General features: G+C 44.1%; 124 protein-coding genes, 1 tRNA gene, 2 pseudogenes and 2 riboswitches (2 of these 129 running past the window's edge). Of the genes and pseudogenes, 63 read left to right on the top strand and 64 right to left on the bottom strand.

Features of this window, described 5'->3' with window-relative positions; translation table 11 throughout:
* On the bottom strand, positions 1–932 hold the start of the coding sequence (locus tag ACSQ8P_RS25710) for a methyl-accepting chemotaxis protein (RefSeq protein ID WP_436237787.1). 991 nt of this gene lie to the left of the window's left edge; the window shows 932 of its 1,923 coding nt (coding positions 1–932); the start codon lies at positions 930–932; the stop codon falls past the left edge of the window.
* 254 nt (positions 933–1,186) lie between these two features.
* On the opposite strand from ACSQ8P_RS25710, the gene ACSQ8P_RS25705 reads away from it, so the two are divergent.
* The 5 genes from ACSQ8P_RS25705 to phoU all read left to right on the top strand — a co-directional run bounded on the left by ACSQ8P_RS25705 (position 1,187) and on the right by phoU (position 5,519).
* Positions 1,187–2,104 (top strand): phosphate ABC transporter substrate-binding protein, encoded by a 918-nt coding sequence (locus tag ACSQ8P_RS25705; RefSeq protein ID WP_436237786.1) that lies wholly within the window; start codon positions 1,187–1,189, stop codon positions 2,102–2,104.
* 168 nt (positions 2,105–2,272) lie between these two features.
* Positions 2,273–3,211 carry a phosphate ABC transporter permease subunit PstC gene (gene pstC / locus ACSQ8P_RS25700; RefSeq protein ID WP_436237785.1) on the top strand — a complete coding sequence of 313 codons (939 nt, stop codon included), beginning with the start codon at positions 2,273–2,275 and terminating at the stop codon, positions 3,209–3,211.
* Positions 3,208–4,065, top strand: a complete 858-nt coding sequence (pstA, locus tag ACSQ8P_RS25695; protein ID WP_436237784.1) for a phosphate ABC transporter permease PstA — start codon at positions 3,208–3,210, stop codon at positions 4,063–4,065. The genes pstC and pstA overlap by 4 nt, the downstream gene beginning before the upstream one ends.
* A 3-nt stretch (positions 4,066–4,068) precedes the next feature.
* On the top strand, positions 4,069–4,836 hold the full coding sequence (gene pstB, locus ACSQ8P_RS25690) for a phosphate ABC transporter ATP-binding protein PstB (RefSeq protein ID WP_436237783.1): 768 nt from the start codon (positions 4,069–4,071) through the stop codon (positions 4,834–4,836).
* Between the two features lie 23 nt (positions 4,837–4,859).
* On the top strand, positions 4,860–5,519 hold the full coding sequence (gene phoU, locus ACSQ8P_RS25685) for a phosphate signaling complex protein PhoU (protein WP_056616685.1): 660 nt from the start codon (positions 4,860–4,862) through the stop codon (positions 5,517–5,519).
* A gap of 64 nt (positions 5,520–5,583) precedes the next feature.
* Here phoU and ACSQ8P_RS25680 read toward each other — a convergent pair whose 3' ends face one another.
* Positions 5,584–7,155 (bottom strand): response regulator, encoded by a 1,572-nt coding sequence (locus ACSQ8P_RS25680; protein WP_436237782.1) that lies wholly within the window; start codon positions 7,153–7,155, stop codon positions 5,584–5,586.
* Between the two features lie 186 nt (positions 7,156–7,341).
* Here ACSQ8P_RS25680 and ACSQ8P_RS25675 point away from each other — a divergent pair, with 186 nt between their 5' ends.
* Positions 7,342–9,084, top strand: coding sequence for a GGDEF domain-containing protein (locus ACSQ8P_RS25675; RefSeq protein WP_436237781.1), 1,743 nt, complete (start codon positions 7,342–7,344; stop codon positions 9,082–9,084).
* 18 nt (positions 9,085–9,102) lie between these two features.
* On the opposite strand, the gene ACSQ8P_RS25670 is transcribed toward ACSQ8P_RS25675, so the two are convergent.
* On the bottom strand, positions 9,103–9,852 hold the full coding sequence (locus ACSQ8P_RS25670) for an HAD family hydrolase (protein ID WP_436237780.1): 750 nt from the start codon (positions 9,850–9,852) through the stop codon (positions 9,103–9,105).
* Positions 9,853–9,993: 141 nt separating this feature from the next.
* Here ACSQ8P_RS25670 and polA point away from each other — a divergent pair, with 141 nt between their 5' ends.
* The 5 genes from polA to ACSQ8P_RS25645 all read left to right on the top strand — a co-directional run bounded on the left by polA (position 9,994) and on the right by ACSQ8P_RS25645 (position 15,617).
* Positions 9,994–12,657 (top strand): DNA polymerase I, encoded by a 2,664-nt coding sequence (polA, locus tag ACSQ8P_RS25665; protein ID WP_436237779.1) that lies wholly within the window; start codon positions 9,994–9,996, stop codon positions 12,655–12,657.
* 50 nt (positions 12,658–12,707) lie between these two features.
* The gene (gene mutM / locus ACSQ8P_RS25660; RefSeq protein WP_436237778.1) at positions 12,708–13,568 is read left to right on the top strand and encodes a DNA-formamidopyrimidine glycosylase; all 861 of its coding nucleotides are present in this window, start codon (positions 12,708–12,710) and stop codon (positions 13,566–13,568) included.
* 98 nt (positions 13,569–13,666) lie between these two features.
* On the top strand, positions 13,667–14,407 hold the full coding sequence (locus tag ACSQ8P_RS25655) for an MntP/YtaF family protein (protein WP_436237777.1): 741 nt from the start codon (positions 13,667–13,669) through the stop codon (positions 14,405–14,407).
* A gap of 35 nt (positions 14,408–14,442) precedes the next feature.
* Positions 14,443–15,039 (top strand): dephospho-CoA kinase, encoded by a 597-nt coding sequence (gene coaE, locus ACSQ8P_RS25650; RefSeq protein WP_236285898.1) that lies wholly within the window; start codon positions 14,443–14,445, stop codon positions 15,037–15,039.
* A complete protein-coding gene (locus ACSQ8P_RS25645; RefSeq protein ID WP_436237776.1) occupies positions 15,036–15,617 on the top strand; it encodes a lytic transglycosylase domain-containing protein in 582 nt (193 codons plus the stop codon). The genes coaE and ACSQ8P_RS25645 overlap by 4 nt, the downstream gene beginning before the upstream one ends.
* Before the next feature lie 104 nt (positions 15,618–15,721).
* Here the strand turns inward: ACSQ8P_RS25645 and ACSQ8P_RS25640 are convergent, their stop codons facing one another.
* On the bottom strand, positions 15,722–15,931 hold the full coding sequence (locus ACSQ8P_RS25640; protein WP_065855582.1) for an alpha/beta-type small acid-soluble spore protein: 210 nt from the start codon (positions 15,929–15,931) through the stop codon (positions 15,722–15,724).
* Between the two features lie 111 nt (positions 15,932–16,042).
* Between ACSQ8P_RS25640 and nrdR the strand changes: the two genes are divergently transcribed.
* The gene (nrdR, locus tag ACSQ8P_RS25635) at positions 16,043–16,522 is read left to right on the top strand and encodes a transcriptional regulator NrdR (protein ID WP_436237775.1); all 480 of its coding nucleotides are present in this window, start codon (positions 16,043–16,045) and stop codon (positions 16,520–16,522) included.
* A 388-nt stretch (positions 16,523–16,910) separates the two neighbouring features.
* Here the strand turns inward: nrdR and ACSQ8P_RS25630 are convergent, their stop codons facing one another.
* The gene (locus ACSQ8P_RS25630) at positions 16,911–17,072 is read right to left on the bottom strand and encodes a hypothetical protein (protein WP_436237774.1); all 162 of its coding nucleotides are present in this window, start codon (positions 17,070–17,072) and stop codon (positions 16,911–16,913) included.
* A 69-nt stretch (positions 17,073–17,141) separates the two neighbouring features.
* A riboswitch (cyclic di-GMP riboswitch) is annotated at positions 17,142–17,240 on the bottom strand.
* 84 nt (positions 17,241–17,324) lie between these two features.
* Between ACSQ8P_RS25630 and ACSQ8P_RS25625 the strand changes: the two genes are divergently transcribed.
* The gene (locus tag ACSQ8P_RS25625; protein ID WP_436237773.1) at positions 17,325–17,498 is read left to right on the top strand and encodes a hypothetical protein; all 174 of its coding nucleotides are present in this window, start codon (positions 17,325–17,327) and stop codon (positions 17,496–17,498) included.
* 54 nt (positions 17,499–17,552) lie between these two features.
* Here ACSQ8P_RS25625 and htpG read toward each other — a convergent pair whose 3' ends face one another.
* Positions 17,553–19,433, bottom strand: coding sequence for a molecular chaperone HtpG (gene htpG / locus ACSQ8P_RS25620; RefSeq protein ID WP_436237772.1), 1,881 nt, complete (start codon positions 19,431–19,433; stop codon positions 17,553–17,555).
* Positions 19,434–19,551: 118 nt separating this feature from the next.
* Positions 19,552–20,088: a DUF559 domain-containing protein gene (locus ACSQ8P_RS25615; protein ID WP_436237771.1), complete on the bottom strand. Its 537-nt coding sequence runs from the start codon at positions 20,086–20,088 to the stop codon at positions 19,552–19,554.
* Between the two features lie 178 nt (positions 20,089–20,266).
* On the opposite strand from ACSQ8P_RS25615, the gene ACSQ8P_RS25610 reads away from it, so the two are divergent.
* Positions 20,267–21,022: a PIG-L deacetylase family protein gene (locus ACSQ8P_RS25610; protein WP_436237770.1), complete on the top strand. Its 756-nt coding sequence runs from the start codon at positions 20,267–20,269 to the stop codon at positions 21,020–21,022.
* Positions 21,023–21,052: 30 nt separating this feature from the next.
* Complete coding sequence (locus ACSQ8P_RS25605; protein ID WP_436237769.1) at positions 21,053–22,339, top strand: MFS transporter; 1,287 nt, start codon at positions 21,053–21,055, stop codon at positions 22,337–22,339.
* Between the two features lie 629 nt (positions 22,340–22,968).
* On the opposite strand, the gene ACSQ8P_RS25600 is transcribed toward ACSQ8P_RS25605, so the two are convergent.
* On the bottom strand, positions 22,969–23,637 hold the full coding sequence (locus ACSQ8P_RS25600) for an NAD-dependent epimerase/dehydratase family protein (RefSeq protein WP_436237768.1): 669 nt from the start codon (positions 23,635–23,637) through the stop codon (positions 22,969–22,971).
* A 130-nt stretch (positions 23,638–23,767) separates the two neighbouring features.
* Entirely contained in the window at positions 23,768–24,601 is an 834-nt protein-coding gene (locus tag ACSQ8P_RS25595) for a helix-turn-helix domain-containing protein (RefSeq protein WP_436237767.1), read from the bottom strand.
* A 191-nt stretch (positions 24,602–24,792) separates the two neighbouring features.
* Here ACSQ8P_RS25595 and ACSQ8P_RS25590 point away from each other — a divergent pair, with 191 nt between their 5' ends.
* On the top strand, positions 24,793–27,045 hold the full coding sequence (locus tag ACSQ8P_RS25590) for an FAD-dependent oxidoreductase (protein ID WP_436237766.1): 2,253 nt from the start codon (positions 24,793–24,795) through the stop codon (positions 27,043–27,045).
* Between the two features lie 25 nt (positions 27,046–27,070).
* Here the strand turns inward: ACSQ8P_RS25590 and ACSQ8P_RS25585 are convergent, their stop codons facing one another.
* Genes ACSQ8P_RS25585 through ACSQ8P_RS25570 form a run of 4 tightly spaced genes read right to left on the bottom strand, consistent with a single transcriptional unit; the run spans position 27,071 to position 31,266 of the window.
* Entirely contained in the window at positions 27,071–28,189 is a 1,119-nt protein-coding gene (locus tag ACSQ8P_RS25585; RefSeq protein WP_436237765.1) for a GerAB/ArcD/ProY family transporter, read from the bottom strand.
* 35 nt (positions 28,190–28,224) lie between these two features.
* Positions 28,225–28,470 (bottom strand): hypothetical protein, encoded by a 246-nt coding sequence (locus tag ACSQ8P_RS25580; protein ID WP_436237764.1) that lies wholly within the window; start codon positions 28,468–28,470, stop codon positions 28,225–28,227.
* Between the two features lie 36 nt (positions 28,471–28,506).
* Complete coding sequence (locus tag ACSQ8P_RS25575; RefSeq protein WP_436237763.1) at positions 28,507–29,670, bottom strand: Ger(x)C family spore germination protein; 1,164 nt, start codon at positions 29,668–29,670, stop codon at positions 28,507–28,509.
* 30 nt (positions 29,671–29,700) lie between these two features.
* The gene (locus ACSQ8P_RS25570; RefSeq protein WP_436237762.1) at positions 29,701–31,266 is read right to left on the bottom strand and encodes a spore germination protein; all 1,566 of its coding nucleotides are present in this window, start codon (positions 31,264–31,266) and stop codon (positions 29,701–29,703) included.
* Between the two features lie 204 nt (positions 31,267–31,470).
* Here ACSQ8P_RS25570 and ACSQ8P_RS25565 point away from each other — a divergent pair, with 204 nt between their 5' ends.
* A complete protein-coding gene (locus ACSQ8P_RS25565) occupies positions 31,471–32,664 on the top strand; it encodes an oxalate decarboxylase family bicupin (protein ID WP_436237761.1) in 1,194 nt (397 codons plus the stop codon).
* A 169-nt stretch (positions 32,665–32,833) separates the two neighbouring features.
* Here ACSQ8P_RS25565 and ACSQ8P_RS25560 read toward each other — a convergent pair whose 3' ends face one another.
* From ACSQ8P_RS25560 to ACSQ8P_RS25535, 6 genes are all read right to left on the bottom strand, one after another.
* Positions 32,834–33,715 (bottom strand): carbohydrate ABC transporter permease, encoded by an 882-nt coding sequence (locus ACSQ8P_RS25560; protein ID WP_436237760.1) that lies wholly within the window; start codon positions 33,713–33,715, stop codon positions 32,834–32,836.
* 20 nt (positions 33,716–33,735) lie between these two features.
* Positions 33,736–34,641, bottom strand: a complete 906-nt coding sequence (locus ACSQ8P_RS25555) for a carbohydrate ABC transporter permease (protein WP_436237759.1) — start codon at positions 34,639–34,641, stop codon at positions 33,736–33,738.
* A gap of 151 nt (positions 34,642–34,792) precedes the next feature.
* Positions 34,793–36,166, bottom strand: coding sequence for an ABC transporter substrate-binding protein (locus ACSQ8P_RS25550; RefSeq protein WP_436237758.1), 1,374 nt, complete (start codon positions 36,164–36,166; stop codon positions 34,793–34,795).
* Between the two features lie 89 nt (positions 36,167–36,255).
* Positions 36,256–37,857, bottom strand: coding sequence for a response regulator transcription factor (locus ACSQ8P_RS25545; protein WP_436237757.1), 1,602 nt, complete (start codon positions 37,855–37,857; stop codon positions 36,256–36,258).
* The gene (locus ACSQ8P_RS25540) at positions 37,835–39,622 is read right to left on the bottom strand and encodes a sensor histidine kinase (RefSeq protein WP_436237756.1); all 1,788 of its coding nucleotides are present in this window, start codon (positions 39,620–39,622) and stop codon (positions 37,835–37,837) included. The genes ACSQ8P_RS25545 and ACSQ8P_RS25540 overlap by 23 nt, the downstream gene beginning before the upstream one ends.
* Before the next feature lie 341 nt (positions 39,623–39,963).
* Entirely contained in the window at positions 39,964–40,638 is a 675-nt protein-coding gene (locus ACSQ8P_RS25535; RefSeq protein ID WP_436237755.1) for a DUF6022 family protein, read from the bottom strand.
* A gap of 108 nt (positions 40,639–40,746) precedes the next feature.
* Here ACSQ8P_RS25535 and ACSQ8P_RS25530 point away from each other — a divergent pair, with 108 nt between their 5' ends.
* Positions 40,747–41,457 (top strand): TetR/AcrR family transcriptional regulator C-terminal domain-containing protein, encoded by a 711-nt coding sequence (locus tag ACSQ8P_RS25530; RefSeq protein WP_436237754.1) that lies wholly within the window; start codon positions 40,747–40,749, stop codon positions 41,455–41,457.
* 470 nt (positions 41,458–41,927) lie between these two features.
* On the opposite strand, the gene ACSQ8P_RS25525 is transcribed toward ACSQ8P_RS25530, so the two are convergent.
* The 4 genes from ACSQ8P_RS25525 to ACSQ8P_RS25510 all read right to left on the bottom strand — a co-directional run bounded on the left by ACSQ8P_RS25525 (position 41,928) and on the right by ACSQ8P_RS25510 (position 44,735).
* Complete coding sequence (locus tag ACSQ8P_RS25525) at positions 41,928–42,383, bottom strand: VOC family protein (RefSeq protein ID WP_436237753.1); 456 nt, start codon at positions 42,381–42,383, stop codon at positions 41,928–41,930.
* A 62-nt stretch (positions 42,384–42,445) separates the two neighbouring features.
* Positions 42,446–42,895: a DoxX family protein gene (locus ACSQ8P_RS25520; RefSeq protein WP_436237752.1), complete on the bottom strand. Its 450-nt coding sequence runs from the start codon at positions 42,893–42,895 to the stop codon at positions 42,446–42,448.
* Between the two features lie 20 nt (positions 42,896–42,915).
* Positions 42,916–43,512: a TetR/AcrR family transcriptional regulator gene (locus ACSQ8P_RS25515; protein ID WP_436237751.1), complete on the bottom strand. Its 597-nt coding sequence runs from the start codon at positions 43,510–43,512 to the stop codon at positions 42,916–42,918.
* A gap of 188 nt (positions 43,513–43,700) precedes the next feature.
* Complete coding sequence (locus ACSQ8P_RS25510) at positions 43,701–44,735, bottom strand: AraC family transcriptional regulator (protein WP_436237750.1); 1,035 nt, start codon at positions 44,733–44,735, stop codon at positions 43,701–43,703.
* A 112-nt stretch (positions 44,736–44,847) separates the two neighbouring features.
* Between ACSQ8P_RS25510 and ACSQ8P_RS25505 the strand changes: the two genes are divergently transcribed.
* Positions 44,848–45,429 carry an NAD(P)H-dependent oxidoreductase gene (locus ACSQ8P_RS25505; RefSeq protein WP_436237749.1) on the top strand — a complete coding sequence of 194 codons (582 nt, stop codon included), beginning with the start codon at positions 44,848–44,850 and terminating at the stop codon, positions 45,427–45,429.
* 84 nt (positions 45,430–45,513) lie between these two features.
* Here ACSQ8P_RS25505 and ACSQ8P_RS25500 read toward each other — a convergent pair whose 3' ends face one another.
* The gene (locus ACSQ8P_RS25500; RefSeq protein ID WP_436237748.1) at positions 45,514–45,672 is read right to left on the bottom strand and encodes an asparagine synthase; all 159 of its coding nucleotides are present in this window, start codon (positions 45,670–45,672) and stop codon (positions 45,514–45,516) included.
* A gap of 207 nt (positions 45,673–45,879) precedes the next feature.
* Between ACSQ8P_RS25500 and ACSQ8P_RS25495 the strand changes: the two genes are divergently transcribed.
* A complete protein-coding gene (locus tag ACSQ8P_RS25495) occupies positions 45,880–47,532 on the top strand; it encodes an alpha-amylase family glycosyl hydrolase (RefSeq protein ID WP_436237747.1) in 1,653 nt (550 codons plus the stop codon).
* A gap of 417 nt (positions 47,533–47,949) precedes the next feature.
* On the opposite strand, the gene ACSQ8P_RS25490 is transcribed toward ACSQ8P_RS25495, so the two are convergent.
* The 6 genes from ACSQ8P_RS25490 to ACSQ8P_RS25465 form a co-directional block, all read right to left on the bottom strand.
* Positions 47,950–48,660, bottom strand: coding sequence for an SDR family oxidoreductase (locus tag ACSQ8P_RS25490; RefSeq protein ID WP_436237746.1), 711 nt, complete (start codon positions 48,658–48,660; stop codon positions 47,950–47,952).
* Between the two features lie 63 nt (positions 48,661–48,723).
* Positions 48,724–49,305, bottom strand: a complete 582-nt coding sequence (locus tag ACSQ8P_RS25485) for a TetR/AcrR family transcriptional regulator (protein WP_436239601.1) — start codon at positions 49,303–49,305, stop codon at positions 48,724–48,726.
* A gap of 156 nt (positions 49,306–49,461) precedes the next feature.
* Positions 49,462–50,616 (bottom strand): PQQ-dependent sugar dehydrogenase, encoded by a 1,155-nt coding sequence (locus ACSQ8P_RS25480; RefSeq protein WP_436237745.1) that lies wholly within the window; start codon positions 50,614–50,616, stop codon positions 49,462–49,464.
* Between the two features lie 23 nt (positions 50,617–50,639).
* Entirely contained in the window at positions 50,640–51,113 is a 474-nt protein-coding gene (locus ACSQ8P_RS25475; RefSeq protein ID WP_436239600.1) for a CBO0543 family protein, read from the bottom strand.
* Positions 51,114–51,214: 101 nt separating this feature from the next.
* On the bottom strand, positions 51,215–51,397 hold the full coding sequence (locus ACSQ8P_RS25470; RefSeq protein WP_436237744.1) for a hypothetical protein: 183 nt from the start codon (positions 51,395–51,397) through the stop codon (positions 51,215–51,217).
* 241 nt (positions 51,398–51,638) lie between these two features.
* A complete protein-coding gene (locus ACSQ8P_RS25465; RefSeq protein WP_436237743.1) occupies positions 51,639–52,193 on the bottom strand; it encodes a CBO0543 family protein in 555 nt (184 codons plus the stop codon).
* A 189-nt stretch (positions 52,194–52,382) separates the two neighbouring features.
* Between ACSQ8P_RS25465 and ACSQ8P_RS25460 the strand changes: the two genes are divergently transcribed.
* A complete protein-coding gene (locus ACSQ8P_RS25460; protein WP_436237742.1) occupies positions 52,383–53,468 on the top strand; it encodes a glycosyltransferase in 1,086 nt (361 codons plus the stop codon).
* Positions 53,469–53,482: 14 nt separating this feature from the next.
* On the opposite strand, the gene ACSQ8P_RS25455 is transcribed toward ACSQ8P_RS25460, so the two are convergent.
* Complete coding sequence (locus ACSQ8P_RS25455) at positions 53,483–54,124, bottom strand: acetyltransferase (protein WP_436237741.1); 642 nt, start codon at positions 54,122–54,124, stop codon at positions 53,483–53,485.
* Complete coding sequence (locus tag ACSQ8P_RS25450) at positions 54,114–55,226, bottom strand: DegT/DnrJ/EryC1/StrS family aminotransferase (protein WP_436237740.1); 1,113 nt, start codon at positions 55,224–55,226, stop codon at positions 54,114–54,116. Before ACSQ8P_RS25450 ends, ACSQ8P_RS25455 begins: the two co-directional genes overlap by 11 nt.
* Before the next feature lie 417 nt (positions 55,227–55,643).
* Between ACSQ8P_RS25450 and ACSQ8P_RS25445 the strand changes: the two genes are divergently transcribed.
* Complete coding sequence (locus ACSQ8P_RS25445; RefSeq protein ID WP_436237739.1) at positions 55,644–56,390, top strand: metallophosphoesterase; 747 nt, start codon at positions 55,644–55,646, stop codon at positions 56,388–56,390.
* 56 nt (positions 56,391–56,446) lie between these two features.
* Here ACSQ8P_RS25445 and ACSQ8P_RS25440 read toward each other — a convergent pair whose 3' ends face one another.
* Together ACSQ8P_RS25440 and ACSQ8P_RS25435 are read right to left on the bottom strand one after the other, a co-directional pair.
* Positions 56,447–56,950 (bottom strand): SRPBCC family protein, encoded by a 504-nt coding sequence (locus ACSQ8P_RS25440; RefSeq protein WP_436237738.1) that lies wholly within the window; start codon positions 56,948–56,950, stop codon positions 56,447–56,449.
* An 18-nt stretch (positions 56,951–56,968) separates the two neighbouring features.
* A complete protein-coding gene (locus ACSQ8P_RS25435; protein WP_436237737.1) occupies positions 56,969–57,556 on the bottom strand; it encodes a TetR/AcrR family transcriptional regulator in 588 nt (195 codons plus the stop codon).
* A 62-nt stretch (positions 57,557–57,618) separates the two neighbouring features.
* Between ACSQ8P_RS25435 and ACSQ8P_RS25430 the strand changes: the two genes are divergently transcribed.
* The gene (locus tag ACSQ8P_RS25430) at positions 57,619–57,825 is read left to right on the top strand and encodes a hypothetical protein (RefSeq protein WP_436237736.1); all 207 of its coding nucleotides are present in this window, start codon (positions 57,619–57,621) and stop codon (positions 57,823–57,825) included.
* Between the two features lie 33 nt (positions 57,826–57,858).
* Here the strand turns inward: ACSQ8P_RS25430 and ACSQ8P_RS25425 are convergent, their stop codons facing one another.
* Positions 57,859–58,062, bottom strand: a complete 204-nt coding sequence (locus ACSQ8P_RS25425; protein ID WP_436237735.1) for a hypothetical protein — start codon at positions 58,060–58,062, stop codon at positions 57,859–57,861.
* 58 nt (positions 58,063–58,120) lie between these two features.
* On the bottom strand, positions 58,121–58,306 hold the full coding sequence (locus ACSQ8P_RS25420) for a hypothetical protein (protein WP_436237734.1): 186 nt from the start codon (positions 58,304–58,306) through the stop codon (positions 58,121–58,123).
* 95 nt (positions 58,307–58,401) lie between these two features.
* Here ACSQ8P_RS25420 and ACSQ8P_RS25415 point away from each other — a divergent pair, with 95 nt between their 5' ends.
* Complete coding sequence (locus tag ACSQ8P_RS25415; RefSeq protein ID WP_436237733.1) at positions 58,402–58,860, top strand: hypothetical protein; 459 nt, start codon at positions 58,402–58,404, stop codon at positions 58,858–58,860.
* Positions 58,861–58,926: 66 nt separating this feature from the next.
* The gene (locus ACSQ8P_RS25410) at positions 58,927–59,571 is read left to right on the top strand and encodes a hypothetical protein (RefSeq protein ID WP_436237732.1); all 645 of its coding nucleotides are present in this window, start codon (positions 58,927–58,929) and stop codon (positions 59,569–59,571) included.
* Here ACSQ8P_RS25410 and ACSQ8P_RS25405 read toward each other — a convergent pair.
* Positions 59,568–60,437 carry an AbiJ-NTD4 domain-containing protein gene (locus ACSQ8P_RS25405; RefSeq protein WP_436237731.1) on the bottom strand — a complete coding sequence of 290 codons (870 nt, stop codon included), beginning with the start codon at positions 60,435–60,437 and terminating at the stop codon, positions 59,568–59,570. The genes ACSQ8P_RS25410 and ACSQ8P_RS25405 overlap by 4 nt on opposite strands.
* Positions 60,438–61,013: 576 nt before the next feature.
* Between ACSQ8P_RS25405 and ACSQ8P_RS25400 the strand changes: the two genes are divergently transcribed.
* The 4 genes and pseudogenes from ACSQ8P_RS25400 to ACSQ8P_RS25385 all read left to right on the top strand — a co-directional run.
* Positions 61,014–61,343: an HNH endonuclease signature motif containing protein gene (locus tag ACSQ8P_RS25400; RefSeq protein ID WP_436237730.1), complete on the top strand. Its 330-nt coding sequence runs from the start codon at positions 61,014–61,016 to the stop codon at positions 61,341–61,343.
* Positions 61,344–61,577: 234 nt separating this feature from the next.
* A complete protein-coding gene (locus tag ACSQ8P_RS25395; RefSeq protein WP_436237729.1) occupies positions 61,578–63,260 on the top strand; it encodes a stalk domain-containing protein in 1,683 nt (560 codons plus the stop codon).
* Between the two features lie 252 nt (positions 63,261–63,512).
* Complete coding sequence (locus ACSQ8P_RS25390) at positions 63,513–63,902, top strand: P27 family phage terminase small subunit (RefSeq protein ID WP_436237728.1); 390 nt, start codon at positions 63,513–63,515, stop codon at positions 63,900–63,902.
* Positions 63,862–64,191: pseudogene (locus ACSQ8P_RS25385) on the top strand (terminase large subunit); the annotation flags it as partial. The gene ACSQ8P_RS25390 and the pseudogene ACSQ8P_RS25385, both read left to right, overlap by 41 nt.
* A 287-nt stretch (positions 64,192–64,478) precedes the next feature.
* Here the strand turns inward: ACSQ8P_RS25385 and ACSQ8P_RS25380 are convergent.
* Entirely contained in the window at positions 64,479–65,033 is a 555-nt protein-coding gene (locus tag ACSQ8P_RS25380; protein WP_436237727.1) for a CBO0543 family protein, read from the bottom strand.
* Positions 65,034–65,208: 175 nt separating this feature from the next.
* Positions 65,209–65,376: a hypothetical protein gene (locus ACSQ8P_RS25375; RefSeq protein ID WP_436237726.1), complete on the bottom strand. Its 168-nt coding sequence runs from the start codon at positions 65,374–65,376 to the stop codon at positions 65,209–65,211.
* Positions 65,377–65,529: 153 nt separating this feature from the next.
* Here ACSQ8P_RS25375 and ACSQ8P_RS25370 point away from each other — a divergent pair, with 153 nt between their 5' ends.
* From ACSQ8P_RS25370 to ACSQ8P_RS25345, 6 genes are all read left to right on the top strand, one after another.
* Positions 65,530–65,781, top strand: coding sequence for a hypothetical protein (locus ACSQ8P_RS25370; protein ID WP_436237725.1), 252 nt, complete (start codon positions 65,530–65,532; stop codon positions 65,779–65,781).
* Positions 65,762–65,926: a hypothetical protein gene (locus tag ACSQ8P_RS25365; protein ID WP_436237724.1), complete on the top strand. Its 165-nt coding sequence runs from the start codon at positions 65,762–65,764 to the stop codon at positions 65,924–65,926. Before ACSQ8P_RS25370 ends, ACSQ8P_RS25365 begins: the two co-directional genes overlap by 20 nt.
* 24 nt (positions 65,927–65,950) lie before the next feature.
* Entirely contained in the window at positions 65,951–66,136 is a 186-nt protein-coding gene (locus ACSQ8P_RS25360; RefSeq protein ID WP_436237723.1) for a hypothetical protein, read from the top strand.
* Positions 66,105–66,407, top strand: coding sequence for a hypothetical protein (locus ACSQ8P_RS25355; protein WP_436237722.1), 303 nt, complete (start codon positions 66,105–66,107; stop codon positions 66,405–66,407). The genes ACSQ8P_RS25360 and ACSQ8P_RS25355 overlap by 32 nt, the downstream gene beginning before the upstream one ends.
* 84 nt (positions 66,408–66,491) lie before the next feature.
* Positions 66,492–66,995: an ArpU family phage packaging/lysis transcriptional regulator gene (locus ACSQ8P_RS25350; protein ID WP_436237721.1), complete on the top strand. Its 504-nt coding sequence runs from the start codon at positions 66,492–66,494 to the stop codon at positions 66,993–66,995.
* A gap of 63 nt (positions 66,996–67,058) precedes the next feature.
* Positions 67,059–67,250 (top strand): helix-turn-helix domain-containing protein, encoded by a 192-nt coding sequence (locus ACSQ8P_RS25345; RefSeq protein ID WP_436237720.1) that lies wholly within the window; start codon positions 67,059–67,061, stop codon positions 67,248–67,250.
* Positions 67,251–67,419: 169 nt separating this feature from the next.
* On the opposite strand, the gene ACSQ8P_RS25340 is transcribed toward ACSQ8P_RS25345, so the two are convergent.
* Positions 67,420–67,492 (bottom strand) — tRNA-Ala (locus ACSQ8P_RS25340).
* Between the two features lie 213 nt (positions 67,493–67,705).
* Between ACSQ8P_RS25340 and ACSQ8P_RS25335 the strand changes: the two genes are divergently transcribed.
* Both ACSQ8P_RS25335 and ACSQ8P_RS25330 read left to right on the top strand, forming a co-directional pair.
* Positions 67,706–67,993 (top strand): hypothetical protein, encoded by a 288-nt coding sequence (locus ACSQ8P_RS25335; protein ID WP_171633970.1) that lies wholly within the window; start codon positions 67,706–67,708, stop codon positions 67,991–67,993.
* Positions 67,994–68,012: 19 nt separating this feature from the next.
* Positions 68,013–68,531: a VanZ family protein gene (locus tag ACSQ8P_RS25330; RefSeq protein ID WP_436237719.1), complete on the top strand. Its 519-nt coding sequence runs from the start codon at positions 68,013–68,015 to the stop codon at positions 68,529–68,531.
* On the opposite strand, the gene ACSQ8P_RS25325 is transcribed toward ACSQ8P_RS25330, so the two are convergent.
* The gene (locus ACSQ8P_RS25325) at positions 68,509–68,658 is read right to left on the bottom strand and encodes a hypothetical protein (RefSeq protein ID WP_436237718.1); all 150 of its coding nucleotides are present in this window, start codon (positions 68,656–68,658) and stop codon (positions 68,509–68,511) included. The two genes, ACSQ8P_RS25330 and ACSQ8P_RS25325, sit on opposite strands and share 23 nt — an antisense overlap.
* Positions 68,659–68,949: 291 nt before the next feature.
* Here ACSQ8P_RS25325 and ACSQ8P_RS25320 point away from each other — a divergent pair, with 291 nt between their 5' ends.
* The gene (locus ACSQ8P_RS25320; protein ID WP_436237717.1) at positions 68,950–70,767 is read left to right on the top strand and encodes an ABC transporter substrate-binding protein; all 1,818 of its coding nucleotides are present in this window, start codon (positions 68,950–68,952) and stop codon (positions 70,765–70,767) included.
* 17 nt (positions 70,768–70,784) lie between these two features.
* On the opposite strand, the gene ACSQ8P_RS25315 is transcribed toward ACSQ8P_RS25320, so the two are convergent.
* The gene (locus ACSQ8P_RS25315; protein WP_436237716.1) at positions 70,785–71,048 is read right to left on the bottom strand and encodes a hypothetical protein; all 264 of its coding nucleotides are present in this window, start codon (positions 71,046–71,048) and stop codon (positions 70,785–70,787) included.
* A gap of 157 nt (positions 71,049–71,205) precedes the next feature.
* Between ACSQ8P_RS25315 and ACSQ8P_RS25310 the strand changes: the two genes are divergently transcribed.
* Positions 71,206–71,871 (top strand): tetratricopeptide repeat protein, encoded by a 666-nt coding sequence (locus ACSQ8P_RS25310; RefSeq protein WP_436237715.1) that lies wholly within the window; start codon positions 71,206–71,208, stop codon positions 71,869–71,871.
* Between the two features lie 11 nt (positions 71,872–71,882).
* Here ACSQ8P_RS25310 and ACSQ8P_RS25305 read toward each other — a convergent pair whose 3' ends face one another.
* Positions 71,883–72,944: an acyltransferase gene (locus ACSQ8P_RS25305; protein WP_436237714.1), complete on the bottom strand. Its 1,062-nt coding sequence runs from the start codon at positions 72,942–72,944 to the stop codon at positions 71,883–71,885.
* Positions 72,945–73,213: 269 nt separating this feature from the next.
* Between ACSQ8P_RS25305 and ACSQ8P_RS25300 the strand changes: the two genes are divergently transcribed.
* The 3 genes from ACSQ8P_RS25300 to ACSQ8P_RS25290 all read left to right on the top strand — a co-directional run bounded on the left by ACSQ8P_RS25300 (position 73,214) and on the right by ACSQ8P_RS25290 (position 76,265).
* Complete coding sequence (locus ACSQ8P_RS25300) at positions 73,214–73,645, top strand: DUF86 domain-containing protein (RefSeq protein ID WP_436237713.1); 432 nt, start codon at positions 73,214–73,216, stop codon at positions 73,643–73,645.
* Between the two features lie 83 nt (positions 73,646–73,728).
* Positions 73,729–74,361: a helix-turn-helix transcriptional regulator gene (locus ACSQ8P_RS25295; protein WP_436237712.1), complete on the top strand. Its 633-nt coding sequence runs from the start codon at positions 73,729–73,731 to the stop codon at positions 74,359–74,361.
* Between the two features lie 650 nt (positions 74,362–75,011).
* Positions 75,012–76,265, top strand: a complete 1,254-nt coding sequence (locus ACSQ8P_RS25290; protein WP_436237711.1) for a S1C family serine protease — start codon at positions 75,012–75,014, stop codon at positions 76,263–76,265.
* A 66-nt stretch (positions 76,266–76,331) separates the two neighbouring features.
* On the opposite strand, the gene ACSQ8P_RS25285 is transcribed toward ACSQ8P_RS25290, so the two are convergent.
* Positions 76,332–76,967, bottom strand: coding sequence for a bifunctional 4-hydroxy-2-oxoglutarate aldolase/2-dehydro-3-deoxy-phosphogluconate aldolase (locus ACSQ8P_RS25285; protein WP_436237710.1), 636 nt, complete (start codon positions 76,965–76,967; stop codon positions 76,332–76,334).
* 180 nt (positions 76,968–77,147) lie between these two features.
* On the opposite strand from ACSQ8P_RS25285, the gene ACSQ8P_RS25280 reads away from it, so the two are divergent.
* Complete coding sequence (locus ACSQ8P_RS25280; protein ID WP_436237709.1) at positions 77,148–77,594, top strand: DUF948 domain-containing protein; 447 nt, start codon at positions 77,148–77,150, stop codon at positions 77,592–77,594.
* A 14-nt stretch (positions 77,595–77,608) separates the two neighbouring features.
* Positions 77,609–77,974: a YtxH domain-containing protein gene (locus tag ACSQ8P_RS25275; protein ID WP_436237708.1), complete on the top strand. Its 366-nt coding sequence runs from the start codon at positions 77,609–77,611 to the stop codon at positions 77,972–77,974.
* Between the two features lie 55 nt (positions 77,975–78,029).
* On the opposite strand, the gene ACSQ8P_RS25270 is transcribed toward ACSQ8P_RS25275, so the two are convergent.
* Entirely contained in the window at positions 78,030–79,157 is a 1,128-nt protein-coding gene (locus ACSQ8P_RS25270; RefSeq protein WP_436237707.1) for a phosphodiester glycosidase family protein, read from the bottom strand.
* 119 nt (positions 79,158–79,276) lie between these two features.
* On the bottom strand, positions 79,277–79,939 hold the full coding sequence (locus ACSQ8P_RS25265; RefSeq protein ID WP_436237706.1) for a helix-turn-helix domain-containing protein: 663 nt from the start codon (positions 79,937–79,939) through the stop codon (positions 79,277–79,279).
* A gap of 208 nt (positions 79,940–80,147) precedes the next feature.
* Between ACSQ8P_RS25265 and ACSQ8P_RS25260 the strand changes: the two genes are divergently transcribed.
* From ACSQ8P_RS25260 to ACSQ8P_RS25240, 5 genes are all read left to right on the top strand, one after another.
* Complete coding sequence (locus ACSQ8P_RS25260; RefSeq protein WP_436237705.1) at positions 80,148–80,567, top strand: disulfide oxidoreductase; 420 nt, start codon at positions 80,148–80,150, stop codon at positions 80,565–80,567.
* A gap of 90 nt (positions 80,568–80,657) precedes the next feature.
* On the top strand, positions 80,658–81,662 hold the full coding sequence (locus ACSQ8P_RS25255) for a polysaccharide deacetylase family protein (protein WP_436237704.1): 1,005 nt from the start codon (positions 80,658–80,660) through the stop codon (positions 81,660–81,662).
* A 113-nt stretch (positions 81,663–81,775) separates the two neighbouring features.
* Positions 81,776–82,585 carry a glutamate racemase gene (gene racE / locus ACSQ8P_RS25250; RefSeq protein ID WP_436237703.1) on the top strand — a complete coding sequence of 270 codons (810 nt, stop codon included), beginning with the start codon at positions 81,776–81,778 and terminating at the stop codon, positions 82,583–82,585.
* A gap of 127 nt (positions 82,586–82,712) precedes the next feature.
* Positions 82,713–83,588 (top strand): M14 family metallopeptidase, encoded by an 876-nt coding sequence (locus ACSQ8P_RS25245; protein WP_436237702.1) that lies wholly within the window; start codon positions 82,713–82,715, stop codon positions 83,586–83,588.
* 99 nt (positions 83,589–83,687) lie between these two features.
* The gene (locus ACSQ8P_RS25240; protein WP_056616437.1) at positions 83,688–83,900 is read left to right on the top strand and encodes a hypothetical protein; all 213 of its coding nucleotides are present in this window, start codon (positions 83,688–83,690) and stop codon (positions 83,898–83,900) included.
* A 44-nt stretch (positions 83,901–83,944) separates the two neighbouring features.
* On the opposite strand, the gene ACSQ8P_RS25235 is transcribed toward ACSQ8P_RS25240, so the two are convergent.
* From ACSQ8P_RS25235 to ACSQ8P_RS25225, 3 genes are all read right to left on the bottom strand, one after another.
* Positions 83,945–84,142 carry a hypothetical protein gene (locus ACSQ8P_RS25235; protein ID WP_436237701.1) on the bottom strand — a complete coding sequence of 66 codons (198 nt, stop codon included), beginning with the start codon at positions 84,140–84,142 and terminating at the stop codon, positions 83,945–83,947.
* A 459-nt stretch (positions 84,143–84,601) separates the two neighbouring features.
* Positions 84,602–84,769: a hypothetical protein gene (locus tag ACSQ8P_RS25230; RefSeq protein WP_162259690.1), complete on the bottom strand. Its 168-nt coding sequence runs from the start codon at positions 84,767–84,769 to the stop codon at positions 84,602–84,604.
* A gap of 260 nt (positions 84,770–85,029) precedes the next feature.
* Positions 85,030–87,276: an FAD-dependent oxidoreductase gene (locus ACSQ8P_RS25225; RefSeq protein WP_436237700.1), complete on the bottom strand. Its 2,247-nt coding sequence runs from the start codon at positions 87,274–87,276 to the stop codon at positions 85,030–85,032.
* A gap of 123 nt (positions 87,277–87,399) precedes the next feature.
* Here ACSQ8P_RS25225 and ACSQ8P_RS25220 point away from each other — a divergent pair, with 123 nt between their 5' ends.
* Entirely contained in the window at positions 87,400–88,179 is a 780-nt protein-coding gene (locus tag ACSQ8P_RS25220) for a helix-turn-helix domain-containing protein (protein ID WP_436237699.1), read from the top strand.
* A 55-nt stretch (positions 88,180–88,234) separates the two neighbouring features.
* Here the strand turns inward: ACSQ8P_RS25220 and ytvI are convergent, their stop codons facing one another.
* The 3 genes from ytvI to ACSQ8P_RS25205 are packed head-to-tail and all read right to left on the bottom strand — an operon-like array spanning position 88,235 to position 90,509.
* Positions 88,235–89,347, bottom strand: coding sequence for a sporulation integral membrane protein YtvI (gene ytvI, locus ACSQ8P_RS25215; RefSeq protein ID WP_436237698.1), 1,113 nt, complete (start codon positions 89,345–89,347; stop codon positions 88,235–88,237).
* 18 nt (positions 89,348–89,365) lie between these two features.
* On the bottom strand, positions 89,366–90,112 hold the full coding sequence (gene map / locus ACSQ8P_RS25210) for a type I methionyl aminopeptidase (protein WP_436237697.1): 747 nt from the start codon (positions 90,110–90,112) through the stop codon (positions 89,366–89,368).
* A 37-nt stretch (positions 90,113–90,149) separates the two neighbouring features.
* Positions 90,150–90,509 carry a winged helix-turn-helix transcriptional regulator gene (locus ACSQ8P_RS25205; protein WP_056616422.1) on the bottom strand — a complete coding sequence of 120 codons (360 nt, stop codon included), beginning with the start codon at positions 90,507–90,509 and terminating at the stop codon, positions 90,150–90,152.
* A 220-nt stretch (positions 90,510–90,729) separates the two neighbouring features.
* On the opposite strand from ACSQ8P_RS25205, the gene ACSQ8P_RS25200 reads away from it, so the two are divergent.
* Positions 90,730–91,032: a HesB/IscA family protein gene (locus ACSQ8P_RS25200; protein ID WP_436237696.1), complete on the top strand. Its 303-nt coding sequence runs from the start codon at positions 90,730–90,732 to the stop codon at positions 91,030–91,032.
* A complete protein-coding gene (locus tag ACSQ8P_RS25195; protein ID WP_436237695.1) occupies positions 91,032–91,253 on the top strand; it encodes a DUF1450 domain-containing protein in 222 nt (73 codons plus the stop codon). Before ACSQ8P_RS25200 ends, ACSQ8P_RS25195 begins: the two co-directional genes overlap by 1 nt.
* A 54-nt stretch (positions 91,254–91,307) precedes the next feature.
* Here ACSQ8P_RS25195 and ACSQ8P_RS25190 read toward each other — a convergent pair whose 3' ends face one another.
* Positions 91,308–91,802 carry a glutathione peroxidase gene (locus tag ACSQ8P_RS25190; protein WP_436237694.1) on the bottom strand — a complete coding sequence of 165 codons (495 nt, stop codon included), beginning with the start codon at positions 91,800–91,802 and terminating at the stop codon, positions 91,308–91,310.
* A 70-nt stretch (positions 91,803–91,872) separates the two neighbouring features.
* Complete coding sequence (locus tag ACSQ8P_RS25185; protein ID WP_436237693.1) at positions 91,873–92,763, bottom strand: TIGR01777 family oxidoreductase; 891 nt, start codon at positions 92,761–92,763, stop codon at positions 91,873–91,875.
* 189 nt (positions 92,764–92,952) lie between these two features.
* Between ACSQ8P_RS25185 and ACSQ8P_RS25180 the strand changes: the two genes are divergently transcribed.
* The 4 genes from ACSQ8P_RS25180 (at position 92,953) to gloA2 (ending at position 96,303) form a co-directional block, all read left to right on the top strand.
* Positions 92,953–94,176, top strand: coding sequence for an MDR family MFS transporter (locus ACSQ8P_RS25180; protein WP_436237692.1), 1,224 nt, complete (start codon positions 92,953–92,955; stop codon positions 94,174–94,176).
* A 115-nt stretch (positions 94,177–94,291) separates the two neighbouring features.
* A riboswitch (cyclic di-GMP riboswitch) is annotated at positions 94,292–94,385 on the top strand.
* Between the two features lie 118 nt (positions 94,386–94,503).
* The gene (locus ACSQ8P_RS25175; protein WP_436237691.1) at positions 94,504–94,809 is read left to right on the top strand and encodes a hypothetical protein; all 306 of its coding nucleotides are present in this window, start codon (positions 94,504–94,506) and stop codon (positions 94,807–94,809) included.
* 113 nt (positions 94,810–94,922) lie between these two features.
* Positions 94,923–95,837, top strand: coding sequence for an exopolyphosphatase (locus tag ACSQ8P_RS25170; RefSeq protein ID WP_436237690.1), 915 nt, complete (start codon positions 94,923–94,925; stop codon positions 95,835–95,837).
* Positions 95,838–95,907: 70 nt separating this feature from the next.
* Positions 95,908–96,303, top strand: coding sequence for an SMU1112c/YaeR family gloxylase I-like metalloprotein (gene gloA2, locus ACSQ8P_RS25165; RefSeq protein ID WP_436237689.1), 396 nt, complete (start codon positions 95,908–95,910; stop codon positions 96,301–96,303).
* Positions 96,304–96,787: 484 nt separating this feature from the next.
* Here the strand turns inward: gloA2 and ACSQ8P_RS25160 are convergent, their stop codons facing one another.
* Positions 96,788–97,927 carry a THUMP domain-containing class I SAM-dependent RNA methyltransferase gene (locus tag ACSQ8P_RS25160; RefSeq protein ID WP_057310626.1) on the bottom strand — a complete coding sequence of 380 codons (1,140 nt, stop codon included), beginning with the start codon at positions 97,925–97,927 and terminating at the stop codon, positions 96,788–96,790.
* Positions 97,928–98,063: 136 nt separating this feature from the next.
* Between ACSQ8P_RS25160 and ACSQ8P_RS25155 the strand changes: the two genes are divergently transcribed.
* Complete coding sequence (locus ACSQ8P_RS25155) at positions 98,064–98,699, top strand: O-methyltransferase (protein WP_436237688.1); 636 nt, start codon at positions 98,064–98,066, stop codon at positions 98,697–98,699.
* Positions 98,700–98,754: 55 nt separating this feature from the next.
* On the opposite strand, the gene ACSQ8P_RS25150 is transcribed toward ACSQ8P_RS25155, so the two are convergent.
* A complete protein-coding gene (locus ACSQ8P_RS25150; RefSeq protein ID WP_436237687.1) occupies positions 98,755–98,976 on the bottom strand; it encodes a hypothetical protein in 222 nt (73 codons plus the stop codon).
* Positions 98,977–99,316: 340 nt separating this feature from the next.
* Entirely contained in the window at positions 99,317–100,201 is an 885-nt protein-coding gene (locus ACSQ8P_RS25145; RefSeq protein WP_436237686.1) for a metallophosphoesterase family protein, read from the bottom strand.
* A 130-nt stretch (positions 100,202–100,331) separates the two neighbouring features.
* Here ACSQ8P_RS25145 and ACSQ8P_RS25140 point away from each other — a divergent pair, with 130 nt between their 5' ends.
* Positions 100,332–101,609, top strand: a complete 1,278-nt coding sequence (locus ACSQ8P_RS25140) for a CapA family protein (RefSeq protein ID WP_436237685.1) — start codon at positions 100,332–100,334, stop codon at positions 101,607–101,609.
* An 18-nt stretch (positions 101,610–101,627) separates the two neighbouring features.
* Positions 101,628–102,254, top strand: a complete 627-nt coding sequence (locus tag ACSQ8P_RS25135) for a fumarylacetoacetate hydrolase family protein (protein ID WP_436237684.1) — start codon at positions 101,628–101,630, stop codon at positions 102,252–102,254.
* 62 nt (positions 102,255–102,316) lie between these two features.
* Here ACSQ8P_RS25135 and ACSQ8P_RS25130 read toward each other — a convergent pair whose 3' ends face one another.
* The gene (locus ACSQ8P_RS25130; protein ID WP_436237683.1) at positions 102,317–103,504 is read right to left on the bottom strand and encodes an HD domain-containing phosphohydrolase; all 1,188 of its coding nucleotides are present in this window, start codon (positions 103,502–103,504) and stop codon (positions 102,317–102,319) included.
* 206 nt (positions 103,505–103,710) lie between these two features.
* On the opposite strand from ACSQ8P_RS25130, the gene ACSQ8P_RS25125 reads away from it, so the two are divergent.
* Positions 103,711–104,523, top strand: a complete 813-nt coding sequence (locus tag ACSQ8P_RS25125; RefSeq protein ID WP_436239599.1) for a DUF92 domain-containing protein — start codon at positions 103,711–103,713, stop codon at positions 104,521–104,523.
* Between the two features lie 19 nt (positions 104,524–104,542).
* Here the strand turns inward: ACSQ8P_RS25125 and ACSQ8P_RS25120 are convergent, their stop codons facing one another.
* The 5 genes and pseudogenes from ACSQ8P_RS25120 to ACSQ8P_RS25100 form a co-directional block, all read right to left on the bottom strand.
* Positions 104,543–104,848 (bottom strand): LapA family protein, encoded by a 306-nt coding sequence (locus tag ACSQ8P_RS25120; protein WP_436237682.1) that lies wholly within the window; start codon positions 104,846–104,848, stop codon positions 104,543–104,545.
* Between the two features lie 116 nt (positions 104,849–104,964).
* The gene (pepF, locus tag ACSQ8P_RS25115) at positions 104,965–106,755 is read right to left on the bottom strand and encodes an oligoendopeptidase F (RefSeq protein ID WP_436237681.1); all 1,791 of its coding nucleotides are present in this window, start codon (positions 106,753–106,755) and stop codon (positions 104,965–104,967) included.
* 276 nt (positions 106,756–107,031) lie between these two features.
* Positions 107,032–107,214 carry a hypothetical protein gene (locus ACSQ8P_RS25110; RefSeq protein WP_028556538.1) on the bottom strand — a complete coding sequence of 61 codons (183 nt, stop codon included), beginning with the start codon at positions 107,212–107,214 and terminating at the stop codon, positions 107,032–107,034.
* A gap of 277 nt (positions 107,215–107,491) precedes the next feature.
* A pseudogene (locus tag ACSQ8P_RS25105) lies at positions 107,492–108,133 on the bottom strand (TerC family protein); the annotation flags it as partial.
* Positions 108,134–108,515: 382 nt separating this feature from the next.
* Positions 108,516–108,761 (bottom strand): hypothetical protein, encoded by a 246-nt coding sequence (locus ACSQ8P_RS25100; protein ID WP_436237680.1) that lies wholly within the window; start codon positions 108,759–108,761, stop codon positions 108,516–108,518.
* Positions 108,762–108,949: 188 nt separating this feature from the next.
* Between ACSQ8P_RS25100 and ACSQ8P_RS25095 the strand changes: the two genes are divergently transcribed.
* A complete protein-coding gene (locus ACSQ8P_RS25095; protein WP_436237679.1) occupies positions 108,950–109,654 on the top strand; it encodes a class I SAM-dependent methyltransferase in 705 nt (234 codons plus the stop codon).
* A 139-nt stretch (positions 109,655–109,793) separates the two neighbouring features.
* A complete protein-coding gene (locus tag ACSQ8P_RS25090; RefSeq protein ID WP_028556542.1) occupies positions 109,794–109,991 on the top strand; it encodes a cold shock domain-containing protein in 198 nt (65 codons plus the stop codon).
* Positions 109,992–110,120: 129 nt separating this feature from the next.
* Here the strand turns inward: ACSQ8P_RS25090 and ACSQ8P_RS25085 are convergent, their stop codons facing one another.
* Positions 110,121–110,741 (bottom strand): TetR/AcrR family transcriptional regulator, encoded by a 621-nt coding sequence (locus tag ACSQ8P_RS25085; RefSeq protein ID WP_436237678.1) that lies wholly within the window; start codon positions 110,739–110,741, stop codon positions 110,121–110,123.
* A gap of 122 nt (positions 110,742–110,863) precedes the next feature.
* Here ACSQ8P_RS25085 and ACSQ8P_RS25080 point away from each other — a divergent pair, with 122 nt between their 5' ends.
* Positions 110,864–112,393, top strand: the 5' portion of a protein-coding gene (locus ACSQ8P_RS25080; RefSeq protein WP_436237677.1) for an MMPL family transporter. Its footprint extends 696 nt past the window's final position; the window shows 1,530 of its 2,226 coding nt (coding positions 1–1,530); it begins with the start codon at positions 110,864–110,866; its stop codon lies off the right edge, out of view.

Raw genomic sequence — 112,393 nt, 5'->3', positions numbered from 1 at the left:
TGTTCATCCGCGCCTGTCGAGATCTCGTGGATCGCTTTGAGGATATCTGAATTAGCTGAAGCCGTCAGCTGTGAGAAGCGATGAAATTCATGCGAATGGGCAGATAAGGAAGAAGCAATGCCCTTGGTTGCTCCGAGCATGAGCCTAACCTGTTTAATCATCTGGTCAAAGCTATTGCTTAATTGCCCAAGCTCATCAGTAGCAGTGGAGTTAATGGTGTGGGTTAAATCTCCAGAGGCAATGCGAGCGACGGCTCTTTGCAAAACGGAGATCGGACGTGTGAACGACGTTATTATGAGAAACGCAATAACCAGGGTCAGAAAGAAGACAAAGGCCGAAGCAACGAGCATGATCGCGCGGCTATCATTGAGAGCCTTGGAGGATCTGGCAATCGCCTGCTCAGCCCCATCCGCATAAGTGATATAAAACTTATCGACTAATCCAAAGATGTTATCCTTCAACTCTTGCGATTCACTATATAAGTACAACAAATTAATCTGAAGATCGGTTGGCTTGATGCTGGTGTCCTGAACCATTTTAGCTGCTGTATCGAAATTGTTAATGTAATCAACCGAGGCTTGGATTAACTGGCTTCGCCATTTTTGTTGATCGGGGGTACTGGCGGTATCGCCTATCTTTTGAATGAAATCGTTGTAGGGTTTACGTTTACTATTGTATTTCTCAATAAATTCCGGTTTCTTCGAAATTTCAAGACCAGAAGCGATGATATTCATCTCCTGAACCAAATTTTTCAGCTCAAGCGCCATCACTTTAAGATCTACTTTATCATTCTGATCGTTCATATGGTGCTTAATTTGCGTCACCTGATTAAGATTGAACAGGGCCACGGCCAAGAAAATGAGCAATACGCCGCTGAAGCTTGCGATTAATTTTGCACGCATAGAAAAGTTGGACAAAGACATAATATGCATATGTATACCTCCTATAAATAGACAAGCTTAGACATTTTTCCGCCTAACTACTTATTAATATAGTGGGTTTCTATTAACTAAAACGTCGAACTATGTAAACGAATTGTAAATTAAAAGTTTTACATTACGTTAACGTTTCGTGGGTTTGTAATTTACATTCGCTTGTTACCATATGGAAGTAAGGTCGTTCGACACACAAGTAGATGGGGATCGAACAATCCAGAAACATAAACTCAAAGGAGGACATGCTAACTATGTTTAAGTTCATGTCGAAAAAAGGAATTACATTTACACTTTCAGCGGTACTAATGATGGGGTCCTTAGTTGGTTGCGGCGCTAAAACAGAAACTAAAGATGCTGCTTCCGCATCACCTGCTGCAACTGCAGCTGCTTCTGTAAAGCCTAGTGAAACACCAAAAACAGAATTGAGCGGAACGGTTACAGCTTCCGGGTCCAGCGCACTTCTTCCATTAGTGAAACAAGCGGCAACTGAGTTTATGGAAAAGAACCCGAAGGTAACCGTTAACGTTACTGCTGGTGGTTCAGGTACAGGAATTAAAAACGTAGCAGACGGTACATCTGATATCGGTAACTCCGACGTAGAGCCTGCTGCTGAATATAAAGATAAAGGCCTTGTGGATCACCAAGTAGCTATCGCACCTTTCGCTTTAATCGTGAACAAAGATGTGAAAGTGGATAACGTAACGAAACAACAAGCAGCGGATATCTACACAGGTAAAATTACAAACTGGAAAGAAGTTGGCGGCAATGACGCGAAAATCGTTCTAGTTCACCGTCCTGACAGCTCCGGTTCCCGTACACTAGTTAAACAAATTATTTTGGACGGTAAAGAATTCACGAAAGACGGTATTACCCAAGAAAATAGCGGTGCTATGAAAACGGCAGTTGTTGGTCAATCCGGTTCCATCGGTTACGTTGATACACCATATATCGATGACACTGTAAAAGCATTGAAAATTGATGGCGTAGCTTTCACAGAAGACAACATTAAGAACGGTACTTACAAATTGTTCGGTGTTGAGCATATGTACACAAAAGGCGAAGCTAAAGATCCTGCGAAAGCATTCATTGCTTATATCCAAAGCAAAGAATTCCAAGCGAAACAAGTTCGTGAGTTGAAATTCTTACCAGCTGATTTGTTGAAAAAATAATTAACAAATAGATCATACTAAGAACGCTCGCTATCAATGGAGCGTTTTTTTATTGTTCAAAAAGCAAAAACTTTTACATTCCCTTAACAATTCATTTACGATCCAATGACATTCGTATTCTATGATAATACTAAGTCTTGTGTACTGAAGAGAAAGGGGAATCACGCAGTGAATTCCATAGTAGATCAACTAACCAGCGCTAAATCGGACGAGAAGAATCGTCCAGTCATCACCAAATGGACCCAAGGACAGCATAGACAAGATAAAATAATGAGATGGATATTTGTAGGCAGTGCTGCTTTAGTTTCTGCCATCATTTTCTCTATCATTGTTTTCGTAGGTATGCAAGGTATCAAGACCTTTCAAGGTGTTAGTCCTATCGAGTTTTTCTTCTCAACAGATTGGACACCTGGTCAAAATAAATTCGGAGCGTTTCCTTTTCTATACAGCACGCTGCTCATGACACTTGTAGCTGTCGTCATCTCGGTTCCGCTAGCCTTATCAGGTGCCTTGTTTATGGCGAAAATTGCGCCTAAATGGATGCGTGAGATCATGCGTCCTGCTACAGATTTATTTGTCGGAATTCCATCTGTTGTATATGGATTGATCGGGATGACCGTCATTGTACCTGCGCTTGGTAAAATTACAGGTGGGGTGGGCTACGGAATTTTACCGGCGGCTATCATCTTAGCTATTATGATCCTTCCTACTATCCTGTCTATTTCCGAAGATGCGATTCGTTCACTTCCTGGTCGATTAGAAGAAGCCTCCCTGGCATTGGGAGCAACACGGTGGCAAACGATGTGGCGTGTACTTTTGCCAGCGGCGCGACCTGGTATTCTGACAGCCATCATCCTTGGGATGGGCCGCGCGATTGGCGAAACGATGGCGGTATTCATGGTTATCGGGAACTCACCTCAAATGCCAAAATCGCTTCTTGATTCTACAACGGTATTAACAACAGCGATCGTGAAAGATATGGGGAATACGAATTACGGGTCAACTTGGAACAATGCGCTCTATTTAATGGCGCTGCTTCTACTTGTCATCTCCTTATCTCTTATTCTCATCATTCGAATTGTAGCTAAGAGGAGTGAACTCAAATGACAAGTAAAACAACGGATCGAATCGCAACCATATACTTTTGGTCATCAGGTATTATTATTATCGGGATTCTCGCATGGTTTCTCGTTCGTATACTAGGTGATGGTATACCTCACCTATCCTGGCATTTCATTTTCGGTAAGCCGGAAGAAATCAAAGCTGGCGGCGGGGTAGGACCACAGCTTTTCAACTCGTTCTATGTGTTATTCTTGTCTCTCGTGATTTCGATTCCTATTGGCTTATTTTCAGGCATATACTTAGCTATTTATGCGCAAAAGAATTGGTTCACTGACCTTGTCAGAATATCTGTTGAGGCACTTTCTTCTGTACCATCCATCGTTTTTGGTCTTTTCGGATTTCTATTATTCGCTAATTTACTAGGGCTCAAATTCTCAATCATTGGTGGCGCGGCCACCGTTGCACTGTTGAATCTACCCGTCATGGTGCGGGTTACAGAGGAAGCCATTCGGACTGTGCCAGACTCTTATTGGGAAGCTAGTTTGGCACTAGGCTCAACGAAATGGCAAGCGATCCGTAAGGTGCTTATTCCAGCCGCTTTACCTAATTTAATTACAGGGATCACTTTAATTGCCGGTCGTGCACTTGGTGAATCAGCGATTCTCATTTACACAGCTGGGTTGTCCGTTTCACGCTTTTTTCCTGATTTCAATCCGCTCAAAATGGGAGAGACGCTCTCCGTTCATCTTTGGTACATCGGTGCAGAATCACTTGTTCCAGATGCGAAAGAAATCGCTAAAGGCAGTGCTGCACTACTGTTAATCGTTGTCTTAATCTTTAATCTGCTGGTTTCGATACCAAGTCGAATCTTACAAAAAAGACTTTCCGGGGGGAAATAACACATGGCTATTGCGACGAAGTATAAGATTAAAGCAGAAAAATTAAATTTATTTTATGGAGATAATCAGGCGCTTCACGACGTAGATTTAAGTATTGAAACAGGAACCATTGCCGCGTTGATTGGACCTTCCGGTTGTGGGAAATCGACCTTCCTACGTACCTTAAACCGCATGAATGATCTTATTGATAGCGTGCGGATCACTGGGAATGTAGCCGTGGACGGACACAATATTTATGGCTCGGATTCCGATGTCGTTTCGCTGCGTAAGCGTGTGGGTATGGTATTTCAACGTCCGAATCCATTCCCAATGAGCATCTATGACAATATCGCCTATGGGCCACGTATTCATGGCATCAAGAAGAAGGCCGTGCTAGATGAAATTGTAGAACGCAGTCTCAAACAAGCTGCGCTTTGGGACGAAGTCAAGGATCGACTGAATAAGTCTGCGATGGGATTATCCGGTGGACAACAGCAACGTTTATGTATCGCGCGACTACTCGCTGTAGAGCCAGATGTACTGCTGATGGATGAGCCGACCTCGGCATTAGATCCAATTTCAACATTGAAGGTAGAAGAACTAACACAAACGTTAAAAGAGAAATATACGATCATCATTGTGACACATAATATGCAACAAGCAGCGAGAATTTCAGATAGAACCTCTTTCTTCCTGAACGGTTATTTAGTCGAAACCGACCAAACCGATAAGATCTTCACGAACCCGAATGATCAACGTACAGAAGATTATATTACCGGACGATTCGGTTAAAACACATAAAGGGAGAGATACACATGGACGCAAGACCAGGGTTTCATCAATCGTTGGCACTACTGCAGAAGGAATTACAGCAAATGGGAGAAAGTGTAGAGGACTTAATTTACACGTCCGTGGAGTCCCTTGCCAAGCTGGATGAGAAAGCCGCACAGCAAGTCATCCAGAAGGATGATCTCATTGATGACTATTTAACAACCATTGATGAACTATGCCTGCGATTAATCGCTCTTCAACAACCCATGGCCAGTGATCTGCGAATTATTGGAACGGCGCTGAAGATTGCGACTGACTTGGAACGTATCGCAGATCATGCTGTTGATATTGCGAAGATAACGATTCGTTTCGCAGGAGAAGAGCTGGTGAAGCCTCTTGAAGTCATTCCACAAATGGCTGAGATTGCTATCGAAATGTTGCACGAGAGCCTTCTATCCTATACGGAACGCGATGTACATAGAGCAGCATCGCTGGCCGAGAAGGATGACCGTGTAGATAAGCTATACAGTACGGTGATGCAGGAACTGATGGGGATGATGGGAACGGATTATCACCGGAATCGTCAACTGACCCATCTGTTGTTTGTCGCGCACTTTTTGGAGCGAGTGGCGGATCATACAACGAATATTGGCGAAGGCGTCATCTACATGGTTACGGGGAAACGGAAAGATCTGAACGTGTAAGCGACATAGAGAAGGGCCATCTCCAAAAGTAGATCAAATCTACTTCTGGGGATGGCCCTTTTTCTCATTTGGCATGAAGCGGGAAGCGAATTAAGAAGGTTGTCCCATTCGTGCTGGAGCTCACTTCAATCGCAGCGTGATGTCTAGCAGCAATACTATAGCAAATGGCTAAACCGAGCCCAGTTCCTTCATCCTTTGTTGTGAAGAAGGGGCGACCTAGCTTCTCCAAATGCTCTGTCTTAATGCCGCTGCCTTGGTCAGCAATTAATAGAACAACGTGTTCAGGCTCCTGATAGGTTGCGATCGTTAGCGTTCCACCTATGCTCATGGCTTCAAGACCATTCATACACATGTTCAGAATAAGCTGTCGCATTTCTTTGTCGTCGAGCTGTATCTCTGGACAGTAGCCAAATTGACCATTAACATGCTTACCTGACATGACAGCTTCTGCTTGAATCAGAGGCAATAAGCTTTCAATAATGCGGTTAATACTCTCAGGACGTTGATAGGATTGCTTATTTTTGGCAAGAGAAAGATATTCCGTGATAATATCGTTTGCTCTATCCAATTCTTCCAACATGATGGGGATATATTCTTTTTGCATATGGCGATCATTTTCTTGAAAGAGTTGAAGGAAGCCACGGATGGTCGTCATCGGATTTCGAATTTCATGCGCAATACCTGCGGCCATTTCGCCCACTAGGTTTAATTGAGCAAGGCGTGCCATTTCGGTTTCAAATCGAAGACTTTCCGTAATATCAACTGCGACATGCAGCAAGCAATTTTCATCCTCGATATCGATAATCTCTGTGGATAGGAGGGCAGTCCGAATATCGCCAGATTTGGTGACGTAACGAACCTTCTCATTACGTACAATATCGCCATATTTCGCTGGATTATTGGAATCGTCACGCATCAGATTAAAGGTTGTACCAATAACCTCGTCACCATAGCCTGTATGCTGCTTCCAACTTTCATTAACATCCAGATAGGTAAGATCGGGAAGTCGGCGGATTGCCATTAAGGAAGGTGAGAGGATGAACATTTTTTTGAAATGCTCTTGGGAGTTAATAAGCTTCTCATGGGCATCGACCAGTTCTGACGTACGTTCTTCAACCCAATTTTCGAGAAGTAAGTTTTGCTCTTTTAATTTCTCCTCAGCTTCCGCAAGCTTGCGATTCGTTTCTTCTAGATCTAATGTGCGTTTATGTAAAAGCTCACTCTGAGCCTTCAGTTTCTGATGGTTCAGATGCATATTAACGAAACCATCCACCTTCATGCGCAGCATTTTGGGATGTACAGGTTTAAATAAGTAATCAATCGAACCCACATGATAACCTCGTAATACATGCTCAATCGAGGTGCTTAAGGCTGTTAAGAAAATAATCGGAATATCTTGACAGGCTTTCCGTTGTTTTATTAATTCTACGGTTTCAAAACCGCTAAGCCCTGGCATCTGCACATCCATCAAAATAACTGCAATATGATCAGCAGGTTCTTTTAATAAATAGCGAAGTGCTTCCTCCCCTGATTGTAAAGAAATAACATCATAGGAAGAAGAGGCCAGAATGCTATTCAGAGCCAGCAAGTTTTCATAGCGATCATCTACCGCCAAGATTTTTACTTGTTGTTCCATCGGTTGTCCTTTCCGCACAAGATCTGCTATACGCCCTACAATCCATATCTCACCTTTTCGAGGAAAAAGTGTAATTCCCTCTTTTTTTCTGAAAGTCTTTACATACATTTTACATATGGTTAATCTTACCTATCATTTGATCTGATAGACTTGGGATACATGCAGAAATAGATGGGGATGATGGACATGCTTACTCAGTCAGAAGTCGCGATACAGTTTCATAAATTGATAGAAGAACAACATATTTCTTCCGTATATCAACCAATTGTATCCTTGCAAGATGGACTAGTGATGGGGTATGAAGCTTTAACTCGCGGCCCGGTGGATGGCCCGTTTCATTCGCCACTCGCGATGTTTCAATATGCGGAGCAGCAAGGTGAGTTATATCGTCTAGAGAGGCTAGCACGTGAGAAGGCTATCCAAGGCTCCATTTTGGAACACGAACAGCAATTGTTATTTATTAATATCTCGTCTCACGTTCTAGAGGACCCTGGTTTTATCCCAGGTAAGACGCTTGAGATCTTGCAGAAGTATGGACTTCGTCCGAGCAATGTCGTGTTCGAGATTACGGAAAGAAGCTCGATCGAGGACTTCACTTTGGCTAAGAAAATTCTAGCCCATTATCGGACACAGGGTTACCGCATTGCGATTGATGACGCGGGGGCAGGATATTCTTCTCTCCAAGCGATTGCCGAGCTTCAGCCTGATTTTATTAAAATCGATCGTTCACTGATTGAAAATATTCATTTGAATAAAGTGAAAGCGTATATTCTCGAAACCTTTGTTACATTTGCTCAGAAAATGAACATTTCATTGATCGCTGAGGGCATTGAACAAGTAGAGGAGCTAGCTAAATTAACTCAAATGGGTGTGCATTATGCGCAAGGTTTTTTACTCGGAAGACCTTCTACATCGATTGCGACGGTTCAAGATACGCATAAAATGACCATTTGGCAGCATCGCAACGTACAAGGCGGCACGATGACTTGGCATATTGGCGAGCTAAAAACACCAGTTGGTGTATTCCATACGAAAGTGCAAATTTCCGAAATCGCGGAGTTTTTCAAAAAAAATCAAGAGGCAGTCGGGGTTGTCATTGTGCATGATGATGAGCCGCGTGGCCTTATGATGCGAGATCGCTTATTCCAGCATTTGGCCGGACAATATGCTTACTCTCTGTATTGGAATCGCACGATTGATAGCGTGATGGATGCTTCTCCTTTGATCGTAGATGAGCTAACGCCTGTGGAGCAAGTGTCCCAACTGGCAACTTCACGTGCGATTCATCATTTATACGACCTGGTCATCATTACAAGTCAGGGAAAAATGGCGGGCTCAGCTTCCATACGAACGATATTAGAGAGTATTACGAATGTGAAAATGGAGTCAGCTCGCGTTGCGAATCCCCTAACGGGTCTTCCAGGGAATTTGCAAATTAATCGGGAATTGAATAAACGACTAACTGCGAGAGCTCCTTTCCATGTGATCTATGCCGATTTGGATTATTTTAAATGGTACAATGATCGTTTTGGTTTTCAAAAAGGGGATCAATTAATTCAATATATGGCGGACTTAATGCAGCAAGCGATCGCTTTCTATGGAACACCAAGCGATTTTGTCGGACATGTCGGCGGGGATGATTTTATTGCGATATCCACCTCATTATCACCGAAACTCTTGTGTCAGGAAATCATCAATCGGTTCGAAACTGGTGTCCGTATGTTCTATGAAGGCGAAGATTGGGAGTATGTGGTGGATCGGGGGGGCAAACAAGTGAAAAGCGAAGGGGTCACGGTGTCCTTATCCTTAGTCATCTGCAGCTGTGAGTCCCCTATTTCACTAGACTATATTTCTCAAACAGCGGCTCAGCTCAAAAAGAAAGCGAAGGCGCATCAAGGCAGTATTTATTGTTTTCAAACGATTGGCTAACCTGTGCCTAAGAATGTTTCAGAACGTATAGATCAATTGTTTGAATGAACGTACGATGATAACTTTCTGCTTCCCGATCCGCCTTTCTGAGATTTTCTTAATATTGGCCGGGTGAATCCAAACCGCATCCATTCCAGTAGAAGCCGCGCCTACCACATCGTTTCGCCACGAATTTCCAACCATCACACTTTGGCCCGCAGCCGCGTTCATCGATCTCAGGGCTTGCTCAAAAATCGCGGGATGCGGCTTTCGCGGTCCATCATTCTCCGTTGTAAACAAACGCTCCTGATCGAACCATGAAGTCAGCTTCATTTTCTCCAAATTACGTTGTAGTCGATTGCGATTCCCATTACTGATAATCGCCAGCTTATATTGACGTGACAGCATCTCTAGTGTGTCTTCTACCCCTGGGAATAAAGCGACGAAATTGTCCTCTTTCTCTTCGATTTGATTGAAAAAAGTTCGCGTAAACGCTGTATTCACCTGCATCGGAAAAGGATGAAGTGCTTTGATTAAACAAATATGCCGCAGCTCGTCTGGTGAGATTGGGCTTCGGATAGGTGTTTTGCGATGGCGGCTCCACTCGGACTTATAGCTAAGCAGTGCCTCTTGCGCGGTCAGTTTCGAATCTTCCGTTTCCCACCGTGCCGTGAAATCCTGCATAACTTCAAGAAAAGCGGAGTCGAAGCATTGTCTGCGATCAAGAATCGTGTTATTCATATCAAAAAATATAACCTTTTTACGTGTGGGTGAGAAAAAAGGACTCATACGGAGAACCTCCCTCTGAAGACCTGACCGTCCTAACTTGTAAAATTTCGGCTCCTTACATGTTTATGTAGGGAACCGTTTTTTTATTTTAATTTCGTATGCTATGATGAAGGAAGTATGTCTAAAATTGGGGTGGAACTTATGGATAAGCTTATTATTATTGATGGGAACTCAATCGCGTTTCGTGCCTTCTATGCGTTACCGTTACTGAGCAATTCAAGTGGTTTACATACCAATGCGGTTTATGGCTTTACGACCATGCTCCTGAAATTGATTGAAGAAGAAAAGCCAACCCATTTTCTCGTTGCTTTCGACGCGGGGAAAATTACGTTTCGGCATAAAGAATATACCGAGTATAAAGGCGGTCGTGCGAAAACGCCGACAGAGCTGTCCGAACAATTTCCATTAATTAAAGAATTGCTGAAGGCTTTCAAAATCCCGCAATTCGAGCTATCCGGTTATGAAGCGGATGATATTATCGGAACGTTGACGAAAGAAGCGGATGCGAGAGGGGAGAAAGTTCTCCTCGTGTCTGGGGATAAAGATATGCTCCAACTTGCTTCTGAGCAAGTTACGGTTGCGATTACCCGCAAGGGAATCAGTGAGATGGATCGCTTCGATCCTGAAGCCATCAAAGAGAAATACGGGCTAACGCCGAATCAAATCATTGATTTGAAAGGGCTCATGGGCGATACATCCGATAATATTCCGGGTATTCCCGGCGTAGGTGAGAAGACGGCGCTCAAAATGCTGCATGACTTTGGCACTGTTGAAGAAGTGTTGGCGAACACAGCAAGTCTGAAAGGCAAAATGAAAGAGAAAGTGGAAGAGCATGCCAAGAGTGCCCTCATGAGCAAAGAGCTAGCCACCATCTTCCGTGAAGTGCCGATGGAAACAGCTTGGGATTCGTTCCGTTATGACGGCTTTGATGGACAAGCGTTGTCTGGTATGTTCCGAAAGCTTGAGTTTAAATCGCTGCTGGAGAAAATGGATTTCGGGGCTTCCAACGTGGAGGCTGAAGATCTCGTCGTCGAGAGTCTGGAAGCTGTTGCGGTGACAGAAGCCAATGTAGGTATGTTGATTGCCAAATTAGATGATCATGCGGCTATCCATGTGGAAGCTGTTGGGGAAAATCCGCATCAAGCCGTCATGGTTGGGGTTGTCTGGTTTATTGACGATGGTGCGAGCAACACCTCGTACTATGTGCCGTTTGCCCTGCTGCAAAGCGATGCTGGCAAGCCGCTGCGCGATTGGCTCAGTGATGCTTCCAAGAAGAAGCAGCTCTTCGACCTGCACCGAGCGCAGCTGGCGCTGGCTTGGCAGGGCATCCACCTCGCAGGGGTGGATTTCGACGTGCTGCTGGCCGCTTACCTCCTCGATCCGACGGAGTCGAATCTCAGCTTGAGCGGCCTGTCTGTGAAATACGGTCTGCCATCTGTGAAGGCAGACGAGGATGTGTTCGGCAAAGGCGCGAAGTTTCGCCTGCCGGAACTCGCTGCGCTTAGCGACCATGTGGGTCGCAAAGCAATGGCGATGGCGCGCATGGTTCCCGTGCTGCGCGATGAATTAGAGAAGAGTGAAATGCATCAACTCTTCTACGAGCTTGAACTGCCCCTCTCCGGCGTTCTCGCAGAGATGGAGATGCGTGGCATCGCTGTGGATGCCGAGGGGCTTAAAACGCTCGGCGTGGAGCTTGGTAAGCAGCTGGACACGATCATGTCCAGCATTTACAAGCTTGCCGGCGTCGAGTTCAACATCAACTCACCGAAGCAGCTCGGTGAGATTCTGTTCGAGAAGCTGGGGCTCCCAGCTTCGAAGAAGACCAAAACCGGCTACTCAACGGATGCCGAGGTGCTGGAACGTCTGGCGCCCTACAACGAAGTTGTCGGGCAGATCCTGCACTATCGCTCGCTAGCGAAGCTGCAATCGACGTACGTCGAGGGGCTGCTCAAAGAGGTGCGGCCTGAAACCGGTAAGGTGCATACTTATTACCGGCAGACGATTGCCGCGACGGGACGTCTCAGCAGCCAATTCCCGAATCTCCAGAACATTCCGATTCGTCTGGAGGAGGGGCGTAAGATCCGCAAGGTCTTCGTCCCATCCGAGCCTGGATGGTATATTCTCGCTGCGGATTACTCGCAGATCGAGCTGCGCGTGCTAGCGCACATCTCGCAGGATGAGAAGCTGAAGGAAGCGTTCCTTCAGAATATGGACATTCACACGAAGACAGCGATGGACGTCTTCGGCGTGGAAGAAAGCGCCGTTGACAGCAATATGCGCCGCCAAGCAAAAGCCGTTAACTTCGGTATCGTATACGGAATCAGCGATTATGGTTTGTCACAGAACTTAGATATCACCCGTCGGGAAGCCGCTCAGTTCATTGAACAATATTTCGCGGTGTTCCAAGGGGTTCGCCGATATATGGATGAAATCGTTAAGGATGCTCGCAGGGACGGATACGTAACCACTTTGCTACAGCGTCGACGTTTATTACCTGAAATTACGCATTCAAACTTTAATATACGATCATTCGCAGAGCGTACTGCGATGAATACGCCGATCCAAGGGACAGCGGCAGATATCATCAAGCTTGCCATGGTTCAAATGGCCGATCGCTTAGTGAAAGAAGGGCTGAAGAGCCGTATGCTGCTTCAAGTACACGATGAGCTTGTCTTCGAAGTGCCAGCCGATGAGCTGGAAACGATGAAGCAGCTTGTGCCTGAAGTCATGGCAGCTGCGCTGAAGCTGGACGTTCCTTTGCGTGCGGACGTTGATTTCGGTCTAACTTGGTATGATGCGAAGTAGGCTGATTCCTTGTGTGAACTGCCCCCAACACCGAGAAGGAGGTGAACACCTTGCCTGAGCTACCCGAGGTCGAAACCGTCAAACGAACTTTAAATGAGTTAATTACAGGAAAAACAATCGCTCATGTCCAGGTCAGGCTGCCTCGAATTATTCAGAAGCCGGACGATATTCAGCAGTTTGAGACGCTGCTGCAAGGACAAACCGTTGAAACGATTGAACGAAGAGGGAAGTTTCTTCGCTTCGTGCTTACGGATTATGTGATGGTTTCCCACTTGCGCATGGAAGGCCGCTATGGCTTGTATGCAGGTGATGATCCACTTGAGCCGCATACGCATGTATTGTTCCGTTTTACGGATGACAGTGAGCTGCGGTACAAGGATGTGCGGCAATTCGGCACGATGCATCTGTTCCCGAAGGGCGATGAGCTTACGCAGCCGCCGTTGGTCAAGCTAGGACTTGAGCCGCTTGATGAGGCGTTCACCCTCGAAGTATTTCGAGGGGTGATTGGCCATCGAGCTACGAAGATCAAGCCGCTGCTGCTCAATCAAGCATATATCGTGGGCATCGGGAATATTTATGTAGACGAGTCCCTCTTCTTGGCGGGCATCCACCCCGAACGGGAAGCTTCCTCGTTGAGCAAGAGCGAGCTTGGTTTGTTGCACGAGGCGATTATTCGTACCCTCCAGGATTCAGTTGAGGTAGGCGGATCGTCCATTAAATCCTATGTGAATGGACAAGGTGAAATCGGCCTTTTCCAGCACCAATTGAACATTTATGGCAGACAATCACAGCCGTGCAAAACGTGCGGGCAGGAGATTGTGAAAACCGTCGTGGGAGGCAGAGGGACACACATTTGTCTCACTTGCCAACCTTTAAAGCCCAAGCGGTCACGAAAGAAGTCTGAGAAATAGGCACGAGAAGCGTACCCTCCCCATATGATATGGAGTACTTAGCCTAGGTAACAGCCCATGAGGTCTGTTATTTGGGTAAAACGCTTAGGAGGGTTTGTATGCTTCCTGTCATATCTCTGCTCATTTTGGCATTCGCAGTTTCATTAGACGGTTTCGGTGTTGGTGTGATGTATGGGTTACGGAAAATCCGAATACCACTTATCTCTATTGGAATTATATCGCTTTGGTCTGGTATCATTATTTTTACCTCGATGCAGATCGGCGTTTTGATGTCTTCCTTCATGTCCCCTGGGATTGCGAAGCGTATTGGGGCGATCATCTTAATCGGTATTGGCGTGTGGGCTCTTATTCAAATGAGACAAGGACAGAAAAACCAAACGCAACAAGAGCAAACAGCTGCTACGGCAGATCAAGCGATGGTTAGCAGCATGCCTTATGGAGAGATTCGCAACTCTGGTTACGTGGAGCCGGTGACGTTTGATACGTTACAGCGGACCAAAGAGATTCTCAGTATTGAGCTGAAACGTTTTGGGCTAGTGATTCAAATTTTACGAACGCCTTCCATAGCGGATGTAGATAAATCAGGCAATATTTCAGCCTCTGAGGCTACGTTACTCGGCTTAGCGCTATCTTTGGATGCCTTCGGAGCGGGAATCGGTGCTGCGCTTATTGGCTTTGTGCCGTTATTAACGGCTTCAGTCATTTCAATTTCAAGCGGCTCCTTACTTGCAGTCGGCTTGCGGATTGGTTTCCGATATGCAGAAATGAACTGGATGAAGAAGCTGTCTATTCTCCCAGGCTGTGTACTTATTGTCATGGGACTTTTGAAAATGCTATAGTTCACTAACAATGAACCTTTAGGAGAGAATCGCTTATGAATATCGGCTTAACTGGAGGTATTGCTTGTGGAAAAAGTACGGTTAGCCGCATGCTCGTTAGCCGTGGCGCACTTTTAATCGACGCCGATCAGATCGCTCGTGATGTCGTCGAGCCTGGCAGCCCTGTTCTCGAACAGGTTGCTGCGCATTTTGGACAAGCTGTGATTGGACCCGATGGATCTCTGCAACGTAAGAAGCTTGGTGAAATTATCTTTGGATCGCCTGAAGCTAGAAAGCAGCTAGATGGCTTGTTGCATCCCCCTATTCGGGCAAAGATGCGTGAACAAATGACTTTGTATGAACGGGACTTCCCCACCAAGCTGGTGGTGGTCGATGTTCCTTTACTCATAGAATCGAATCTGGTCTCGATGTTTGAGGAGATCATGGTTGTTTATATTCCGCGTCACTTGCAATTGGAGCGCTTGATGCAGCGAGATGGCTTGTCAGCCGAGAATGCTCAGCTTCGACTTGATGCACAGATGTCGATTGAGGAGAAACGAAAGCTAGCCGATATCGTGATTGATAATAGCGGAACTTGGGAAGAAACCAACATGAGGGTGGAGCTGTTCTGGGTAGGGAAGGGATTGGCATGACGTTCTTTCGGAAAAAACGAATGTTTGCTCTTCTGCTTATCGCATTTGTCATGATTCTCTTCATGAATAGCGCAATTATAGGTAGAAAGCTATATCCGATCTACTTTCAGCAGGAGATTAAGCAAAGCGCGGCGAAACACAATATAGACCCGTTTCTAATTGCAGCCATTATTCGCGTCGAAACGAATTATAAATATCATTTAGAATCAAGCAAAGGGGCATTAGGGCTCATGCAGCTTATGCCTGATACCGCTGATTGGATTGTTGAATCCTCGAATTTAGGGCCTCATACACAAGAAGATTTGCTTCGAGTCGATATTAATATTTATTTAGGGTCATGGTATCTGAATTGGTTGATCAAGCATTATAATGGGAATTTGGTCTACGCCATAGCAGCGTATAATGCAGGTCAAGGTAATGTGAATAAGTGGAAAAACAATAACGTTTGGGATGGTTCCGAAGACAACATTCGTGATATTCCATTCGGTGAAACCCGTCATTATGTACAGCGCGTTCTTTATTACTATGAGAAGTATACGAAGCTTTACACGGAGCAATGGCAGGGTTCTGATGCTTAGGTTAGCTAGCTACACAAAACAAAGAAGCATTGGACTAGCTCCTAGTGGAACGTAAAGTCCAATACTTCCTGTTTTGCAGAGTCAAAAGCGTGTATTATTCAAGATTACTTGAATTGACCTGCTAGAGATTGTTCTGCGATTTGCACCAGGCGACGAGTAATGCTACCACCAATAGAGCCAGTGTCACGAGAAGTCATGTTGCCATAGTAGCCATCTTGTGGGATAGCAATACCTAGCTCCTGAGCTACCTCGTACTTCAACTGATCCAAGGCTGCATTAGCTTGTGGAACGACTAAAGTGTTGCTTGAGCTCATGTCTGTTCACCTCCTTGTCGGTTGGTAAATCTATTGTGTGCAGAACTCCAAGCTTCAAGACATGTAACATATGGTAATGATATTTCCAAGAGAGAAAGGAGATGAAAGCGAATGAAATGCCCGTTCTGTGACCATTCTGGTACGAAAGTGCTTGATTCCAGGTCTGCCAATGAGAATAAATCCATCCGTCGGCGCCGTGAATGCGAGAAATGCGCGAGAAGATTCACGACCTTTGAAATGGTAGAAGAAACACCTCTAATTGTGATTAAAAAAGATGGAAGTCGGGAAGAATTTAGTCGTGAGAAAATATTACGGGGCTTAATTCGTGCTTGTGAAAAAAGACCGGTTTCCATGGAGCGGCTAGAGATGCTCGTCTCCGAAGTCGAAATGCAGCTTCGTACGACGGCACATGCTGAAGTCGATAGCCTTAACATTGGTGAAATTGTGATGGAGCAATTGTACCCCGTCGATGAAGTGGCCTACATTCGCTTCGCCTCTGTATATAGGCAGTTCAAAGACATTAACATGTTTTTGAAGGAGTTAACGCAAATATTGGGAAAGCATGACGTCGGGCTACTCCGAGATAAATAAGTAGCGCAGCTCTAAGTAAAAGCCGCGTCGTCTCATGAATGGTTTCATGAGACGACGCGGCTTTACTTATTTTTTAGCTAATTCATATGAATAGTTGTTGTGACTACCAAATTGTTCGTTGTTGAGGTGGAGGGGGCCTATTCTAGTATTTGTTATATGTTATGTTAGAAACAGCTAGTTTGCTTGGGGAAATCAGAGGTGACACGAATTGATCTGTTTTTTTTCGAAATGTGACAAAAAATAAATAAAAGACAGCGGCAAGTGCGCTGTCTTTTGTTGTTTCAAAAGAGAAAAGTCAATTACGACGCGCCCTCATGAGCTTTTGAAAAAAAAAAATTCTGTTGACATCAACCGACTGTATTTTTGAGAGCGATAAGGCATAATTCGATTATTGAGTGCGTTTGTCCAGTTCACTTCGAAGAAAGTGAATAAATCGGATGGCTTCATCAGAGGTTAATAGGTTGCCGCTAAATGAAAAGGAGAACATGTCCAAAATATCATCATCAGGTAGATGCAAGTTATCGATTAAATGCTTTACGTCTAAGCTCATATTGCCGTCAATTACCATTTTATTATTGATGTTGATTCCTCCTTTGTAGAACTGCCATTATCGGATGGAGGCGGTAGCTGGCTGACATATTGGACAGTAGACATAATTGCCAATTTAGTCCCTTTAGCTTTGCGTCACCACTTTTCAGCGGTTTTGCCCTTATCATACCGATAACGTCTTATATGAAAACTATATCACAGGTTAGGTTTAACGTGCTATTAATTACATTAATTCGAAGGATGGTTGAAGAATATGTCCGTCAATAGCCCAAAATCCAGTAAAATTATTCATGAATTGGATATTGTTAAGGTAGCGGAGGCGCTTGGTCTAGATCAAGCACGTTTACTCGCTTATGTCTATGATCGATTAGAAGCTATTCACGCCTATGTGCTAGATGAGCCAGCAGCTGCTTCGGATCCTTCTTAACCGTAAATAAAAAAGCACCGCAACAAGAAAGTTGCAGTGCCTGAATGCATGGAATTAAACCATGATTTTACAAATATCGTTCGTGAATTCAACTGGATCTTGCAGCGGCAGACCTTCGATAAGAAGAGCTTGATTGTACAATAGCGCTGTGTACAGGTTCAATTTCTCTTTATCCTTCTCAAAAGCATCCTTCAAGGAAGCGAACACGTCATGATTAACGTTGATCTCTAATACTTTCTCTGCCTTAACGTTCGGGTTGTTCGGCATTGCGTTCAAGATTTTTTCCATTTCGATGGTGACATCGCCATCTGTGGATAAGCATACTGGATGCTTTCTCAGGCGTTTGGAAGCTTTTACGCTTGTTACTTTGCCAGCCAATAAGCCATTCATGTAGTCGAATAGATCTTGATTTTCTTTTTTATCAGACTCAGAATCGTTTTGGTTATCTTCTACATCAATACCAAGATCCCCGCTTGACACCGATCTGAATTCCTTCTCTTTGTAGGTCATAATCATTTTGATTGCGAACTCATCAATATCATCTGTGAAGTATAGAATTTCGTACCCTTTATCGGTCACAAGCTCCGTTTGCGGAAGCTTATCGATTCTTTCCATCGACTCACCGGAAGCATAGTAAATGTACTTCTGATCTTCTGGCATTCTCGCTACATACTCGTCCAACGTGACAAGTTTTTTCTCCTTGGAGGAGGAGAACATCAATAGATCTTGTAGAAGCTCTTTATGCGTGCCGTAGTCGCTGTAAACACCGAATTTAAGCTGTCTGCCGAAGGACTTGTAGAATTGCTCGTATTTCTCTCTCTCGTCCTTCAGGAGGCTTTGCAGCTGTCCTTTGATTTTGCTGGAGATATTTTTTGCGATTAATTTGAGCTGACGATCGTGCTGCAGCATCTCACGTGAGATATTTAGCGATAAGCTTTCGGAATCGACCATACCCTTAACGAAGCTGAAATAGTCAGGAAGCAGGTCCGCACATTTATTCATAATGAGAACGCCGTTCGCGTAGAGCTCAAGGCCTTTCTCGTATTCTTTGGAATAGTAGTCATAAGGCATGTTTTCAGGGATAAAGAGGATCGCTTGGTAGACTACCGCGCCATCCGCACTCACATGAATATGCTTAAGCGGCTTGTCGAAACCGTAGTGTTTCTCATGGTAGAACTTCTCATAATCCTCAGGTGTAAGCTCGCTTTTGTTTTTTCTCCAGATCGGCACCATGCTGTTCACATGTTGCTCTTCTTGATAGTCCTCGAACTCGCTCTCACTGCCTTCTTTCAGACGCTTACCTGTAATATCCATTTTAATTGGGTAACGGATGAAATCGGAATATTTCTTAATAATTGCTTTCAGGCGATACTCGTCCAGATATTCGTCGTAGTTGTCATCTTCGGTATTCGCTTTGATTGATAGGACAATCTCCGTACCAATCGAATCCTTCTCTGCTGGGGCAATCGTGTACCCGTCTGCGCCATCGGATTCCCATTTGTAAGCTGTATCGCTGCCAAGAGCTTTACTTGTTACTGCGATGTGGTCAGCGACCATGAACGCGGAATAGAAGCCTACCCCGAATTGGCCAATAATGTTGTGGCCGTCTTTGGCTTCGTTCTCTTTCTTGAAAGCAAGAGATCCGCTCTTCGCGATAATCCCCAAGTTGTTCTCAAGATCTTCTTTCGTCATCCCGATACCCGTATCACGAATCGTTAAGATGCGATTTTCTTTATCGGCCGTAATTTTGATGAAGTAGCTATCTTTGTCAAAAACGAGCGAGTCGTCCGTAAGTGCCTTGTAGTAAATTTTGTCAATCGCATCGCTGGAATTGGAGATAAGCTCTCTTAGAAAGATTTCACGTTGTGTGTAAATCGAATTGATCATCATTTCCAAAAGACGCTTGGATTCGGCTTGAAACTGTTTCTTTTCCACGGATAGATCTCCTTTCGATATGTAACAGGTTTATATAATTAGCACTCGCACACTGTGAGTGCTATATACTAACTTTATAACATCCCTGAAATTTAATGTCAATTGGCATGGAGAGAATTTATGTGATGTTGCGGGGAGTTATCATTTGTGATGGCGTTAGAAGCCACGTTGTACGGATGAAAAGTTGTGATAATGGATGGCGCATGGGGGGCGGGGGTAATCGAAGTAATCTGAAACGACTAATCAACATCCGTAGCAGTGTGATACATAGGTCAGGGCGATTCGCCACATCGTCATATGAAAATGAAATCACCTGATAGCCCATTGCAGCTAAAAAGGTTTCACGGTTTAACTCATTACAGTATTTTTGTCTGTCCATATCCCGCACTTGCGAGCCGTATCCTTTAATCTCGATGATCAATTTCATAAATTTCGTGAGCCAGGCGAAATCGCAGAAATACGAACGTCCACGCCAATCCAATACTTCGAATTCTGGGTGCAACTCATCGAAATTTCCTCGGAGCTCCCACCAGACTTGGTGACAAAATAGTCTTTCCGCCTCCCGATGTCCTCGCTCCAAGCGGCCTCTGCGTTCTCCGGTTCTCTGGTTTAGATGGCTTTGCATCCATAAAGCATGCATGTGCTCGAAATTCATGTGTTATTCTCCTCCTTAAAATGAGAAAAACGTCCCTGTGCCATTCATAAAAAATGGACAGGGACGTTCTTCGTCTCTTACCAATAAGTATAAAGGAAATCCCCTAATTTCACGAGGGAACACTTTCGATAATTCTCCACTTTTTATGTTAGAATGTGACATATCGGAGGGATATCACATGGATATTAGACGAATATTAGGTCTTCCTGAGTTGTTAGATGTCAAAAAAGTCGTATGCGTTCAACCTCACCCTGATGATAACGAAGTTGGTGCTGCTGGAACTTTATATGAACTTGCGCAGCGCGGTTGTGAAATCGTTTACATTACAATAACGGATGGAAGTGGCAGTGGTTCAACTGGCGAGGTGGAGCCAGAAGCGATCGCAGCGATTCGCCGTTCAGAGCGGTTGGCCGCTGGGGACATTGTAGGTGTGTCCAAGCATATTGCGCTTGATTACCCGGACATGGGTAGTTATACCGAAGAAGAACTGCTAGCCAAGTTGATTCCGATTATTCGCGAAGAGAAGCCGGACTTGCTGATGACCGTAGATCCATGGATGCCGTACGAAGCCCATCCGGATCATATCAAAACAGGGAAAGCCGTCGCTTCGGCAATGCTCTTCTCGTCAAATGAAATCCTGTTCCCTGGATCCAAGCCGCATGATGTCCCGCAAATCGCGTTCTATGCGACGTCGCATCCGAACACCTTCATTGATGTTTCGGCCCATTGGGAAACGAAAATAGCGTCCATATTGGCCCATAAGAGTCAATTTGATAACGTTAATTGGCCCTTGGTTAAGGGGTATTTTGACTATCAAGCCGTGCAATTGTACAGCAAGTTGAAGCAAGATCCAGAAGCCAAAGGTTATGCGGAAGCTTTTAAATTACTTACGTCCCATCAGCTGCACTTTTTCCCATCCGCACTATACAGCTAACCTGCACCTATTATTGAGGAGGCAAGTCCAATGGTTTCTCTATCTAAGAAACTCGCTTACAGCTCGAATCAAATCGGACTTAGCGTCTTGTGGCAAGCGTTTAGTGCCATTGCTGTGTTTTATTATGTTACGGTGTTGAATGTTTCCGGCACATCAATTTCCATCGGAATGATCATTTACGGTTTCTTGAATGCCCTATTTAATTTGGTTGCTGGTTATGTGAGTGACCGTACGAAAACACGCTTTGGCAGACGGATTCCGTATATTCTGTTCGGAAGTTTGCCGTTTGGTGTGCTTTTTTTCTTCCTCTTTAATCCGCCTGCGGGCAGCACGACGATGCTGTTAATTTACTTTTTCACGTTAACGTTCTTCTTCGATTTGATCTACTCGTTCATTGGACTAAACACAGGTGCGTTATTTCCGGAAATGTATCAAACCAAGAAGGATCGTTATCAAGTGTCGGCGTTCCAGCAAATGTTCAGCATCATCGGGATGATCATCGGTATCGCGCTTGCCAAATCGTTAGGACTCTCTTTAGGTTGGGGCCTTATGGCAGGGATATTTGCGATCATTGCGGTCATTTCCTTGTATGTGTCCCTGTACGGTTCCTTCGAGAATCCGGCTGGGAGTAAGTCAGAACCCCTTCATTCCAAGGAAGCAACGGTTAAAACGTTCAAAAATAAGCTGTTCAATTCCTACGTCGTAGCGAATTTATTGATTCAATTGACGACGACGATGTTCGTGTCGTTAACGGCTTTTTACACGAAATACGTGGTTGTATTAAATGGAACTCAAAATTCGATTTTCTTAGGCGCCGTGTTTATCGTGGCCATCCCGATGTCATTCATTTGGGCAAAAAGCGGCGTGCGTCTATCGACGGTTCGGGTCGCGATGATATCTTCCGTGTTATACGCAATCATCTCGCTCGGCTTCCTTTTTGCCGATTCGGCCGTCATGGTGATTATTATTGGTGCCCTATTGGGTATTCCGGTCTCAGGCTTCATGCTGTCCTTGCATGTTCTACTTTCCGATGTTGTTGATTTCGATGCACAGCAAACAGGTCGTCGACGTGAAGGGATGTATTATGGCGTGAATGGCTTTATTATTCGTATCGGGATGTCCATTCAGTATGGCATTATGGGTATTTTCTTTGCGACGAGCGGCTTTGATGCGGATAAAGAAGTTCAGGTCACCAGCGCGTTACATGGCTTCCGATTCCTCATTGGGGGATTGCCAGTTCTGATTCTGCTCATCGCCTACATTTGCCTGAAAAAATATCAGTCCTCCGAGAAGAAGCTTAGAGGCGCGAACAGTTAAGAGGGAACCCAAAAAGTTATGCAGCATGTACGGTGACTGGAGGATTCTTACAGTGTTCCCATTCTATCGTACGTTAACGCGCTGGTTCCAGGTTTCCATGGACAATGGTTGGCCTGCCGCGGCGATGCTCATGCGGCGAGTGAGCATCCATTTGTGGTGGGGTAGTAAGGGTTGGTGCTAGACGTCGTGCTAGTGACTCGTTGTAAAGAAAGATTGGCCATGAAAGTGGCCAAAACGAGAGAAGCCTCCCGTAATGGGAGGCTCATTTGCATTCTAGGGCAGGCTAGATTCCTCTAGGGTGGTGCACGAATGCTCGAAGCAGCGCAATTCAACGAATAGCTGTAAAATATACGGTTAAATCTAGCGATTTTCCTCCTTTTCGCCGATTACCTGTAAAATATACAGTTAATTCAACTGGTTTGATCCCTGTGGTGTGGGATGGGTGAAATTAACTGTAGGAAATACAGCTATTGCCCACGATCAGCTGATTTCGGAGAAATTAACGACAGAAAATCCATTTATTTCAAAAGTGAGTCTAATTAGTTGGTGTTTATGCAAACTTGAGAGTCCGAACCACATATTGCACTCAACTCATCAAGTAGATCGCGCGCCAATAGCTAGAACTTCCCCTATCGCCCCGAAGCATCACGAATATCCGTGCTCTCCAGAATGGCTTTCGGATATCCAGCTCGTGCGACTGAGATCATGGCACGGCCAATCTGCTCGGAGTCAATGACGGCATTCGGGAACCATTTCTGTAATAGAGGGAAAATCGGACTCAAGATGACAATGAAGGTCTGGTATAGCTTGGTTTTGGATTTGACGCCATTCTTCGGCAGTATAGCGCCAGGTCGGAACATAAAGGCTGACTTGAAAGGCAGCTTGAGGAGCGCATTTTCCGTTTTGCCTTTTACACGTGCCCACATGCTGCTGCCTTTCTCCGTGCTATCCGTACTGGCACCTGTCACATAGACGAAGGTCATCTTGGGCTGGATGTTGACTAACGTGGTGGCAATGTTCATGGTCAGATCGTAAGTGATCGCATGGTACTTCTCCTCGCTCATACCTACTGATGAAACGCCGAGGCAGAAGAAACAAGCATCGATGCTAGAAAGCTCATCCGTTAATGCAGATAGATCGGTGATATCCTTGAGGACATGCTCATGGAATTTCTGATGAGATTGAGTGGAAGCCGTCCGGCCAATAGAAAGTACTTGGTTAACCTGAGAATCGAGCAAACATTCACGCAATACGCTTTGTCCGACCATTCCCGTTGCTCCAAAGATGAGAACGTTCATAGATAGAGTACCACCTTTCGTAAATAAATGAAGAGAGCAAGACTCAATTTAAGCTTTTCCTGATATTTGAAAAATACCCGCAATCGTCAATGAAGTGGCACGCGTGCACTTGTCTGTCTATGGCCTCCCCTCATAGGCGGTGAAGCTTGCGATAGGAGGAAGGCGTTACATGCATACGTTTTTTGAATACACGGCTCAAATAAAATTCATTCTCAAAGCCGCACTGACCAGCGATCTGCTGCAAGGTCATATCGCTATCCAGCAATAGCTGCTGTACCTTCTGCAGACGTAACGTTACTAAGTAATCGATCGGCAGCATGCCGGTCGATTTTTTGAATCTGCGGGTAAACTGTACCTGTGTCAAACCAAGTTCCATGGCAATGTCTTTCATGATGCAAGTGGATGACGCTAATTCATGCATTCTCTGAGTAGCCTCATGAATTAGGGCATCCTTATTGTTCGTAATACCTGTTGTCCAAGGAGATGCCGACTCTGGGCTTGCCGAATAAGCCTCTTCCACAACCAGCATCCATAGGTCTGTGAGTACATGTTGACGTAGGGAGGAGGCAACGAGTCCCTCATGACGGAACCATTTTTTCAAGTAGGCATAATTAGATGACAGTCGATTGAGATCTTGGATAGAGATTTTCCCTGAAGGGATATGGGTTTCTACAGCCAGTGGATGCCCTGTTACATCGACCCATTGCAGCAACATGACGTGAAAGGATAAAGGCTGAATGACTGCTCTTCGAAAAATAACCCCCGGTGGACATAGCACCAAATCTCCGAAAACAGCTGTCCCTTCGTGTTCTTGAATCTGGTAGGAGAAACTCCCATTTTCTACAGCAAACAGCACCCAAAATTCATTCGAATCTTCGTGAAGTTGAAAGGCCGATTTCTCCCTCCAATACATGTGACTGAGCAATTTTGGCTGTGTCTGATCTGCATCTTGCAGTTGCATCATGCGTACCTATCCTCTCTCATTCCGAATCAACTTTGGCATGAAATATCTAATTTCATCATAGTGGATTAGCCTGGCAGAAGAAAGTCTAGTATTGAAATATTGTATAAGTTTAAGTTAAAAGCGTGCATGGTTTAAAGCGCTGCTTATCCTATAAAATAAGGGATAAGAACAGATTTCATGGAGGTTATCCAATGAGAGAAGAATGGGTAAAAAAAGATATCACGGTCATCGGTGGCGGACTTTCAGGCGTGTGTGCTGCCATAGCTGCTGCGAGATTAGGTCAGACGGTGGCACTGATTCAAAATCGACCCGTACTCGGGGGGAATTCGTCAAGTGAGGTCCGTGTGTGGGTTTGCGGAGCAACTGCGCATGGCATTAATCGGTACGCCCGTGAAACTGGCATTATGGGTGAGTTGTTTGTAGAGAATCAGTTCCAGAATCCAGACGGGAATCCGTATCTATGGGATCTTATCGTCCTGGAAGCTGTACGTGCTGAAGCGAATATTCAACTTTACCTTAACACAGACGTACATGAGGTCGAAGCGGATGGGGATGAAGACAATCGAGTGATTCGCTCTGTTACGGGGTGGATGATGGGTTCGGAGAGGCGCATTCGTTTCGAGAGTGAAGTGTTTCTAGATTGTACAGGGGATGGCCTAATTGGATTCTTGGCGGGGGCTAAGTTTCGTATCGGCCGGGAGGCAAGAGAAGAGTTTCAGGAGGAGTGGGCGCCTGAGATCGCAGATGACATTACACTCGGGAGTACGATTTTATTTTATACCAAAGACGTGGGTCACCCTGTTAAGTACCATCCGCCGAGCTTTGCCAAAGATATTACTACGACCTCCATTCCGATCAAACGTGTGATTCGAAGCGGCGATTCGGGCTGTCATTATTGGTGGATTGAGTGGGGCGGCGAGCTGGATACTGTGCATGAGAACGAGCGCATTCGGGATGAATTATGGTCGGTTATTTATGGAATATGGGATTATATCAAAAATTCAGGTCAATTTGATTCAGCGAATATGACGCTTGAGTGGGTGGGGGCTTTACCTGGCAAAAGAGAATACCGCCGTTTCATCGGGGACTATATGCTGAACCAGAATGACATTCTGGCTCAGACGAGGTTCGAGGACACCGTCGCCTTCGGCGGTTGGTCCATCGATTTGCATCCACCGCAGGGGATGTATTCAACGGAGAGCGGTTCGAAGCATTTGCATGCGGATGGCATTTATCATATACCGTTTCGGAGCTTGTACTCCGTTAATGTGTCCAATATGCTGATGGCGGGACGAAATATAAGCGCATCTCATGTTGCCTTCGGCACGACGCGAGTTATGGCGACCTGCGCGGTTATTGGGGAGGCCGCAGGAACCGGTGCGTCGCTATGCGTTCAGAAGCATGTGACACCGCGTGAGCTGGTTCAGAAGCATGGTAAGGAGCTCCAGCAGGTGCTGCTAAAGCAGGATGCCTCCTTAATTGGCATTCGCAATGAAGATGAACTGGATCTTGGGCGACTGGCGAGGTTGAAGGCGTCCTCTACGTTAACACGGCTGAGTGTGTCGCATGCTGTGGAGCCTAGGCGATTGAGCAACGCTGTCGCCGTATTGTTCCCCGTCGCACCGCAGCTGAATGGATTTGAGCTGCTTGTTGATGTGAGCAAAGCGACGACTATACAGGTAGAACTGTGGGACACAGGCAGAGCGGAGAACTATGTGCCGAAGGGGCGGATCATGCAGACGGAGACTGCAGTACAAGCTGGGGAACAGCAGTGGATCAGCTTTCCTCTGCGTTGGCAGCCTGATGAGACGCAGAACGCTTTTGTCATTATCAAAGCGAATGATCACGTAGTTGTGTACCATTCTGATCAACAGCACACCGGAGCGATTGCTTTTGTACGAGGCGCGAAGCCAATTGTGGATCCGAAGTTGGAGAATCATCAGCCTGATCAGCCAGTCGTTCAGTGGAGTATGAAAAATGGTGTGGATCGCAAGCCAATCTGCTTCCGACTCCCTTCAGAGACGAGCGCGTTCTCAGCGGATAAGGTGACTAATGGGTATTTGCGTCCTTATGGCGCGCCACATCAATGGATGTCGGAGCCAATGGTGCCAACGAAAGAGGAGTGGCTGGAGCTTAGTTGGGACGAAGCCCAAATTCTGAGATATCTACAAGTAACCTTTAATGATAACGTGCACGAGGATTTAATTAATCTTCACGCATTCAGGACGAGTGAGGAAGTCAGACCTGAGTTGGTGAAGGACTACCGCTTGGAGGCTTGGGTCGATGGCGATTGGGCGATACTGCAGCGTGTAACGAACAACCGCAAACGTACAAGGAGGTTGCAGTTGGAGGCAGCCATTAAGACCGATCGGTTGCGACTTGTCGTGGAGGCGACGAACGGCTGCCCGTGTGCTGAGGTGGTTGAGGTACGGGTTTATGGGTAGGGAAAGCATTTTACGATGAGCGTGTTTAATCATTTGAGGTTAGAGCAGATTTGCTCTTCCGCTTCACAACATGTATAAGGATCACAATAGTAATAGGAAATAGATAACCGATGGTTCCCAATAATGGATGTATAAAGGATACTAAGTTGCCCCAGAAAGCTTCACCTTTCACATGTGTAGTAAAAGATAACAAACAGCAAATCAATGTTAAAGGTAAAATGAGTAAGCGACTATTTTGCAAATTAAACAAGTGGGTAAAGGTCAAATTTAAGGCGAATATAACGATTGTGGCTTTCATATAGGAAGCTACAATTAATGAAATACCGATGAGTGATTCAATACGTTGAAATAATTCGTAAAATTCAATGGTTCGAGCTAACTGAAACATCGAATACTTGCGATCGCCAGCGATAGGTCCATATGTCATAATTGTGCATAGTGTGACAGTAATCAAGCTTAAAGCGTTGATAGAAAGAGCTAGAAATAAACCACGTTTCAGTGGTTTATTTTGGTTTATGGAGACAAAGGGAAGAATCATGCTGAAAAGAAAGATTTCAACATACGGAAACCCGTATGAAAAATAACTTCCTAGCAAGATAGGTTTAACGCCAAAAGGAATGACAGGCAACAGGTAAGATGGATGATAATTGAAACTTGCCAATGCTAATATGAGAATTACATAAACCATGACCATTGCTGTAAGTAAAACAAACATGCGTGCCATGACGTCAATTCCCATTCTTACAGTCACATAAATCAGTGAAAATATGAGAGAGTTAAACACATAGATAGGTGTCTCTCGCATTAAAGTTGTGGTCATGAATAAGCCAATATCAATGACTATACCTGTCGCCATGTGGAACTGAAAAGAAATGAAGGGGATAGCGAGTAGAATCGTCATCCATGTACCAACGGTTTTCTTGCTATATTCAATAAAGGTCAAGTCAGGATATTTTCCGTGCATATACAAGATACAACCAAGAAAACTAAGACTTAATAGATAGGAGAGGATAAGCGATAGCCAGGCTCCGTTGTTGGCGAAGCTAATTAAGGGTTGTGGAATATTGATGATCGAAGAGCCTGTTAAGTAGATGAAAAATAAGACGGACATTTGGCCCGAACTAATTTCTTCTCCAATTCTCATTGTGTAGCCCCCACCTTTCCCTAGACTTTCTGTTGCTATTGAGGGGTGACATGTAAGAACTCAACGATTAGACGGGCAGGTGTTCCAAGCAAGAAATCAGCTGCATCAAAGAGGATCGGCCAACGTAATTCAAAAACGAAAATACTGCTAAGATAGATCGATACCAAAACTAAGAAGGCATAAATAAATTTGGCGCGGGGTTTTTCATTCTTTAAGTTGACCATATCGAATAACAGTAACGGGACACAAATGATTAATAGAATTACTAGCTTTAGGATCATAGGTAATCTTGTCCTCTCGTTGACGTATGCAGTTACTTATTTAGTTAGAGGCTTACCACCGCTCATTCCTGAGTTAGTAACCGTCACATCAACTTGAATGTGAAATTGAACGTCTGCAAATCGATCTCCCCAATCCTCTTTCCATGCCAGCCATAAACGGGGATTTTTGGCATAGATCATGTTGCCAATGCCAATGGCATCTAGTCTTTTGGATTGTAAATGATGAATAAATGTAAGTATCTCTTTCTTGATTTGGTTTTCTAAATTGGTTTTGTAAACTTGTTCTTCTTTATCTGTGTTTATGGCAGTACAACTTAACTCCCCAGCTGCCCCGATCAACTTTGCCTTGATATTCACGGTCACCGCATTATTCTTAAGTGAGGTGGTGACCTTCGTACTCCCATGGGAAACCTCAAATGATTCCTGTAGTGAGTGGCTGTTGTCACCATTATGCCCATCGCAAGACGTAACGATAATACTGCCATGAAATTGATGAGTAAGCAAAAGAAAGGCTTTTAATTCGGTTGGTGGAATAATTTCGGCTATCTTTTGCTTGTTGATTAGAACGACTCCAGCAATATTAGGAACATTCCCACGTTTTTTATCCAAATATAAGTAAGGAATCTCCGCAACGCCTGTTTCGCTTTTCATTTGAATCATAACTTTCAGGATATTCTGATTCATTGACTTAGCGGCAAATCGCGAGGAGCCTTCATTCATAGATCGCAATTGTTGCCCCAACGTATATTCAATAAACGGCTCTATATTCAAATACTCTCCTGCATTCCCTTGTGTAACTAAGAGTAAATTGGTAGGTCTTGGTTCATGATCTCGCCTAAAAAAGTCAAGAATAGTGCCTAATTCATGTGTCTTAAGAACCTCATCACTAACCAGAATGGCACGCATGTGATCCCATTTGGCTTTTCGACCTAGATGAATGGTGATATCCCGAATAGCATCAAAAACATTTTCGCCCTCCGTCTTAATCGTGAACGAGGATTTCGTACCTGTTCCTTTTGACAGTGCACTGCTGCCGCTTGGCTTATAGAAAAGTGTGGTTAATTTGATATTGCCTTTGTCGGATAGATCCACAGAAACAGCTTGTACAAAGGCATATTCGACCAGTTCGGCTTTGTTCCAACAGCCTGTTAAAGAAAATAATAACAGTCCAGATAATGTCGTCACCATTAACCATCTCATGTTGTATTTCCTTCTTTCTCTGTCATGCAGTTACTTTTTGTAACTGTTATGCCGATGTCGGTTGCGCGGTGAGCGGAGGAGAAATTTTAATGGAGCTCGTATGAATCCATCTTTCAATTGACTCATTTTCAGAGGAGCCCATGGAGTCAGATATGGCTGTCCTAAAGATCGTAGGCTAACTAAATGAAGGAAAATAAACAGAAAACCGATCATGAAACCGAATCCTCCAATGGTTGCAGCAAGAATCATTAGGGGGAAGCGCAAGATGCGTAGAGAGATTGCCATATTGTAATTGGGTAGTGAAAAGGAAGCGATTCCTGTAAGTGCCACGATGATGACCATGATGGGTGAAGCGATTTTCGCTTCAATGGCAGCTTGCCCAATCACAAGAGCTCCGACGATACTTACTGCTGAACCTACGGGTTTAGGAAGACGGATACCGGCTTCGCGCATGATTTCAAAGAAAAATTCCATCAACAAAGCTTCGATAAATGCAGGGAAAGGAATGCCTTCACGGGTATCCAGAATGGCTAACAGCAATACTGTGGGAATGAGCTCAGAGTGAAAAGTTGAGATAGCGATATATAGACTCGGTAATGTAAGAGCCATAATAAAAGCAAATAGTCGAAGTAATCGAATGAGTGAGGAATACAGTGAACGTATGTAATAGTCCTCACTTGATTGGAAAAACTCGATAAAGAGGCCGGGACAGATCATAATGGAAGGAGAACCCGAGGTGATAACAATGATTTTCCCATCAAGAAGCGCAGCAACAGCCGTATCCGTACGTTCCGTATGTCGATATTGTGGAAAAGGGGAGTACGTAGAGTCTTCAATCAATTCTTCGATATACGCGACTTCCAAAATTTCTTCTTGTATGGCTTTATCAAAGCGTTTTTTAAATTCGGTTAATGTTTTTGGGTTCACGGCTCCATCTAAATAACCGATGGCAATCTCGGTCTGTGTTTCTCCGCTTGCAACGAACTTTTCAATCTTGAAATTGGCACTTTTCAAACGATTCCGCAGCAACCCCAGGTTGATTTTCAGATTCTCAACTGTAGCTTCTTGAGGTCCTCTAACGACAGGTTCATTCGTTGGAGCGGTAATTTGTCTTGTTTCCAAATTTAGCGCATTAAAGCTCAGTGCCTTATTCCATTGTTCGAAAAAAATCACAACTTGACCAAGCAGGATGTTATGTTCTGCAATTGGTAATTGGTCAATAATCGTCACATTCCGGGAAGAGACACCTTGATTTTCGAAGAATGACTTCAACTTATTAAGATCAATGGTTGCTGCTTCAAAGCCGGCTTCTTGAAAAACAAGATCCTGCAGCACATCTTTTAGATAAATCAAGTCTTTATCATTTATAAGTGAATCGCAATAAACAACAAGTGCCCCGTATTGTAAATCCGCGCCAAAAAATCTAGGTAGATAGCAAATATCGGAACAATTCGCGAGTTGTTGTTCGATCCATTTTCTATTCTCCGCTAGGGTTAATGCCAGAGGAGATTCCACTGAAGAGGAAGGAACGTTAGTGTTTGGCACCGGAGTTGGTATTGATGATTTACTTTTTCTAAATAACTTTTGTATATCCATAAAAAATTCCTTCTATTAGTTGTTGGTTGCACAGGTTTATTATTCCAATTTTCAGGAAAAATATGTGAACTACTTTCCGAATAATTCAGATCCCTGTATGAGGGACATCCGTTGATTCAAAAGTAATGAACGCCGAAATAGTCTCATATATCAATTAGGATGAGATACCAACGTATTTCACTTAATTGGAGAGGAGACGACCACATGGATAATCCGAAAAGGAATCAGGGCGTGTATGGCAATGTGCCACAGCCGATCCGACCGGATGGGGCAGGCGGGATGGATACGGGTCCGCGGGATATCATGCGGGATATGGAAAACCCTGATATGTTAGTTCCGCCTATAACGGATTCTGGTTTGCTTCCTAATTTGAAGTTTTCTTTTTCAGATACATCGATGAAATTAAATTTCGGGGGCTGGTCACGGGAAATAACCGCCAGAGAGTTACCCATTGCGACCACACTTGCGGGTGTCAATATGAGTTTGACGCCTGGTGGTGTTCGAGAATTGCATTGGCATCAACAAGCTGAATGGTCCTATATGATTGTAGGTCGAGCGCGAATTACTTCAATTGATCAAGAGGGACGAAATTTTATCGCGGATGTGGGGCCAGGTGATCTATGGTACTTTCCGCCTGGACTACCACACTCCATTCAGGGGTTAGAGCATTGCGAATTTTTGCTTGTTTTCGATGATGGCAACTTTTCTGATTTGAACACGCTATCCATCTCCGATTGGTTTTCTCGAACGCCTAAAGACGTACTTTCCGCCAATTTCGGTGTACCCATGAGTGCCTTCAATAACATTCCTACAGAGCAAGTTTATATCTATCAAGATCAGGTTCCTGGTCCAATCGAAAGCCAGAAGGTGCAGTCTCCCTATGGAACCATTCCTTTAAGTTTTAAGCATCAATTGCTCGCGCAACCCCCAGTTAAAACGCCTGGTGGCAGCGTACGAATCGTAGACTCGACTAATTTTCCTATTTCCAAAAATATTGCAGCGGCGCTAGTTGAAATAGAACCTGGCGGTATGAGGGAACTGCATTGGCATCCGAATAACGATGAATGGCAGTATTACCTCACCGGGCAGGGACGCATGACTGTTTTCGCTGGGAATGGTAACGCTCGTACATTTGATTATAGAGCTGGCGATGTTGGTTATGTGCCATTTGCAACTGGGCATTATGTACAGAATACAGGGACTCAATCGCTATGGTTTCTTGAGATGTTTAAGAGTGACCGGTTTGAGGATGTGTCGTTAAACCAATGGATGGCCCTTACCCCTCGAGACTTGGTTAGTACTAATCTACATGTTGGACCCGAACTATTAGATGCGTTGCGCAAAGAAAAGTGGCCAGTCGTGAAATATCCGGGATTTTCCTACCACAATAGAAAGTAAAGTTTTCGGATCCCGAAAACATCTTTCTATTTGGCGATAAAACATTCCGATAAACGCGGTCGCTCATCTTTGAATGGCTTCGATAGAGGTTTTCTCATTACCCTAAATAACAAAAAGAAGGCTGTCCCAAGTAGAATATCTACTAGAGATAGCCTTTTCATATGAAGAGCTAGCCTTTCAATCCCGAGTTTGCAATCCCCTCTACGAACCATTTTTGACAGACAACCACGACGATGAGCAGAGGAACAAGCCCTGAGACTGATGCTGCCATGGTGAGGACATAATTCGTACCAAACTCTTCAACATAACTCGTTAAACCAAGAGGAATCGTGTACAATGCTTTCTCGCGAAGCATAATGAGCGGGGTTTCGTATTCGTTCCAATGCCAAGTAAATGAGAGAATTAATAGTGTGACTAACGCAGGCTTGATCAATGGCAAACAAATTTGCCAGAAGGTTCGCCAGTAGCCCGATCCATCAACGCGCCCTGCCTCCAGCAGTTCGTTCGGAAGGCTAATGAAGAACTGACGCATCAAGAAGGTGCCGAATACCGTGAACAATCCTGGTAAAATAATGGAAGCATGTGTATTAATCAGCTGCAGCTGATCGAACAAGATGAAGCGGGGAACAAGCAAAACCTGCCCAGGAATCATCATCGTTGATAGATAGAGCAGAAACAGGAAGTTCCGTCCTTTGAAGCGTATTTTGGCGAAGGCATATCCAGCCATGGCACTTGATAAGAGGTTGCCTACAACCGTAATGCCTGTGATTTTGATGGAGTTCCAATAAAATAAATAGAAAGGGTCAGTTCCGGCCCAGACTTTCTTATAATTCTCAAAATGCCACGTATTCGGAATCCATTCGATTGGATATTTGAATACCTCGCCATTAATTTTGAAGGAAGTAGAGATCATCCATATAAAAGGCAGAATCATAACGATAGAGATCGCTCCCAAGATGATGGTAAGGAGGACCTTAAGCCAAAGGCTGCCCCTTCTGATTTTGGCGATGGATGTTTTCCGTGTAGCTTGGGTAGGTACGATAGTTTCCATGGGGGTAATCTCCTTTCCAATTAGAAGTGCTGCTGCCAACGTTTCTGGCTCTGCCATTGAATGATTGTGACGACGAAGATGATGGCGAATAGCACCCATGAGACGGTAGCGGCATAGCCCATTTTGTAGAATCGAAATGCGAGTAAGTAAATGTGATAGGAGAGTACCATCGTCGAATCAATGGGGCCGCCCTGTGTCATAATGTTGACCGGTCCGAATATCTGGAATGACCCGATAATGAGTGTAATGGCCACGAGAAAGGTAGTTGGCGTGAGCATCGGTATCGTAATTTGGAAAAACTGACGTATTTTCGAAGCCCCATCAATATCGGAAGCCTCGTACAAGTCTTTGGAAATCCCTTGCAGTCCGGCCAAGTAAATGACCATCGAGTATCCAATCGTTACCCATACCTGCATGATGATAATAGCGAAAAGAGCAGAATTCGGGCTGGACAGCCAGCCTGGTGGATGATCAATGCCAACAGACTTGAGCAACTGGTTGATCGGACCATCAGAAGCGCGATACATGATGCTCCAGATGACAGATACAGCAACCAGTGAGCTAACATACGGAAGAAAAATCAGAGTTCGCAGCGTTTGTTTGAAAAACACATACTTATTCAGTACGACAGCAAACAGGAGTCCTATAATGATGGAAGCGGGAACGCTGACCAGGGTGAAGATCAAGTTATTTTTGAGCGCTTTCACGAATTTCGGATCACTGCCAAGCGCTTTGAAATTATCTAAGCCAACCCATTCGATCCCTGCGAACCCTTTGAGATATTCCCAATCCACGAATACGAGGTACAGACTGAATACGATGGGCAGCAATATAAAGATGAGGTACCCGGAGAAGTTGGGCAAAATGAACAGGTAGCCTGCAAGGTTTTCCCTGAATTTGGCGTTATGCCAGAAATGTCGTTTCATTCGTAAGCCACCCTTTCGAATTCTTGTGTTAAATTAACTTTATCAAGCGAAAGAGCGAATTCCCATAGCGTGAACGTGATCTTTTCTGTAGTTTAATTGAAAAAACCTCCAGCTAGAAGATGCCGGAGGTTTACATGAAACTCGTATGAATTTATTTTTTGGCACCCTTGATCGTCGTATCAGCACGCGTTTTCATGGTTTCCAAAGCCTTGTCGATTGGCTGTGCACCCAGCAGGTATTTCTCCATCTCATCTTTAAAGATGGCTCTTAGCTCTGTTGGTACGGGTACATTGTAGGACGTAGGGAATGTATAATTGCCAGCTAAAAGTGCCTTCAAGGAAGCTTCATCGATCAGATCTTTCGCGTCACCAATAAGGATTGAAGCGATTTTACCTGCATCGGCTTTCTTATTCGTTGGGATCCGGCCGCCTGGTACCATCGCCATATTACCTTCTTGTAAATACCAAGAGATGAATTTAAAAGCAGTTTCTTTGTTTTTACTGTTTTTATTAATGGACATATAGTCGCCCATACCGCCGCCTGGATTAATGTTGCTGCCTGCTGTGAATTGCGGATAAGGAGCGAATGCGACTTTGAAATCATGTGGGAAGCTCTTGATATCCTTGATATAACGGATGATGTAAATTTGGGAAGCCATCATAGCAGCTTTACCTGTCAGAAGCTCATTTTGCACAGTAATTTTACCGGCAACAGCTTCGGAGTATTTCATCATAACGCCCTTGTCTTCCAAGCTCTTCTGCATTTCCAAGCCTTTCTTCATAGCTGGGCTATTGAAGTTGGATGTGCCGTCTGCAGCGATAACCCAGTCTTGAGGTTTGGCCGTTTGCAGAACCGTATCACCAAACCAACCCAAAGCTGGATCTAGCATTGTACCCTTCATAGCTCCTTTGTTAAGCTTGGTGGCCATTGCACTGAAATCGTCCCATGTCCAGGCAGTTGGGAGTTTCTCGCCGGCTGCATCTAAAGCTTTCATATTGAAAAGTACGGCTCCCAAGTTCTTGTTCGCAGGTAAATAATAATATTTGCCGTCTGCAAATTTCTTAATGTTCGCTGCCCCGATAATGCCCTCCACATCGAAGCCTGCTTTGGCGATCAGATCGTCCAATGGCTCTGCCATGCCAGCAGCTTGGCGTTTCGTCATATAGGCATCACCATAGTTCATATAAATATCCGGAGCATCCGTATTGGAGAGCAGGGCTGTTTCGAGCTTCAGGTTGCCCGGGTCGTCATTGACATAACGTGTATATTCCACTTTAATCGTCGGATTCGCTTTATTCCAAGCGTCGACGGCATCTTGTGGTCCGCTTTCTGGCGGAACGCCTCCCCAGAATTTAAGGGTAACTGGTTTCTGTGCTTCAGGTGTAGGTGTAGCCGCTGCTGCCGTGGCAGCAGGCGCGACAGACGCGGCTGCGGAAGGTGAGGCTTCAGGTGTTTTGGAGCAGCCGGTTACCAGAACGCTTACAGCAAGAGCAATTGAAGCTCCCATGCCTAATATTTTTTTCATTTGTTCATCCCCTTTTCTTTTGGTAGTTAAATCGTAATGCAAATTTTCCCAAAAAGACACGGAGTATTCTTTACGAAGTAAGCATTATTCTACGATGTTCGATGACCAAAGACGAGTTTGCGAAACTCTGTCGGGTACATGCCTTCCATTTGCTTAAAGCTGCGGCTGAAATGGTTGGGATCGGCATACCCAATGAGCTCAGAAATTTCGAAAATTTTATAATCCGGATTCTTGAGCAGCTCGCGGGCGTTTTTCATCCGAACATTCGTCATATAATCGGTGATCGTTTTGCCTGTTTCTTTTTTGAACAAAATACTCAAATAATTCTCTGTATAACCAACGGTACTGGCTAAGTCAGCTACTTTGAGGGGTAAATTATACTTCTCCATAATTTGACGGATCACCATTTGAATTTCCGGTCGGAGTTTCTCTTTCCCATGCTCACGCTTATACGCCAGAAAGACGGGCAGCCATCCAATGAACCAGTTGGATAACGCCTGCAAAGTTTCAGCATTTCGAATGACATGGTATGGATATTGCTGCTCATGCAGGGTGACGGAGTAAATGTCTCCGCCTTCCGCCTTCAAGCAGCGCGCGAAAATATGAAGCAGCCGAAGCCACTGCTCTCGCAATAGGGCAGGAGGAATATTCTTATTGCGGCAAAGCTCCTCTGTCCAGGCAAGAATCTTCTCTCGCAAGCCGACTTCGTCACCTTCTTCGATACGTTTCATCCATTCTTCTTCCTGCCATGGCTCAGATAGCGTGGGAGGTGAAACATGTAAATGATCATAGTAAACGATGCATGAGCCCCCGTAGTAGAATCGGTAGCTTAAGGCATGATCTGCTTTTTCATAGGCTGGATGGAGTGCAAATGTATCCTCGTAGGAAGGGGACACACCGATAGCCAGCGAAATTTTCAGGAAAACTTGTACGGCATTCTGCATTTCGACCAACATGTTCGCGTTGATTTGGCCTGTAAGGACACAAAACTTTCCAACGGCCATCTCAACTAGCTCCCCATTGCCATACTTCTTGAGAATCTCATTGAGGACATTTTTCACCGTGTATGTCAAAAGACGATCGCTCTGGAAACGGTTATTCTGCGTTAATTCCTCATAGGAATCGATCTGGATCACCGCTGCTGATAAGGGGGCAGTGAATAGCTCCAGCTGGAATTCTCGCCATACTTGTTCGATTTCCCCACGGGAAACATGGCCTTGGAGGAGCTCGCGCAACCGTTTTTCTTTTACTTCGTTGCTATATTGATTAACCTTCTGCTCAAGCTGAGTTCTCGCATTCTGGCCTTGCTTCTCAATTTGTAATTGATCCTGGATTGCGCGCAGCTTCTCCATCAGCTCGGAGGGATTAATTTCTAATTTCGTAACATATTCGATAGCACCTAGCCGTAATGCCTGTTGGACATAGTTGAAGTCGTTATGATTGGATAAAATAAGACATTTGATCGCCGGCCAGCGTTCACGGATCTGTCTCAATAATTCAAGTCCGTCCATTTCCGGCATACGAATATCCGTAAGTACGACGTCACAGGCCTGCGATTCTAATATTTTCAACGCTTCCAATCCATTAGCCGCTTCACCAATGACCTGGAACTCCTCGTTATCTCTTGGAATGATCGTCTTTAAGCCAATACGCACAAGGATTTCATCATCAACGATCAGAATTCTCAGCATCTGCATTCCTCCTTTTTAAAGGCAGCACCAATAGTAGTCGGACGCCTTCGCCCTCCACACTTGAGATTTGCATGCCGTACTGCATACCAAAGTGGAGCTTGATTCGTTCGTTAACATTGCGTATACCGATACCGCTGAACTTCGCGTGAGGCTGGTTCAGGGAAGATTCGACCTGCCCAATCATTTCCATACTCATGCCTACCCCGTTATCTTGCATCACAATATGCAGATTCCCATTGACTTCTTCAGCTTGAAGCTCGATAAGAAGAGGGAAGCGATTACCATGAATAATACTGTTTTCTACGGCAGGCTGCAGCGTGAATTTTAACACTTCACAGTCGAGAAGCGCTTCAGGAATGCGATAGGTAAACGTGATCTGATCATGATAACGAATTTCCTGAAGAGAGAGGTAGACCTGTAAATAGTCCAGTTCTTCTTGTAATGTGACGAATTCTTGTTCATTTCGCATGGTGAAATTCAGCAGCTTCCCCAGCTTGGTAATCATTTCACTAATATGATCAGCCCCAGAGAGCAGCGCCATCCATTTAATCGAATTGAGCGTATTCAGCAGAAAATGCGGATTAATTTGCGCTTGCAGGGCTTGGAATTGTGCTTTCTGCTTGCGTCGCTGCTCATCATATAAATCGGAGATGAGATCCTGCAGATGCAGTACCATGCGATTGAAGTAATTGCCAAGCATGGCAATCTCGTCTTCCCCTTTTATCGTGACAAGGGTATTAAATTCCCCTTTACCAACCTTGGTCATGGATTTGGCCAATTGTTTAAAAGGACTCGTTACACGAAGCATGAGAACAATGAAGGCGATAGCAAAAAGAAGGAACCAGGCGACAACCCAGGTGATGGATTTGTCTTTCTCCCGACTGAGCTGTGTGGCGAAATCCTTCTGATTCATGAATTGAACTAGCCGCCATCCGAGCTGAGGTACATGAGCGTCGTTCATAAAATAGACGTGGTCTTTGATCTTTACTTCTTGAATGCCATTTACATTGGTACGAACGTTTTGAAGGGCATGATTAGCCAATAAATCTGCAGCTGCACGATCTCCGATTAAGAGATTTTGGTCTTCATCGACGAGGACTGAAGTTATGCCTGAAGCTTGTTGCTGCTGTATCTCGGCGTTCGGATAGAAGAAAACTTGGATCGGTACACTGATAAAAAAGACACCATAGTTACTCGTATATTCGCCATTAATTTGTCTCGTCATGACGATCAGATCTTGCTTATTATTGGATGAAGGAAGTGAGTAGGGAACCGTCCAGTAGGGGAAGCCATTGCGCCCCAGTGTAGGTTCATACCAGCTTTCCTTATAGAAAGATTGGACACTCGTTGGTGTGACGGCCGACCATGTCGTATGTGTAAACCCTCTATTGTCGTATAATCCAAGCTGCGTTGTACTGTCGAGAAGGAGATCCTTGACGTTGGACATTTTCTTTTGCAGGCTCGTGAGCTTAATGAAGGAGAGGTAATTATTCGACCAATCCGCAGGCTCTTTCAGAAATTTCTCCGTCTCTGGATCATTAATAATCAGACTAGAAGCGGTGATCATGCGAACGGCCATCTCGTTCATGGCTGCGGCTTTCTGCGAAACGGCGGTTTGATTGGATTGGTTGAGCTGAATTTGTACAATATCTTCAGAAGACTTATAGAATCGGTATAGAATGGTCACAACTGGAAGTATAATCAGGAAAAATAAGGAGATCAGAATCTTTCCACGCAATGTCTTTATTGGACTGCGAAGTTTCATTGTGGATGTCACACCATGCCCTTATCTTCTAGGATTAGGAATCTCTTCTATCATACAACGATGACTCATATCCTGCTAGAGAGAGTAGGGGGAAGCGTAGTATTTCAAAGAATATGCCGAATAAAACAAAGAATATGCATGGTAATTGTTGGGCAGGAGGATGAAGCGAAGGGGGAAATAGGTTTAGGTAAATAGGCAGATACCAGATAGCAGATAGGCATAAAAAGAGGCGTGAGATTCTCACACCACCTCATGAATGATTATTGATTCACAGCCTCCAGCAGCAAGTGCTTTATAACAAGTGCATGTACTTCTTCTCGGCTATTGAAATGCGACGGAATCTAGTTGGATCGAATAGGACGTTTAAAATAGGCAATCATTTTCCTGTCCACTGGCGTCACAGATACGAGCTCCCACCCGTAACGTCCCCAATGGGATAACGCTTCATCCAGTGACCAGCTGCTATGTTCGGATTCTGATCTTCCTAGACAATCGGCTAAGGAGACATCAGTCGCGTATTCCCATTGCGTTATCGATTGGGCTTCTAGTGTGTGTGTGCGTTCTTCTTTACGATCCCATCGTACACGTGTAGTGGATTGAGATAAAGCAGTTAAGATATCTTCTCGTTCCGTGACTTGTAGAAAAAGAAGCTGTGGTGCCCGCGGCACGAAAAAGGAACGATGCGAATGATAAATCTGAAGCACCAAGGTACCAATGGGCGCACCTTCGTGATTATGAATGAAGTACCAAGCGCAGCGCTCACGCTCTTCAGGAGGGCCCCAGTTCTCGACCGAATTGTGACGATTAAAACCAGCTTTAACCTGATAGCCTTCTTGTTGGAAAGGTTCAATAACGAGTGCCATGAAGTCTTGAATCCAGACACCATATGCACGATCTCCATAGGTATTAAACATTTGAATGAGTTCAGTTTGCTTACTTTCTAAGACCGATTTCCATGTATCGGATAGCTGTTTTTCTGCTTTTCTGAATAAATGGTCGATTTGGGTGTTAGTCATGAAGGAACATCTCCTTAAGGCGTTTATCTAACGATGTTAGAATAATAATTTAATGATGTTAGATTAATGTGTTGTGGTATAATTGTCAAGAGAAATTGGAGGTCGAATATGGCACGTAGACGAATTCATCCCCTTCTAACGGAGGGGGCCGAAGAAGAACGAGGGGCATCCGATGTACATACCCCACTAGATCGTGAACGTATTATTCAAGCTGTCCTCACGCTGCTGCGAGATGAGGGGTTAGGATCCATCAGCATGCGTAAAATTGCAGATTCCCTCGGGGTTAAAGCTGCTTCCCTGTATTATCATGTCAAAGATAAAGAGCAATTAATGCATCTGCTCGCCGAGCAAATTAGTTCCGACGTGAGCTTTCCAGATGAAAGCCTCGATTGGCAGGAGCAGCTTCGCGAGTGGGCGATCCACTTCCGACTTGTTCTCCATCGATATCGAGATGCCATTTCCATCATGAGCGCAACGATGGCGGGGAGTCCCAAGCGTCTGGCGCATATTGAGTTTCTATACCGATTATTTGCCCAATCAGGCTTCAGTGATCCGCACGTTCCATGGTTTGCCAGCATGATTAAGAACTATATCTATAGTTTCGTCGATGAAGAAAATCGCTTAATGGCAAGAGCGGAATCTGTTGAGCCTTCAGAAAAAATCGGAGAGACCCCGGTAACACGTATGCAATCGCTGCCCGCGGATCAGTATCCCCATTTTGTTCGGCTGTTACCCTATACGACGGCAGTAAATTGGGATGATGAGTTCCTGTTCGGGCTCAAGGTGTTAGTCGACGGGTTTGAAGCTCAGCGCAAGTAGGCCAAACTATGCGAAAAAGAGGGTTCCCCGGAAAGCCACATAGGTGTGGCGGGGGACCCTCTTGCAGTTTTTTGAACCTGGGGAAACCGTTGCATTGTGACACGTAAGTGCGATACAACCAGACGACATTTTTTCAAATCACCTTGATTGTGTTGCGAATAGAGAAGCTTTAAAGCATGCAAAATGCAAAGAGCTTTCGCACACATTTATCGACGTGTAACCTTTTTTCCCGGAAATGCGTGTTCTTTTGCATCTTTGGGGCATTTACGCTTTGAATGGTCTATTCAGCGTGGGGGAGCAAGTAAAACAGGTCCATTCAGCTGCTGTAACGATGTTTTTCATCGTTACAGCGCGGAGAGACATGTGACTCTGCCCTATTCGCACCGCTGCAGCTTTTGCAAAAAAAAGGAGGAGCTAAGCACAAACACGCTTCTTAGCTCCTTTTCCATTACATGCTAAAGTTTTCGTTCTTATCCCTCGTAAGCTTGCTTGAGCGCGGCAATATCAATCTTTTGCATGCCCAGCATCGCGTTCATCACACGAGCCGCTTTCACGCGATCCGTGGCGTTGAGCAGTTCCCCCAAAGTGGTCGGGATAATCTGCCAGGATAGGCCGAATTTATCTTGTACCCAACCGCAGCGCTGAGGCTGGCCACCTTCAGACAGCTTCTCCCACAAGGTGTCGACTTCTTCCTGCGACTCGCAGTTGACGAACAACGAAAGGGCAGGGGTGAATTTGAAATGAGGCCCGCCATTTAAGGCCATATACCGCATCCCATTCAGCAAAAATGTTCCTGAAATAACTTTGCCCTCAGGCCCAGAGCGATTGATACTTTCAATTCGGGAATCGCTGAATATGGACGTGTAGAAGTTCATTGCTTCTTCGGCATTGCCGTCGAACCATAAGAATGGAGAGATTTTTTGCATGTCAGCAGCTCCTTTTATTAGGTATTGTATCACAAATGTTGATGAAATCATGCGCAATGCATCTAATCCCCAAACCATGGCGATGCCAACACAACAGCTCCAATGAAAACGAGCTGCAGCACAATCCGAACTGCCAATCGAGGCACAGGCCTGCCGTCAATCGTCAACTTCTTGCGTGAAGCGAAGACGTTAGCAGGGAACATTGCGATCAGCATGAGCAATAGTCCGATGGATGCAGCCAGTGACAACATAGGAATCAGTATCCCGATGGCACCGGCGATTTCTAAATAGCCCGTAATCGTTACGACTGAGGCGGGTCTTGGGAAAGCAGGAGGGACCATCCGAATCAGATCTGGACGTCTTTTACCCCAATGTGCGGAGGCTGTAAGCAGAAACATGACAGCGACTGCGCCTTGCAACGCGGCGTGCCAATCATCGAAATATGACCATCCCAGAGAACCCATTCCCCATAAAAGTAGAAAAGATAACATCAGCGCAATGAAAGGTGCCATACGAATACCTCCTGAAGTTCTTATTTGGATTGGTTTTTCAAAATTGTGGACATAAATGTCGACACCTCAGTGGAAATCTGAGCGGTTGTCGAGGCAAAAGAGGAACGGACACGTAATCCCAGGGATAGCAGGACGAACATTTCAGCTGTTTGGTCGGGGTCAACGCTTTCCATAATGACGCCATGGAGCTGACCAAGTGAGATCCAGTTCTTAGCAAATGACACGGATCGCTCATAGAAATGCTGCAGCACATCCGCTACGGTCGGATCATCTTCCTTGCCAAGTAAGTATTTGAGCACTTTGTTGGTGATATCTTGGGGATCTTCTAGCGCAATAAGATTATGACGGATGCTTTGCATCGGTCCATCAAAGGTCTTGGGAGCATGTTCCGTTTCCTGCATGAATTTCGCATTCGTTTCTTCGAGTCGCTCATGCAGCACCCACGCATAAATTTCGTCCTTACTCTTCACATAATGAAAGATAGCTCCTTTCGAGAGCGATGATTGGTCCATGATATCCTTCATCGTGATGGCGTGGCAGCCTTTATCCTTCAGCAGCGCTTTCGTCGCTTCAAGGAGCTTACGTATGGTGATTTCTCTGCGTTCCTCATTCTTCATAGGCCAATCCTCCGTCTATAGGAAATTAATCCTTGTAATCTCATTATATAAACAGACCATCGGTTTGTAAATAGCCAGAAACAAAAGACGCCACAAGAGTCAGACTCCTATCAGCGTCGTTGCCATGCATTTGTATGAACATCAAGCGTCGAAGTGCCCAACATTTGTCTCAACATTAACATCATTGCTCATCCATTCACGCGCATTTGTCCACTTTGGACCGTGGCTCGATACTGACCAGGCGTTAAGCCAGTCCATTTCTTAAATGCATTTTGAAATGCACTGGGTTCGGAAAAATGCAGCACATAAGCGATGTCCCCAACAGAGAACTCCCATTTGCGAAGGTAGCCCATGGCTAATTCTTTGCGGACCTGAATGGAGAGATCGTTGTACGACGTATTCTCTTCTTTCAATTTATGCTGAAGTGTACGTGAGCTCATTTGGAGGAATTCTGCGGTTTGCTGCAAGGTTGGGAAATAGGAAGGCATGCATGTGCGTATCCACTGGACAACTTGCTCAGTAAATCGGCTAGTTTGCGTAAGCTCTTGTCTAGTTTCTTGTGCGATATTCTCAAATATGCTCAGTAACTTAGCATCGGAATAGAGGATGGGGTAATGCAACACATCCTTACTCAATCGCAAGTAATTGCTATTCGCGGCGAAGCGGGGGATTCGCCCAAATACGGATTGATAAGGAGTTAAATCTGCCGGTGCTTCGTGACGAAAAGCTACCTCCAACAGAGGGATTGCACGGTTACTTAGTCTACCGATTAAACGGTATAATGAGCTGGCCATATCTTCTATACAATGACGGGACATCTGTCCCTGACCGGGATGTTGTAGAAACATGGATATCTGAACATCATCACCCTCCACGTCCCAGTCCAAATTAAATCCACTGCATAGCAGCACGTTATATCGTTGATAAGCAGTTAACGCATCGACGACGGATTGGGAATGCATCATGACATAGCCAAGGATGCCCATATCGGCGAATTCCATGATCTGTCCTTGATGTAAGCCGAAATGCGTATCCTGCGTAAAATGGGCCGCGGCTATCGTTAATCGCTCCAATTCCTCGCCTGAAATGCGTGCCTCTACATCCTGGAGAAGACGCGCGTCGAAGGAAGCATATCTGCAAAATTGCTCTGAATCAAAGCCTTTTTGCACAATCGTTTTCATTATGGGGTACACCATAGAAATGGCAACACCTTGGCTTTTCAAGTTGATATTCCCTCCTTTGCGTGAATCAGCAATTGGTTTGCGTGTTTCATCATTCAAATCTAACTACATTCATTCTATGCTGATTATAGTCGCAAATAAGGAGGAAATCATCTTGAAATCGAATATTCTCGTCATTAACGGACATCCGGATCCGCAGAGCTATTGTGCAGCCCTAACTAATGCTTATATCGAAGGGGTTTCAGACAGCAAGGTTGAAATTCAGAGGATTGATATTCATACATTAACGTTTGATCCGAATCTGCAGTTTGGTTATCGTAAGCGTACAGAGCTCGAGGAAGATTTGCTGCATGCACAGGAGCTTATCCGCTGGGCAGATCATCTTGTCTTCGTCTATCCCACCTGGTGGGGAGCGATGCCAGCGATGATGAAGGGGTTCATTGATCGAGTCTTCTTACCTGGCTTCGCTTTCAAATATCGGGAGAAGTCTGTGCTTTGGGATAAGCTGCTAGTCGGTAAATCTGCACATCTCATTGTAACCACGGATACCCCTGCGTGGTATAGTCGATGGATCTATAAGCATGCGGGATATCGCGTGATGAAGCATAATATTTTGCAATTCTGCGGGATAACTCCTGTACGTCTTACCGAGATTGGGCCGATTAAGCCATCTTCACCAGAGAAACGAGCTCATTGGTTAAAGAAAGTAAAGCAACTTGGAACGAAGTTAGCTTAGTTAAACGGCCTAAACTATCGAAATCATAAGCGGGTAAAGCAAAGAGGGAGGTCCCTAAGGATCTCCCTTTTGATCTTACAAACCCTAACGATGTTCCACCAAATCGATTGCTCCTAGAATCACATGAGCAACACCAAAGCCAAGCACACCAATACCAAGAAGCTTATACTTGCTTTTTAGCATAGTAGCACCAGATGCAGAAACGACAGTTCCAAGAACAGCAGGAATCAATCCCTCGCGCATGAACATCACTCCTCCAAGTTTGTTTGGGTTAGGCAAGACATCTTAGTTTGCATCAAAGTCATTTACATATACAGGATGGTCGGATTAATGGAACATAATCGCATCATAACGGAGTAGAAACGGACATTGGCAGGTTATTCCATAACCGCTACGATATAAGGAGGAGTAAGCGATCGCATATTTCACACAAAAAGGAGATTCACATCCATGTCTCATTTTCCAACAAAAGGGTCACAAGGTGTCCGGTTCATGTTTGCGACGGATAGCCAGGTAGAAAGTGTTGCGGTTGCAGGGACTTTTAACAATTGGAATGGCGATAGGGACTTCATGCGTAAAACGGAGGGGGAGAACGTCTGGGAGCTTGAACTTCCGATCCCGAAGGGGAGGCATCTCTATAAATTCGTCGTGAATGGGGAAGCTTGGATATTAGATCCCATGAATCCAAGTGTATCGGAAGATGGGCAAAATAATTCAGCGATCACGGTGACTGAGCATGGCGATGTTCTGATTAGAACAAATGACATATCAGAAGAACAGCCTGGTTATATGTATGAAAATTATACGGCTCTCCCAAGTCCTGAATGGATTAAGAAAGCTGTCATTTACGAACTTCATATTCGAGCATTTACTAAAAACGGTTTTAATGGATTGGTAAATCAAATCAACTATTTCAAAAAACTCGGGGTAAACACGCTGTGGCTAATGCCATTCAACGAAGTTGGGCTTGAAGGTAGGATTGGTAAGTATGGTGATCCGTATGCTGTGAAGGATTTTTATCGTATTGATCCAAGCTTTGGAACGAAAGAGGAACTAGCGGCATTCATTCGTTTAGCTCATGAGAACGGGATGAGGGTCATTCTGGATTGGGTTCTGAACAGAACGAGTGTGGATCATATCATGACTAGAAGTCATCCGGAATTTTTCACGCGGACGGAACAAAATGAGCTATTTTACGATGTGCCCAATCGATCCTATTTCGCAGGGTTACAGTTCGATAATCGCGAAATGCGAAGCTATGTCATTGAGGCCATGAAATATTGGGTTGTTGAGTTTGATTTCGACGGAATTCGATTGGATGATTCGGACATTACCCCGTACGATTTTCTAACAGAAATCAAGCAAAATCTGCAAATGGTGAAAGCTGACCTCATCTTAATTTCACAGTCCTACGATGAGTATCATCATCTTGAATCCTGCGATTTGACCTACGATGGCAAGCTTCGCATACTAATTCGCGATTGGATCGATAGAACGATCTCGCAACAGGAGTTCATGGCCATTTATAACTCTTACAAGTACAGCTTCCCTCGACATGCGCTTAGAATGAGTTGGCTCGAGGAGAAAGAACAGTCAAGAATAGCTTCCTATTTTGGCGAAAAGCTTGCTGGACCCGCAGCAACGATTTTGCTTACGTTAGAAGGTGTTCCATGCTTGATGATGGGGCAGGAGTTCAATGAGCCGACTTTGGCAACATGGACATCGTTATTCGATGAATATCAATTGAATTGGCAGCAATTTGATAGGGAAATGTTTGAACATTATGCCTTTCTCATTCAGCTTCGCACGAGCAATCCAGCGTTTTGGAAGGGGGATTTGACGTTTATCCGTAATTCGGGTGACATGGTTTTGTCGTATACGAGGCATTATGAGAGTGATGCATATTTGATTGTTGTCAATTTATCGCCAGATGCCGTATTTGTGCGGTTTGACAATAACGAGGTTAGCGATGATGATATCAATAATTGGAAAAACGTGATCTATCAAACAGGGCCGGACAATCGCCAGTTTGCGGAAGGCTCATCTGAGCTGTGGCTAGACGGCTATGAGAGTGTCATTTTTAGTAAATTGACTAAGGGTTAGGATGTATGTGAGGTGGAGCTCGGCAAGAGGGGAGGGATCTTCTTCTTGCTCCGAGGTTTACCAAGGCTCCAGGGCCACAGTGGGATGCTGGGAGGCAGCAAGCTTCACTACTGCCCTGATTCCATGAGCACTCCTAAATCCTTATCACTAACGGACACAGGAGACATTATTTGCCTGAAATCAGGCATTCAATTTGGCTAACGGACACAGAAGGCGCTATTGAGCGGATTTCATTTATGTATCAGCCGATCAAGAGCGTTTAACGTCGAATGTGTCCGTTAACTTCTGCACAGAGACATAAATGAAGAGATAACGCTACTGGTGTCCGTTAAGTTAGGTATCATTTTGCTTTCTGCTGGAAAATTGAATTCAAAGACTTGAACTTTGAACGGCTGTAACAGTCGCTCCACAGTAGTTTTACCAAGGTAGGGGCTCCGATTTATGAAAGAATCCCCCAGATGGACCGTCATTAGGAAGAGTAGCCAAATAGACAGCAGTCTCAGCGCCTTCTTGGATTTCCATGAGGGCGTTTTGTCCACCCATGTCTGTTTTTACCCATCCAGGGTGACAGGCATTCACCTTTAAGTTTGAACCCCTGAGTGTAATGGATAGCTGTGCTGTCCACGCATTCAGCGCCGCTTTCGAGACCGTGTAAGCTGGAACGGCACCACCTGCATACATGTCATTGGTTAGAATGGTCGTAATTGAACCGAGAATGCTGGATTGATTAACAATTCGTCCTTCAGGGCTTGCTTTTAAAAGAGGTAGAAGAGCTTCTGTTAACGCATGAGCCCCAAATATATTGACGTCAAACGTACGGCGCATGACATCCGTGTTATTACCTTCATGATCCAAATATATCCCCGCATTGTTAACGAGAATGTCTAGCTTTCCATATTCCTGCCCAATCTTCGCGACAACCTGTTGAATGTGCCCAGGATCCGTCACATCTAATTCAATTGGATAAGCTTCGATTTCTTCATCTCGCAGCTGCTTAGCAGCGTTCTCTGCCTTATGCATATCACGGGCTCCGAGGAGAACAAGGATACCTTGCTGTCCTAGCTGCCGGCCAATTTCTAACCCTATTCCTTTATTAGCTCCTGTTATCAATGCGATTTTCTTAGTCATATCAAGATTACCTCCTATAAATTATGTTTTATACTGATCGGTACAAAATGGGTGAAAAAATGCTCATTCGAGCAAAGTAAGTATCTCAGTTACCGCACTATCGACGTAAGATCGTTCTGGCTGTGTTTTCATCGTAACAGAAAGTCCAATGGCTGAGATCGTCAGTAAGCGTGATAAGGCAGCCGCATTCAACGAATGTGAGAGTTCCCCTGTACGAATGCCCGTTTCAAGCGTTTGTTGGATCAATTCGGTAAGCTTCAACTGGTAGTTCTTCGTAATTTGAGATAAGCTCTCGTCGTGAGGGGCAAGCTCAACCATCGTGTTGATGCATAAGCAACCCAAATCAGGTTTACTCTCGCCAACCCCTTCAATAATCCCTTGGAAATACATGCGCAGCGCTTCTTTTACTGAAACGGCGTTCTGCATCCTGTTGTGAATAAAAGAGAGACTCATGCCTACGTACTTATTAAGCACGGTTTCGAACAATTCTTTCTTTCCCCCAAATGCCGCATAAAGACTTGGACGCTGAATGCCCATTCGAGAGGTCAGATCACTCATTGAAGTCGCTTCAAAGCCTTTTTCCCAAAATACTTGCATGGCTGCAGCCAATGCATGCTGTTCATCAAACTCCCGCGGTCGAACCATAGTCGTGATCACTCTTTCTGTACTTATCGGTACAAAACGATCATATAGCAAATTTAACCAATCGTCAATGTCAATTTTCGTATCTGAAATAGGGCTGTCCTCATGATATAAATAGAGAGATGCCATCAAACTGGCATCCCCTAATAGTCAATACAGCTAAACGATTTTCAATATCTTTCCATCTTGTGTGCACAGGTAAAGCTCGCCTGCCGCGTCCGTACCGAAGGATGTAATATTCAAGCCTGATTCCAGTAAGGTTCGGTTCTTGATCGTTCCGTCACTTTGTTGAGATAATGCCCAAATCTTCCCCGTACCATAATCTGCGTACACGTACCAGCCGTAAAGTTCAGGGAGCTTCGTGCCCCTATACACATAGCCTCCGGTAATCGATACGCCTTGATCACGACCATAGGTAAACAGCGGTTGCTCTAAGCCAGTCTTATTGCAACCTACTTTTGGTTCGTAGCATTCAAATCCTTCTTGAATGCGCCACCCATAGTTTTTACCTTTTTCCACGAGATTAATTTCTTCGAATCTATTCTGGCCAACATCGACTGCCCAGAGCTTTCCTGTAACGGTATCGAAACTGAATCTCCATGGATTCCGCAGTCCGTAGGCATAGATTTCCTTTGCCCCTTTGCTAATAAAAGGATTGTTAGCAGGGATTGCATAGAGAAGCCCACCGTCTTGCTTGTCTACGTCGATACGAAGTATTTTGCCTAGCAGGGACTGTAGGTTTTGGCTATTGTTCTGAGGATCACCGCTGCTGCCACCGTCTCCCGTAGCAATGTACAAGTAACCATCTGGGCCGAAGGCGAGTTGCCCGCCATTGTGATTCGGGTAGGGCTGCTTAAAAGTAAGGAGCACTTGCTCACTATTTGGATCCAGAAGAGCAGGATTGTTAGGAAGCGTGTTGTAGCGAGCGATAACCGTATGGGTCTCCGTCGTGTAGTTCACGTATGCCAACGTTGGATCCTTCGGATGGAAGGCTAGTCCTAGTAACCCTTGTTCGTTTCCACTATCGTTGACGCGATCAGTAATATCGAGAATAAGAGAGGGCTTTTCCTTCGGCTTATCTAGGTTCATGCTGATGATCCTACCAGGCTGCTCAACGATATACAAAAGTTGCGGTGAGTTAACACGATGCTCAAGTCCTACGGGATGATCGAAGTTGTTTGGCTCGAAAATAGTAGTTAGCGAAATGCGGTTCGATGTCGTGGTGGAAGGTTCTGAATCTTTTGACCAAAAGCATGCGGGTAATATAAGTAGAAAGATTAGGCTCATAAATGCAAGACGATAACGCTTAATCATTATCAACCTCCTTAAGGAAGACGTTATTGATCTTCGACGTTCATTTTCATTGTTTTCTTACAAAACCATAGGTAATACCAATAGGACAGTAATAGTGTAATGGTTAACGTGATAAAACTCAAATACCAAGACCAATTTATATATTTGATCAAATCGGTGTATTTTTCTAGTAAAACCTCGCATAAGGTCATGATGGATGGAAAGCTAAGTGTATACATCGTTTTAATCAACCATGATTTCTCACGAGGAAAATGTACGTTGAAAATGGCACTTATAGCTGGGAAAACGAAGTACTCAAAGGTAAAACTTGCTTTATAGACAACGCTAAGAAAACCAACAGGATATTCTATGAATCTTCCCTTAACAACTAATGTACCGAATAACCAAGTGGGGACTTGCATGAACATGAAACTTAATTGCGCTCTCAATAAATCCTTTCTTTTGATGAAAATTACCAAGAGAATAGTCGTAACGATCCAAACGAAGTAAAGAATCATCGTATCCAATGTTAATAGTCCCCTAATTATTTACTAAATTAAATTATGGTCATAACTAGTGGGTGTTAATCATTAAAGAAAAAGGAGTCTAGAATTTTATTTTAAGAATTTTCCCATAAAAGGTTAGTGGAACTTAACCAAACAGATTGGACGCGGAACCATTGAGGCAGTTTAATCGAATCAAAGAGATCTACTTGATGCTTGGCTCCTGCAATCTTGCTTCCACCAAAGAATGCCATGGAGAAAAGCAGCCAACTGTGAAAAATGATGGTTAGTATGTGCATGTGAAATTCCTCTTTTCTTTTATTTTAATATACGACACTTAATGGTGTCCTATTTCAGGATATAACACCATATGGTGTCCTGTAAAGCGAATATTTGGATTTATTTGGTGGAAATCTTCTCCAGTAGTGGATGCGGATCAGTAAACGGCATGAAAAAGCCCTCCAATCGGAGGGCGCACTTGATAAGTTATATGGTGAAAGAATGTTAGCCACAGATACAAAAGCGGCGAGCAAGGAGTCTTTATGTTAATTTTTGGAACATATTCCTTTTACTTAAATAGTGACTAATTAAATAAATTGTAAATTGAATCGGAACAGAGAAGGTATACTTCCACCTTATAGGGTTGTAAATCATCATCCATTTTATTAACGGTTCTCCAACATACGAAGCAAGCAGTGCAAACAGTATTGCTTTAAAAAAAGGATTCGCTTTTGGTTTAACTTGGATAAGAAACATTATAGTTAAAGGCATTAGAGTTATATCCCATGGAAAATATGTGGGAAGAACAGGAATCACATTAAACCTATAGTGCCAGAACCCTAATTGATCGCCAAGTATGTCGAGCATAAGAGAAATGATCATAACAAAAAAACCGACATACAAAATGCGATCGGTGCTATTTTTCTTTCTTACAAAGAACCAAATTATCCAAGGAACTATAGTTGAAATGACGCCAAACCACCATAAGCCTGAAAAAAGGACATATGTTTGCCAATAATGTACTTTTACTTGAATTAAAGATTGAATTTGTTCGGTGTTTTCATCTATGAGTTTGGCAATGTCTATTTTATCCAAAAAAATACCCCCCAATGGAGGTATTATTTGCAAATAATTCGGTTTTATTCGTAGTTGATGAATACGACTTAATATTGAGGTACATAAGGTTATTCGGTGCAGGACTTCCGCATACAATATAATTATCGTAATTTTTCAGCATACATGGGTGAGTATATCCAACAATGCTACAATAGGAGGCATGCAAACATGTCATCTAACACAGAATTAGAATCAACTCCATTACCTCATCGCAGGCTTGCGGTAATCGATACACAATTCCCTTGGAAATTGAGTGGTTTCCGCTATTGGGAAAATAGGCAAATACATGCTCAAAGACCTGACACCATATTTTTTGCTACTCATCCTTACCATGATACATTTCCAACAACCGTTTATCCTTTTTCCGAGTTTCAACATATAGCCATATCCCATGGAATCACGGATGTTTATTGTGTATTTTTGAACCTCACCTTGAGCTTGCTTGGCTTATGCAGTCTTCCCGATGGAAGCCATATGCCTGGATCCAATTTGGGATGGAATATTAGAGCCTTTTTGGAAGATCGAAAAATTAAGCTTCATAGTACATTATATCCTGGAGGCGGTCTAGAACCAGGGACTTCTATTGAATTTTTGAACTACGCAGCCACACATTGCTCAACTATTTTCACGAATATTGATGAAGTGCTGGGCTCTATTCCTTCTAGCCTATACTACCCAGTTGTTATAAATACCGACTTGTTTGCCTACTCACCTAAGCATGCAACTTTGCCGATTGAGGTAACCTTTTGTGCTTTTAATTACCCAAGAAAAGGCTTTCCCTTGTTGATACAGGCATTTAATATGCTTCCTGAGGATTTTCATCTAAACATTGTAGGTGATTGGCAGGATCATTTGCACTTGTTAACGAACAGCCATTATTCGTTTCATGGGCTCTTAGAACCTGAAAGCTTGCGCTCCATCTATAAGAGAACTCATGTGTTTGTAAACTGCAGTTCGCAAGATCAATTTGCTCTAGACGGCTTTCCCACTACAGCGGCTGTCGATGCCATGTCTACGGGCTGTATTTTAGTGTCTACGAATCCTCGAAACGATAGGCTTGTGCTTCAATCGGGGGTCGATTATATTGAGGTAGCAGCAGACGCACAAGCCATTGCTAATACGTTGTTGTGGATTAAAGCAAACTTTAAGGAAGCTTTGAACATAGGAACTCATGGAGCAGAAACAATAAACGAACGTTTTGATGTGAAAAATATTGTTCGTTCAAAATTAAAGCATATGATGGGTAATTTATAATAACCTTTACTACACTATGACAGATTCTTTTTAAATACGGCTGGGACACCAGCATACAATACCCCTCCGGGCACTTGATCCTTTACAAAAGCTCCTCCGCCTATCATCGACCAAGGGCCTATAGTAATTTTCTCACGAACAGCAGATCCAGTCCCTATAAAAACCCCTTCCTCCACTGTGACATTTCCACTTAAGTTAACGCCAGGGGATAGGGTAACATAGTCAGATATTCTGACATCATGGGCGATCGTTACGCTGCTGTTAACTATAACAAAGTGACCAATGTGAACATTGATTGTTATGATGGTGCCTGCACCAATAATAGATCCGATTCCCATATGAATCTTTCTTGATAGTTGTACAGCGGGATGAACAAGACTATCTGCAAACGAAAAACCGAAGTCACTCGTTTTCTGAACGAGCCGTTTCTTTAATTGAGGGCTCCCGACGCCAGCGCAAACGACCTTTATTTGATCACGAAGGTGAATAATATCTGACAAGTCACCGAGTACTGGTATTTCATCAATCATCTGTCCGCGCATCTCCGACCGTTCATCAAGAAAACCTACAACCTCAATATTCAATAGTTCACACAAATGGTTAACCTCACGGCCCATCCCTCCGCAGCCCCAAATGACAAGCTTGCTATCCTTCATGTGAGAGCACTCGCAAAATCTTTTGCACATGGCCTTGGTCCATGTCTTCCCACAACGGCAAATTGATGATCCGCCTTCCAATTTGTTCCGTTATATGAAGAGATGTGCGAGGATAAGACTGAAAAGCAGTCTGTATATGACAGGATGGGGTAAAATAAGTACGGGCTTGAATGCCATGTTTGGCTAGCTTTTGAACGAAATAGGCATTACTGCTTTTTTCAGGGCATAACAAAGAAAAGAATGAATAGGCAACGCTCCCCTGTACTTCTTGCAGTTGCCAGCCAAGATCAAGGAGCCCCGTTTGCTCAAGCTCCTCCATATACCAGTCAAAAATCTGCTCGCGCTTTTGCTTTTTCTGATGGAATACATGGAGTGTGGCGAGTCCGATTGCAGCAGCGTATTCCGATACTTTCCCATTAAGACCCGTTTGCATGGATTCTCGATCTTCGTTAAATCCGAAGTTAGACGCTTGTCGCACCCTATTGATCATCTCTTTATCACTACTGTATATGAGCCCGCCTTCCCCAATTCCAAAGCCCTTCGTTGCATGAAAGCTGAACACAACAGCGCCTGAAAAACCTTGACCAAAATGCTGATTCAACCTAGACCCAATGCTTGCCGCAGCATCAATAACTACGGGGATATTACGTTCTTGCAGGGCTTCATAATAGCTTGTATCCATATTCGTTCCGAAGGTTGCATAGGGGACCACAACAGCAACCTCATCCCCTAATCGATGGATCACTTGCTCCAGTAGCTCTTCATTCATGCACCAATCTCGTTCGTTTACATCTATAAAATATGGCTCCAATCCGCACCACATTGCGGCTAATGGTGTTGCAGCGAACGTGAAACTAGGCATCAGCGCATATTTACCTGGACGTTTGATCTGAGAGATAGCTAGGATAAGTCCTGTTGTTGCGTTATTGACAGTTACGGCATACCCTTCGTCTTGAAATAAATCATGAATTAATTGCTGTTCAAAGCTTGTATTCAAGGCTCCGTAATTGGTATAGGATCTAGAATCATCAATCTGCTTCAAATAGTCTATATATTCTTCTTTCACTACAAGCTTGGGCCGTAGAAAGGGGATATCAAACATGAAGGTTCTCACCTTCCTTATATTGGTTGGTCGGGGAAAAGGACTTCAATTTCGATTCAGCCAAATGATATTGATCATCCAAAATTGTCACTCTCCTTCGGGGTAGCTGAATAACAGACTGCAGTATCGACTGAATAATTTACATGGGATTATTATATGAAATATTAAATTTCCAAGTATCAGCAGGTGTACTGTGTATTACAAAAACCTCTACGATTGGATTTTTTTGGATTTTTGGACATGAGAAAACCTCCAACTACGCTCATCTCAAGCGGGTTGGAGGTTTGTCGGTGAACATATCAGGGGACTTGGGTGGAATAATAAAAGGGAATTTCCAGATTTATCTAGAATAAATATGAATTCAACAAAATGAGTCTGTTATGTGAGGAGAATGGTGAAGTGATCTATTTATACATAGTGATTCTAATATTCTTCTTCTTTTATCTTAATTTTATCTTACCTACACAATGGCTAAAAATTGAACGGATTACATATCCTCTGGATTTAAATTTAAAAATCCTACAGATTAGTGACTTACATGTAGAACGATTAAGAATAAGTCCTACAAAAATAGCCACAATTATCAATGATGAAAAACCAAACCTTATTTTTATTACAGGTGATTTTACAAAACATCGTAAAAGGCTCTCTAAACTAGAAAAGTATCTAAGAGCTATGACTATTGGTAATGTACCTATTTATTGTGTACTCGGCAACCATGATTATCAGCAAAAAAATGTCATGGATTTAATAAATCTATTAAGGAAGTATGGATTACATGTATTAAGAAATGAATCGGTACACTTAGATCAAATTGAATTAATTGGAATTGATGATTTTGATTCAGGTAAGAGCAACATAGAAACATCGTTTCAAAATGTTGATCAAACTAGAACTAAAGTTATTATTACGCACGATCCTAACATCGTTCTACATTTGAACAAGTACTATGAATATTTAATGGCTGGACATCTACATGGCAAACAATTTAATATTCCATTTTTGTTTAGAATGAAAGACGCGGGTAAATTGCCTCGAATGGGGATATATAAGGGTCTACATAAAAATCAATATGGGGCTTACTACATATCTAAGGGAATTGGGCAGACGGGTATTAATGCTAGATTTTTTGTCAGAAGTGAGATAACGATGCACTATTTATAACTTGAAGCACTTATAAAAAGGATACAATGCATCATCTCACAAGAATATGACTGAACTTATTCATAATTATCCATTTCCTCCTCATAATTTACAGTGCTCGTTTGCTTCCAGATGGCACTCAGAACGTTTTCCCAATACAGCTTCATTTGTTCCCGCGTGTTCGGATGATCCAATTTCTCTTGATGGAAGCTGATCGTTGTTCGACTAGGTTGATTAGATAAAAGCCGGATTTGCAGCGTTGACGGCTTCTCCCAATCCTTCTTGCCCCACTTTAAGCGAAGCTGCTTGAAAGGCTTTACTATCCGTAGCTGACCCGAAATCCCCTCATCGGAGGTAAAAATCTCTCCCTCGTTAAATGCAAGAGGTGATACGTTTCCAAGCCACAATTTTATCCCTTCGGGAGAGGTTAGAAACGACCATACCTGTTCTGGCGAGATTGGAAACGTCCTCCTAACACCGACTTGGAAACCTGCAGATATCGTTTGACCAACAAGCTTGCGCGATTCAATATTCTGATGTTTAATAGTAACACCTCCGTCAAAATGTTTGTTAGCACTCACTATCTTTTGCTCGAAAAATTAAGGGCTTAACGCCCTGACGAACAAATCGATACTTGATCTCATAATATCTTGCTTGGATTTTGTTGTAATCTCAGAACTGACAAACAACTGTGAAATGAATGCCCCGTAATTCATCCACATGAAAGTAATCGCTTGCATCTCCGCATCGGTTGAAACCAATTTGTTCTTTCTCTGCATGTCCATGAAATAATTCGTCAATAACTCCAATAGTTTCCGAGGATGCTTTTGTGCTTTTTCGCGGATTTCAGCCAATTCATTATCGCTCAATACAATGAGGAACAATTTTCGGTTACGAACCATTAATTCATGATACATTTGGCTAATCATGAGCAAGTCTGATCCAAGGTCCCATATTACTTTCTCGTTAAAAATTTTGGTCATTTCAATCGAATAATGATAATGGTCAACTGCTTTATCGAGCAGGTTTTGCTTGCTGCCGAAATTACGGAACAATGTCATCTCACTGACGCCTGCTGCTGCTGCAATCTCCTTCGTAGATACGCCTTTATAGCCTTTTTCAGCCATTAGGTCTATTGCTGCTTGCATCAATTTGGCTCTATTGTCCAAGATCATCTTATTCTCCATAATTACCTTCCCGGCTCGTTTAATGAATTGTAGTTAGTGCTAACTAACATGTTTTTAATAATATGGTTAAACTGCTGTATTGTCAATATCTTCCGCACGGGCGAAACCTGACCTCATCGCTGCCAGCTAAGGGAGTTGTTACTTTCAATTACTCAGAAGAACTTAAAAACCCTTTAGATGTAACCGATGCGGAAATTAATAAAGAATTTGAGCAATGGGTATGGCAACAAGTCCGTGATTACGTAACTTGGTACGACAAAGAATATTGAACATTCGTGAATATTGAGGGACTTGGGAGAGAATCACTTTGAGTTGTCATGATTTTCTACTGTAATAAGTACTGAGGCTCGGTTTTCCTCCTCCATCTGCTGAATAATCTCGAGCAAATAAATGGCAGCATTGTAGTTTGCCCGATCAATGCATTCGCGGATGAGTTCAATAACGTCTTGCTTGGAGGCTAAATAGTATAGCTGCAAATGACCACTTCCCTGAACGAGTACTTGCATAATAATTTATGCAAAGCATTCATTACAAGTGAACACTGAGGAGCTTAACTGAAAATTATTACCTCTTATCTTCAATGAGTTGCTTGATTTCCTTTAATTCTCGCATAAATTTTCTGTAGGTCAGATAGCCGATCAGTGATTTGCAAGCAAAGAATATAATTGCTGCAACAATAATTAGTATGTAATTATGGCTGATGATTCTAATCCAATTGTTGAGTTTTTCCAAGTGATCTATTTTATCCATCTCGGGCTCCTTGTTGTATAAAGCTTTCTGTAGCTAGGAAATGGCTGTACAAGGCGTTGAGGGGCTTAGAGGATGGAATGAGAGGTGGATGAGTAATGGCTCAAGATTGGGATAATGAGGACAGATTATACAGAGAACAGAGAATGAAAGAGCTATCCTTGGCGGCTGGCGGAATTGTAAGTTCCGATAACCTCACAAGGATTGGTGAAGGTCAAGGTTCACGGGAAAGTATCGTACCTCTTGATTCTGATTTTGCTAAGACGATAAGGCCGCTTGCTGACGCAATAGCAAACATTAGGATCAACACATACAACAAAAAAACCATAAAAGGCCGCATCTTCGACTATTTCAACAAGCAGACGGAGAAAGGTGTGAAGAAGTATGGTCACACTCTCGATGATTGTCCAGATGATAAGTTTGATTGGCGGTTAATGATTATCGAGGAATTGATTGATTGTGTTCAGTATCAGCAGAAGGAGATTGTGCGGTTGGAGAGTGAAAAGAACAATCTTATCACTGACAAAGCTCTTCTCGAAAGGTTGTTGAATCCTTAAAAGAGGGTTACTCAATTCTAGGTCGAATTAACCAATTTCGACTAAATAAGAGATGAGGCAAGAGTTGTGAAACATTATAAGAATTTAATTATTCCTATGGTAGTAGTAGTTTTGTTGTGGTTGTTTGCTTGGTACTCACTAAAAGATGTGACAGAAAGAGGGACATTCGGTGATATGTTCGGGGCAGTCAATGCATTGTTCTCAGGTTTAGCTTTTGCCGGGCTCATCTTCACAGTAAATCTTCAACGAAAAGATTCTGAACGACAGAGGCAAAGTTCAGAACTACAACGTAGAGATTCAGAATTATTGATTAAGCCTCTATTGGCAATAGAACCTACACCTGAAATAGGAAAGTTTAAAATCCGAGTAACTAATATCGGTAACGGGACAGCATTAAATATTGATTTTGAACCGTTGCACTTAGATCCTAATTTACCTATTGTATACAAGGCAGATAGAATTATTTTTTTAAAAGCTGGGGAATTTAAAGAATTAGAAATCGCAACCTATGTTGGAGAAGAAGAACGAGCTGATTTTAGTTGGACAGCCCATCTTCAAAAGAAGTACGCCAACAAAATCATGACATCAACAATTAAGTATCAAGATATTGAGTTTAAAGAGATTAAACAATCTTTTGATCTTGGTCTTGGTGACTTGAAAGTTTCAATGGCGGAATATAAAGAAAAAGAAAAAACCACCAGCGGGGGCTAGTGGTTAGTTTTTTTGGAAACTTTTGAAATTAAATAATTACAGAACGCTGAACAGGATACTAACATGAATTTAGCGTCATCGAAATTTAGTTGATTATCGTCATCAACTAATCCGTGTCTGATTCCTTTCTCATCGCTCGTGTAGCCATAAAGCTTGTTGAATGAGTCTTTTAGTGCTGGATGTAATTTCACATCATTCTCTTCCAGTTTTTTAAGTCCTTCTCCAAGAGTTGCACTTGGATTATTCGTGATTACTTTGCATGTAGACTCAACTGCGCTGATTGATTCCTTGATAGAATTTCTAAAATCGGGATTAATTCTGTTAGAAAGTAAATTCAATGCTTGTTTAATATGCGAAGATGTGCCGGCAAACGGGCCTTCTATGCTACGTTCTATTTCTTCAATTTCATGAGATGAGGTTAAAGGTGTAATGAGATCTCCGACGAATCTATAGCCAGACTTCTCTCTTATAAACACGTCGTTACAAATACTAATGAAAGCCTCTTGTGTAACTGTAAAAGTATGATAGCTAGGTTTTGAAAGGTGAGCAGCACAAAACTCGAGAAGATCGTATATTACGAACCATTCAGTCAACTTTTCATCAAAGTAAGCATTCCTTACAATTTGAACAGCTTGGTAGAGATCTCTAGGGATAGAATCAACAGGAATCTTATAGAAATCTCGCCATAGGCTTCTAATAAATAGATCTAGAGTTTGATTATTGTATTCATAAGCTTGGGGGAGAATTCTAGGCCAAAAGCAAGAGACTAGTACATTCCAGATTGAGTTTCTTAAAGGACCATCAATCTGATTTAGCTGCAGTTGTGTTCTGATGTTTGAAAAACCGTTTCTCTGGGAAAATGTCACGTTAATCTTCACCCTCGCAATATATGATTTATTAGCTGTTATTTATTCTAGCACAAAAAATAAAAATGTGATGAAGTGGAATGAATGTTCGTAAGAACAAGTATTCGTGAGATCGAGTATCTCCAACATGCCAAAAACGGCTGAATTTGACCTTAAATCGAATTTTGCGAGGTAGAACATTATGAGTATAATGACCTTGTCCTTCTCTTCTCTTAAGTTACTAAGTACAAGGATCTTAAACACAGAGCGAAGCAATTGTGTGCTCTTGACCTATAGACTTACCAGTCATTAAAAAGATTGAAAAACATAACGGCCATGAAATGGTCGAGTGGAGGTGTGGAACGACGGTGAGTTCCACGGTCTCTTATCTCATACGTCACCGCTTGGCGGCGCTGCTTTAATGCTCTAAATAAACTACATACGATAACGAAGCCTGTTCTTTCGAGAATAGGCTTTTTCTATTTCGGGGAAAGGTTGGTGAGATATCTTGCAAGAGCTAACGATACTATTCATCTGCGCAATCATATTTTGTTGCTTCTTTTGGATGGACTATCTTAAGTCTAATGGCGGTCTGTAATGGCTAGAGACTTCTCAAAGAAGCAAGTCAATCCATTCTATAAAAGCTCAGCATGGTTGAAATGTAGAGTATTTGCTTTGACCCGAGACAACCACCTATGCCAACCGTGCTTGCGAAAGAAGAGACTCACACCTGCAACGATTGTGCATCATATCAACCCCTTCGAAGAATTCCTAGAGCTCGCGCTTGAACCTGACAACCTTGAGAGTGTATGTGCTTCGTGCCATAACAAGGAACATCCTGAGAAGGGTGGGGGAGGCAAGAAGAAGGAACAGTCGAAGCGTAAGGCGGTCGTTGTGAAGTCTGAAGCGAATGCAGAGAGGTGGTGATTCGTTTGAGTAACCAAATATGTGTGAAGTACACCAATCTATGAGCTAAGTGGTTGTATTTGGACTTTTACTAGTAAATTAGTGAGCCAAAAGTCCTAAATAATTGCTGACGGAAATAATTGGAATTGATATAATTAACTGGTGTTACAAATTCAGGAAATCAATATACTTTCATTCTTCCTAAATTTGTGCATTGTTAAATTTCAATTATTAAGTAATTAGGGGGAACTTTCGTTGAAAAAATTCAAGAAAATTTTGCTCTCAATTGGCTTCAGTTTTTTAGCGTTATCGTATTCATTAGAGGCTACAGCAAGCGATATTCAACCTGCGAGGAAAGTACCTTTCCATAATGTAAATAAACTTGAAGATCAATTTATTAACCTGCATTTTCCAAATACAAAGGATATCTTTTTAAAAGCATCATTCCGCGATGTAGGTTTTAGTACAAGAGATAATAGATTAATAGTACTGAATAATCAAGGAGAAGAAATATTAGGATTCCTCAATAACCCTGATCTCATTTACTGGTCACCGAGCGACGATTCTTATGTTACACAAAAGAACAATGTGCTAAATAAGATAGATCTAAATGGTAATATCTTGTGGACGTACAGACCTGAAGAAGAAAAAACAAGAATTTATCTTCTTAATGTTGCAAAAGAAGGTACAATTTACTTTTCACAATCTGATTCTACTGGTGTGTTTAACACTAACTCAAAACTAATCTCACTTGGTACAAATGGGATAGAAAAATGGAATATAGCTGGTAAATTTGAGTTTAGAAGTATCAATGAACAAGGAGACTTATTTTTAATAAAAAATCTCGAAGACAATTTTGGTCATGAAAAAAAATTCATTTCAGTCTCTCCTAATGGTGAAGAGTTGTGGCAAATTGACTTTTCATATAGATTATCCCAAGATAAAAGAAGCGATAGTAGAGCCACGAATGTAACGTTATCACCTAATTTCCCCCAAGATAAAACCGTATACCGTGTTGAGGATCTTACGCAGAACAGCGGAGCTACATTCCTAACTAGAGTATTAGCAATTGACACCGAAACTGGAAATATAAAGTGGGATTTTATTGATGATCAATGGGGGTATTATAGCGGTATCCAATTTGATTTATACGGAAACTTGTATTTTATGAATTTCAATAGGATTAATAAGTTAACATCCGATGGAACTCTAGTTTGGAAGAAAGATTCAGATAATGGATATGGGTATCCCATAGTATTAGCTAACTCTTCAATTCTATTTAATGAGCCTATTCAAAATATGCGCAGAAAAGACAACTCTCTTTATTATCACCAGAGACTCCATCTATTAGATCAGTCGGGGAATGAGAAATGGAGTTTTGATGTTTCCAATTTCATTCCATCCAAAGACAGAAAACAAATTTTTGTATCGGTGGAATCCGAAGATAGCTACGAAATAAAATCACTCACCACAGAAAACGGTGAAGTGAACTGGAGTTTGAAGAGTTCAGGAGTAATGAGTTATTCACTTTCGCCTGAAGATAAAATATATATAATTGAATCTGATGGTAAAATATTCACTATTGATTCAAGTATTCATTTAAATCTAAACGGAAAAGAAATTTTATTAGATCAACCACCATTGATCAAGAATGATTCTACAATTGTCCCTTTGCGGGAAATTTTCGAAGAATTAGGAGCAAAGGTTGTTTGGAATGATTTGACGAAAACCATTACAGCAACAAAAGCTGATACAACAATTACATTAAAAATTAACTCCACTGATGCGACAGTTAATGGAAAACAAATAATTTTAAATCAAGCTCCTGTTATAATCCAAGATAAAACAATGGTTCCAGTTAGATTCATAAGCGAATCATTTGGAGCTAAAGTTTCTTGGGATGGAAATACAAATACTGTATTAATTAATACACAGTAACTTGATAAGCAATATTTGACTTCAAAGTATAAAATAGGGCAAATTTGACTGTAATTAATAAGTCGGTATGCCCTATTTTTTTCATTTTTCCTAAAACCTTATGAGGCGTTGAGAGGTCCGGGTGATCGAATAGTCGTCACAGTCAGGACATTCCCCCCTACCCTCGATTCTGAGGTTTGGAGAGCCAAAGGACCGGCTGGGCCCTTCGTTTTCGGCGCAGACCAAAAATTCATATGAGAGGGGGGGGGGTCAATGTTTAAACACAAAGCAATAATAACGACGGTTGCAGCGAGAGAGTTATTCAAGATTCTTGTCAGAGAGCTTGAAATAGACAACAATCTGAGTGAACGAACGATCATGCTGGTTGATAATATGGTGCTACTCGAGCAATTGAAACGGGCTCATATTGAGGATATCCGGAAGCGTGGCTCGGTAGAATTGTTCAAAAACGGCACTCAAGAGATGTACAGATCCAATAAATCTGTTGATGCTGTACTGAAGATCGTTGAGCAGCAGCGAAAATTACAAGCTGAACTGAAGCTTACACCGGCATCAGATCGGAAGGTCGCAGGCCTTGTTAAGTTGGAAGGTGGCGACAGTGATGGCGATAAAGACAAGCGAGACGACTTCGAAAAATTCTAGACTCCAAACCACAGATTACGCCAGAGCAGTCGTTGCTCACTTAATAGTCACATCGAAAAAGGTTTATCAAGCTTGCGAACGCCATCTAAACGACTTGAAGCGGCAGGATACTAAGGGCTTCCCTTACGTGTTTGATGAGGAAAAAGGCTACCGTCCAGTAACGTACATCGAGCAATTCTGTAAACCTTCACAGGGTGACTTCGATAGACTTGAGCTGCAATCATGGCAACACTTCGTCATTGGATCCTTGTATGGATGGGTAGTTTTCGATACAGCGATGGAAGCATACTTGTTGCTTGATGAGATATAGTAAAATCTGTATAAGTTGATAGCTGAACGATTCAATACAGATATCCCATAATCAATCCGAATATTGTTTTTGAGAGATTGGAGTGGTACAGCAATTCCTTGTAGTAGTGAGAACAGTGCACCACGTCTTGCGTATCATACAAACATTGACGATGATCAACCCACGCTTCGTCAACCTCTTCCAACAGAATGGCGTAACCCTCATGAGCCGAATTGAACTTAGGAAACCGACGGACAAGTTTGAATACTGAAATACATCGGTCTATATTAAGTTATTTTTTGAAACTTATCCCTTTTGCTTATATAGTGAGCAATCAAATAAATTGCAAATTGAATCGGAACAGAAAAGGTATACTTCCACTTTAGAGGGTTGTAAATCATCATCCATTTTATTAACGGTTCTCCAACATATGAAGTAAGTAGAGCAAACAGTATTGCTTTAAAAAAAGGATTCGCTTTTGGTTTAACTTGGATAAGGAACATTATTGTTAAAGGCATTAGCGTTATATCCCATGGAAAATATGTTGGAAGAATTGGAATAACATTAAACCTATAATGCCAGAAACCAAATTGATCGCCAAGTATATCGAGTACAAGTGAAATGACCATTACAAAAAAACCGACATACAAAATGCGATCGGTGCTATGTTTCTTTCTTACAAAGAACCAAATTATCCAAGGAACTACAGATAAAATGACGCCAAACCACCATAAACCTGAAAAAAGGACATATGCTTGCCAATTATGTACTTTTACTTGAATTAAAGATTGAATTTGTTCGGTGTTTTCATCTATGAGTTTGACAATGTCTTTTTTATCCATAAAGTAACCCCCAATGGAGGTATTATTTGCAATTGATTCGGTTTTATACGAACCGTTTGAAATATTGAGGAACATAAAAAAAACACCCCCGACAGGATAGAGGTGTTTAGAAAAGATAGTGCAGAACAAAGGAGCTAATATCAATATATTCTAAATATTTCCATTTAGTTCTAGACTAAGGTGCTGATTTTACCTCTATTAACACAGAATTTTTGTTTTCATGCTCCATATTCTGAAGAAGTTCGATTAACTTCATTGCAGCACTCCATTGTCTTTGCTCAACACAAGCTTGAACGATTTCAATAAGCTCCTGCTGAGTTGTCATTTGATACTGTTTCGTCATGATTGGGCGCCTTCGCCTCCTTTTACTCAATTTATATCCATTGGTCCAAGGCTATATGTTAAGGTGTGGCAAAAAATTCATTAGAAATTCATGAGAAATTCATGAGAAATAACCAACGTCTTGAATACGGAGGATCTTAGGAGTGTGGTACTGGTGAGTGATTTACAAGTTGGTCAGGTGATTCAACTTCGGCAATATGCAGATAGCCCCGTGGTGCAGCGCGAAATTATATCCATCGAAGGTGAGCAAGTATATTATCGGAAAAGCGAGCGCGATGCACAAGGTCATCAACGGATCGGGCAATGTAGCCGCAAGCTTCTGCTGAGTGCAATTGAGAAGTATGGTCTGAGTGCACCTGCCGGAATGATCAATAAAGGAGGATACGATGAAACCAACCTTAAATGAACCCGCTACAATCCTCAAAGGCGCCTTAGCTGGCAAGAGTGGAACAGTGACCGAGTACTACAGCATTGAGAAAGAAGCAGTAATCGAGATCGACGCATATACAACGATTATCACGCCAGTCGGGAACATTAAGCAGGAAAGTTAATACTGGCTGGTAGGAGCTGGGGCAATGGAAAACCACGAAACAGAAGATTTTCTCATCAAGAAGCTACGCAAATATATCGAGGGTTATGTTTATGATCCTGACTTGTCCAGTGAAGAGTCGTTGAAAGAGATTATAGAGATTGTACGGACTTATCCAATATGTGGGAAGGATGATGTAAATGAAAGTATTCAACGAGGAACTAATCATTGATGATGAGGTAAAAGGTAAGCTGGTAATCGAGTCTGACTCATTGGGATATCAAGTGAAACTGTACAATGGAACACGGATCGACGATAAGACGAAGAAAGAAATTGAGCTATCAACAACAATAGGCAACTTCATGACGGGTAAAGGTTGCTGTAAATTCCTCATGAACTTGAAGATCAAGCAGAGCACTGCAGAAACACTTCTGGAGCTCATGAAGGATGTTGAGCGCATCGAGCAATGGATTGAGTCGAAGGTTGATGTATTGAGGGCTTAGTCTGCCCACAAGGTAACGAAAAATAGCATCGACGCAAGTAAATGTAACGGAGAATAGCTCCCCAGCAAAGGAGTGACCCTTGAATTGGCACAGTTGAGTTTGGGTGATGACTTTCTGAAGGACATCGATAGAGAGTTGACACAAAAGGCAGTTGAGCGGTATTTGGCAGAATACCGGATGTATAAGCACATTGTTTTTGAAGAGCGCGAGGCAACAATGACAGCAGCCTATGGCGATGGTGTTAGCGAGAGCCAGCGCTCGAACGTGACAACTGATCAAACCGCCAATATCGCGATCTACAATGTCGATGAACCGGTTAGAAGGAAGAAGCACTGTGAAAGGTTAGAAGCAGCAGTTAGAAAGTTGCCGAGGCTTGAACGGTTTTTGATGGAGAAACGTTATCTGACCGATGAAACTGATTATCATACGGACTATCAAGTTTACTGCCATGAGTTCAGTCCGCCGATCGGTGAGACGTTCTACAGAAAGATTCGGAATAAGGCGTTTTATAAGATTGCGCTGGCGCTGGATATTGAGGTTTATAAGGCTAGCGTAGTGGTGGAGAAGAAGACGAGTAAAGAGAAGTAATCATACAAGCTGGTGATTGCATTAGATATAAGTAAGCAAACGTTCGAGAGAGGAGTAATGAGAATGAGTGAACCCAAGAAAAGTCTTGAAGAGTATCCAGAAGTATTAAGCGCGGATCATATTAAAGAGTTTTTAGGGATTGGCCGAGATCAATCTTATAACCTTCTCAAGTCGGGAAAGTTTCATGTCGTCCAGGTCGGTAGAAGAGTTTTCGTGGATAAAGAGATATTTAAGAAGTGGCTGCAAGGTGCATAGATAAGATAGAGGAGGGGATAACCCTTCTCTTTTTTTTGTTCCAAGAATGGCACCAAATTATGCTTTAGTGGACTAACGGGCACCAATATGGCACCAATTTGATTTCAGGCACCAAATTCATGATAGTAAAAATAAGAAAAACCCCTGATTCCTCAAGGGTTTTTCGGTATGGAGCCTAGGGGGATCGAACCCCTGACCTCATCGCTGCCAGCGATGCGCTCTCCCAGCTGAGCTAAGGCCCCGTGATGTCGCTTACAAGAAGCGTCGACTTTTTGTATTATACATGAATATATCGCAGCAGGCAATACCTGTCATTCAGGATTTTTCTAGCAAATGTGTATCTTAGATGCTGTATGTCGATTCTGTTGCAAAGGGAGGCCGAACGTTGTTTTCATGCGTATTTTCATGCTAACCTAGTAGTATAAACTAGTTGATCGTTTGGGAGTGACGTAGAAGTGTCAAACGCAGTGTTGTATTGGATTTACTTGGGTATCGCTTTCGTTGTGCCGTTTGTGATTGGTGTTCTTTTGATGCGAAAAACGAACCGTTTAGGATTCTCGTTTTGGATTACGACGGCGTTAAATATTGTGTTGACGGGCCTTGCAGCTTTGTGGTGGAAGTCCGTAACGACAGATCAGTTTCAGATGATGTTTGGGATGGCGTTCTATGGCGTATCCGCAGTGAATTTAATGGTTATTGAATTCTTTGCTTTATTCAGTATTCGTAAAAAAATGAATCCGTAAGAGAGAGAAAGGGGCCGTTATGCCGAAGTTAACAGGATCGAAGACGGTATTCTACGTGTTCCTAGTGGCAGCCATTCTATGGATGGCTTTCATCTATATGAAGTCTTCCGAGCCATACCAGCAGCAGAGCTTAAAGCCATACTTGGAATCGAAATTTTCCACTGATAAATTGAAAGAGCATATCCCCAAAGTGAAATTTACTTATGATCATCAGGTGATATCATGGCAAGACCCCATTAATTTGATTGAATTTTTCATAAGAAAAGCAGGGCACGTTAGCGAATACGCTGTGCTTGCCCTGCTTTGGTCAATAGCTTTACTTGCGAAACCTGTCAGAATGAACATAGCTTTGTTCAGCTCCTTCCTAATCTCATTGCTCTACGCAATGTCGGATGAATGGCATCAATCGTTCGTGAAGGACCGAACGGGGCACGGCATCGATGTAGTCGTCGACGGAGTTGGTATTCTGTGTGCGCTCATTCTGATTGTGTTAGTAGTTACGATACGGAATCGAATTAAATCCAGAAGAATAAGCTAGTTAGAAGGACATAGACTTTTCTTTTTCTAACGGATTGCCATTTCCAATGCTCGCGGGACTGGCTTTCCAAATCGTGCTGTTGCCACTCCATTAATTTCTCTGATACATAGAGGTCTGTTGGTTGCATATGAGGGTCACTTTCCTTTCTTTTCCTGATACGCTTAGTTTACGCTAGAATAAGGGGAACAAAAAGAGTATAATTCACTTCAATGATTTCCCCTTTTACCACAATAGAAAGTTTAAGTTTTCGGTACCCGAAAACGTCTTTCAATTTGGCGATAAAACTTACCTCTCCTGGGGTCCCCACAATGTAATCGGAATTAGCTTCGAAGGTTAGCTTCACTTTGTGGGGTAGAATAGCGGTCGCTCAACTTTGAAATGCTTCGATAGAAGTTTTCTCATAGAAAGGACGTTGAAGATGCAGCTACTCACTCATTTTCTGGAGCTACGCGCGGGTTTTGAACATGGTGTTGAGCATAAACCACAGCCCATTACGCTAGAAGAATTAGCGGAAAGATTATATTGCTCGACACGGAATGTGAAGATTTTATTGAAAAAAATGAGTGACCACAACTGGATTTCCTGGAAACCCGGACGGGGCAGAGGGAACATTTCAGAGCTTACATTTTTGGTCTCTTCGGAAGACATGATCTCGAAACAAGCGGTGGCGCTTGCGAATCGAGGCGATTATTTAGGCACGATTGAGCTGATTCATCAACTAGGCAAGGGAGAAGCACTTCAGGATTCCTTTATCGAGTGGTTGTTCAGCTTTTTTGGCTACCGGGCGGTTGAGCATGAGGAGCGGTTTAAGGATACATTGCGTGTGCCTGTTTACAAATGGTTGGTGACGCTGGATCCTGCTCACACTTTTTTTGCTTTTGATTTCCATCTAGTGAGTCAAATTTTCGATACCCTCATACGCTATAATCCGCAGACGCAGGTGATCGAGCCGCATCTGGCTCACTACTGGGAAATCAGCGAGGATGGCTTACATTATACTTTTTATTTGCGGAAAGGTGTGCTTTTTCATCATGGCAGAGAGATGACAGCGCATGATGTAAGTTACTCTTTGTTCCGATTAAAGAAGCTTGGTCAGTCTGCTACGCAAGGATGGATGACCGAAAGCATTGAGGCGATTACCGTGCTTAATCGAAGCGCTATTGCCATCGAATTAAGCCAGCCGAATGTGCTGTTCCTTCAACAGCTGGCACATACCTCGATGGCTATTGTTCCCGAGGAAATTTGCCGGGATAATGAATCGATTTTTGGGCGAATGCCCATTGGGACGGGGCCGTTCAGGCTGGAGAGAAACGATGATTTCATTTGCAAGCTGCGTGCGTTTGATAGTTATTTTGGTGTTAGGCCGCATATGGATCTTATCGAATTCTGGCTGCTGCCATCGGATCTGCAAGAATCAACACCAAGCTGGGATAAGGTCCAAGTGTATCGCGGGCAATCGAATTCGAGTAAGCCAGTAGGCGCGATTGATAAAGATTCGGAATGGCATCAAATTGAACAAACCATTATGGGGTGCAGTTTATTAACCTTTAATCGCAAGAAGAGAGGGCCGCAGTACCATCGTAACTTTCGTGAGGCGGTTGATTTAGTCATAGATCGTGAGCGTATGATTGGAGAGCTTGGCGGTTTTCGAGAAGCACCAGCAAGCAGTTTTATCCCGACGATGGAGCCTTTAGTGAGGTCTAAGACGGATATTGCGGAAGCAAAGCGTTTGCTAAATGAAATGGGCTACAACGGCGAGACGTTACATATGTATGTCTATCGGAATAACAATGAGGATGCCATGTGGATTTGCCGGCAGTGCGCTCTGATTGGGATTCCCATCGAGATCACGATTCGGAGTGAGTCCGACATGACGCAGATGGATACGATTGACGAAGCTGATCTTATTTTTTATCACATTTGCATGGAAAGCAATTATGACCTTCATATTATTCAAACATTGAAACAAAGCAACAGCTATGTACGTGCACATTTGAATAAAGAGCGGTTGGCGTGGGTGGATTCGAAAATGGAGGGGATTCTGAGTAATCCTAACCTGGATGAGCGTATTTGTGAATTACATCAGCTGATTGCCGAGCTTCAGGAGGAAAAGTCGTTTCTTTTCGTACTTCATCGCTCTCAACAAACGACGTATCATGACTCGATTAAAGGGGTAACGATCAACGATTTAGGCTGGATTGATTTCCGGCAAATTTGGTTTACGCCAAGTGTTTGAGTATGAAAAAAACGACCTTACGGTCGTCTAGGAGCAGGTGCCTCAAAGTGGTGTTCCATCGCTACCCAGCGCCCATTCGCAACGAAAAAGCCGATGAATGCGAATACGATTAATCGAATAGGAATCCAAGCGGAATTAATGGATTGGAAGCTTATATATTCAAGCAAGGTTGTGAGGAGCGCTGCTCCGATTCCCCAAGGCACGATCCCGAACATAATTAAATATCTAGAACGACCTAGTTTCTTTCTCTTAAGCCATGTAGCTTTATGCGAATCTTTCATGTCAAAGCTCCCTTTTTTCTTTCTAGTATAGCACTGCTGGTGAAAAATCTCGAATGGTAGAAGCTCCTTGCCTTAACAACCTTTTTTTCTTAGGGGAGGGGTGAACAAAATCAGCATAATATGGTAGTATAAGGAAGTTGAAAAGGGGGAATACACCATGCTTATCAAAATACTACTATTTGGATTACTCTGGAGGATCGTTGGTAATCCGTTTCTAGCGCTGCTCATTTTACTCATTATTCTATACGTATTGGATAGAAGATACGTTGGCATCCTGCCGAATATTTGGAGGCCGTTTCAGCTAAGACGGAAAGCATCTCGTCTGCGAATTGATCTTCATGCGAACCCGCACAATACCTCGGCGAAGCTGGACCTAGCGCGAATTCTAATTGAACGCAAAAAATATCAAGAAGCACTGCCTTACCTGGAGCAAACGCTGCCGATCATGCAGGAATCTGCCGATGTTCATTACGAAATTGGACTTTGTCTGCTGAAACTAGGTCGAATAGCCGAGGGTGAAACCTTTATGCTGAAAGCGATTGAACTCAATCCTCGTGTAAAATATGGCGAAGCCTACCTGCGCCTCGGCGAGGCTTTGGCTCCCCTTGCACCGGAGCGGGCGGCGCAGTTTATTGAACATTTCCGCGACCTGCACTCCTCGTCGGTCGAGGCTTACTACCGACTCGGCCAGCTGTATCAGCAGCTCGGCCGCCAGGAAGACGCCAAGCGCGCGTACCGCGAAGCGCTGGACATTTACCGCGGCTTGCCACGCTACAGCCGCAGACAGCAGCGGCGCTGGGCCTGGCTAGCGCGCATGAAATAGAAAGGTTCCGCTCATCTGCGAGCGGAACCTTTTTGGACTGCGCGAGCGTAGCCGCGCGCGAGCAGCAAAGCGCCTAGCAGCCCGATAAGTACGGCTGCTGCGGTGTGCACATCATAGAGCCAGATGCTCCCAGGCACTGGCTCTGGCGTAACGCGATCCCACAGGGTGAGAATCGCGGGATGCACGAGATAGATGCCGAAGGAGGCTGCGCCTAAGGCAGATAAGAAGGCGCTGAAGCGTGAGCCGCGCGCGAGCTGTTTGCGCGCCCACGGCACACAGACGAGTGGGATGGTCAGGCAGTAAGCGAGCAGCGCCAGCTCGAACCAAGTATTTTCGATCATAGCGAGACCATATTGCTGAAGCAGGAGCATGCCTACATAAGCGCCACCAGTTACATAGACGGCGCTCCATATCCACCTTTTGTAACGAATCGCCCAAGTCACTACCGCTGGATAATAGATGCCCATGAAGGCACCGAAGCAGAACGTAGCCGTATAGCTTAAGCACAACGTGGCATATTCAGGAAACGGGATTACCCAATGATGAAAGGTATAGGAAGCCGCTTGAATGCCGATACCTAGAGGAATCAGGCCGCGACGCAGCCACGCATAACGTTTTATCGCAGCAATCATCAAGGGGAATAGCGCATAGAACTGAACAATTATGACGATGTAATAGAGATGATAGCTCGCATTGCCCGAAAGGAGCAATTTAATTAAATGAAACGCATCGACCTGTATCGTGCCATGAAACATGATTTGATTATACAAATAATAGAAGATGGACCAAATGACATAAGGGATTAATATCTTTTGCAGTCTTTTTATCCAAAAAACACGTGCCATCTTGGGCTCCCAACGGTCATAATACGAATAAAACAAGACAAGACCGCTAATCCAGATGAACAAAGGAACGGTAAACAAACTAGCTTTGTTCAGGATGAAAAAAAAAGCCTGCGAGCCTGTTCGAACAGGAAGTTGAGTGGCGCCAGAGGTACCATGAATGAGTACGACGGCAAAGATGGCAAGCGCGCGTACGATGTCGATTTCTGACAGTTTGGGCTTAGATAGCATCCGGTAAATTCTCCTTTTTTCTCTCGTTTCACTGTAACATGATCCCTATAGGAGGACAATGCTTTTAGGAATGAAAGCCCGCGTGGCTTGACGCTCTCACCTACCCGAGATAAACTGTTGATAGCATGTAAAGAGATCAATCAAGAGGGTGAATGAACGTGAGTTATGAATATTTGATGCAGGCGGTTTTGCTCATATTTTTGGTTATTATCACTTTTTTTGCAATGTTGGTATGGACGAAATGGCGAAAAAGAGGACGGAGATAGACCATGTATTTTATTAATCATGAACAAATTGATGGGCGCATTCAGTTTCTGTCAGTACTAGCTGAGGCGAGTCAGCAATTAGAGGCGCAGTGGGCACAAGGTAAGAAGGATCTGACTTGGCAGTTTTCGCAAGAAAGAGTACTTCATTTGGCGATAGAAACCGTGACGGATATTGGGAGCTTGCTCATTGATGCTTTTATATTAAGAGATGCAAGCAGCTATGAGGATATTGTAGAAATCGTACATGGAGAAGGCGCTTATTCAGAGTCTTTGACAGAGACGTTGCTACAATTAGTGAAGTTGCGTAAACCGCTTGTACAAGATTTTGTGGAATGGCATCGACAAGACTTGCATCCATTAATACCTAAACTCCCAGCGGCTTTTGAGGAATTCGCGGCATCTGTTCGCGCATTTATTAAGAGTGAATTGGCATAACATACATAAGTGTTTCATAATTTACTTATTGCCTGTGATGCTGTAAAATGAGACCTAAATGAGGTCCGAAGGCAGGTGAGAGCATGAATCAAACACTAGAAACATCGACGCGTAAAGTGATTCTTTCCATGCTCAAAACGCAAGGACCGTTAAGTGTTCAAGATATGGCCAAACAACTCGGGATCACAGAGATGGCCGTAAGACGACATATTCATTCGATGGAGAAGGATGATTTGCTCGAAGCTAAGCTCGTAAGGCAAGCAATGGGACGTCCTACAAGCGTGTATACCTTAGCGCCTCAGGCGGATGAATTATTTCCCAAGAAATATTCACAGTTAACGTTGGATTTATTAGACGAGTTGTTAGAAGACGAAGGTCAAGATAAAATCGAACGGCTCTTTGAAGGCAGACAGGGGAAGCTCGAAGCTCGCTATCAGTCAAGGATGCAAGCCAAAAGCTTAGAAGATCGCGTGGCTGAATTAGCGCACATTCAGAATGAGAATGGCTATATGGTTGATTGGTACGCGCAAGGTGACGATGCTTATATCTTCAATGAGCACAACTGTCCCATTGCTAAGGTGGCCAATACGTTTCAGCAGGCATGTCAGTGTGAATTATCGTTGTTCCGTAATTTGCTAGATGCCCAAGTAGAACGTACTGAGTGTCTCGCCAAAGGTGCTAACAAATGTGTGTATATCATACGTCAAAATAAATAGCTTTGAAGGAGATAAGCAGACAGTGTCTGCTTATCTTTTTTTTATCACATAGGAAAGTATAAGTTTTCGGCAAAATAGCCCCGATGGGAGAGCGCCAGTGGGAAATGGAGAGGAGTTAGTCGATGAAACCGACTAACTCGAGCGCGTCAGAGGCAATTGTAGAGAAGTTAGTCGATGAAACCGACTAACTCGAGCGCGCCAGAGGCAAATGGAGAGGAGTTAGTCGATGAAACCGACTAACTCGAGCACGCCAGTGGGAAATGGAGAGGAGTTAGTCGATGAAACCGACTAACTCGAAAGCGGCAGAGGCAATTGTAAGAGAAGTTAGTCGATGAAACCGACTAACTCCACGTTTCCTAAGTAAAGCCGGATCCATTAATTAATATTTTTCGAAAAAAGACCTGATTCTGTGGACAAATGTGTCCCAAGATCAGGTTTTTTAATTATCTACTTAACACGTGCGCCTAGAGACAATTGGAGCTGTGTAAGTCGAAAAAATCGACTTACAGGTGCCCGCCAACCCTTCAGCATACTTTCAGCTAGCATTCATACAGCTATCAGCCTAATTTAAGTAACACTTCAGGTTGGCGGTCTATACTTGATCTATCAGCAAGATAACAAAATGATAGCAATCGAGAGGCGGTAATCGTATGAATGAAGATATGAACAATAACGTGAACTTGAATGACATAAAAGTTGTAAACAAACCAAGCAGCTCTAGAGTCAAGCCAATTTTTGCAGCTTTTATGGCGGGGGCAGTTGTCGTTGGTGGGTTGATGTTTACTTCAGACAAATTGAACCTTTTTGGCTATGATACTCAAACGGTGCAGTCCAACGCAACCGCGGCTGCAGCAGTGAACACAGCAGCAGCCGGTGTCCAAACTGCGTCGCTGAACAATTTAGGGACCAATAGCATTTCACAAATTACGAAGGCGTCGAGTCCGGCCATTGTCAAAATTGAAACGAAAGTCAAGCAAACAAGTACACCTAGCACTCGAAGAAATTCGCAGCAGCAAGGATCGCAAAGTGGAGATACGATTGAGAACGGAATCGGATCTGGCTTTATTTTTGAAGATAGCGGCTATATATTAACGAACGAGCATGTGATTGAAGGCGCAGACGAAATCGATGTTTACGTACAAGGCTATGATACCCCATTTACAGCGACGCTGCTTGGGAGCAGCTATGATTTAGATTTGGCTGTACTCAAAATTCAAGGGGACAAAGCTTTTCCAGCGCTAAAAATCGGGGATTCGGATGCTGCAGAAGTAGGCGAGTGGGTTGTTGCGATTGGTAATCCGTATGACTTTGATTACTCTGTTACAACAGGTGTTTTAAGCGCCAAGGAACGCGAAATCAGCATTGATGATGAGCAAGGGACACGTAATTACAAGCATTTGTTACAAACGGATACGGCCATAAACCCTGGAAACTCCGGTGGTCCGTTATTGAATTTGAATGGTGAAGTCATTGGGATTAATACGGCTGTCAACGCCGAAGCACAGGGAATGGGCTTTGCCATCCCGGCAAGCACCATTAGCTTGGTTGTAGATAAATTAAAAAACAACGAAACCATCCCGAAAGATCCAGCACCCTACATTGGTGTAGCATTGCAAAATATTACCGATGACATGCTGCAGGATTTGAAAATAAGCAGCACTAATGGTGTGGTAGTTGCTGAAGTGCAGCAAGGTTCTCCAGCTTTCAAAGCAGGAATTCGCCAGTATGATGTCATTACGGAAGTGAACAGTAAAGGAATTGCGAATACAGAGGAACTGACGAAAGCGGTCCAAGCCGCGGCAGTTGGGGATGCTTTGAAGGTGAAGATTTCGCGCGATGGTCAAACGAAGGACATTTCCGTAGAAGTTGGAGATAAAAACGCAGTCGCGGCTTATCAAGGTTAAACAGTCCACGAAGATGCCTAAATAAAAACGGAGCAGCGATCATTCGCGGGCTCCGTTTTCTCATAATCATGCGCGCGACGCCGCGAGCAATTGAACAGCCTTATCCGTGATCCAGCCGAAATTGCCGGCTTCAATTTCTTTCAAATTAATGAGCGAGCCGCCAATACCTAAGCCATAACAGCCGATGTTCAGAAATTGCTTGATGTTTCCTTCGGTTACGCCACCGACAGCCATCATTGGGATTGTATCCAATGGCCCCATCAATTCTTTGATGTAAGGCAAACCTAAACTTGCACTTGGGAATATTTTAACGGCCGTAGCACCGGCTTTCCATGCTTTCACAACTTCGGTCGGCGTCATAGCCCCTGGGAAGATTGGGATCCCTTCCTGCTTGGACCAACGGATGACATCCTCATCCAAATTCGGTGTAACCAGGAATGCAGCTCCAGCAGCAACAGCTCGCTTGGCGTCCTCCAAATCCAGCACAGTACCGGCTCCGATGAACATTTGCTCTCCCCATTGTTTCTGAAGGTTGGTAATCATGGTGAGAGCACCAGGTGTGTTTAGGGTTACTTCCATAACGGTGATCCCACCTTGGTGGAGTGCTTCAGCAACAGAGAGTATGTGTGTCTCTTGTACGCCACGGACGATTGCCATGATACGTGTACGCTCAATTTCTTGTAAGCCTTGTTCTCGGTTCATTTCTCGATTCCCCCAACTCAAATACGATGCATTTGGTATTCATTATGACAGGTTCCAGAAATTTTTCCAATCCGTTTGTGTCAAAACAAGCCCTACTTACCTATACTGTAGTAATTCATAGGCATTCGTCTAGAAGCCTCATCAACCCTCACAGCTTTCAGCTCACAGGAGGTGACCTACATGACATGGAGTGAGATCAGTATCGTCAGCTTGGCAGTTGCTTGTTTAGTGCTCATTGTGTTTATCGTTCGAATGCTCATTACAGCTACGCGAGCGCTTCGCTTGTTAGGGGACACGGTTATTGAAGTTAAGCAGCAGGTTGTCCATACGACAGAGCATGCGGAGAATCTAATGAAGCAATTAGGGCAGCTTACGGAAGAGGTACATTTGCAAGTCCTTGCCTTAGAGCCAAGTATGCAATCGGTTGAAAAGGCAGGGAAGGCAGTTGGGGAAGTCGCTTCCCTACTAAGCAAAGCCTCACGCATGATGAACGATTCCTTACTAGGTGCGGAAAAGGTCGTACATACGCACCAGAAGCGTATTTACGACATCATGGAATGGGCAACCACAGGGTATGAGCTATGGCAGAGATGGCAGGCGCAGCGGAGTGCGAAATCAGATCATTAAGGAGTGGATATCACATGTCCAATGGAAAAAAAGGAAAAGATCTTCTCATCGGTGCAGTCGTAGGCGGTTTAGTTGGGGCGGCAGCAGCGCTGCTGTTCGCACCGAAATCAGGTCGTGAACTACGGAGTGATATTGCAGAGGGAGCTACCGTAGTTAGTGACAAAACCGTGCAACTAGCCAGTACGGTTAGTCAAAAAACACAAGCAGCTGCCAAAACAGTGAGTACAACAACTACGGATCTCGTAGGTAAAGCCAAGGACACAGCAGCAAGCGTAGTCGAGACAGTTCGCTCTTGGAAGGATTCGCAATCTGAGGATGACATCCAAGACGAGATCGCAGCATCGGAAGCCGCAGAAGATTTGGTCATCGTAGGCCGCTAGATTTCTAAACAAAGAAGCAGAGCGCTCCTTCTAGGATTGCTCTGCTTCTTTGTTGTTACCATTTGGAAGGATCAATTTTACTAATATCCAGCCCTTCCCATACATTCTTAATATCAGCGGTCTCTGGATGATCAAAAAGCAGCCATGCAGTAGGGAGATATCGCTCTCCGTATTCACTAGAAGGTTTATTAATAATAGCATTATTGTGAACCAACACGGTTGAAGCGCCCCCATCCAGGTTCGCCGCGGTAATCGCGCCATGCGCTAAGAAAATTTCCTGAACATCATAGAGCGTTGCACCGATACTGTGCGTTTGTCTGCCATCAATGATGGCAAATAGAATCGCTCCGTCCTTCGTTTGAGCCATACACGTTCGTGGTGCGATGCCCCAGCCATCTGCTTGACTTTTGACTTGGCCAACACCATTTACGATGAACCGAGGGCTGAAGGAAACAGCTTCTTGGACGCCCATTTCGAGCAGTTCAGATACTTTGTATTTTCCTGAAATCATTCGGCCTTGCTTATCAATCCCAACGATCTGTACAGTACCGTTCATACCTTTGTCGTTGTAGAAGATTTTGCCTCCTGAGATCACAACGCCTTCTGGTTGAAAGCCATTGCCTTCCCAGTTCGGGTCAATAAATCCACCGCCATTCACACCGAGGATCGCCCCGGTACGTTTGACCATGGAGGACACTTTCTCACCTTTACCTGCTTTCTCTGGCACTGCTATGCGAAGCTTGGTAGGGTCTGAAATGGTTACTAGCTTACCTTTGAAATTGGGACCCGAGATGTTCTCGATCGTTACTAAATCTTTCTTTATTGGGGTTACTACTTCAGAAGGCGTATAGGACGGCAGAGGTGCGATTTCAACAAGTCCTAAATCCTTCTCCGTACCCATTTCGTCAAAACTTTTCGTATATGCGGCTACACGTTTCTGCAACTCGGATGTGCCAATTAAATATTTGGCCCAATCCCGATGCTGTGTGGTGATGATGGTATCTGCCATCATGAAACGTAGGCTCGAGCCCGAAGCTGTCAGGAAAAACCAACTTAAACCTAAGATTGCAAGAATTGTAATCGTAAGGATTGTATACGACAAAAAGCGTATTCCTGCAGATCGTTTGTGCTTTACGCGGGTATGCAGGGTAGTCTGTTGGGCGGTTGTTTGTTGAACAGCCATAGTTAGGCATCTATCCTCTCTAACGCTAATCAGGTCCTCGCTGTCAACTAGTAAGACGAAAAGAAAGGAGAATAAGTTTCAGAATTTCCTGAAAATTTTCTCCTTTTTTTGTAAAATGCTTAATTTTGTCGTTGAAGTGAGGAAAGTAGAGAGCCTTTTGTCGTGTTTGTATCCCAATGAAATTCAAGATCGTTCCCGGCATGATAGGCGACACTGCGTAAGATAAGATCATGGTATTTCTTTTGGCGCAAAGCAGCAATCGTCACGCTCAGACTCACACCAAGCGGATCGAAATAAAGCTTACCTGCTTGGGCATCATATTTCTTAACGTGAGACAGATTGACGAATAGATCCGTATCCATTTTCTTAAAGCCTTGATCTTCTAGCTGATCTAGGAAATGACTGAAATCTAATAGTGATTGCATTGGAATCGTGCGATTACCGATCCGCGTATGATAAGTCATTTCGGTGGAACCAAGTTCTATAAAAAGGATGTCCGCCAGGGGAAGAGTCAAAGGTGTCGATTGACTGTCTTGGTTACCTTTTTCAAGATATCCAGCTTTCTCCATAAGATCTGTATACGAAAACTTATAGGCATCCGACAGTTTCTTTAACGTGACAGGGGATGGCTTAATCTTTTCATTCGTCGAACGGTTACGCTCTAATTCTAAATCTCGAATATAGGCATGGGACAGGCCACTCTTGTTTGCAGCTTCACGTAAGGACATCTTTCCTCGTAAGCTCTCCAAAAATTTACCGAATCCTTCAAATTGCTTCATCATAGGAATCCCTCCATATGTTAATTGTAATTGAATTGGCGCAAAATTGAAACGTTTCTAGCACTTATTGGTACTAATTACCTGAGCGGAATGTGAACATCTTATAGTATTCGTAAGCAATATGCGAATTTAGTAGGTCGCGAGAATCAAAACCGTGACTTCTTTCTTCTATTTTTTTATAATAGGGTAGAAGAGAGGGGACGATTTCATCATGTCAAACAAATGGCTGAGAGACAACGGCATGCATCTTTCCTGGCTAGTTGCCTTAGTTGCGACGCTAGGAAGCTTATATTTTTCGGAAATCATGCATTTAGCACCGTGTAAACTGTGCTGGTATCAGCGTATACTTATGTACCCATTGGTTATTATTCTAGGTATCGCAGCAGTCCGCAGAGATTACAAGTTAACTATTTATGTGCTGCCTTTAACCATATGGGGAGCCTGCATCTCGATCTATCACGTATTATTGCAAAATGGTGTTTTCAAAGAAACAGGTACAGGCTGCGGTCCTATTGCTTGTGATACCGATTACTTAAACTGGCTTGGATTTATCACCATTCCGATGCTGGCAGGAACAGCGTTTATCCTCATTACCGTTTTACAATATTTGACTTATCGAGCTACGAAATAACCCCAGAAATCTAAAGTTAGGCAGGTAATTTGTCAGTCACTGTCGAATAGGCATGGAAGAAGAATCCATTCCCTACCCGAGGTGTAACTCATGACTAAACTTACCCATAAAGCTGCACTGCTGATCGTACTGAGTGTTACGTTGGTCGGTTGTGCAGACATAAGCCTATCTGCCCCTGGCGGCAAGGAAGCGGCTTCCAAAGCTTCACCTGTAATCTCCCCTAAATTTTCGCCAACACCTTCTCCTGCGCAAATGGTTAAGCCATCGCCAACAACGACACCTATGACAACACCGCAGACAACGACATTACCGAGCGCGACGCCAAGCCCATCATCAGCGACACCGTCGCCAAGCGCAACACCTAAAGCCACAACTGATCCTGCTAAAACGAAGCCTTTACCAGCAGATCGAACGCCGTATTCCTGGTACTATATGAAGAAGAAAACAGGTCAAGTTCCTGATTTCCCGCATGAAACCAAATCCTTTACCAGTGATCAGAAAGCGGTCTGGGTAGGGACGGGGAAAAAGGTTTATTTAACCATTGATGCAGGAGGACCTCTCATTGAGGTTGATCTCATGCTGAAATCACTCAAAGAGAACAATGTTAAAGCGAACTTTTTTATCACTGGAAACAACATCAAGAAGAACCCGGAATATTTGAAAAGAATTGTGGCAGACGGTCATTTTGTAGCAAACCATACGATGACACATACGGATTTTAATGACTTGACCGATGATCAGATACGCAAGGAAATTAAGGATTTTGAAGTCGTGTATAAGCAAATTACCGGTAAAGAGGTCGGAAACTACTTCCGTTTCCCTTACGGGCACTATAATTCTCATAATTTAAGCTTGGTATCGGAAATGGGCTATACCTCTGTATTCTGGTCTACGGCTATGCGTGACTGGGAACCTAGAGCGAATGGCGCTGAGGATCCGTACAACGATATTATGAATAATCTACATGAGGGTAACGTGATTTTGATGCATCAGGGTTCTGTTGAGAACATGCAGGCGCTGGATCGTATTTGTAAAGAAATCAAGAAGAAAGGGTATGAATTCGGACTTGTGACAGAGCTTCAGCCTAAAAAGTAAAGAAGATTTGGTCGAAAACTGTGTAGTACTCTTGGTACCTTTAAGCTTGGCCTCACATATCCTAACCATGTGGTTTATATGAATTTATCAACCGGCAAAGGAAGCGGATATGTGTGCAGCAAGCGATAGCCGTACTGGACTCCGGAGTCGGAGGATTAACTGTTGTAAAAGAAGTCATGAGACAGCTGCCGCATGAAAAAGTCATTTATTTTGGAGATACGGCTAGGAGCCCATACGGCCCTCGTCCTGCTAATGAAGTTCGTCACTTTACACGTCAAATCGTAGACTACTTACTTCAGTTTAATCCCAAAATGATTGTGATCGCCTGTAATACGGCGACTGCGGTCGCGATAGAAGACATACGTGCGCGTGTCTCGATTCCTGTGGTAGGTGTGATTTCACCAGGAGCAAGAGCAGCAATCAAAATGACTCGAAGCGGTATGATCGGTGTCATCGGCACGGATGGAACGATTCGCAGTCAAGCATATGAAACGGCGTTGAAGCAGATTTCGCCTGATATCCATGTCTATAGTGAGGCGTGTCCGTTATTAGCTCCATTTGTTGAAAGTGGACTTTTTAGTAGTGATCGTGCGCATACAATCGTGGAGCAATCCCTGAGTCCCTTAAAAGATAAGCCGATCGATTGTTTAATTTTGGGATGTACCCATTACCCATTTTTGATGGAATCCATTTCTCAAGTTATGGGTCCTAAAGTGACATTAATTTCTTCGGCGGAGGAGACAGCCAGAGATATAAGTACGATCCTTTCTCAGAGAGGCATACAAACGAAATCCCAAGAAATTCCGATTCACCAGTTTTTCTGCAGTGGTACGCCAACTGTTTTCCGGCAGATTGCGGAGAACTGGCTCAAGGAATATATTGCGTTCATGCCTGTCGTGTGGCAGGTGCCGACTATTATTTAAGCAATGCAAATAGACCCTTATGGGTCTATTTTTATTTCATCTCGCGCAACTGAGATACCGCATGATTCCAGCAACCTAATCATAAGATTAGCCATACGAAAGAAGTAAAAGGCTGTGAGGTGGTTGTGTGTTAGGATATGGCTATGAGACATTGGTTGAGGAGTTGAATCGTTTAGGCAAAATATATCCTTTTTTGCAAACGGTGTGTATCGGTCAAAGTACGATGGGAAGGGATATCCATGCGCTGCGTATCGGGCACGGTACGAAGGAGATCCATTTCAATGCAGCTATGCATGCGAATGAATGGATAACGGCTCCCTTGCTGATGCAATTTGTTGAAGACCTGGCATGTGCTTATGCAAGAGGGACGGCATGGCAGGGACGTAATGTTAGACGTATTTTGTCAGAGTATGCCTTATGGGTCGTGCCTATGGTCAATCCTGACGGAGTTGAGCTTGTTTTATATGGACTTCCCGAGGAACATCCGCATCGTGAAGCATTGTTGGCATGGAATAAAGGCTCCTTATCGTTTATTAATTGGAAGGCGAATATACGCGGAGTAGACCTCAATGATCAATTCCCTGCCCATTGGGAAGAAGAGAAGCTGCGAAGAGAACACGATGGACCAGGTGAGCGTGATTACGGCGGTGAAGCTCCGCTATCCGAACCGGAAGCCGCGGCATTAGCCGGGTTCACCGAGAGTCATGACTTCGAGCTTGTCATTGCCTTACATACACAGGGGAGAGAAATTTACTGGAATTACCGCGACTATGAACCAGCTGAAGCTGAGGCACTTGCAGAGAGATTGGCATTAGCCAGTAATTACGAGGCTGTGAAGCTTACGGGCAGTGACGCGGGATATAAGGATTGGTTCATTCAACACTTTCGGCGACCAGGCTTTACAGTCGAGGTGGGGTTAGGTGTAAATCCGCTGCCTGTTGAAACGTTTGCTTTACTTTATGAGGAGGTAGTCCCTATTTTATTGACTGCCCTCGAATTATAATCTTAAGACAAGTCACTTCAACTTGCTTGCGTTCGCCACGAACCGACTTTGCCCAGACTTCATATACTGAGGAAAGGAAGCTGTTGGGGAGGCGTGAACATGGCACCACCTAAAGGTAAAGGCAAAGTTGTTAAGAAGAAAAAGGAACTTTCATCTCGTGCACAATACACGATGAGGATAGTTGAATCTGCCACTTGTTCGGTGTGCAAAACACCTTGTGCAAGGGGAATGCGCTATCTAGATATGATGTCACAGCCTGGGGCTGTCGGCAGAGGTGTTCCGTGTATTTTGACACGTAGGAAAATTAACTAACCATGATCCGCCCCTTGGAGGGGGTGGATTTTTTTTGTTTTTAACTAGTCACAACAACCCCAGCTCCTGCGACTTCCTGCGCAACACCTGAAGCCCCCCACAACACAAGCAACATCCACAACACCTGTAACACCTGAAGCCACCGCAACGCCCGCAACACCCGCAGCACACACAACACCAACAACATCAACAACACCCACAACACCCACAACACCCGCAGCCCCCACAGCCCCCGCAACCACCTCCGGAACTCCTTGTAACACGCCGCTAGCCACGATTAGATGGATTATATGTAGCTAATTAGCTAGAATTTCGACTGAAATCACGAATAAATGGATTTTGTACAGCTAATTAGCTACGTTATTGCAGAGATGATCGGATGAGGCTAAATTAACTACCTATTTTCCAGCTAAATTGAATTCGCGGGTGGATTTCTCCAAAATAGCTGTAGAATTTCCAGTTAATTATGCTGCAACGACCAGCAACTACGAGCTAGCCAGATGTTTGCTCTTCTGATCCCCGTAGATCCCTCCTGAACAGGAGAAAAACTTTTATCGATATTCTTCGAGAATGCGCGGCCGTGTTTTGAATGTAGCCAACGCCAATAGGCATTTCTTTCATGAATCGCAAAGTTATAAATGCTTATGTGGTAAATAAAAAGCCCCACGAGATTATTCTCGCGGGGCCATTATGTGTATGAATTAATGATGTGGTGTGAGTAGTTTATCTGCTAAAGATTGTTTGAGCTTCTTCATTGCATCTGTCTCAAGTTTGTTGCTTTGGGCAAATTTCGTTCCAGTTAATGCAAGCGCTTCCTTGACTGTCATTTCAACACGAATAATTTCTTCGCCATGCGGAATTTGTAACATTTTCATCACTCCTATGTCAGCTTTTAAAAGCGAAAACCTTAATTCTACGCACTTTTAATATAACACATCATGTAAGGTTAAACAAGAGCAAAGCGAACCTATTTTTAAAATAATTAAAGGGGCTTGTCCGAGCGAATTAGCACCTACGCGAACAATCAGAGTGGGGAAAACCATCACCGTTCATCTGCAAGTATGCACAAAAAAGAACCGATCTCAACCATGAAGCACATGGCGATATCGGTTCTTTCATTCGCATTATTTTAACGGTAACAACGTAATTCCACGATTTCGGCATATGCAGAGCCATTCGTTGACGCAACAACGACACGCAGACGGTTCGTTGATACGGCGTTGTCTAAGACATGAACATGATGCCGAGTATGATTGTTAGTCGCCTCAACAACCGTTGTCCACGATTCACCAACCCAAGCTTGCACTTGATAATCCTTAACTAGCTCAGGGATGATTTCGAATTCAGTACGATGATGATGCAAATTAATGAGATCCTCATTGACGTCATCGTTGAAAGTTACATGCACTTCCCCGATGTTATGAGTTTCCGTCCAGCTGGCTTCGAGCCATTCCTCAGCACCACTGTCTCCCGCGGAAGACCACAGATGTGGACTGCCATAAGGCCGCTTGTGTCCATCAGCCGCTTTCTCAGCCGCAAAGGCGGAAGTAGGTGAGAGAAGTCGGAAACAGAATGGCTTCCGTTTAAAGCTATACGGACTCCAGTCGATCACAGGCTGATGATGGTGCATGTCTCCGAAGTCAGCGGTACTTGTCGTGACTGCATTTTTCTTAAATGAAAGTACACCCGATTGCGGACGATCCGATAAATGAACAGACAGAGATGGGTTGCTTTTGAGAATGATGAACGCATTCTGAGCATGCTCAGGCTCCCATTGCAACGCAGCTGTAACCCACTGCTTCATTCCCTCAGCTACAGGAACGACAACTGACGCAATAAGCGTATGAGGCACGTAATTCTGAGGCTTGCCTGTGTCCCATAGTTCGACAGTAAGCTCTGTAGCAGCAGTCGCATCGATTAATAGCTCTAAGCCATTAATAAACGGATCTACGGGCACTAGAAGCCCTGCAGGCGTCTCCAAAGGGTAAACACCAACCGACTGCTCCAAAGCCAGCTCTGTCAGCGTGCTGGAGGCCGTCAGCGTCGCGCTGCGAACAAGATCAGCCTCGTCGGTATTCACCACGCCGAGAATCGACGCATCCTGCCGCAGCAGCGTCTGCTGCAGCTCGTTCAAGTGCTCGCTGTGCAGCTCTCGCGGTGAGATCCCTTTGGCTGCGCACAGGGCTGCACCCGTACCCGCAGCTTCGCCAATGACAGCACATGTCGCCATGACACGTGTTGTCCCGAAAGCGACGTGGGACGCGCTGATATTGCGTCCACCCATGAGCATATTCGACACATTGGTCGAATAGAGGGAACGGAAAGGAATATGGTAAGAACCATCCATATGCATATGCTTGGAGCCACTGGCAGTTGAATACATGCCTTGCGGCGGATGTAAATCAATCGACCAGCCGCCGAAAGCGACGCGGTCCTCGAACAGCTCCTGGGCAATCACGTCATTTTGGTTCAGGACGTAATCCCCTACGAAACGGCGATATTCCCTTTTCCCTGGAATCGACCCGATCCATTCCAGGGTTAAATTGGCGCTGTCAAATTTCCCTGAATTTTTGATATAGTCCCAAATTCCATAGATAACGGAGGAAAGCTCATCGCGAATTCGCTCATTATCATGGACGGTGTCATGTTCACCGCCCCATTCAATCCACCAGTAAGCGCACCCATTATCGCCGCTGCGAATGACTCGCTTCATTGGTATAGACGTTTGTGTAATGTCTTTCGCAAAGCTTGGAGCGATATATTTCACGGGGCGCCCAGCATCTTTGGTGTAGAAAAGCAGCGTGCTTCCCAGTGTGATATCATCCGGCACGAGAGGCGCCCATTCTTCATTAAATTCATGCTGTGCTTCACGCCCGATACGGAACTTAGCACCTGCAAGGAAGCCAACTAGGCCGTCCCCCGTACAATCGAGGAAAACACGACTTTCGAAACGAATTCTTCGCTCCGAGCCCATCATCCAACCTGTGACAGCTTGAATGGTACGATTATTTTCATCTCCTGATGCATCAACTTCGTGCACATCGGTGTTGAGGAACAGCGTAATATTAGGCTCAGCTTTCACCTTCTCAAGGACAACCAAATCCCAGATATAAGGGTTGCCATCGATATTTCGATATTGATTCTCTACGAAAAGTTCCCCCATGATACCGGTTTCGCGGGCATTGCGATGGACACCATGGGAGGTAGCACCACATACCCACACACGTATTTCACTGCTTGCATTTCCGCCAAGAACAGGGCGATTTTGGACTAGTGAAACAGTTTGACCTAATCGAGCTGCAGCAACCGCTGCGCAAACACCAGCCAAGCCCCCGCCAACGACAGTGATATCAGATGTAACGATTTCATGTTTCATATTTGAGCACCTCACTAATAATAGAATATCTCTACCATGCATTTTAGAACACGTGATATCCTTTTAACATACAGTGAGTTACAATAAGCATACACTTTATTTCATAATAACGGAGCCTGTGACATGGTATATAGTGATCCTGCCTTGAAGCTTTTATCACATGTGTTTTGGCATCAGAAAAAAGAGTTTATGTTCGAGCGTGATAACTATTCTTGCTGGACTATTTTTGCAGTGGAGGAGGGGAGCTTCTTCTATGAAATTGGAGAGGAGCAGGGTGAGGCTAAGTTCGGAGATCTTGTGCTTTGCCCCCCTCGTACCGTGTTTCGTAGAAAAACGCTGGAGCCGCTGAGCTTCCACTTTATACAGTTTATTGGGGAGGCCCGTATCGAACATGATCCTAAGTGGCAGGGAAAGCTGTCATTACTTGATCTGCCTCGCTTAACATCTAGTTTTCGCTATTTGCGAACTTTGCAAGGGTGGGATGAAGAGAGCACACAGCATAAGCTGTACCTTGTGAATGATCTCTTGCGAATGGTACAAATGAATAGGTTGATCCAGGAGAGTCCCCCTGAAATCATCATGGATGAACAGATGGACCAAGCACGGAGTTTCCTCGCCGATCATGCTTACGGCAATCTTTCGATGTTGAATTTGGCTCAGAAACTAGCTCTGACGCCTGTTCAATTTACCCGTAGGTTTCGAAAAGCCTTCGGCCAAACACCTACAGAATTTATTAATGATTTGCGGTTAACACGAGCGAGGCATCTATTAGAAAGTACGACATTCACGTTGGACGTGATCGCGTCCCAATGCGGGTATGAAAATGGTTTTTATTTGAGTCGTGTGTTTACCAGCAAAATCGGCATTGCGCCCTCCATCTATCGCAGCATGCATCGGGTATAACGGCTGACGGCCAAAAGCAAAGGAGCTAAGCGAATTAATCCGCTTAGCTCCTCTTTTAATTGCCCGTATACGGCAGCTTTCCTTCGGTATATTCGTTCTCAGGCTTGCGGATCCAACGCTGTAAATATCCTTGCGTATGTAAGGCTTTGATCAAGATGATCAGCACTGGCGAGAGGATCACACCGGCGACCCCAAACAGGGACAGTGAAATAATCATAAACGCTAAGGTTGTAAATGCGGATACCCCTAAAGATTCACCTGTGATTTTAGGTTCCATAATTTGTCTGACGAGAATCACGACTAGGAGCAGTGCACTTAGCCATATCGCCAGCGTCGTATTGCCAACGATAAACAAGTAAATAATCCACGGGATGAATAAAGTGGAAACACCGAGCAATGGAAGGACATCGAAAATCGCTGACAAAAGCGCAATAGAGAATGCATTATTCACATTAAGTACGAGCAAGGCAATAAAGACTACTATGAAAGTTAATGTGATGAGCTTGGCTTGCGCTTTTATGTAAGATACGATCCCCTTCACGACATTTTCTTTTAGAAAAAAGAAGGCGGATTTGAACGTATTCGGTGTTTGCTCACTTGCAATACGTTTCCAAGATTCAATTTCGATGCTTAAGAAGTACGCGAGAATGATGCCGACGATGAAATTGAACATGAACGTGGAGAAGGAGGTCAGGGAAGCAACCAAGCCTGATAAAAAGGCGACGAGGAACGTAGAAGCCTTGCCGGCAAATTGGCCTGCATAATCTTTGGCTTTGCCAGTCACATCCTCGGGCAGGGCTTGGAATCGATCATTTAACTCAGCAATCCGATGAATAATCTGTTCATTGAAAACCGCTGCATAGTCATCGATTTTATCCACAAGGCTCATGATCTGACTAGTGAAAATGACGACTGCCCCAGCCAACGCACCTAGGATGATCAAGACGAAAACCAAGGTGGAAATGGCGGAGGCTAATGATTTGCTCATCCCTTTGCGATTCAAGAATCGAGCCAATGGCTCAATCATCATGAAAATAATCAAGGCCAAGAAGATTGGCGTGGCAATGGCGTACAAATAACTGAATAACAGCATGAATAAGTAGACGGTTAATGCGATGAGTCCGATGTCAAAAACCGTTCGCCAATATTTCTTGTAAAAAGAAAGCATCCCTTTTCCCCCAGATCGTTATTGTTCAGTTAAAATAATCGGTCCGTTACTTGTGATCGCAATTGTGTGCTCGTATTGTGCAGATAGGCTGCCATCGTACGTTCTAGCTGTCCACCCATCCTGGTCAACTTTGGAGTGATATTTACCAACATTAAGCATCGGTTCAATGGTGAAAACCATGCCTTCCTTGATTCGCGGCCCTTTGCCTGCAGGTCCATAATGCGGCACTTGAGGCTCTTCATGCATCTCGGAGCCAATTCCGTGACCGATGAAATCTCTAACAACGGAGAAGCCTTGCGACTCGGCATAAACTTGAATGGCATTGGCGACATCGCCGATCCGATTACCGACGACAGCTTTTTCAATACCTTTATATAAGGACTCCTTGGTAACTTTCAGGAGTTTCTCAGCAACAGGTGAAATATTGCCAACCGCGTAAGACCACGCGGAATCTGCTAACCACCCATCGATCCGAACAACCATGTCAATCGTAACGATGTCACCATCATTCAGTGGCTCTTTTTTCGGGAAACCATGGCAGATGACGTCATTAACCGATGCGCAGGTTGCGTAAGGGTAGCCGTGATACCCTTTTTGCTCAGGAGTAGCACCATGTTTGGCAAGAAAGCCTTCGACGAATTGGTCGATTTCCCACGAAGTAATGCCTGGGCGAATCATTTTCGCGATTTCTTTATGGCAATCGGCAAGGATTCGGCCAGCTTTCCCCATGGCTTCAATCTGTTCTTTGGATTTAATCGTAATCATCAAGTTCCTCTCCTCTTCGTGTATCCCTAATTGTTCATTATGTCCATTTTGCTGACCAAAGCTTCATCTCTCTAATAATTTGATGCAGATCCTGCCCTTTTGGTGTCAAGGTATACTCAACAGTAACAGGAACTGTAGGGAACGCCATACGCTCGAGAACCCCATGTTCTTCTAGATGGCGCAAAATATCCGTAAGGGATTTGGGACTGATGCCCGTAATTTGGCGCTGAAGCTCTCCGAAACGCTTCGTTCCACAAAATAATTCGCGAAGGACAAGAAATGCCCATTTACCGCCAATAACCTCCAAGGTTCGTTCGACGGAACACTCGATTTCTTTGGGGATTTTGGGAACATAATTGCTAAGTGGAGCGACTTTTTCATTTTCAAGAGTTGACATGAGATCGCTTCCTTTCATCAAAATCGTGTAGGGTACTTACTTCAAGGTTAGTAAGTTAACATTTTGTAATAAGGGATTATTACTCATACTACTATGTATTTTAAAGTTCCCTATGGAATTTGGCAATAGAAGGGCAGAATAGGACAAAGTTGATTTCATGCTCTAGATTCTTTACAATAGAGTTAAAATTAAAATTTATTGTTTCAGGAGATGTGTACATATGAATGTCAAAATTTCTCGCAATGCAGCAAAGGTACTTCAATTGGAGCTTAATAAAGAAGAAAACCAAGGTTTGTTGGTTCGCGTACAAGTGACGCATAAGCATGGTGATCATGCTCACTATGGTTTGGGTCTTGATGATAAAACAGCAAATGATGTCGTGGTTAACACGGACAAAGGAATCGATGTTTTGTTAGATCAATCAGAGCCGCTTCTAGACGGTATTCGAATTGACTACTTCTACACACCAGAGGAAGGCTTCATGATTACTAACCCAAGTAAGGGGAACCACGGAGACCACTAATGCGGAATGATATTCGCATTTGTGATAAATGCAAACACATGAAGGTGAAAACGGCGCTTGCCAAAATAAGTGCCATTGCACCGGACACGGAAGTCAAAGTTGCGTGCAAATCGTATTGCGGCCCATGTTCGAGATTCGCATTCATCTTTATTAATGGCCGTTACATTACGGGCGCAACGGAAGACGAAGCTATCGAGAAAGCAAAAAAATACGTGAAATGATAAAAAGCATCCGTCCAATGGACAGGATGCTTTTTTAGCATATATGAGCTGGAATTAGGCGTGAACTGCTGATTTCTCTAGCAGCTTACGAATTGCATGATCGATCTTATGTGGCTTCGTAGTCGGAGAGAAGCGTTTGATCACATTCCCATCTTGATCTATGAGGAATTTCGTGAAATTCCACTTGATGCCGGATCCGAATAGGCCAGACGCCTTGCTCTTCAAATAACGATACAACGGATGGGCTTCGGCGCCATTCACATCGATCTTGGCGAATAGCGGGAAATTAACACCGAAATTAAGCTGGCACGCCTGTTCCACTTGTGTGTTATCGCCTGGCTCTTGATCCTTGAATTGGTTGCAAGGGAAACCCAGTACACTAAAGCCTTGATCTTTATAGGTGTCGTGTAACTCTTGAAGCCCTTTGAATTGAGGAGCTAATCCACATTTCGTTGCTGTATTTACAATGAGCAGGACTTGGTTCTTGTAATCGGTAAGTGATTTGTCCTCACCGCGAATCGTCTTCACTTGAAATTGATGCACACTCATAGTGACACTACCTTCCGCAACTAATATTTCTCGCAATTTAATTGTACACAATTTTAATTGGGATGAAAAGCTATTTTTTTACCAAATCTTCTAACGCACCTGTGAGCCAAGGAAAGCGCCACTCAAAACCATGCTCTTGCAATACTCTAGGGATTACCTTTTGACCTTCCAGAAGCAGTACAGAAAGCTCGCCAAAAATCAACTTCATCATAAATGCGGGAACGGGGAAGAGATTGGGTCTTCGCATGGCAGACGCAATCTCGCGTCCCAATTGCTTGTTCGTTACCGGATTTGGAGCTGTGGCGTTTACGGGACCAACAATCGCGTCATTTTGAACGCAAAAATCAATCATTCTCACCATATCATCGATGTGAATCCACGAGTGCCACTGCTTGCCACTGCCCACTGTGCCGCCTACACCAAGCTTATAAGGAAGTGCCATCTTGGGGAACGCACCTTCTTTATTATCCAACACAAGTCCAACCCGCACCTTTACGATACGTGTTCCTTGGATAAGATCAGCTGCAGCTTCCCATTGCTTGACTACGCTTGCTAAGAAGTCAGTCTGTCGATAAGGACTCGTCTCGTCAAAAGTATCCGTCTCCGAAATACCGTAATACGACATGCCAGAAGCATTCACAACAACCTTAGGCTTTGGGTCTATTTTCGCGACTAGCTGGGCTACACGTTCAGCCGCTTGCAATCGGGATTGTACAATTCGAATCTTAGCCGCAGGCGTCCAGCGTTGACTGATGGATTCTCCCGCCAAATTTACAATGGCATCAGGTCCCTGAAGAAGATTAGAATTTGCCTCCAACTCATCCCAAGTTAACGTTCTAACACCATGCATCTGCTTTGAAGATGAGCGTGATATATTAATGAGTTCGTGACCTTGTCCCAACCAGTAAGTAATTAATCGTTTTCCAATAAACCCGCTGCCGCCTGTGATCGCTATTTTCATATTCAAGCACCTCCATATGCTTATTATAAATTCCTCACCCAATAAATACCATCTGAGAGAAAACGGTAGAGAAAGGTAAATATCTCAGTCTGAAATAACGACACAATTCGCTATTTTCGTGTATAATTGGAATTCAGTTGTTAATTAACCATAGGGTAATTCGTGTGTCAGCGAGAGGAGTCAGCGTCTATGAAACGTATACGTCAATTTTTTCAAGCCTATCATCCTATCGTACATACGCTTATCTTAGGTACGGTCATGGCTCGAGCTGCTTCTTCCATGAGTTTACCGTTCCTAGCCATCTATTTGGCGAAGCACTCAGATATGAGCCCAGGGCTCATTGGTATTGTGATTGGAATGGGTGCATTAGCTGGAACGTTCGGCGGTTTTATCGGCGGCACTTTATCAGACCGATTTGGACGTCGAGTGATTATGCTCGCAGCACTTTTCGGGTGGGGCTTTGTCTTCCTTGGCTTTGGAATCGTCAAACTACCAGTTCTGTTTATGCTGCTCAACATGCTGAATGGACTTTGCCGATCCTTCTATGAGCCCGTTTCGCAAGCCTTAATGGCAGATCTAACAGAGCCCTCCAAAAGGCGGCAGGTATTTTCACTTCGATACATGGCGATTAACGTCGGCGTAGCAGTCGGTCCACTGCTGGGAGCGTTCTTTGCGACAATGAACGGAGCCTTGCCATTTCTGCTCACAGGAATCATTTATTTAATCTATGGTAGTACACTCTACAGCCTTCTCATTAAGTTCGGGATTAAGAAAATTGAAGGTGAGAAGAAAGCAATCATTACTTTCCGTTCTGCGTTAGGCGTTATTCATAAGGATATGACCTTCCGTTTATACATTATCGGGGGGATTATTGGGGCAATTGGTTATTCACAGGTTATGGTGACGTTGTCTCAATACCTACAAAGGGATTTTGCTAATGGGGTCAAAATGTTTGCAATTCTCATGAGCGCCAATGCCATTGTCGTCATTGCAATGCAGATCCCTTTGGGGAAATGGGCTGAAAAGTATTCACCTCTAACAGCTATAATTGTTGGAAACTTAATGTTCGCATTAGGTGATATAGGATTTGCATTTTCACACTCTTTGACATGGTTGATTATTTCAATGGGGATTTTCACGTTTGGTGAGATTCTGAACTATCCAGCCGCGAATATGTTGATAGATAAGCTTGCTCCAGAGCATATGCGTGGAACGTACTATGGTGCTCAAACGTTAACAAACATCGGTCACTTTATGGGGCCATGGATTGGCGGCTTTATATTGGTTTCCTATGGCGGCAGTATGCTCTTTCTCGGTATAGCAATTTTATCCATGATTGGATCTATTTTCTATTGGAGAGGCACGAAACGTCAAAATACTGTGAAAATATCGTCGAAAATGCAAATATTTTGATGAATTCCGTAAAAATAGTTCCTCGGAACTATTCGATTTCAAATCGCCATCCCTTATCCTTGAGAGTATAACAAGTATTGTTTCGAAAGCTTCAACTAAAAGATTGTGCACTTCATCTCGACAAAGGCAAAGCTGGCGAAAGTCAGTGACGCAAAGCTACAGGGGCCTTACTTCTCCTGAAAAGGACAAGCAGCCAGCCAGCCGCCGAACGATTGGGAATTCACTTCAGAACCCCTCTAGTCGGTTCACTACGGTGGGGTTTTTTCTCTGTCATAGCGAAGCAAATGAATGAAATGGAATGATACGTACTAAGGAGGCCATAGCGGCATGAAATCGGAAGTTAAATTGCAGGAGGAACAGAAAGCAACATCGTTATGTGGTAACCATGTTGCACGTTTGGTGCCATCCACGGATGGACCTAAGCTTATGATTAACCGAGAAGAATATGCATTAAACGAAGCGTGTTGGGATGTTGAGATGTTTCACGGAAGAAACAATAGCATTCTGATTTTCTACTGGAAAGGCGAAGTCAAGCTTTCCGTGAAAATGCCTCCAATGGCTCAAATCGAAGGGTTTGTCACAAGACTTTTCCAATGTCTATCCTCCAAATTGAGAGTGGTTCACCCTATCTAGGTGAATCGCTCTTTTTTTTCGCATTCGCTCATTGTCACCAATTGACACTAGCTGATATAATATGACCATCACATTCGTAGTTCTTAAGGACTATATTAAAGGGGATGCATGGCATGAGATTGATCACACGTTCCGATTTCGATGGTTTAGTATGCGCGATGCTCTTCAAACAATTAAACATGGTGGATGAAATGAAATTTGTTCATCCCAAGGATATGCAGGACGGCTTAATTGAGGTTACTGAGAATGATATTCTGGCTAATGTGCCCTATGTCGCAGGATGTGGTTTATGGTTCGATCATCACTCCAGTGAACTCACACGGATGGGGGAAGAAGTAACGTTTAAAGGAGAAACTCGGCTTGCCCCAAGCGCTGCGCGGGTTGTCTATGATTACTATGGTGGAAAAGAAACCTTCGGCGATATCGACGATATTATGCTAGGTGTAGATAAGGCGGACTCTGCGCAATTTAGCAAAGAGGATATTTTGAATCCGAGCGGTTGGGATTTGCTTTCGTTTATCATGGACGCTCGAACAGGGTTAGGTCGATATCGGGATTATCGAATTAGCAACTATCAGTTGATGGAGGATCTAGTTGAGCATTGTGCAACGAAATCCGTCAGCGAAATCATGGAGCTGCCCGATGTGAAAGAGCGTGTAGTTCGTTACTTTGAACTGGATGCGCTATACCGAGACATGTTGCAAACCTATACACGGGTAGAGGGGAATGTCGTCATTACGGATCTTCGCGATGTGGAGACCATCTATCCAGGGAATCGTTTCATGGTCTATGCTCTCTATCCGGAGCAAAACACCTCCATTTGGATTGTTGACGGTCGAAATAAACAAAACTGCGTATTCGCTTGTGGGCACAGCATCGTCAATCGCACCGCACAAACAAACATTGGCGATTTGATGCTTCAAAATGGTGGAGGCGGGCATCATGCTGCAGGGACTTGCCAAGTAGACTATGCACAAGCCGACGAGATTTTGCACAAAATCGTTGAAACGATGCAAGCAGCAGGGTAAAATAAGAGGACAAGCCGCAGCAGGGGAGCAGCCCAGCGTGCGGTTTTTCTTTGTAAGGAGGTCGTATTCAATGGAATTAAAACAGATGCATCATGTTGCAATTATTTGTTCGAATTACGAGCTATCGAAGCATTTCTATGTTGATTTACTCGGACTCACCGTCATTCATGAGACATATCGCGCTGAAAGAGACTCGTACAAATTGGATTTACGAATTGGGGATACCGCGCAGGAAATTGAATTGTTTTCTTTTCCAAACCCACCACTACGTGTGAATCAACCTGAAGCGAGGGGGCTACGTCATCTAGCCTTCGTTGTTGCTAGTATGGAGCAAAGTGTACAAGAGTTAGAAAGCAAAGGAATTACAGTTGAGCCGGTGCGGATTGATCCGATTACGGGGAATCTTTACACGTTTTTCGCGGATCCTGATGGACTGCCGTTGGAATTGGTGGAGATTGTTGAATAGTTGAAATAAGAAATAAGAAAAATTCTCCTATTACAAACCGCAGAGCGATTATTCGAATGGATGGCGTGCAATTAGATAGCGGCAATAGAACGAAAGATTCTGATCGCTTAATAGCGTATTTTTAATAAGCGCTCTTGTCTATTTGGGTGCTGGTATTGCAGAGATGGCGTAACTATTGCGAAGAAAACAGCGCTAACGGACAACAGCGCTGCTATTGCCCATATATTCGCGTCGTTTCGTGTCTAACGGACATCAGAGATCTTATTTGTCCATTTCGGGGGCAAATACCCTCCCGAATCGGGGAATAGCTACACTGGTGTCCGTTAGCATTCTGAACCGGCGATGTTTCGCCGAATAAGGGCTTATGTGACCGTTAGCTTGGTATTGGGAAACGGGAAACCTACGTGTGAGCAATCCAAAAACAGCGGCAGGCAAGACGTAAAGTCTCGCTGCCGCTGTTTCATTTATCTGTGTGCTATGTGTCTTATCTGCGTGGAGGCAGAGGACCTAGATACTGGAACAAATTACATTCGATCCGACCGTTAAAAAGCTTACGCTTCTTGTCGGCGCGGCGGTTCATATAATGCTCGAGCTGTGTGCTCGGGCTTAGGATGAACAAGCTCCACGAAGGCATCGGCCGCGTAAGTGCGCCGAGTTCGCGCAGCGCAAGCTCGACATCCGGTGCTTCACCAAGACGCTCGCCATACGGCGGGTTGGTGATCAAGCAGCCATAGTCGCCGCGCGGGCGCGCTTTGGCGATGGGCTCGACCTTCAGCTGGAACTGCTTCGTCAGTCCAGCTGCCTTGGCGGCCGCCTCTGCCACTTCGATGGCAGCAGGATCGATATCGCTGCCGACGATGTGCAGCGGCACGTTGTCTTTCACCGCGTCGAAGGCTTCGTCGCGGGCTTTGTCCCACAGCTTGCGGGGAATGTTCCCCCAAGCTTCACTTGGGAAGCTGCGCCGCAGGCCTGGCGCGATGTTCCAACCGATCATCGCGGCTTCGATCGGGATGGTTCCCGACCCGCAGAACGGGTCGTAGAGCGGCCGGTCGACGTTCCAGCGGCTTAGCAGGATCATAGCTGCCGCCATGGTTTCCTTCAGCGGCGCTTCGGTCACGAGTTTGCGGTAGCCGCGCTTGTGCAAGCTTGGTCCGGTCGTGTCAATCGTTAGCGTAGCGATATCGTTCAGAAGCGCGACTTCAATCACGTAGCGCGCTCCGTTCTCGGGGAACCATTCGGTACCGTATCGTTGTTTCAGCTTCTCAACAACAGCTTTCTTGGCGATCCCTTGGCAAGCGGGGACGCTGGATAATTGTGACTTATGGGAACGCCCCTCGACAGGGAATTCGGCATCGTTCGGGATCCAGTCTGGCCAAGCGAGAGCTTTGGTGCCTTCGAAAAGTTCATCGAAGGTTGTTGCTTTGAATTGCCCCATTAGTACGAGGACGCGATCTGCTGTACGCAGCCAAAGATTGGTGCGACAGATGGCCAATTCGTCACCAAAGAAACGGACCCGTCCATTCTCGACGGTCAATTCCTCATAGCCGAGATCACGGATTTCGCGGGCAACGATAGCCTCAAGTCCCATTGGACAAGTGGCGATTAGTTCAATTTTTTGTGGCATAGGTATAGTCCTTCCATCCGGGTTGTACAACGCTCAGAAAACTCATACAATTAACAAGTATAGGACAAATAGGTTACACTTACAAACGGGTATTGCAAAGAACCTGCGAATGATGCGAATTTAGGAGGACAAATACATGGAAACGGTCACTGCGGAAAGCTATATGGAAGGTCTATATGAAGAAGATGCCGTATTAACACGAGTGAAAGAAGTCATTGTTTCTCACAACATGCCTGAGATTTCGATCGCTCCAGGATATGGCAGATTGTTAACAATGCTGGTTACGATGATTGGTGCAAAGCGAGTATTGGAAATTGGTGCGTTAGGCGGGTACAGTGGCATTTGTTTAGCGAGAGGGTTAAAAGATGGCGGCAAGCTCATTTCGCTAGAGCTGAAACAAGATTTCGCGGATGTGGCGAAACGCAACGTGACCGACGCCGGTCTTGGCGATTTCGTGGAGTATCGGATTGGCGAAGCACTTGATCACTTGAATGAGCTGCTGGAGCGGGGCGAGCGCTTCGATTTCTTCTTTATTGACGCGGATAAAGTGAATTATCCGAACTATTTGGAGCTCGCGATCAAGCTGGCGAATCCAGGCGCAATCATTGCTGGTGATAACACGCTGATGCGCGGCAAAGTTGTTGATGAGAAGCAAACGAAGGCATCGGTTCAAGCGATGCGAACGTTTAATCAGCGGATTGCGACGGATGAGAGGCTGGAAAGCACAATACTTCCGGCGTATGATGGATTGGCTTTAGCTCGCGTGAAATAGAACAAATGAGAAAAAGAGCGATTCGCTGCTAGCAGCTGATCGCTCTTTCGTCATGTTAGGACGCTTTATCCTTCGTATGTAAATCAGAATCGATCCTTTTCGTATCTTTCATTTGTGGTTGAATTTGAGTTAATGGTGTCTGAGGTTGCTTGGCAGGGGCGAGGTGAGTTGTTGTACGTTGTTTCTTGAAACTCATTGTGCTTAGGCTGTTCCAGTAGATAAACAAACATTCGGCACAAATGATAATCAGTATGATTTTACGCCAATTTAGCTTCATTCAGATAAGCCTCACTTTCCATCATACACCTATATTAGCATGTAGTGGAATTAATTTCCATAAGTTTTATCCATGGGTAAAATCTTTTCGTATTCGCTAGGTTTGTCGAATAAATGGAAAAAACATCCATCAAATTTTCGGGATTTTTGCGGATTGTTTAGATTAGATGGAAAAAGCACATGTAAATTCCCCATTTTCCGAGAAAAAGAATGAATGACTCAAAATTAGCTACTTAAAATCCAGTTATTTGAGCAAATGTGTGTTTTGAACTGATATAACTAGATATTTTCCATTTATCTTGTTGGGAGGTGGGGAGAGAGGTCTAGGTGGGAGCACTAACTTAATCACTCAAATGCACCAATCCCGTCGTGATTTCCAACTCGTACCGTCGGGTATCTGGCATCTGAGCCTCGTACGCCATCTGTACAGCTCGCTTAATATCATAAGGCACTCGTACGAATTGCAGCGCAAACCCAGCTTGAACCGCAGGATCAGCTTCTCCCTCGATCACGCAGTAGCACGCCTGAGGTATGCCGTCGTAGGGAACGCCCACACTGCCCACATTGAACAGTATCAGCCCGCTGCGCTCCCCATCACTCGCTTGCTGCTCCCCCGTACTTGTGCTCTGCTTCCCCAGCCCCGCACTCCGCTTCTCATCGCCCGCACTCTGCGCTCCTTCGCACACACTCCGCACCCCCACACTTCCACTCTTCTCCGAGGGATTGCTAAGCGTCAACATATAAGGGATATGAATATCCCCATAACCGACAATATCCGGCTCAGTCCCATCGGAGGGGATTCCAGTCATATCTGTATGTTCAAACATCGCTAATCGCTCCTTCTTAGAAGCTTCGCGCTTCAATCGGTGAAAGACGCTCTGAGCTGATGCGTGGAACAATCGTATATGCTTCCCGCTGAGCATTACATCGATCGAGAAGGGGAGCTGCTTCAAATAGGCTAGCCGCTCATCACCAAGCGATTGCTGCTGCCAGATACCTGCGGGAAGTTCCTGCAGCATCGTAATGCCGAGATCCCAGTTGCCTTGCACGACGGCTTCACAGGTTTGCTCGATAAGGTCGACAACCTCTGCCGAGCTTGGCCCCTTGCCAACAAGATCGCCTAGACAGAAGATACGTGTGATGCCTCTGCGCGCAATATCGTGAAGTACAGCTTCTAAAGCAGGTAGGTTTCCATGAATATCTGAAATAATGGCGATTTTCTCCAAGTAACCTGTTTCCTTTCTGTTCCAATGTAATGCTTCTGTTATACCACAAGCTAGACAATCTGAAAATGTGAGTCACTCCCTATTACCCAACGCTGTCGACTTCTGTTATAATTTGTAGGGGGAAAGGGGAATGTTTGAATTGGAATCCAGACAAGAACGTCACGGTAAATCGAAAAAAGAATCAAATCCGAGCAAAAAGCCTTCACTTAAAGTTTTAGGTGGCTTCACAGTTGCAGCGATTGCTTGTTTTGCCATTGGAATCGGGGCTTCTTATTTGTCCTCCAATAATAATAATGGGGAAGAAGAGGGAGCGGCTTCAACACCAATGGCTGTTATTTCACCTAAACCATCGACCTCTACTTCGAATGGAAATTCGACTGTGCAGGTAAGTCCCAGAGCTTCTACCGTCGTTACCCCGACACCAACACCAACAGCTAATGCAACAGCGGTACAGCAAGTAGGAACTGGCACACAAGTGAAGTTAACTTTTGTGGGTGATGTAATTATGGCCTCCAAAGTGGAAGATATTCTTAAGCAAAAAGGCTATGATTACCCGTACACGCAAGTGAAAGACTTCTTAACCAAAGCTGATTTTACAATTGCAAATTTGGAATCGCCGATAACGACTAGAGGCAGCGTTCAGAGCAAAGAGTACGTGTATCGTTCTGCGCCTGAGGCATTGCCCCCGCTTAAGCAAGCAGGTGTTGACATTGTTAACCTAGCCAATAACCACATCATGGATTATGGATCAGAAGGCTTGTTAGATACGATGCAAGCGTTGGATCAAGAGGGAATTAAGCGAGTGGGAGCCGGTAAGGATAATTCAGAAGCCTACCAACCACTAATCGTTGAAAAAGATGGCATGAAGATTGCTGTTTTTGGTTTCAGTCGTGTCGTTCCAGAAGCTTCTTGGAAAGCTGCACCTGGTCATCCTGGCGTTGCCGAAACGTATAACTATAAGCCGCCTGTTGAAGCCATTGAGAAAGCCAAAGCAGCAGCTGATCTAGTTGTAGTTGTGGCTCATTGGGGCGTAGAACGCGATGACAATCCGGATAAAAATCAGAAGGAGCTCGCACATCGTTACATTGATGCTGGGGCAGATCTTGTTATAGGCGGACATCCGCATGTCCTGCAAGGCTTTGAACAATACAAAGGCAAATGGATAGCCTATAGTTTAGGCAACTTCATCTTCACGACGAATGACACCCCGAAAACGTGGGAAACCGTCATCTTGGAAGCGGCTTGTACGAAGGACAAATCCTGCAATATTCATCTGGTGCCGATTTTGACCAAATCAGCCTTGCCTACTCCGATGAATGAGGAAGATGGAGCTAAACTATTTCAACGATTAAGCAAAATTTCAATAGGTGCGCAAGTGGATCAGCAAGGCAATGTGAATAAGAAATAGAAGAGGAGTTCATCTAACATGACAGCAACGATCCGAAATATATATTGCGTTGGACGAAACTATCGCGCACATGCTGCAGAACTTGGGAACGACGTCCCTGATCAACCGATGATTTTCACGAAGCCTACTCATGCGTTAGTACATATGGATGGAGGCGAACTCTCACTCCCTAGTGATCAAGGTGAGATCCATTATGAAGCGGAACTTGTCTTACATATTGCGAAGCCGTACACGGAGGGCATGAAAGTCGATGAGATCGTTGATCAATATGCGCTTGGGATTGATTTTACTCTCCGTGATGTGCAGAACGTGATTAAGAAAAAAGGGCAGCCATGGCTGCCTGCCAAAGGGTTCCTGAAGTCAGCGCCAATCACAGCTTTCCGACCTTTTCCTGGGGTATCCGAATTAACGAAATCGAACTTCCAGCTACGTCAGAACGGGCAAATGGTTCAGGACGGGAACATTTCTCTTATGATTTTCGATCTTCAAACCATTATCGAATATATTGCGAAGCATTATGGGTTAGGCCCTGGCGACATCATATTCACAGGGACGCCTGAAGGCGTGGGCCCAGTCCAAGACGGCGACCGATTAGAGCTGCACTGGGGAGAAGAACAATTTGGAGCTTTTTCCATTCACTTATAGCATAAAAGGGCAGTCTCCAAGGTCACGTCGACCTTAGAGAACTGCCCTTTTTCATCGGTATTCTATGTATTCGTTGGACTGGCTAAGGCTTCATCCGAGTATTGCTCTCTTACACGGAGAATAGCGGGTAATTGTTTGAAGAAGGCATCAACCACATCAGGGTCGAAATGCTCTCCGTGTTCCTCCTGAAACAATTGGAGAATACGATCGAGCTCCCAAGCCTTCTTGTAGACGCGATCACTGCCAAGTGCATCGAAGACATCAGCTATGGCTGTTATGCGACCGTAAATATGGATTTCCTCACCTTTAATACCGCGCGGGTACCCGCGACCATTCCATTTCTCATGATGCTCATAAGCAACAACCGCGGCGGTTTTGAGAATATGGCGGGTCGAATTTCGAAGCAAATTATAGCCGATCAGCGTATGATTTTGCATGAGTTTGAACTCGTCTTCGGTTAGCTTGCCAGGCTTATTAAGAACCGCATCAGGGATCGCTACCTTGCCAATATCATGCATGGGTGATGCCATTTTCAACAGTTCAGCCTCATCTTGACTCATACCCAACTCAAGCGCTAGTAAATAAGAATACTCAGCAACACGCTTCACGTGATTACCAGTTTCCTTAGAACGACTTTCTCCAATTTCCCCCATTCGGAAAATAATTTCTTTCTGCGTTTCCTCAATTTCCATTGTTAGGAGAGCAGACTCCAGTGATTTTCCAGCATACGAGGAGGCCAATGTTAAATATTCCATATCTTTGTCGGAGAATTGCTCACTAGCCGTTAGCTTATTAATAGCTTGATAAGCCCCCATGATCTCACCTTGGCTATTACGAAAGGGAATTACCATTAAGGCTTTCGTGCGATAACCCGTTTGTTGATCCGTACGGATGGCGCCATTTTCCAGATAAGATTTGTATTCCTCATTGGTATAAGCATCATGAATAAAGACAGCTTGATCATTCGTCACAGCATAGCCGACTAGACCAGCAGTGCTTGGGATCCTAATTTCATCAAGACCATGAGCAACTTTAGACCATAGCTCATTCTTTTGTGTATCGAGCAGCCAGACGGTACAACGATCGGAGACAATCATCTCACGACCCATATCCGCCATCAGCATAAGTACGTTATCAAGAAGCCGTTCGTTCGCAATCTTGGAAGCATAGTCGAAAATGACACGCAGCATTTCTTCGGGTTCTAGGTCTCTTTTGAAACGGGAATTGGTAGTGAAGTGATCTTGCTCCATGTCAGCCTCCTATCGCTTATCACTTTTATAGTATCATAAAATAGGCTATTTATGGTTAACAATTTGCAGAAACAACCGAAAAATGTCGAATTAATTTTACAAATCGCAACAATAATAAAGCGTCTTGGTAGAATGTGATACAATATACATATTAAAATTGGGCTCAGAAATTGAAATGAAAAGGGAGAATCCTATATATGCTGATTATGCCGATAGTCTATGGATTCATAGGAAGCGTGATGATTGCAGGCGCAGCTTACTGGAAGAAATCCTTATCTATAACTGGTCTAATGGCAGCGGTACTGCTGGGAACGACGATGTATGCGTGTGGGAGTCTAGTGTGGTTCGGTACACTTATCGCGTTCTTCATCTCATCTAGCTTGCTATCGAAGCTTAAGCATCAGCGTAAGGCTGCAGCTGAAAGTGGCTATGCCAAAGGTAGTAGACGTGATGCAGGCCAAGTTGCCGCTAATGGGGGACTAGGTTTGTTACTTTGTATCGGAAATGCGATCTGGCCAGATCCTGTCTGGTGGTATATTTACATAGGTGTTATGGCAACAGTGAATGCCGATACGTGGGCAACAGAAATTGGCGGGTTGAGTAAGTCGATCCCTCGGTCTATCGTGAATGGGAAGCGGGTTGCTGCGGGAACTTCAGGGGGAATTACAGGCTTAGGGTTAGTAGCTTCCTTGCTGGGCGGGGCGTTTATCGGACTTGTAGGGGGCATTTTCAATCAAATTGGGGTGACACATGAGTTCAATAGTTCAATCATTATTTTAGTCTCGCTTGGTGCAATTGCCGGCTTAGGTGGATCTCTCGTGGATTCTTGGCTCGGGGCGACGCTGCAGGTGATGTTTCATTGTGAGGTTTGCGGTAAAACGATTGAGAAGCAGGAGCATTGCTCTCAGAAAGCTAAGCAAATTCGAGGTCTACGAGGGATGAATAATGATGTGGTAAACGCAGCTTCCTCATTAATCGGAGGGGTAATATGCTTCTACCTGAGCACCTTACCTCTCTGATGGTTGTTTTTCAGTACGTCTATACACTTGGCTCGTTCTGTTCTAGGTTGGAAACAGTGGAGGATACGGTTGATGGATGTAGCGTTTCGTGAAGTTGTTTCTCTAGCTGTTTAACTTTACGCTGCAGCTTATATTGACGTACCATGCCGAACAGACCCACAATTAGACCACCTAATAAGGTTGAGGTTAAAATGACGAGAATCAAAGGTGTGGACGTCGTGACGAACACGAAGTTTACTTGTACCGGTTCTACATTGACGACAGCGAAAACCGCTGTGATTAGAGCAAACACTAAAGCACTGATTAGGATCCATTGCATCTTCATATAGCCATCATCCTCTCCATTAATAAAAAGGTTGAAAGCCGCTGCTTTCAACCTTTTTATTTTCCTGCTATCCGCTCTCGTTAGCAACCGGAGGGCGGGTGTAATCTCGGAATTGTTTACTTCGTAAGCTCTTCCATTTGATCCAGTAATGAGCTGAATACGCTCATCGCTTGTTTAATCGGCTCAGGTGTAGACATATCCACGCCAGCCTTCTTGAGAATGTTCAGCGAGTAGTCACTGCCGCCGCTTTTGAGGAAGCCGAGGTAACGGTCTACCGCTGGCTGGCCTTCATCCAAAATCTGCTTCGCAAAGGAAGTAGCAGCAGAGAAGCCTGTCGCATATTTATAAACATAGAAACTGTTGTAGAAGTGAGGAATACGTGCCCATTCCATCTCGATATCTTGATCCACAACCATGTCATTGCCATGGTAGAGCTTATTCAAGCCATAGTAGATTTCGCTGAACTCTTGTGGTGTCAGGGATTCGCCTTCTTCAGCTTTCTCATGCGTGATCATTTCAAATTCTGCAAACATCGTTTGACGGAAAACCGTCGTACGGAACTGATCTGCGTAGTACGTGAGCAAGTACATTTTTTCCTTCGGATCCGTTACACGTTTCAAAAGGTAATCCATGAGAAGGGCCTCATTTAGTGTAGAAGCAACTTCAGCTAAGAAAATGGTGTATTGCGCATAACGATACTCTTGGTTCTCATCCGACAAATAAGAATGAATCGCGTGACCCATCTCATGCGTCAACGTAAACATGCTGTTCAAATTGTCTTTATGATTCAACAATACGTACGGATGTGTGCCGTAAGCACCCCAGCTATAAGCACCATTGCGCTTATTTTTGTTCTCGTATACATCGATCCAGTGGTTGTCGAAACCGTCTTGAAGAATTTTTAAGTAATTTTCGCCTAGCGGTGCCAAGCTTCTCTTGATTTCTTCTTTTGCTTGCTGATATGTAATATCCATTTTAAACTCTTCAACGAGCGGTGCAAATAGGTCGTACATATGTAACTCATCGACCTTGAGCAGCTTTTTACGCAGTTTGAGATACCGTTGCAGCTGCGGCAAGGATTCATGAATGGTGGAAATTAAGTTCGTATACACTTCTTTCTTGATATTGTCACCGAATAGGCTGGATTCAAGAACAGAAGGGTAATGACGCGCTTTGGCGTAGAAAATGTTTTTGTTAATATTCGCGCTTAGAGTCGCACCAATCGTATTTCGATTATTGCGGTATGTTTCATAAACCGCTTTGAAAGCATTCTTCCGAACCTCAGGGTCACGGCTCTCTAGGAACTGAATATAGCTGCCGTGGGTAAGCTCAACTTCCTCACCTTTTTCATTCTTCACCTTTGGAAATTTCAAGTCTGCATTGTTCAACATGCCGAAAATCGTACTTGGTGCCCCCGCCATCGTACCTGCTTGAGCAAGAAGTGCTTCTTGTTCTTTAGATAATGTATGTGGCTTCTGACGAATCATTTCTTCAAGCGTATCTTTATAAAAAGATAAGGAAGGATCACTCACAAGCTGCTGAAGCTTTTCATCTGAAAGGCTTAAAATTTCAGGAGAAATGAAGGAAGCTGCTTCCCCAACTTCAACACTGAGTTTTTTTGCTTTTTCGGATAAGGCCTGATAAACAGGTTCAGCTGTATCTTCATGATGCTTCATGTTAGCGTAGACGTATAATCTTTCCATTTTCACAGAAAGCTCATCTTCCAATTGGAAAATTTGCTTAACGGAAGGCGCATCATTAAGTTTTCCTTGGAAGGCACTGACTTTGCTAAGCGAGCTTTTTACCTCTTGAAATTCCCGATCCCAAGCCTTCTGATCGGCAAATAAATCCTCCAATTGCCAACGGTGCTCGGCCGGTACTTGCTTGCGTTCCAATAATTGAGTCATCGGAGCCCTCCTGTTCTTGTTTTGAGATTGGGGTAAGCTGGTATCCTTTGCGTGTAAATCAGCTATGGGGATGGTGCTAAGCAGAATGCCCATTACAGCTGTTACATAAAGAAGGCGCATTGCAGTCACGCTCCCGGCATATTCCCATGAGGGATGTTCTAACTGAAATCCCAATCCATGGTTTTCACCTAGTATGACCGTTTGCCTGTTCAATTATTATTATACAAAACAAACGACTCTGCCGTCCACGATGGACGAGCGCGTATGGAAGTATTTTCAAGTTCCTGCTCGGAAGAAGCTAAGCAAGATGAGAACGAAGGATATGGAAACCATAACAATCGCCAGCAAAGCCAGATAACGTTTCATTTGTGCCGGAAGGCTGTCTTTTTTCATAATCAAAATGATTGCCAGGCAAAAGGATACAATTACAAATGTGAGTATAGATCCAGAATCGGTCATCGAAAATCATCCTTTTTCCTATAGAGTATGATACTTGTTCCATATCATACTAATTTTCGCTACGCAGGGTCAAACTCCTTTTTCAACCGGCATGCTGCATGGAATCTCGGGTCGTCTCATCATCTTCCTCTTTCACAAGAATGAACTTACCGCGAGAATCCATTTTGACCGTATAACGATCCTCAGGGGAAATTTGTGCCTCTTCACTAAGTTCTTTGGGAAGTGTTAATTGCCCGCTATCCCCGACACTTACCTGATAGCCAATCATCTTTGACCATTTACCTGCACCAAGCACGAGGACGACGAGTAAGCCAATGAATAACCATTTCCCTAACGGGTTGGATTCGAAGAAAGGGGCTAGGAATTTCTCGCCAGTAATCATCTTTCCTGCGGTAAGTGCAAGTACGCCAGCTCCGATATAAATAATCGATGGGTACTTTTCAATCCATTTAATGAATAAGGTGCTTCCCCAGACCACGATAGGAACACTGACAAGTAGACCAATAATGACGAGAAGGAAATTCCCGTGTGCCGCGCCAGCGACCGCGATAACATTATCTAAACCCATGACCGCATCTGCGATGATGATGGTCCGAATAGCTGCCCACATGCTGTCTTTCACTTGCATATTTTCATGATTTTTCTTTTCGCTCAGAAGCTTATACGAAATCCATATCAGCAAGATACCACCGATAAGCAGCAGTCCAGGTATTTTAAGAAGCGTTACAACAATAAGTGTAGCTAATGCACGAATAATAATCGCGCCAACCGTGCCCCAGAGAATAACCTTCTTTTGTGTTTCCTTTTTCAAATTACGTGCAGCCATCCCAATTACAATCGCGTTATCACCAGCAAGCACCAGGTCAATCAGAATAATACTTAGCAGAGAGACGAAAAAGCCCGTTGACAACCAATCCATACGCGAACACACTCCTTCAAGGTTTTTTGGATGCAAAAAGAGCCCAGCACCGTTTGACCGATGAAGGCTCTAATTCATCAAAAAAGACCTTCACCAATGAACATGGCAAAGGTCTTGCTAACAACGTTGTCGTTGCCAATAAAGCCGGGATCTGATGAGGATCCGAATTGACGACTTTACTGTATCAGCTACTCCCCTTTGGAGTGTTACTATGAGATTATACGTTTATTATATGCGGTACGTTTCAAAATAGTCCTCATTTTTTTTACCACATAAGAATTTATAAGTTTCCGGTACTAGGATGAACAAATTCTTATTGGCGATAAAAACTACATTTAAAACGCGGTCGCTCATCTTCGAATGACTTCGATAGAAGTTTTTCTCATACGTTTTTAAAAGCATCCATAATAGCTTGCAATTCTTCTTCTGTGCCATCGAATTTATCCTTAGCAAAACGCTCGCTGGCCCAGTGGAGCATGGCAGGTCGACCAATAAAGGTGTGGCACTCTTCGCCCCATTGATCGGAAATCTCGGTTAAGACGATTTTGGTGCCTTGCACCTCGACATTGAGCATGTTCCATTTATCTTTTTTATAAATCGTATGTCTTTTGAAGGGTTGATGCGACATGGCTGTTTTCCTCGTTTCTGTAATAAGCTTATAGATGTAAACAATGGTATCATAAAATGCCTTTATTTCCAAACAGGCGGATCGTTTTTTCGTTATTTTCTTGTTGCGCTGGGGAATCTCTCGTGATAGAATTCTCCTAATCCTTTCCAGAGGGAAGGGGTTATGAGCCGAGTCGAGGAGAGATGAGCATGGAACAGAAGCGTGTTTATGAGCAAGTTGGGGTTGCAATGACCTCGAGATCGTATGTGGAATATGAGAAAATGTTTATGTTGCAGAGGGCAGATCTGGTTGGGAAACGGGTGTTGGATGTCGCCGGAGGCGCATCTTCGTTTACGGCAGAGGCTAGGCAGCTTGGGATTGAAGCAGAGGCGGTTGATCCGTTATATGCGAAGTCGCCAAGTGCCATTGCAGAGCATGGGATGCAAGAGATTGAGCTTGTAGCAGCGAAGATGGCGAAATTAACTGATGTGTACGATTGGACGTTCTACGGATCTGTCGAGCAACATCGGGCAGGACGTATTCATGCACTTCAGCGTTTTGTTGAGGATTTCTCAAGCGCAGAAGGATCAGCCAGATATCATATAGCTGCTTTACCTTCATTACCATTCGAAGCGGAGAGCTTTGATCTCGTGATGTGCAGTCACTTTCTCTTTTTATATGAAGAGCAGTTTGATTATGCGTTTCATTTGGCAGCTGTTCGTGAGCTGCTTCGCGTTTGCAAGCCAGGTGGCGAGGTAAGAATATACCCGCTGATGAGTTTCCGCACAGAGGAATATTCTCGTCTCCATGATCTAATCAATGAGTTCGAGTTGGCTGGATTTACCCTTCAAAAGCGAGAGGCTAGTCTACCTTTTCTACCTAATTCTCATCAATTTTTAAGCATAAAAAAGTAGCCCTCTGCATAGTGGAAAACCTTGGTACATCAACAAATTTCAGCTTATCCACCTCGGAATTTCCGTTGATTTTTCACCACTCAAATGGTATAATTTCCTTATTCGCCATAGATGGCGATATTTTTAGGAGGTTGTTCATTTGAAGGGTACAGTGAAATGGTTTAACGCAGAAAAAGGGTACGGTTTTATTTCTGTTGATGGAGGCGACGATGTATTCGTTCACTTCTCCGCAATTCAGGGCGAAGGATTCAAAACATTAGAAGAAGGCCAATCCGTTGAGTTTGATATTACTCAAGGTAACCGTGGTCCTCAAGCAGCTAACGTCACCAAATTATAAGATTCTGGGACTCCCTACTTATAAATAGTGTCATAGCACAAGCAATAAAGACAGTTCTCGAGTTCACTCGGGGCTGTCTTTTTTGTTTGCTTCGAAGATCACGACAAATGATGCTGCCTAATCAATTTCTTATTTCGGCGGGTATAAGCCGTGCCATAGAATGTCGATAATTTGCGTTGCGGCTTCCCCCTCATGTGGAAACATTTTATTACCGTCGCCATCAGTCGCATGTCCCATCATGAGGAGTGAGGTATACGCACGAGCTATCACACGTGGATTGACTGGACCAATTTCCCCGGAGTCAATCGACTTTTGGAATTCTGTTTCGAGCGCATCCAATATGCCTTGTTCGGATTTGCGCATGGCTTTCATTTGCTCCTCGGAAAGTGTGGCTTCCATCTTGCGCATGAACGAATGCAGGTCGAAATCGACCGCTTTCAGATGTCCCTCTGTAATACCGAGAAGCCTTTCGCGAAGCGGAGCAGGCTCGCTTAAACGTTTAATGGTTACACGTCTTACGTTATCCATCAATTGAATCATGGAGGCTGTAAGAAGGTCGGACTTGGAAGGGAAATAGTAATACACAGATGCTTTCGTTACCTTGCATTCTTTGGCGATATCGTCCATAGAGACGGATTCGAAGCCCCGAGACAAAAACAACGGAATAGCCGTCATTAAAATTTTCTGATTAAGAGGCATGTCTCCCTGGGAGACGCGTGGTCTGCCGAGAGGCTTTGATTTTTTTTCCATAAGTGTCACTCCTGAGAGGATTCTAAATATAACTTGATTAATTAACTATATAGTATATATAATTAATTCTGTTACAAGATTAATTATATCACTATTTCATTTTATAGGAGAGAGGCTACGTCATGCATGAAAATCCTTTTTTCAGTAAAATAGGAGGTATTGTCGCCGGTCGCCGCAGTAAATGGGTAACATTGGCCATTTGGATTTTACTTACAGGCATATTATCTGTCTTTTTACCTAACGTCAATTCACAAGAAAATAATGCTGCTAGGCAACTGCCATCCGATTCTTGGTCGCTCGAAGCAGCAGCGTTGATGAAAGAACAATTCCCAAGTAATGAGGGTGTGCCAGCGCTCGTTGTTTGGTATCGGGGATCAGGACTGACGGATCAAGATTTGGCAGCTGTTCAAAAGGTTACGAAACAGCTCACAGATACACCGTTAGCTGCTCAAAAGGGATTGCCCCCTTTGCATCAGATACCAGCTCCTACACTAAAAGGCATGGTATCCAAGGATGGCAAAATACTCGTCCTGCCGATTTCGTTTAACGAAGGGACGGAAACGGAAGTCCTCCAGGAAGGAATGAAGAAGCTGGAGGAGATAACCGTAAGTCAATTAGGCAGTGACCCCTTTGAAGCTAAAATAGAGGAAGATGGCTTGCATGCGCGAATTACAGGCCCTGTAGGCATTCAGACGGATGCAACGGCGCTATTCAAAGGAGCCGATTTTACACTGTTGTTAGCAACGGTGCTGCTTGTTCTTGTTCTTCTCATTTTACTATATCGCTCGCCGATCCTGGCTATTATTCCACTGATTGGCGTAGGATTTGCTTATGGCGTTATTTCACCTATTCTTGGATTCATGGCCAAGCAAGGTTGGATCACGATAGACGCGCAGTCGATCTCCATTATGACCGTCCTATTGTTCGGAGCAGGAACGGATTATTGCCTCTTCTTCGTGGCTCGCTACCGACAAGCACTATTGATTGAGAAAGATAAATATTCCGCACTTCGTGTTTCATTCGGTGGTTCAACAGGGGCGATCGGGATGAGTGGACTCACCGTAATTGTTTCCTTACTGGGCTTACTATTTGCTCATTATGGCTCCAATCATCGGTTTGCGATTCCGTTTAGTGTAGCAATCTTCATTATGGCCATTGCGAGTCTGACTCTTGTCCCAGCGCTTCTTGCCATTATTGGACGTGTTTCTTTCTACCCGTTCATTCCTTTGACAGCAGAAATGCGAGCGGAGAAAGAAGCGCGCAAAGGGAAACGCATACGCGAGCACAAGCCTATTGGTGCCATGAATGCTGCGCTTGGGCGAGTGGTAACGGAAAGACCCAAAAGCGTGCTCGCTATTTCATTATTCATTCTTATTGCCTTGGCAGCTTTTGCCCCACAAATTAAGTTTACGTATAATATTTTGGAATCGTTCCCTTCCACAATGCCGTCACGAGAAGGCTTTAGCTTGTTATCAGACCATGTTTCACCAGGATCCCTGGCGCCAGTTAAAGTGGTTGTTAATACGGAAGGGAAGACAGCGGATGTTCAAGGAACGCTTGCTAAGTTACCTTATGTGGAATCGGTGAGCAAACCAGAGGATAGTAAGAAGGATGCTAATTATAAGGCGTATGAGTTGATTTTTAAGCAAGAC

Origin of the sequence: Paenibacillus sp. LjRoot153 (assembly GCF_964253085.1) — a bacterium.
Lineage (GTDB): Bacteria > Bacillota > Bacilli > Paenibacillales > NBRC-103111 > Paenibacillus_E.
The sequence above is the reverse complement of the archived record's forward strand: the minus strand, read 5'-3'. Positions and strand labels throughout refer to the sequence as shown.

Coding starts and splice junctions, on each gene's coding strand:
- ACSQ8P_RS25120 (WP_436237682.1), bottom strand. CDS start 104,848: ATGAAGATGCAATGGATCCTAATCAGTGCTTTAGTGTTTGCTCTAATC.
- ACSQ8P_RS25280 (WP_436237709.1), top strand. CDS start 77,148: ATGACATGGAGTGAGATCAGTATCGTCAGCTTGGCAGTTGCTTGTTTA.
- ACSQ8P_RS25475 (WP_436239600.1), bottom strand. CDS start 51,113: ATGATTCTTTACTTCGTTTGGATCGTTACGACTATTCTCTTGGTAATT.
- ACSQ8P_RS25270 (WP_436237707.1), bottom strand. CDS start 79,157: ATGGCTGTTCAACAAACAACCGCCCAACAGACTACCCTGCATACCCGC.
- ACSQ8P_RS25320 (WP_436237717.1), top strand. CDS start 68,950: ATGCAGCTACTCACTCATTTTCTGGAGCTACGCGCGGGTTTTGAACAT.
- ACSQ8P_RS25365 (WP_436237724.1), top strand. CDS start 65,762: ATGAAACCAACCTTAAATGAACCCGCTACAATCCTCAAAGGCGCCTTA.
- ACSQ8P_RS25150 (WP_436237687.1), bottom strand. CDS start 98,976: ATGAAGCTAAATTGGCGTAAAATCATACTGATTATCATTTGTGCCGAA.
- ACSQ8P_RS25185 (WP_436237693.1), bottom strand. CDS start 92,763: ATGAAAATAGCGATCACAGGCGGCAGCGGGTTTATTGGAAAACGATTA.
- ACSQ8P_RS25615 (WP_436237771.1), bottom strand. CDS start 20,088: ATGAATTTCGAGCACATGCATGCTTTATGGATGCAAAGCCATCTAAAC.
- ACSQ8P_RS25265 (WP_436237706.1), bottom strand. CDS start 79,939: ATGATGAAGCAATTTGAAGGATTCGGTAAATTTTTGGAGAGCTTACGA.
- ACSQ8P_RS25500 (WP_436237748.1), bottom strand. CDS start 45,672: ATGCGCGAGGGATTGATTCCTGCTGTTCTTGGAACTGTCGTTTCTGCA.
- ACSQ8P_RS25480 (WP_436237745.1), bottom strand. CDS start 50,616: ATGATTAAGCGTTATCGTCTTGCATTTATGAGCCTAATCTTTCTACTT.
- ACSQ8P_RS25180 (WP_436237692.1), top strand. CDS start 92,953: ATGAAACGTATACGTCAATTTTTTCAAGCCTATCATCCTATCGTACAT.
- ACSQ8P_RS25275 (WP_436237708.1), top strand. CDS start 77,609: ATGTCCAATGGAAAAAAAGGAAAAGATCTTCTCATCGGTGCAGTCGTA.
- pstA (WP_436237784.1), top strand. CDS start 3,208: ATGACAAGTAAAACAACGGATCGAATCGCAACCATATACTTTTGGTCA.
- ACSQ8P_RS25135 (WP_436237684.1), top strand. CDS start 101,628: ATGACAGCAACGATCCGAAATATATATTGCGTTGGACGAAACTATCGC.
- map (WP_436237697.1), bottom strand. CDS start 90,112: ATGATTACGATTAAATCCAAAGAACAGATTGAAGCCATGGGGAAAGCT.
- ACSQ8P_RS25390 (WP_436237728.1), top strand. CDS start 63,513: ATGTTTAAACACAAAGCAATAATAACGACGGTTGCAGCGAGAGAGTTA.
- polA (WP_436237779.1), top strand. CDS start 9,994: ATGGATAAGCTTATTATTATTGATGGGAACTCAATCGCGTTTCGTGCC.
- ACSQ8P_RS25175 (WP_436237691.1), top strand. CDS start 94,504: ATGAAATCGGAAGTTAAATTGCAGGAGGAACAGAAAGCAACATCGTTA.
- ACSQ8P_RS25295 (WP_436237712.1), top strand. CDS start 73,729: ATGAATCAAACACTAGAAACATCGACGCGTAAAGTGATTCTTTCCATG.
- ACSQ8P_RS25355 (WP_436237722.1), top strand. CDS start 66,105: ATGAAAGTATTCAACGAGGAACTAATCATTGATGATGAGGTAAAAGGT.
- ACSQ8P_RS25255 (WP_436237704.1), top strand. CDS start 80,658: ATGACTAAACTTACCCATAAAGCTGCACTGCTGATCGTACTGAGTGTT.
- ACSQ8P_RS25420 (WP_436237734.1), bottom strand. CDS start 58,306: ATGGATAAAATAGATCACTTGGAAAAACTCAACAATTGGATTAGAATC.
- ACSQ8P_RS25160 (WP_057310626.1), bottom strand. CDS start 97,927: ATGCCACAAAAAATTGAACTAATCGCCACTTGTCCAATGGGACTTGAG.
- ACSQ8P_RS25485 (WP_436239601.1), bottom strand. CDS start 49,305: ATGGTTCGACCGCGGGAGTTTGATGAACAGCATGCATTGGCTGCAGCC.
- ACSQ8P_RS25125 (WP_436239599.1), top strand. CDS start 103,711: ATGCCGATAGTCTATGGATTCATAGGAAGCGTGATGATTGCAGGCGCA.
- ACSQ8P_RS25580 (WP_436237764.1), bottom strand. CDS start 28,470: ATGATCCTAAAGCTAGTAATTCTATTAATCATTTGTGTCCCGTTACTG.
- ACSQ8P_RS25675 (WP_436237781.1), top strand. CDS start 7,342: ATGCTTACTCAGTCAGAAGTCGCGATACAGTTTCATAAATTGATAGAA.
- ACSQ8P_RS25625 (WP_436237773.1), top strand. CDS start 17,325: ATGTCCGTCAATAGCCCAAAATCCAGTAAAATTATTCATGAATTGGAT.
- ACSQ8P_RS25225 (WP_436237700.1), bottom strand. CDS start 87,276: ATGAAACATGAAATCGTTACATCTGATATCACTGTCGTTGGCGGGGGC.
- ACSQ8P_RS25605 (WP_436237769.1), top strand. CDS start 21,053: ATGGTTTCTCTATCTAAGAAACTCGCTTACAGCTCGAATCAAATCGGA.
- ACSQ8P_RS25450 (WP_436237740.1), bottom strand. CDS start 55,226: ATGTTTGATATCCCCTTTCTACGGCCCAAGCTTGTAGTGAAAGAAGAA.
- ACSQ8P_RS25495 (WP_436237747.1), top strand. CDS start 45,880: ATGTCTCATTTTCCAACAAAAGGGTCACAAGGTGTCCGGTTCATGTTT.
- pepF (WP_436237681.1), bottom strand. CDS start 106,755: ATGACTCAATTATTGGAACGCAAGCAAGTACCGGCCGAGCACCGTTGG.
- ACSQ8P_RS25460 (WP_436237742.1), top strand. CDS start 52,383: ATGTCATCTAACACAGAATTAGAATCAACTCCATTACCTCATCGCAGG.
- ACSQ8P_RS25490 (WP_436237746.1), bottom strand. CDS start 48,660: ATGACTAAGAAAATCGCATTGATAACAGGAGCTAATAAAGGAATAGGG.
- ACSQ8P_RS25595 (WP_436237767.1), bottom strand. CDS start 24,601: ATGATGCAACTGCAAGATGCAGATCAGACACAGCCAAAATTGCTCAGT.
- ACSQ8P_RS25315 (WP_436237716.1), bottom strand. CDS start 71,048: ATGAAAGATTCGCATAAAGCTACATGGCTTAAGAGAAAGAAACTAGGT.
- ACSQ8P_RS25200 (WP_436237696.1), top strand. CDS start 90,730: ATGAATGTCAAAATTTCTCGCAATGCAGCAAAGGTACTTCAATTGGAG.
- ACSQ8P_RS25575 (WP_436237763.1), bottom strand. CDS start 29,670: ATGAGATGGTTAATGGTGACGACATTATCTGGACTGTTATTATTTTCT.
- ACSQ8P_RS25095 (WP_436237679.1), top strand. CDS start 108,950: ATGGAACAGAAGCGTGTTTATGAGCAAGTTGGGGTTGCAATGACCTCG.
- ACSQ8P_RS25400 (WP_436237730.1), top strand. CDS start 61,014: ATGGCTAGAGACTTCTCAAAGAAGCAAGTCAATCCATTCTATAAAAGC.
- ACSQ8P_RS25645 (WP_436237776.1), top strand. CDS start 15,036: ATGACGTTCTTTCGGAAAAAACGAATGTTTGCTCTTCTGCTTATCGCA.
- ACSQ8P_RS25560 (WP_436237760.1), bottom strand. CDS start 33,715: ATGGAAACTATCGTACCTACCCAAGCTACACGGAAAACATCCATCGCC.
- pstB (WP_436237783.1), top strand. CDS start 4,069: ATGGCTATTGCGACGAAGTATAAGATTAAAGCAGAAAAATTAAATTTA.
- ACSQ8P_RS25670 (WP_436237780.1), bottom strand. CDS start 9,852: ATGAGTCCTTTTTTCTCACCCACACGTAAAAAGGTTATATTTTTTGAT.
- ACSQ8P_RS25305 (WP_436237714.1), bottom strand. CDS start 72,944: ATGCTATCTAAGCCCAAACTGTCAGAAATCGACATCGTACGCGCGCTT.
- ACSQ8P_RS25425 (WP_436237735.1), bottom strand. CDS start 58,062: ATGCAAGTACTCGTTCAGGGAAGTGGTCATTTGCAGCTATACTATTTA.
- ACSQ8P_RS25655 (WP_436237777.1), top strand. CDS start 13,667: ATGCTTCCTGTCATATCTCTGCTCATTTTGGCATTCGCAGTTTCATTA.
- ACSQ8P_RS25140 (WP_436237685.1), top strand. CDS start 100,332: ATGTTTGAATTGGAATCCAGACAAGAACGTCACGGTAAATCGAAAAAA.
- ACSQ8P_RS25240 (WP_056616437.1), top strand. CDS start 83,688: ATGGCACCACCTAAAGGTAAAGGCAAAGTTGTTAAGAAGAAAAAGGAA.
- ACSQ8P_RS25545 (WP_436237757.1), bottom strand. CDS start 37,857: ATGCTGAGAATTCTGATCGTTGATGATGAAATCCTTGTGCGTATTGGC.
- ACSQ8P_RS25230 (WP_162259690.1), bottom strand. CDS start 84,769: ATGTTACAAATTCCGCATGGCGAAGAAATTATTCGTGTTGAAATGACA.
- ACSQ8P_RS25600 (WP_436237768.1), bottom strand. CDS start 23,637: ATGAACGTTCTCATCTTTGGAGCAACGGGAATGGTCGGACAAAGCGTA.
- ACSQ8P_RS25195 (WP_436237695.1), top strand. CDS start 91,032: ATGCGGAATGATATTCGCATTTGTGATAAATGCAAACACATGAAGGTG.
- ACSQ8P_RS25345 (WP_436237720.1), top strand. CDS start 67,059: ATGAGTGAACCCAAGAAAAGTCTTGAAGAGTATCCAGAAGTATTAAGC.
- ACSQ8P_RS25590 (WP_436237766.1), top strand. CDS start 24,793: ATGAGAGAAGAATGGGTAAAAAAAGATATCACGGTCATCGGTGGCGGA.
- ACSQ8P_RS25310 (WP_436237715.1), top strand. CDS start 71,206: ATGCTTATCAAAATACTACTATTTGGATTACTCTGGAGGATCGTTGGT.
- ACSQ8P_RS25325 (WP_436237718.1), bottom strand. CDS start 68,658: ATGCAACCAACAGACCTCTATGTATCAGAGAAATTAATGGAGTGGCAA.
- ACSQ8P_RS25630 (WP_436237774.1), bottom strand. CDS start 17,072: ATGAGCTTAGACGTAAAGCATTTAATCGATAACTTGCATCTACCTGAT.
- gloA2 (WP_436237689.1), top strand. CDS start 95,908: ATGGAATTAAAACAGATGCATCATGTTGCAATTATTTGTTCGAATTAC.
- ACSQ8P_RS25565 (WP_436237761.1), top strand. CDS start 31,471: ATGGATAATCCGAAAAGGAATCAGGGCGTGTATGGCAATGTGCCACAG.
- ACSQ8P_RS25290 (WP_436237711.1), top strand. CDS start 75,012: ATGAATGAAGATATGAACAATAACGTGAACTTGAATGACATAAAAGTT.
- ACSQ8P_RS25285 (WP_436237710.1), bottom strand. CDS start 76,967: ATGAACCGAGAACAAGGCTTACAAGAAATTGAGCGTACACGTATCATG.
- ACSQ8P_RS25555 (WP_436237759.1), bottom strand. CDS start 34,641: ATGAAACGACATTTCTGGCATAACGCCAAATTCAGGGAAAACCTTGCA.
- ACSQ8P_RS25380 (WP_436237727.1), bottom strand. CDS start 65,033: ATGGATAAAAAAGACATTGTCAAACTCATAGATGAAAACACCGAACAA.
- ACSQ8P_RS25705 (WP_436237786.1), top strand. CDS start 1,187: ATGTTTAAGTTCATGTCGAAAAAAGGAATTACATTTACACTTTCAGCG.
- ACSQ8P_RS25190 (WP_436237694.1), bottom strand. CDS start 91,802: ATGAGTGTGCATCAATTTCAAGTGAAGACGATTCGCGGTGAGGACAAA.
- ACSQ8P_RS25170 (WP_436237690.1), top strand. CDS start 94,923: ATGAGATTGATCACACGTTCCGATTTCGATGGTTTAGTATGCGCGATG.
- ACSQ8P_RS25375 (WP_436237726.1), bottom strand. CDS start 65,376: ATGACGAAACAGTATCAAATGACAACTCAGCAGGAGCTTATTGAAATC.
- ACSQ8P_RS25205 (WP_056616422.1), bottom strand. CDS start 90,509: ATGTCAACTCTTGAAAATGAAAAAGTCGCTCCACTTAGCAATTATGTT.
- ACSQ8P_RS25570 (WP_436237762.1), bottom strand. CDS start 31,266: ATGGATATACAAAAGTTATTTAGAAAAAGTAAATCATCAATACCAACT.
- ACSQ8P_RS25455 (WP_436237741.1), bottom strand. CDS start 54,124: ATGAAGGATAGCAAGCTTGTCATTTGGGGCTGCGGAGGGATGGGCCGT.
- ACSQ8P_RS25610 (WP_436237770.1), top strand. CDS start 20,267: ATGGATATTAGACGAATATTAGGTCTTCCTGAGTTGTTAGATGTCAAA.
- ACSQ8P_RS25640 (WP_065855582.1), bottom strand. CDS start 15,931: ATGAGCTCAAGCAACACTTTAGTCGTTCCACAAGCTAATGCAGCCTTG.
- ACSQ8P_RS25360 (WP_436237723.1), top strand. CDS start 65,951: ATGGAAAACCACGAAACAGAAGATTTTCTCATCAAGAAGCTACGCAAA.
- ACSQ8P_RS25530 (WP_436237754.1), top strand. CDS start 40,747: ATGGCACGTAGACGAATTCATCCCCTTCTAACGGAGGGGGCCGAAGAA.
- nrdR (WP_436237775.1), top strand. CDS start 16,043: ATGAAATGCCCGTTCTGTGACCATTCTGGTACGAAAGTGCTTGATTCC.
- ACSQ8P_RS25435 (WP_436237737.1), bottom strand. CDS start 57,556: ATGGAGAATAAGATGATCTTGGACAATAGAGCCAAATTGATGCAAGCA.
- ACSQ8P_RS25680 (WP_436237782.1), bottom strand. CDS start 7,155: ATGGAACAACAAGTAAAAATCTTGGCGGTAGATGATCGCTATGAAAAC.
- ACSQ8P_RS25550 (WP_436237758.1), bottom strand. CDS start 36,166: ATGAAAAAAATATTAGGCATGGGAGCTTCAATTGCTCTTGCTGTAAGC.
- ACSQ8P_RS25155 (WP_436237688.1), top strand. CDS start 98,064: ATGGAAACGGTCACTGCGGAAAGCTATATGGAAGGTCTATATGAAGAA.
- ACSQ8P_RS25220 (WP_436237699.1), top strand. CDS start 87,400: ATGGTATATAGTGATCCTGCCTTGAAGCTTTTATCACATGTGTTTTGG.
- ACSQ8P_RS25085 (WP_436237678.1), bottom strand. CDS start 110,741: ATGGAAAAAAAATCAAAGCCTCTCGGCAGACCACGCGTCTCCCAGGGA.
- phoU (WP_056616685.1), top strand. CDS start 4,860: ATGGACGCAAGACCAGGGTTTCATCAATCGTTGGCACTACTGCAGAAG.
- ACSQ8P_RS25110 (WP_028556538.1), bottom strand. CDS start 107,214: ATGACCGATTCTGGATCTATACTCACATTTGTAATTGTATCCTTTTGC.
- ACSQ8P_RS25585 (WP_436237765.1), bottom strand. CDS start 28,189: ATGAGAATTGGAGAAGAAATTAGTTCGGGCCAAATGTCCGTCTTATTT.
- ACSQ8P_RS25100 (WP_436237680.1), bottom strand. CDS start 108,761: ATGTCGCATCAACCCTTCAAAAGACATACGATTTATAAAAAAGATAAA.
- coaE (WP_236285898.1), top strand. CDS start 14,443: ATGAATATCGGCTTAACTGGAGGTATTGCTTGTGGAAAAAGTACGGTT.
- ACSQ8P_RS25540 (WP_436237756.1), bottom strand. CDS start 39,622: ATGAAACTTCGCAGTCCAATAAAGACATTGCGTGGAAAGATTCTGATC.
- ACSQ8P_RS25300 (WP_436237713.1), top strand. CDS start 73,214: ATGTATTTTATTAATCATGAACAAATTGATGGGCGCATTCAGTTTCTG.
- ACSQ8P_RS25535 (WP_436237755.1), bottom strand. CDS start 40,638: ATGACTAACACCCAAATCGACCATTTATTCAGAAAAGCAGAAAAACAG.
- ACSQ8P_RS25515 (WP_436237751.1), bottom strand. CDS start 43,512: ATGAAGAATGAGGAACGCAGAGAAATCACCATACGTAAGCTCCTTGAA.
- ACSQ8P_RS25430 (WP_436237736.1), top strand. CDS start 57,619: ATGGTTAAACTGCTGTATTGTCAATATCTTCCGCACGGGCGAAACCTG.
- ACSQ8P_RS25525 (WP_436237753.1), bottom strand. CDS start 42,383: ATGCAAAAAATCTCTCCATTCTTATGGTTCGACGGCAATGCCGAAGAA.
- ACSQ8P_RS25470 (WP_436237744.1), bottom strand. CDS start 51,397: ATGCACATACTAACCATCATTTTTCACAGTTGGCTGCTTTTCTCCATG.
- ACSQ8P_RS25130 (WP_436237683.1), bottom strand. CDS start 103,504: ATGGAGCAAGATCACTTCACTACCAATTCCCGTTTCAAAAGAGACCTA.
- ACSQ8P_RS25330 (WP_436237719.1), top strand. CDS start 68,013: ATGCCGAAGTTAACAGGATCGAAGACGGTATTCTACGTGTTCCTAGTG.
- ACSQ8P_RS25520 (WP_436237752.1), bottom strand. CDS start 42,895: ATGGCACCTTTCATTGCGCTGATGTTATCTTTTCTACTTTTATGGGGA.
- ACSQ8P_RS25260 (WP_436237705.1), top strand. CDS start 80,148: ATGTCAAACAAATGGCTGAGAGACAACGGCATGCATCTTTCCTGGCTA.
- ytvI (WP_436237698.1), bottom strand. CDS start 89,347: ATGCTTTCTTTTTACAAGAAATATTGGCGAACGGTTTTTGACATCGGA.
- ACSQ8P_RS25415 (WP_436237733.1), top strand. CDS start 58,402: ATGGCTCAAGATTGGGATAATGAGGACAGATTATACAGAGAACAGAGA.